The organism is Nostoc sp. (genome assembly GCF_036917355.1).
In the GTDB taxonomy this organism is placed as follows: domain Bacteria; phylum Cyanobacteriota; class Cyanobacteriia; order Cyanobacteriales; family Nostocaceae; genus Nostoc.
Genome location: NZ_JBALDP010000062.1, coordinates 173,015 through 288,357 on the forward strand (window position 1 = coordinate 173,015; position 115,343 = coordinate 288,357).

At 41.4% G+C, this 115,343-nt stretch carries 94 protein-coding genes, 1 tRNA gene, 1 pseudogene and 1 riboswitch (2 of these 97 running past the window's edge); of the genes and pseudogenes, 45 read left to right on the forward strand and 51 right to left on the reverse strand.

Translation table 11 applies throughout. From position 1 onward, the window contains the following. On the reverse strand, nt 1-83 hold the start of the coding sequence (locus V7K53_RS19115) for a 2-hydroxyacid dehydrogenase (RefSeq protein WP_335187600.1). It extends 910 nt beyond the left edge of the window; 83 of the gene's 993 nt are visible here — the first part of the coding sequence; it begins with the start codon at nt 81-83; its stop codon lies beyond the left edge, outside the window. 198 nt (nt 84-281) lie between these two features. Further along, on the reverse strand, nt 282-1,154 hold the full coding sequence (locus V7K53_RS19120; RefSeq protein ID WP_335199040.1) for a phosphodiester glycosidase family protein: 873 nt from the start codon (nt 1,152-1,154) through the stop codon (nt 282-284). 366 nt (nt 1,155-1,520) lie between these two features. On the opposite strand from V7K53_RS19120, the gene V7K53_RS19125 reads away from it, so the two are divergent. Both V7K53_RS19125 and V7K53_RS19130 read left to right on the forward strand, forming a co-directional pair. Beyond that, on the forward strand, nt 1,521-1,748 hold the full coding sequence (locus tag V7K53_RS19125; protein ID WP_335199041.1) for a hypothetical protein: 228 nt from the start codon (nt 1,521-1,523) through the stop codon (nt 1,746-1,748). Nucleotides 1,749-1,835: 87 nt separating this feature from the next. Beyond that, complete coding sequence (locus V7K53_RS19130) at nt 1,836-2,444, forward strand: rRNA large subunit pseudouridine synthase E (protein WP_335199042.1); 609 nt, start codon at nt 1,836-1,838, stop codon at nt 2,442-2,444. A gap of 35 nt (nt 2,445-2,479) precedes the next feature. On the opposite strand, the gene lnt is transcribed toward V7K53_RS19130, so the two are convergent. The 6 genes from lnt to V7K53_RS19160 form a co-directional block, all read right to left on the reverse strand. Next, complete coding sequence (gene lnt / locus V7K53_RS19135; RefSeq protein ID WP_335199043.1) at nt 2,480-4,072, reverse strand: apolipoprotein N-acyltransferase; 1,593 nt, start codon at nt 4,070-4,072, stop codon at nt 2,480-2,482. Next, nucleotides 4,053-6,665 (reverse strand): DNA topoisomerase (ATP-hydrolyzing) subunit A, encoded by a 2,613-nt coding sequence (gene gyrA / locus V7K53_RS19140; protein ID WP_335199044.1) that lies wholly within the window; start codon nt 6,663-6,665, stop codon nt 4,053-4,055. Before gyrA ends, lnt begins: the two co-directional genes overlap by 20 nt. Nucleotides 6,666-6,817: 152 nt before the next feature. After that, entirely contained in the window at nt 6,818-8,122 is a 1,305-nt protein-coding gene (locus tag V7K53_RS19145) for a chloride channel protein (RefSeq protein ID WP_335199045.1), read from the reverse strand. A gap of 174 nt (nt 8,123-8,296) precedes the next feature. After that, nucleotides 8,297-8,701 carry a hypothetical protein gene (locus V7K53_RS19150; RefSeq protein WP_335199046.1) on the reverse strand — a complete coding sequence of 135 codons (405 nt, stop codon included), beginning with the start codon at nt 8,699-8,701 and terminating at the stop codon, nt 8,297-8,299. Between the two features lie 188 nt (nt 8,702-8,889). After that, entirely contained in the window at nt 8,890-9,759 is an 870-nt protein-coding gene (locus tag V7K53_RS19155; RefSeq protein ID WP_335199047.1) for a zinc metalloprotease HtpX, read from the reverse strand. Nucleotides 9,760-10,030: 271 nt separating this feature from the next. Continuing rightward, nucleotides 10,031-10,582 (reverse strand): Chromate resistance protein ChrB, encoded by a 552-nt coding sequence (locus V7K53_RS19160; protein ID WP_335199048.1) that lies wholly within the window; start codon nt 10,580-10,582, stop codon nt 10,031-10,033. Between the two features lie 137 nt (nt 10,583-10,719). Here V7K53_RS19160 and V7K53_RS19165 point away from each other — a divergent pair, with 137 nt between their 5' ends. Together V7K53_RS19165 and V7K53_RS19170 are read left to right on the forward strand one after the other, a co-directional pair. Further along, complete coding sequence (locus V7K53_RS19165) at nt 10,720-10,842, forward strand: hypothetical protein (RefSeq protein ID WP_335199049.1); 123 nt, start codon at nt 10,720-10,722, stop codon at nt 10,840-10,842. Between the two features lie 162 nt (nt 10,843-11,004). Beyond that, the gene (locus V7K53_RS19170) at nt 11,005-12,201 is read left to right on the forward strand and encodes an MFS transporter (RefSeq protein WP_335199050.1); all 1,197 of its coding nucleotides are present in this window, start codon (nt 11,005-11,007) and stop codon (nt 12,199-12,201) included. Between the two features lie 4 nt (nt 12,202-12,205). Here V7K53_RS19170 and V7K53_RS19175 read toward each other — a convergent pair whose 3' ends face one another. Next, a complete protein-coding gene (locus V7K53_RS19175; protein ID WP_335199051.1) occupies nt 12,206-13,567 on the reverse strand; it encodes a potassium channel family protein in 1,362 nt (453 codons plus the stop codon). 81 nt (nt 13,568-13,648) lie between these two features. Further along, nucleotides 13,649-14,281, reverse strand: coding sequence for a potassium channel family protein (locus tag V7K53_RS19180; RefSeq protein WP_335199052.1), 633 nt, complete (start codon nt 14,279-14,281; stop codon nt 13,649-13,651). A gap of 92 nt (nt 14,282-14,373) precedes the next feature. After that, nucleotides 14,374-14,457, forward strand: a riboswitch (Fluoride riboswitch). Nucleotides 14,458-14,552: 95 nt separating this feature from the next. On the opposite strand from V7K53_RS19180, the gene V7K53_RS19185 reads away from it, so the two are divergent. Further along, the gene (locus V7K53_RS19185) at nt 14,553-15,893 is read left to right on the forward strand and encodes a voltage-gated chloride channel family protein (protein ID WP_335199053.1); all 1,341 of its coding nucleotides are present in this window, start codon (nt 14,553-14,555) and stop codon (nt 15,891-15,893) included. Nucleotides 15,894-15,995: 102 nt separating this feature from the next. Next, a complete protein-coding gene (locus V7K53_RS19190; protein WP_335199054.1) occupies nt 15,996-16,202 on the forward strand; it encodes a hypothetical protein in 207 nt (68 codons plus the stop codon). Between the two features lie 166 nt (nt 16,203-16,368). Here the strand turns inward: V7K53_RS19190 and V7K53_RS19195 are convergent, their stop codons facing one another. The 7 genes from V7K53_RS19195 to V7K53_RS19225 all read right to left on the reverse strand — a co-directional run bounded on the left by V7K53_RS19195 (nt 16,369) and on the right by V7K53_RS19225 (nt 24,304). Further along, entirely contained in the window at nt 16,369-17,109 is a 741-nt protein-coding gene (locus V7K53_RS19195; protein WP_335199055.1) for a DUF559 domain-containing protein, read from the reverse strand. A 133-nt stretch (nt 17,110-17,242) separates the two neighbouring features. Then, nucleotides 17,243-17,884 carry a Uma2 family endonuclease gene (locus V7K53_RS19200; RefSeq protein WP_335199056.1) on the reverse strand — a complete coding sequence of 214 codons (642 nt, stop codon included), beginning with the start codon at nt 17,882-17,884 and terminating at the stop codon, nt 17,243-17,245. A gap of 112 nt (nt 17,885-17,996) precedes the next feature. Further along, a complete protein-coding gene (locus tag V7K53_RS19205) occupies nt 17,997-19,232 on the reverse strand; it encodes an LL-diaminopimelate aminotransferase (RefSeq protein WP_335199057.1) in 1,236 nt (411 codons plus the stop codon). A 255-nt stretch (nt 19,233-19,487) separates the two neighbouring features. Next, nucleotides 19,488-20,843 (reverse strand): NAD(P)/FAD-dependent oxidoreductase, encoded by a 1,356-nt coding sequence (locus tag V7K53_RS19210; protein ID WP_335199060.1) that lies wholly within the window; start codon nt 20,841-20,843, stop codon nt 19,488-19,490. 234 nt (nt 20,844-21,077) lie between these two features. After that, nucleotides 21,078-21,998 (reverse strand): DUF4349 domain-containing protein, encoded by a 921-nt coding sequence (locus tag V7K53_RS19215; protein WP_335199061.1) that lies wholly within the window; start codon nt 21,996-21,998, stop codon nt 21,078-21,080. A gap of 336 nt (nt 21,999-22,334) precedes the next feature. Then, complete coding sequence (locus V7K53_RS19220) at nt 22,335-23,468, reverse strand: restriction endonuclease, SacI family (protein WP_335199062.1); 1,134 nt, start codon at nt 23,466-23,468, stop codon at nt 22,335-22,337. Further along, on the reverse strand, nt 23,435-24,304 hold the full coding sequence (locus tag V7K53_RS19225) for a DNA adenine methylase (RefSeq protein WP_335199063.1): 870 nt from the start codon (nt 24,302-24,304) through the stop codon (nt 23,435-23,437). Before V7K53_RS19225 ends, V7K53_RS19220 begins: the two co-directional genes overlap by 34 nt. Before the next feature lie 519 nt (nt 24,305-24,823). On the opposite strand from V7K53_RS19225, the gene V7K53_RS19230 reads away from it, so the two are divergent. Next, complete coding sequence (locus tag V7K53_RS19230; protein ID WP_335199065.1) at nt 24,824-25,849, forward strand: tetratricopeptide repeat protein; 1,026 nt, start codon at nt 24,824-24,826, stop codon at nt 25,847-25,849. A gap of 89 nt (nt 25,850-25,938) precedes the next feature. Here the strand turns inward: V7K53_RS19230 and V7K53_RS19235 are convergent, their stop codons facing one another. Beyond that, entirely contained in the window at nt 25,939-26,271 is a 333-nt protein-coding gene (locus V7K53_RS19235) for a hypothetical protein (RefSeq protein WP_335199066.1), read from the reverse strand. 487 nt (nt 26,272-26,758) lie between these two features. Here V7K53_RS19235 and ilvC point away from each other — a divergent pair, with 487 nt between their 5' ends. Continuing rightward, entirely contained in the window at nt 26,759-27,754 is a 996-nt protein-coding gene (gene ilvC / locus V7K53_RS19240) for a ketol-acid reductoisomerase (protein ID WP_193948847.1), read from the forward strand. A gap of 85 nt (nt 27,755-27,839) precedes the next feature. Here ilvC and V7K53_RS19245 read toward each other — a convergent pair whose 3' ends face one another. The 6 genes from V7K53_RS19245 to ovoA form a co-directional block, all read right to left on the reverse strand. Next, nucleotides 27,840-28,322 carry an SET domain-containing protein gene (locus V7K53_RS19245; RefSeq protein WP_335199067.1) on the reverse strand — a complete coding sequence of 161 codons (483 nt, stop codon included), beginning with the start codon at nt 28,320-28,322 and terminating at the stop codon, nt 27,840-27,842. 367 nt (nt 28,323-28,689) lie between these two features. Further along, complete coding sequence (locus tag V7K53_RS19250) at nt 28,690-29,409, reverse strand: HalD/BesD family halogenase (protein ID WP_335199068.1); 720 nt, start codon at nt 29,407-29,409, stop codon at nt 28,690-28,692. A 633-nt stretch (nt 29,410-30,042) separates the two neighbouring features. Then, nucleotides 30,043-30,924: a DMT family transporter gene (locus V7K53_RS19255; protein ID WP_335199070.1), complete on the reverse strand. Its 882-nt coding sequence runs from the start codon at nt 30,922-30,924 to the stop codon at nt 30,043-30,045. Continuing rightward, nucleotides 30,924-31,064, reverse strand: a complete 141-nt coding sequence (locus V7K53_RS19260; RefSeq protein ID WP_335199071.1) for a hypothetical protein — start codon at nt 31,062-31,064, stop codon at nt 30,924-30,926. The genes V7K53_RS19255 and V7K53_RS19260 overlap by 1 nt, the downstream gene beginning before the upstream one ends. Before the next feature lie 410 nt (nt 31,065-31,474). Next, nucleotides 31,475-32,326, reverse strand: coding sequence for a sterol desaturase family protein (locus V7K53_RS19265; RefSeq protein WP_335199073.1), 852 nt, complete (start codon nt 32,324-32,326; stop codon nt 31,475-31,477). 38 nt (nt 32,327-32,364) lie between these two features. Continuing rightward, entirely contained in the window at nt 32,365-33,702 is a 1,338-nt protein-coding gene (gene ovoA, locus V7K53_RS19270; protein WP_335199074.1) for a 5-histidylcysteine sulfoxide synthase, read from the reverse strand. An 807-nt stretch (nt 33,703-34,509) separates the two neighbouring features. On the opposite strand from ovoA, the gene V7K53_RS19275 reads away from it, so the two are divergent. Next, a complete protein-coding gene (locus tag V7K53_RS19275) occupies nt 34,510-35,532 on the forward strand; it encodes a glycerophosphodiester phosphodiesterase (RefSeq protein ID WP_335199075.1) in 1,023 nt (340 codons plus the stop codon). A gap of 35 nt (nt 35,533-35,567) precedes the next feature. After that, nucleotides 35,568-36,743 carry a DUF3466 family protein gene (locus V7K53_RS19280; RefSeq protein ID WP_335199076.1) on the forward strand — a complete coding sequence of 392 codons (1,176 nt, stop codon included), beginning with the start codon at nt 35,568-35,570 and terminating at the stop codon, nt 36,741-36,743. A 153-nt stretch (nt 36,744-36,896) separates the two neighbouring features. On the opposite strand, the gene V7K53_RS19285 is transcribed toward V7K53_RS19280, so the two are convergent. From V7K53_RS19285 to V7K53_RS19300, 4 genes are all read right to left on the reverse strand, one after another. Beyond that, nucleotides 36,897-37,592, reverse strand: coding sequence for an SAM-dependent methyltransferase (locus tag V7K53_RS19285; protein WP_335199168.1), 696 nt, complete (start codon nt 37,590-37,592; stop codon nt 36,897-36,899). Between the two features lie 218 nt (nt 37,593-37,810). Next, entirely contained in the window at nt 37,811-38,908 is a 1,098-nt protein-coding gene (locus tag V7K53_RS19290) for an iron-containing redox enzyme family protein (RefSeq protein WP_335199077.1), read from the reverse strand. Nucleotides 38,909-39,189: 281 nt separating this feature from the next. After that, nucleotides 39,190-41,028, reverse strand: coding sequence for a peptidoglycan D,D-transpeptidase FtsI family protein (locus tag V7K53_RS19295; RefSeq protein WP_335199078.1), 1,839 nt, complete (start codon nt 41,026-41,028; stop codon nt 39,190-39,192). Nucleotides 41,029-41,124: 96 nt separating this feature from the next. Next, the gene (locus tag V7K53_RS19300) at nt 41,125-41,805 is read right to left on the reverse strand and encodes a hypothetical protein (protein WP_335199079.1); all 681 of its coding nucleotides are present in this window, start codon (nt 41,803-41,805) and stop codon (nt 41,125-41,127) included. 493 nt (nt 41,806-42,298) lie between these two features. Here V7K53_RS19300 and V7K53_RS19305 point away from each other — a divergent pair, with 493 nt between their 5' ends. From V7K53_RS19305 to ligA, 5 genes are all read left to right on the forward strand, one after another. Beyond that, nucleotides 42,299-42,508 (forward strand): hypothetical protein, encoded by a 210-nt coding sequence (locus V7K53_RS19305; RefSeq protein ID WP_335199080.1) that lies wholly within the window; start codon nt 42,299-42,301, stop codon nt 42,506-42,508. A gap of 514 nt (nt 42,509-43,022) precedes the next feature. Further along, the gene (locus tag V7K53_RS19310; RefSeq protein WP_335199081.1) at nt 43,023-43,355 is read left to right on the forward strand and encodes a hypothetical protein; all 333 of its coding nucleotides are present in this window, start codon (nt 43,023-43,025) and stop codon (nt 43,353-43,355) included. 298 nt (nt 43,356-43,653) lie between these two features. Next, nucleotides 43,654-45,945 carry a 1,4-alpha-glucan branching enzyme gene (gene glgB, locus V7K53_RS19315; RefSeq protein WP_335199082.1) on the forward strand — a complete coding sequence of 764 codons (2,292 nt, stop codon included), beginning with the start codon at nt 43,654-43,656 and terminating at the stop codon, nt 45,943-45,945. Nucleotides 45,946-46,038: 93 nt separating this feature from the next. Next, nucleotides 46,039-46,209 carry a hypothetical protein gene (locus V7K53_RS19320; RefSeq protein ID WP_335199083.1) on the forward strand — a complete coding sequence of 57 codons (171 nt, stop codon included), beginning with the start codon at nt 46,039-46,041 and terminating at the stop codon, nt 46,207-46,209. Between the two features lie 118 nt (nt 46,210-46,327). After that, nucleotides 46,328-48,364, forward strand: coding sequence for an NAD-dependent DNA ligase LigA (ligA, locus tag V7K53_RS19325; protein WP_335199084.1), 2,037 nt, complete (start codon nt 46,328-46,330; stop codon nt 48,362-48,364). A 207-nt stretch (nt 48,365-48,571) separates the two neighbouring features. Here ligA and V7K53_RS19330 read toward each other — a convergent pair whose 3' ends face one another. Next, entirely contained in the window at nt 48,572-48,739 is a 168-nt protein-coding gene (locus V7K53_RS19330) for a hypothetical protein (protein ID WP_335199085.1), read from the reverse strand. Nucleotides 48,740-48,818: 79 nt separating this feature from the next. On the opposite strand from V7K53_RS19330, the gene V7K53_RS19335 reads away from it, so the two are divergent. Continuing rightward, nucleotides 48,819-50,966 (forward strand): hypothetical protein, encoded by a 2,148-nt coding sequence (locus tag V7K53_RS19335; protein WP_335199086.1) that lies wholly within the window; start codon nt 48,819-48,821, stop codon nt 50,964-50,966. A gap of 232 nt (nt 50,967-51,198) precedes the next feature. On the opposite strand, the gene V7K53_RS19340 is transcribed toward V7K53_RS19335, so the two are convergent. Next, entirely contained in the window at nt 51,199-51,975 is a 777-nt protein-coding gene (locus V7K53_RS19340) for a Uma2 family endonuclease (RefSeq protein WP_335199087.1), read from the reverse strand. 103 nt (nt 51,976-52,078) lie between these two features. Then, nucleotides 52,079-54,292, reverse strand: coding sequence for an alpha-glucan family phosphorylase (gene glgP, locus V7K53_RS19345; RefSeq protein ID WP_335199088.1), 2,214 nt, complete (start codon nt 54,290-54,292; stop codon nt 52,079-52,081). Between the two features lie 625 nt (nt 54,293-54,917). On the opposite strand from glgP, the gene V7K53_RS19350 reads away from it, so the two are divergent. Continuing rightward, nucleotides 54,918-57,134, forward strand: coding sequence for an FUSC family protein (locus V7K53_RS19350; RefSeq protein ID WP_335199090.1), 2,217 nt, complete (start codon nt 54,918-54,920; stop codon nt 57,132-57,134). A 103-nt stretch (nt 57,135-57,237) separates the two neighbouring features. Here the strand turns inward: V7K53_RS19350 and V7K53_RS19355 are convergent, their stop codons facing one another. Further along, complete coding sequence (locus V7K53_RS19355; RefSeq protein WP_335199091.1) at nt 57,238-57,906, reverse strand: cadmium resistance transporter; 669 nt, start codon at nt 57,904-57,906, stop codon at nt 57,238-57,240. Nucleotides 57,907-58,461: 555 nt separating this feature from the next. Between V7K53_RS19355 and V7K53_RS19360 the strand changes: the two genes are divergently transcribed. After that, nucleotides 58,462-59,739 (forward strand): sulfonate ABC transporter substrate-binding protein, encoded by a 1,278-nt coding sequence (locus tag V7K53_RS19360; RefSeq protein ID WP_335199092.1) that lies wholly within the window; start codon nt 58,462-58,464, stop codon nt 59,737-59,739. Nucleotides 59,740-59,961: 222 nt separating this feature from the next. Here V7K53_RS19360 and V7K53_RS19365 read toward each other — a convergent pair whose 3' ends face one another. Both V7K53_RS19365 and V7K53_RS19370 read right to left on the reverse strand, forming a co-directional pair. Beyond that, on the reverse strand, nt 59,962-60,699 hold the full coding sequence (locus V7K53_RS19365; RefSeq protein WP_335199093.1) for an SDR family oxidoreductase: 738 nt from the start codon (nt 60,697-60,699) through the stop codon (nt 59,962-59,964). A gap of 326 nt (nt 60,700-61,025) precedes the next feature. After that, nucleotides 61,026-61,691: a phosphoribosyltransferase gene (locus tag V7K53_RS19370; RefSeq protein ID WP_335199094.1), complete on the reverse strand. Its 666-nt coding sequence runs from the start codon at nt 61,689-61,691 to the stop codon at nt 61,026-61,028. Between the two features lie 804 nt (nt 61,692-62,495). Here V7K53_RS19370 and V7K53_RS19375 point away from each other — a divergent pair. Beyond that, the gene (locus V7K53_RS19375) at nt 62,496-62,999 is read left to right on the forward strand and encodes a hypothetical protein (RefSeq protein WP_335199170.1); all 504 of its coding nucleotides are present in this window, start codon (nt 62,496-62,498) and stop codon (nt 62,997-62,999) included. A gap of 715 nt (nt 63,000-63,714) precedes the next feature. Here the strand turns inward: V7K53_RS19375 and V7K53_RS19380 are convergent. From V7K53_RS19380 to lepA, 4 genes are all read right to left on the reverse strand, one after another. Next, nucleotides 63,715-64,764, reverse strand: coding sequence for a cyanophycinase (locus V7K53_RS19380; protein WP_335199096.1), 1,050 nt, complete (start codon nt 64,762-64,764; stop codon nt 63,715-63,717). Nucleotides 64,765-65,800: 1,036 nt separating this feature from the next. Beyond that, nucleotides 65,801-66,988, reverse strand: coding sequence for a glycosyltransferase family 4 protein (locus tag V7K53_RS19385; protein WP_335199097.1), 1,188 nt, complete (start codon nt 66,986-66,988; stop codon nt 65,801-65,803). Nucleotides 66,989-67,197: 209 nt separating this feature from the next. Continuing rightward, nucleotides 67,198-69,864 (reverse strand): PAS domain S-box protein, encoded by a 2,667-nt coding sequence (locus V7K53_RS19390; RefSeq protein ID WP_335199099.1) that lies wholly within the window; start codon nt 69,862-69,864, stop codon nt 67,198-67,200. A gap of 325 nt (nt 69,865-70,189) precedes the next feature. Then, the gene (lepA, locus tag V7K53_RS19395) at nt 70,190-72,001 is read right to left on the reverse strand and encodes a translation elongation factor 4 (RefSeq protein WP_335199100.1); all 1,812 of its coding nucleotides are present in this window, start codon (nt 71,999-72,001) and stop codon (nt 70,190-70,192) included. 547 nt (nt 72,002-72,548) lie between these two features. Between lepA and V7K53_RS19400 the strand changes: the two genes are divergently transcribed. From V7K53_RS19400 to V7K53_RS19415, 4 genes are all read left to right on the forward strand, one after another. Continuing rightward, complete coding sequence (locus V7K53_RS19400) at nt 72,549-72,785, forward strand: hypothetical protein (protein WP_334843966.1); 237 nt, start codon at nt 72,549-72,551, stop codon at nt 72,783-72,785. Between the two features lie 173 nt (nt 72,786-72,958). Next, complete coding sequence (locus V7K53_RS19405; RefSeq protein ID WP_335199101.1) at nt 72,959-74,722, forward strand: sensor histidine kinase; 1,764 nt, start codon at nt 72,959-72,961, stop codon at nt 74,720-74,722. 544 nt (nt 74,723-75,266) lie between these two features. Continuing rightward, the gene (locus V7K53_RS19410; RefSeq protein WP_012408256.1) at nt 75,267-75,497 is read left to right on the forward strand and encodes a NifU family protein; all 231 of its coding nucleotides are present in this window, start codon (nt 75,267-75,269) and stop codon (nt 75,495-75,497) included. 78 nt (nt 75,498-75,575) lie between these two features. Next, on the forward strand, nt 75,576-77,810 hold the full coding sequence (locus tag V7K53_RS19415; RefSeq protein WP_335199102.1) for a glycoside hydrolase: 2,235 nt from the start codon (nt 75,576-75,578) through the stop codon (nt 77,808-77,810). 67 nt (nt 77,811-77,877) lie between these two features. Here V7K53_RS19415 and V7K53_RS19420 read toward each other — a convergent pair whose 3' ends face one another. Then, a complete protein-coding gene (locus V7K53_RS19420) occupies nt 77,878-78,003 on the reverse strand; it encodes a hypothetical protein (RefSeq protein ID WP_335199103.1) in 126 nt (41 codons plus the stop codon). 20 nt (nt 78,004-78,023) lie between these two features. On the opposite strand from V7K53_RS19420, the gene V7K53_RS19425 reads away from it, so the two are divergent. Together V7K53_RS19425 and V7K53_RS19430 are read left to right on the forward strand one after the other, a co-directional pair. Further along, nucleotides 78,024-78,650 carry a DUF1003 domain-containing protein gene (locus V7K53_RS19425; RefSeq protein ID WP_335199105.1) on the forward strand — a complete coding sequence of 209 codons (627 nt, stop codon included), beginning with the start codon at nt 78,024-78,026 and terminating at the stop codon, nt 78,648-78,650. A gap of 113 nt (nt 78,651-78,763) precedes the next feature. Beyond that, the gene (locus V7K53_RS19430; RefSeq protein ID WP_335199106.1) at nt 78,764-80,242 is read left to right on the forward strand and encodes an alpha-amylase; all 1,479 of its coding nucleotides are present in this window, start codon (nt 78,764-78,766) and stop codon (nt 80,240-80,242) included. A 244-nt stretch (nt 80,243-80,486) separates the two neighbouring features. Here the strand turns inward: V7K53_RS19430 and V7K53_RS19435 are convergent. Then, nucleotides 80,487-80,571, reverse strand: a tRNA-Ser gene (locus tag V7K53_RS19435). Nucleotides 80,572-80,677: 106 nt separating this feature from the next. Between V7K53_RS19435 and V7K53_RS19440 the strand changes: the two genes are divergently transcribed. The 6 genes from V7K53_RS19440 to V7K53_RS34085 all read left to right on the forward strand — a co-directional run bounded on the left by V7K53_RS19440 (nt 80,678) and on the right by V7K53_RS34085 (nt 84,969). Further along, nucleotides 80,678-81,046 carry a 2Fe-2S iron-sulfur cluster-binding protein gene (locus V7K53_RS19440; RefSeq protein ID WP_194041586.1) on the forward strand — a complete coding sequence of 123 codons (369 nt, stop codon included), beginning with the start codon at nt 80,678-80,680 and terminating at the stop codon, nt 81,044-81,046. Next, a complete protein-coding gene (locus V7K53_RS19445; RefSeq protein ID WP_335199107.1) occupies nt 81,036-81,617 on the forward strand; it encodes a thermonuclease family protein in 582 nt (193 codons plus the stop codon). Before V7K53_RS19440 ends, V7K53_RS19445 begins: the two co-directional genes overlap by 11 nt. A 110-nt stretch (nt 81,618-81,727) precedes the next feature. Next, nucleotides 81,728-82,540 carry an inositol monophosphatase family protein gene (locus V7K53_RS19450; RefSeq protein WP_335199108.1) on the forward strand — a complete coding sequence of 271 codons (813 nt, stop codon included), beginning with the start codon at nt 81,728-81,730 and terminating at the stop codon, nt 82,538-82,540. A gap of 74 nt (nt 82,541-82,614) precedes the next feature. After that, the gene (locus V7K53_RS19455) at nt 82,615-83,577 is read left to right on the forward strand and encodes a J domain-containing protein (RefSeq protein WP_335199109.1); all 963 of its coding nucleotides are present in this window, start codon (nt 82,615-82,617) and stop codon (nt 83,575-83,577) included. Then, nucleotides 83,577-84,791 carry an ATP phosphoribosyltransferase regulatory subunit gene (locus V7K53_RS19460; protein WP_335199110.1) on the forward strand — a complete coding sequence of 405 codons (1,215 nt, stop codon included), beginning with the start codon at nt 83,577-83,579 and terminating at the stop codon, nt 84,789-84,791. The genes V7K53_RS19455 and V7K53_RS19460 overlap by 1 nt, the downstream gene beginning before the upstream one ends. Before the next feature lie 82 nt (nt 84,792-84,873). Further along, complete coding sequence (locus V7K53_RS34085; protein ID WP_442940501.1) at nt 84,874-84,969, forward strand: hypothetical protein; 96 nt, start codon at nt 84,874-84,876, stop codon at nt 84,967-84,969. A gap of 154 nt (nt 84,970-85,123) precedes the next feature. Here V7K53_RS34085 and V7K53_RS19465 read toward each other — a convergent pair whose 3' ends face one another. Then, a complete protein-coding gene (locus tag V7K53_RS19465) occupies nt 85,124-86,515 on the reverse strand; it encodes a GUN4 domain-containing protein (protein WP_335199111.1) in 1,392 nt (463 codons plus the stop codon). 284 nt (nt 86,516-86,799) lie between these two features. On the opposite strand from V7K53_RS19465, the gene V7K53_RS19470 reads away from it, so the two are divergent. From V7K53_RS19470 to V7K53_RS19480, 3 genes and pseudogenes are all read left to right on the forward strand, one after another. Next, nucleotides 86,800-87,024, forward strand: coding sequence for an indolepyruvate ferredoxin oxidoreductase subunit alpha (locus V7K53_RS19470; protein ID WP_094353237.1), 225 nt, complete (start codon nt 86,800-86,802; stop codon nt 87,022-87,024). 70 nt (nt 87,025-87,094) lie between these two features. Beyond that, nucleotides 87,095-87,823 (forward strand): ABC transporter ATP-binding protein, encoded by a 729-nt coding sequence (locus tag V7K53_RS19475; RefSeq protein WP_335199112.1) that lies wholly within the window; start codon nt 87,095-87,097, stop codon nt 87,821-87,823. 339 nt (nt 87,824-88,162) lie between these two features. Next, nucleotides 88,163-88,364, forward strand: a pseudogene (locus tag V7K53_RS19480) (IS4 family transposase); the annotation flags it as partial. 87 nt (nt 88,365-88,451) lie between these two features. On the opposite strand, the gene V7K53_RS19485 reads toward V7K53_RS19480, so the two are convergent. Continuing rightward, nucleotides 88,452-89,984, reverse strand: a complete 1,533-nt coding sequence (locus tag V7K53_RS19485) for a SagB/ThcOx family dehydrogenase (protein WP_335199171.1) — start codon at nt 89,982-89,984, stop codon at nt 88,452-88,454. Between the two features lie 403 nt (nt 89,985-90,387). Here V7K53_RS19485 and V7K53_RS19490 point away from each other — a divergent pair, with 403 nt between their 5' ends. The 4 genes from V7K53_RS19490 to V7K53_RS19505 all read left to right on the forward strand — a co-directional run bounded on the left by V7K53_RS19490 (nt 90,388) and on the right by V7K53_RS19505 (nt 93,771). Further along, entirely contained in the window at nt 90,388-91,236 is an 849-nt protein-coding gene (locus V7K53_RS19490; protein WP_335199173.1) for an alpha/beta fold hydrolase, read from the forward strand. 249 nt (nt 91,237-91,485) lie between these two features. After that, entirely contained in the window at nt 91,486-93,207 is a 1,722-nt protein-coding gene (locus tag V7K53_RS19495) for a serine/threonine-protein kinase (RefSeq protein ID WP_335199113.1), read from the forward strand. Between the two features lie 41 nt (nt 93,208-93,248). After that, nucleotides 93,249-93,416 carry a hypothetical protein gene (locus V7K53_RS19500; protein WP_335199114.1) on the forward strand — a complete coding sequence of 56 codons (168 nt, stop codon included), beginning with the start codon at nt 93,249-93,251 and terminating at the stop codon, nt 93,414-93,416. Between the two features lie 40 nt (nt 93,417-93,456). Beyond that, nucleotides 93,457-93,771 carry a YkvA family protein gene (locus tag V7K53_RS19505; RefSeq protein ID WP_335199115.1) on the forward strand — a complete coding sequence of 105 codons (315 nt, stop codon included), beginning with the start codon at nt 93,457-93,459 and terminating at the stop codon, nt 93,769-93,771. Nucleotides 93,772-93,888: 117 nt separating this feature from the next. Here V7K53_RS19505 and V7K53_RS19510 read toward each other — a convergent pair whose 3' ends face one another. Beyond that, entirely contained in the window at nt 93,889-94,266 is a 378-nt protein-coding gene (locus V7K53_RS19510) for a GxxExxY protein (RefSeq protein ID WP_335199116.1), read from the reverse strand. 41 nt (nt 94,267-94,307) lie between these two features. Beyond that, nucleotides 94,308-97,514, reverse strand: a complete 3,207-nt coding sequence (locus tag V7K53_RS19515; protein ID WP_335199118.1) for a glycoside hydrolase family 15 protein — start codon at nt 97,512-97,514, stop codon at nt 94,308-94,310. A 1,121-nt stretch (nt 97,515-98,635) separates the two neighbouring features. Here V7K53_RS19515 and V7K53_RS19520 point away from each other — a divergent pair. The 4 genes from V7K53_RS19520 (at nt 98,636) to V7K53_RS19535 (ending at nt 103,436) form a co-directional block, all read left to right on the forward strand. Continuing rightward, nucleotides 98,636-99,757, forward strand: coding sequence for a glycosyltransferase (locus V7K53_RS19520; RefSeq protein WP_335199119.1), 1,122 nt, complete (start codon nt 98,636-98,638; stop codon nt 99,755-99,757). A gap of 440 nt (nt 99,758-100,197) precedes the next feature. Next, nucleotides 100,198-101,550: a magnesium transporter gene (gene mgtE / locus V7K53_RS19525; protein ID WP_335199121.1), complete on the forward strand. Its 1,353-nt coding sequence runs from the start codon at nt 100,198-100,200 to the stop codon at nt 101,548-101,550. A gap of 188 nt (nt 101,551-101,738) precedes the next feature. Beyond that, nucleotides 101,739-102,824: an aspartate carbamoyltransferase catalytic subunit gene (locus V7K53_RS19530; RefSeq protein WP_335199122.1), complete on the forward strand. Its 1,086-nt coding sequence runs from the start codon at nt 101,739-101,741 to the stop codon at nt 102,822-102,824. A gap of 171 nt (nt 102,825-102,995) precedes the next feature. Continuing rightward, nucleotides 102,996-103,436 carry a pentapeptide repeat-containing protein gene (locus V7K53_RS19535; protein WP_335199124.1) on the forward strand — a complete coding sequence of 147 codons (441 nt, stop codon included), beginning with the start codon at nt 102,996-102,998 and terminating at the stop codon, nt 103,434-103,436. Nucleotides 103,437-103,501: 65 nt separating this feature from the next. Here the strand turns inward: V7K53_RS19535 and V7K53_RS19540 are convergent, their stop codons facing one another. The 7 genes from V7K53_RS19540 to V7K53_RS19570 all read right to left on the reverse strand — a co-directional run bounded on the left by V7K53_RS19540 (nt 103,502) and on the right by V7K53_RS19570 (nt 111,916). After that, entirely contained in the window at nt 103,502-104,842 is a 1,341-nt protein-coding gene (locus V7K53_RS19540) for a TldD/PmbA family protein (RefSeq protein WP_335199125.1), read from the reverse strand. 212 nt (nt 104,843-105,054) lie between these two features. Then, complete coding sequence (locus V7K53_RS19545) at nt 105,055-106,527, reverse strand: TldD/PmbA family protein (protein ID WP_335199126.1); 1,473 nt, start codon at nt 106,525-106,527, stop codon at nt 105,055-105,057. A gap of 311 nt (nt 106,528-106,838) precedes the next feature. After that, nucleotides 106,839-107,663 carry a glycosyltransferase family 2 protein gene (locus V7K53_RS19550; RefSeq protein ID WP_335199127.1) on the reverse strand — a complete coding sequence of 275 codons (825 nt, stop codon included), beginning with the start codon at nt 107,661-107,663 and terminating at the stop codon, nt 106,839-106,841. A 45-nt stretch (nt 107,664-107,708) separates the two neighbouring features. Then, nucleotides 107,709-109,013, reverse strand: coding sequence for an NAD(P)/FAD-dependent oxidoreductase (locus V7K53_RS19555; RefSeq protein ID WP_335199128.1), 1,305 nt, complete (start codon nt 109,011-109,013; stop codon nt 107,709-107,711). Between the two features lie 81 nt (nt 109,014-109,094). Beyond that, entirely contained in the window at nt 109,095-109,451 is a 357-nt protein-coding gene (locus tag V7K53_RS19560; protein WP_335199129.1) for an EamA family transporter, read from the reverse strand. An 18-nt stretch (nt 109,452-109,469) separates the two neighbouring features. Then, nucleotides 109,470-109,859, reverse strand: a complete 390-nt coding sequence (locus tag V7K53_RS19565) for an EamA family transporter (RefSeq protein ID WP_335199130.1) — start codon at nt 109,857-109,859, stop codon at nt 109,470-109,472. 1,838 nt (nt 109,860-111,697) lie between these two features. Continuing rightward, nucleotides 111,698-111,916 (reverse strand): hypothetical protein, encoded by a 219-nt coding sequence (locus V7K53_RS19570; protein WP_335199131.1) that lies wholly within the window; start codon nt 111,914-111,916, stop codon nt 111,698-111,700. A 537-nt stretch (nt 111,917-112,453) separates the two neighbouring features. Here V7K53_RS19570 and V7K53_RS19575 point away from each other — a divergent pair. From V7K53_RS19575 to V7K53_RS19585, 3 genes are all read left to right on the forward strand, one after another. Further along, on the forward strand, nt 112,454-114,613 hold the full coding sequence (locus V7K53_RS19575; protein ID WP_335199132.1) for a Tex family protein: 2,160 nt from the start codon (nt 112,454-112,456) through the stop codon (nt 114,611-114,613). Nucleotides 114,614-114,626: 13 nt separating this feature from the next. Beyond that, the gene (locus V7K53_RS19580; protein ID WP_335187482.1) at nt 114,627-114,977 is read left to right on the forward strand and encodes a 2Fe-2S iron-sulfur cluster-binding protein; all 351 of its coding nucleotides are present in this window, start codon (nt 114,627-114,629) and stop codon (nt 114,975-114,977) included. Nucleotides 114,978-115,311: 334 nt separating this feature from the next. Beyond that, on the forward strand, nt 115,312-115,343 hold the beginning of the coding sequence (locus V7K53_RS19585) for a phage holin family protein (RefSeq protein ID WP_335199133.1). It continues 364 nt past the right edge of the window; only the first 32 of its 396 coding nucleotides appear in the window; it begins with the start codon at nt 115,312-115,314; its stop codon lies beyond the right edge, outside the window.

Here is a 115,343-nt window from a genome sequence, read left to right on the forward strand (position 1 = left end):
ACTAACTCGTGTTGGATGGGAGAATTTGCAGCTAACAAAAACTTCCGATCGTAGGCTTTTGTACTGAAAACTGCTACTTTCATGCAAAACCTCAGACTTTATGTATGCTGCACGTTGTTCGAGTACATAATACCTTGACGTTTAGAAAAGCGATGTCTACAACGAGCGTAGCTGCGGCATTTTTGAATATTTTTAATCGGTACTTTGGCAATGGCAGTTAAATAAGCGATGTCTACGACGGGCTACGCCTACGCACTCCAGCACTTCTCAATTAAAAGCTTTTAACGACTAGGTATGATAGGGCGATCGCCTTTCTGAAACTTGCTCCATGATTGTTGTAAAGCAGCAGGAGCAGGATTCTTAGCATCATAAACAACAATCACATTAGTTAGTGGGCGTCCGGCGGGGACTAAAATTTTACCGTTAGCAGCAAAAGCTTTCGATGCACCACCATCTAAATTCATTGCTTCATGACAGCCGATTGCTTTCATTGCTTGCGCTTCTTGCTGTAAAGTTAATCCACTATCGAAATTGATCAAAAATAGCTTTTTACCATCAGCAGGAAACCCGATCGCAGTTCGTACGCCAGTACCTAAAACACCAGGATCTTTAAATCCTTCAACATCCGGCCTCAGCCAAATTTGTCCTTGTCTCAACAGTCGAGGCCCGCAGGTAATAGACAACCAATGTTGATTCCATTCCGGTTTACCGTCAACCCGTGCTGTCACCATTTCCGGTTTATTACCAGCTCGCAACCCCAAAGTAGTGCCAAAATTTTCCCACTGGCTGTATTTGATAAATCTTCCTGCCGCTACCATGTTACCCATCACTGTTTTCTGGCTATTCTTGGCAAAAAAAGTACCATTAGCAACAACAGCAGCGCGATGACGAGCCACTAGGTTATTAAATTCTTCATCACCACTAGTTTTTTGATTAGTATTAGCCAAAGTTGCATTATTCGCTAAACCAATAGTAATGAAGGTTTTGGGGTCAGTGAGGTCAATAATAGTTTGATAAAAAGAGAAACCATTTACCTTACCTCTCTTTACTTGTACAGTTTGTGCCGCTGCGGGGACTGCCAATGTTAATCCTTGTGCCAAGACAGCACCTCCTAAAAACAAGAAAGACCGTCGGCAGATTTTAGAACTTGGCATAATCAACTCTTCACTATATTGTTCTTATTAGGATGCCCAAATCTTTGGATAATTTCGTCTTGTTCCTAGCCTCCAGGCTGGGAATGTACTTAAAAGAGGCTCTGCCTCTTGTCAAGCTGCTGGAGGCGGTGCCTCTCAGAATGGGTTCCCAGCTCCAGGCTGGGAACTAGTTAGATGCACATAACAAGACTGCCCTCTAGTCCGCCCAAGTAACGGTAGGACTACAGGGGTTAAATACAACAGGTTTCAAGGAAGGTAAAGTACACAACGATTCGTCTCAAAGCCTGATACGAAGAGTATTTTACTCCTGGATTCTGCTGTATAATCCAGCTTCACAAAGAAAAACTATAAGTGAGGAATATGTTTATGAGTAGCTTAATCTTATTATTAATTGGTTTAGGAACATTCTTCTTGGTTTTCAATACTAAAGATGAAATTAATCGCATTACTGCTATGATTAGCGGGACAATTCTTTTGATTTGGGGTTTGGCTCTAGCTCCCTTGTCATTTCAATTACTAATTGAGATTGTTTCAGTTTTAGCAGCTTTCTCTGTTTGTATGCGTTGTTTAGGTTGTGGTTTTAACCGCGATTGATTTTTCATTTGATAATTTATAAGTTTAAAGTAAGATTTATAAATTCTGCTTCTATTGTTAAAAGAGAATTCAGAAGTCAAATGTCCCATGCCTAATCATTATCGATATATTATTTTTTACAAACCATACGGCGTTCTCAGCCAGTTTACAAAAGATGCGCCCACACATAGCACCCTAAAAGATTATATTGATGTGTCTGATGTGTATCCTGTGGGACGCTTAGATTGGGATAGTGAAGGATTGCTGCTGTTAACGAATGATGGACAATTGCAACATCGCCTTGCCCATCCGCGTTTTGGTCATAAACGTACTTACTGGGTACAGGTAGAGCGAATTCCAGATGCAGATGCTATCAAAAGGTTGGAAACAGGTGTGGAAATTCAAGATTATCGCACTCAACCAGCAGAAGTTAGGCTCTTACCAGAAGAACCACAGTTACCCGAACGCACTCCACCAATTAGATTTCGCAAAAATGTACCGACAGCTTGGCTGGAAATGACTTTAACAGAGGGAAAAAACCGCCAAGTACGGCGCATGACTGCGGCTGTAGGGTTTCCAACTTTGCGACTGGTCAGGGTCAGCATCGCTCATCTACAATTAGATGACTTACAATTGGGTCAATGGCGCGACCTTACCGCCTCTGAACTCGATAATTTCAGTAAATCGAAAAGTTTTTCCCCAAAAACCGCCTCATAACAATAATTCGCTAATAATTCCAAAGACTCAATCCGCTAGGGATTTCCAACATTATTAAATTTCTTTATACTGCGAATTACCAGCCAAGCTCCTCCAGAGGAGATTAACAACAACGGAGTTAACCAATCACCCCAACGCACATATAAAGTCTTTGTCTGTCGCCGATAAATTGTTTCAGCATGAGTTTCGTAGGTATTATATCCAGACATCCACAAGGTTTTGCCATGAGGATCTACAAAGGCTGAATATCCGGTATTAGTTGCGCGTGCTGACCATCTATCAGTTTCAATTGCCCGCATGATATCCTGTGCATGATGCTGGAATGGCATAGATGCAGTGTAATGGGCATCGTTAGAAGAACTGACAATAAACTGCCCACCCGCCGCCGCTTGACGACGAAATTGTTCGGGAAAAGCAGATTCATAACATATACTAGCGATCGCTCGACCAAAAGGAGTGTCAAATAGCTGATTTGCTGAACCAGCAACTTGGTGTGCATCCAAAGGCGACAAGCGCTGAACTATTTTCCCTAAAATTCCTTCAAAGGGAATATATTCTCCCAGAGGTACTAGTTTGGACTTATCGTAGCGGCTGACAATTTCACCTTGAGCATTGAAAGTAAACAAGCTAATTGTATAACTATCTCCCCGTTCGCCAAAAGCCCCAATCCAAGCAACTACGCCTTTTTCCTTCACGGCTGCGACTAAGGCCGTTTCCAGCAAATTACGCTGGAAAATAGGTAAGGCTCCTTCTGGGGTCAGGACTGCATCTACACCTTGACTTGCTAAAGTTAGATATCCATTGGTGTAATTTTCTTGGGCGCGACGAAACCCTTCGGAACTTCGTAAAAGTCGGTTCGGGATATTACCCTGAACAATCCCCACTTTTAAGGCCGCTTCTGGTACTTGAGCAATGGGACGGCTGTATAAGATAAAACCTATGAGGTGTAGGGTAATTAATAGTCCTGTGGCGGTAGCTAAGTATTTATTAACGAACCGCATAGGCACAGAGGACATCTTGATATCTTGTCGGTTTATATACGCTTCAGCAATTAACCCATTAACAGCAACGATCGCTGCTGTCACAGTATTAGGCCCAGACAGTTGACCCAGATGTACAATTACAAGATTATGCGGACTTTGTGTGTAAGCAAGGGAACTCCACCACAAAGGCCCGGCACTCCACAGACTCTCTAAGCCACACCAGACAGCTGTACCAATCAGTACACGTAGCCACGGTTTTTGTCCGGCTAGGCGAACCATAACAGCCGCCCAAATAGTAAGGAATACTCCACCCAAGACACTGATAAATCCCCAACAAAAAAGCGTGATTGCCAAGCTTGGCAACCAAGGAACGCCCAACCATGTCATCGGATGAATTCCGGTAATCCAGAATAGGGCGACACCGTGAAAACCAATACCCCATAGGAAAGCCGGGGGGAATTTGTTTTTACCTTTGGCTGAAGTGACAACTAGCACCCATAAGGGAACTATGGCAATCCAAGCCAGTAACCATGCACCTACTGGGGCTACGGTTAGCCCCATTAAAATGCCGCTAGCGAATGCAATCAAATAGGGGAGTAAGGCGATTAACCTCTCCCCCTGCTTTTTATTCTGCTTCTTCTGCATCGACAGCATCAGGTGGAACTATTGCTACTCCGGTAATAGCGTCATCTTCATCTAAACGCTGCACTCTCACTCCAGTTGCCGATCGCGATTGGATAGAAATCGCATTCACTGCTTGACGAATGATAATACCGCGATTTGTCACCATCATGATTTCATCATCATCATTATTGACAATGCGTAGGGTTGCTAGCTTGTCTTTAGTTTTGCGGTTTTTGAACTTGGTTGCCATTAAACCCTGACCAGCTCGATTTTGCAGCCGGAATTGAGCAACTGGTACGCGCTTACCATATCCACCCATTGTAATTACCAACACCCAAGGGCCAACTACGCCACTGCTAGGCACTTCTGCGGACTCTTCAGTAATTTCGGTAATTTCGATATCTTCTGTTTCAATTGCTTCGATTGTTTCGATATCTTCAATTTCTGCTTCTGTAACATCCAAAGTTTCAAGAATTGCTGCGGGGAGAATATCCATACCCACTAGCTCATCTTTATTTTTCAGCTTCATGGCTTTTACCCCACGAGTCGCCCTACTTAAAGGACGTAGTTGTTCGTGGTTGCACCGGAAGTTAATCGCCATCCCGTTACGAGAACCAATGATTACACTGTCTTCGACTCTGGCGCGTCGCACCCAGCGCAGTTGGTCGCCTTCTTCTAAGGAAATGGCAATCAAGCCATTGGCGCGAATGTGACTAAAGGCTGCCAATTCGGTTTTCTTGATATTGCCGCCCTTAGTGAGCATGACCAGATATTCTTCGCTGCTAAACTCGTCAACCGGTACAATTGAGGTGATTTTTTCCTCTTTGGGAATCGGTAGCATTTGGACAATTGGTGTGCCGCGACTGGTACGCGAACTCGCGGGAATTTGATAAGCTCTCAGGCAATAAACAACACCACGCTCGCTAAAGAATAAAATACTGTCGTGATCGCAGCAAGTCAAAAAATGCTCAATGGTATCATCATCTTTCACCTTGGCTGCGGCTTTACCTCTGGTAGCACGGCTTTGGGCTTCAAAGGTGTTAACTGGCATCCGTTTGATGTAGCCTTGCTCTGTCACCAGAATTATCGCTTTTTCATTGGCAATGAGGTCGCGATCGTCTAATTCCCCTTCCCCTGGTAAAATCACCGTGCGGCGGGGTGTGGCGAAATTAGTTTTGAGTTGCCCGACTTCAGTTTCAATGATTTCTAGCACTCTCTCCCGACGAGCTAAAATATCTTGCAAGTCGGTAATCTTCGCTTGTAATTCTTCGTGTTCTAGACGAATTTTATCTGCTTCTAAAGCAGTCAAGCGCCGCAATTGCATTTGCAAAATCGCATCTGCTTGCACTTCTGAGAGTCCGTAAGTTGTGATTAATTCGCCTTTAGCTGTGGGTGCATCGGGCGCATGGCGAATTAAAACAATAATCGGATCTAACTGAGATAGGGCAATTAATAACCCTTGGAGGAGATGATCGCGTTCTTCAGCTTTCCGCAGTTCGTAGCGGGTGCGTCTGGCTATGGATTCGATGCGGAAATCCAAGAAGACGGTTAAGAACTGCTTGAGGGTGAGTACTTGGGGTTCGCTATTCACCAACGCCAGCATATTTGCGCCGAAGTTGGCTTGCAGTGGCGTTTGCTTGTAGAGGTTGTTCAGCACGACGCGGGGATAAGCATCACGCTTGAGTTCGATGACAACTCGCATCCCGTCGCGATCGCTTTCATCCCGGATATCTGCAATCCCTTCTAGACGCTTCTCGTTCACCATTTCGGCGATTTTTTCAATCAGCGCCGCTTTATTGGTTTGATAGGGCAATTCGGTGATGATAATTGCTTCTCTATCTGGGCGTCCCCGTTGTTCAACGGTTTCAATGTTGGCGACACCACGCATGGTAATAGAACCACGTCCGGTAGTGTAAGCTTCTCGAATGGCAGATGTTCCCAAAATCTGCGCCCCAGTTGGAAAGTCTGGGCCGTGGACATACTGCATTAATTCCAGGTCGGTGATTTCTGGATTGTGGATTACAGCCACCAAAGCATCGATCAATTCGCCCAAGTTGTGCGGCGGAATGTTGGTGGCCATGCCCACGGCAATCCCAGAGGAACCGTTGAGCAATAACTGGGGAATCCGTGCTGGTAAAACTGTGGGTTCCTGCTGGGAACCGTCGAAGTTATCGGCAAAGTCTACGGTTTCATACTCGATGTCGTGAAGTAAACCAGCACTAGTTAAAGCTTGCAAGCGACATTCGGTGTACCGCATCGCGGCTGGCGGATCGTTGTCTACCGAACCGAAGTTACCATGCCCGTTAACTAGGGGCGAGCGCATGGAAAAATCCTGCGCCATCCGCACCAAGGCATCATATACTGCCGTGTCACCGTGGGGGTGATATTTACCCAATACTTCCCCCACTACACGGGCGCATTTCTTAAAGGGGCGATCGTGGAGCAGACCTAGCTCGTGCATTGCGTAGAGAATGCGACGATGCACAGGTTTTAGACCATCCCTGGCATCTGGCAACGCCCGACCCACTATCACGCTCATGGCGTATTCCAGATAAGACTGCGACATTTCGGTTCGCAAGTCAATCGGGATAATCCTCTCCTGTGAGGTTGTCATAACCTAAAAATCTCCAAAAATCGTAGATTTTAGCTTTTTTACTCAACAAAGCGCAAAATTATTCTAAATTGCTCTTGAATAATTGCTATAATTTGATACAATCTTAGCATATATTGCTTTTTATTGCCTGGGCAGCTAACTCAGGCAATTGTTCAATCCGTAGCTTCTCTCTGGGATTTGAGTTGAGATGCGATCAGAGGAACTTTAGGGGCAAGAAAAAATCCCACCAAACTGGCAAAAAGGATTGGCGTAAAGGGACTCAAGTTAGTCAGTTTTGATAGTAGCAAAGTCGTACTTATCGGTGTGCGGGTTACGGCTGCGTTGACAGCCGCCATTGTACAAATCATGGCAAGGGCAGGATCGAGTCCCGGAATTAAGACTGCGACTGCTTTACCAATGCAAGCACCAGTGAAAAATAGGGGAATGATGAATCCACCGCGCCACCCACCTGTTACCGTAATGCTAATGGCAGCCATTTTCCCAAGAGCTAGAGTTAAGAGAAAAACAGCACTAAAGTTAGCAGTCAGGACTGAATCTAACTCTTCATGTCCAAAATAACGGGTAAGGGGTAATAAAACTGCTAAAATGCCAAGTCCCACTCCTGCTAGTGTTGTGCGTACATAAATGGGAACAGGAGTTGGTGAAACAGCTTGCCAAAAGGCATCGCAGCCGCGAAAAATGCCCATAAAAATCCATCCCGCCACCGCCCCGATAATTCCAAACACGATCGCGATCGCAAAATCATCAATCCTTTCTAAGTGATACTGAGGAAAATGCCAAGTGGGGGCAATACCCAAATGTGTAATTGCTGCAAACACCAGATAGCTAGCGCAACTCGAAACAATGGCTGGCATTAAGGCTTCGTAATATTCCACAATATGCTCGTGGTGCAAAATCTCCAAAGCGAAAATTGCACCGCCAAGAGGTGCGCCAAACAAGGCAGTGAAGCCAGCCGCCATTGCTGCTAAACTCATGGTTCTCAGGTCTTCACCTTGGAGTTTTAAGCGATCGGCAATCCAAGTACCAAAAGAACCTGTTACCTGTACCAGTGGCGCTTCTGGGCCAGCACTACCGCCTGCCGAGATGCTGACTAGAGAAGCAATAATCATTGAAGGATTTTTGCGAACATCTAGGCGTCCGCCACGAAAATGAATATTATCAACAATCACGGCGATTTCACCGGGATTTCCCAAAAAATGAATCACTAGACCAATAACTAAACCGCTAAGTGGCATCACTATCAGCAGGCTAAAACCCTCAAATCGCTGGAGTCTGTGAGTTAAAAACTCTAGAATATTCCAGTACAACGCCGCAAATAGACCACCAGCAGTTCCCACGATTATCCAGCGGATAACCCACTGCGAAATCATTAGGGGATTACGCTTTACCAGTCCAAAAAGTTGAGCAAATGTCCAGCGTTGAGTTTGATTGGTGGCGGGGGGCTTGTTTGGTAACACTGCTTATTTCCTATTTGTGAAACCTAGAGTACTGAATATTTACGCTTTTTATGGTAAAGGCTATTTAGTTTAGTGAATCATTTTTGGTCTACAAATAGCGATATTTTTGACTAGCCATAAAAAGGGGCGTACAGATGTACGCCCCTAAAATATTTATCTGCGATTGCACCCTCTTTAACGAGAGTAAGGATTATTGAAGGTTTCCCAAGCAGCTTTTACAGCCTTTTGCAGGCGAAAGTTAAAGTCTACTAAGTCTTTCATTAATAAGTGCCAGTTTCTCTTAGCTTCATCTTGAATTACCGCCCAAGAGTTTTCTAAGCGATCGCGTTCCATCAATTTCCTTCCTTCAATTAATTCCCGTGCTTGACGCACAACTTTCAAATAGGTTTCACGGGTGAGAGTACCTGCTGAATCAGCCTCAGCTTGAGCGCGTCTTTTTAGCGCCTCAATTAATGCTTTGGTTTCGCGCTTCACCTCATCAGTTTCACCAGCCATTTCGGTTTCCACTAATTTGTCGGTTTCAGAACTTATTTTTACAATTACTATGGATTCAGTAGATTCGATATTGTTAGAATTCATACTTAAAACATCCTTAATTGCAAAGTTTACTCTCCAATAAGTATTGCACCCTGTATTAATAGTCATTTATTTCAAAAAGGACAAATGACTAATACTTCTCTACGAGAGTCTACGCCAACGACTACGCGGTATTTGAATCTCGACTTCGCTCGATTACCGCGTAGTCGAAACTCAGTACAAATGACAAATTAATAAGTTTTTGTTGGCAGTTGTTGTTCTAATTTTAGCAATGCTGCAACTCGCATTTCTGTCGCCGGGTGACTGGAAAATAAGTTACCCAAAAACTGTCCAGAGATGGAATTGATAATTAATAACGGTTCATAAGCTGGATTAGCATTTAAAGGCATTTGCTTCGCTGAAGCTTCTAAGCGTTGCAATGCCCTAGCTAAGGCGCGGGGATTACCAGTTAATTTAGCAGAACCTGCATCAGCAGAAAATTCTCGTGTGCGCGAAATTGCTAGCTGAATAATTGTCGCAGCCATCGGCGCAAGTATAACTGTTAATAAAACTCCTATTGGATTTCCACCTCTGTTATCATCTCGCGAACCACCGCCAAACCATAGGCTATAACTAACCATTTGGGCTAGAAATGAGATCGCACCAGCCACAGTAGCAGCAACGGCTTGTGTCAAGGTGTCACGATTAATAATATGGGTTAGCTCGTGGGCAATAACGCCTTCGAGTTCATCGTCTGGCAATATATTTAGAATACCTTCGGTGACTGCCACAGCAGCGTGTTCTGGATCGCGCCCTGTAGCGAAGGCGTTAGCACCTTGGCTTGGAACAATATAAACTTTAGGCATAGGAATGTTAGCGCGATCGCTCAATCTCTGCACCATCCGATAAAGTCCTGGTGCTTCCCTTTCACTTACAGGTTGCGCCTGGTATACTGCTAGGGCAATTTTATCTGATTGATACCAAGAAAACAGGTTGGTTGCTGCTGCCAAGCCAATCCCGATAATCAAGCCACTATAACCACCAATTACCCAGTAACTAATTGTTATCAAAAGACCACTTAATGCAGCTAGCAAAGCAGCCGTTTTCAATTGATTTGTCATGTTTTTGCTCTCCTGCTAATGCTGTGTAAATTTTTGAGAAAACAGCATTACTTCAGCTACATTTTGATTTTATCCAGCTAAACTTAGATATATGGTACAGAAAACCTATCAAATAAGTACGGTTTTCCTACTTAAGTTTTAGTCATAGAATTAATATCTATAGATAGTAAAAACGCATCTATCTATAGGAATAAATTGTTTATATAGGTAGGAATTACAAGTGTGATGCTTAGATTGAGCTATGCCTAACTATTAGTTGAGATCCATTTACTTATAAAGATTCTGAGTCTATTCCTTGTGCTTGATATATTTGTTGGGAAAATAGCTGAAAATCTAATTCGCAGGCCTTTAAAGCTTCAGTGGCTTGTGAGTATTTTGGGGCATCAAACAAATCGCGATCGCGGATTTTTGGCAACCAAGAACGCAGTTTAGTTAATTCCGCCTCGTTCTCTTCTAATTCTGCAAAAGTGAGGTTACTTATTTTCCGTTCCTCGCTCAATTCGCTATGTAAATCTCGACATTGCCCCAAAAACTCTTGATATTCTTGGTCTGACTGCTGTTGGAAACGCTCTACCAGCATAACGTTTTGCTCAGGTTCGTCAATCCCAATAGTGAATAAATCCGCTTCACCGCCACCTGCTGTAATGTCTGCTTTCAATTCTTTTAAATGGCTCTGCAAGTCTTCTCGCTGTGGTAGCAAACATACCGACTGCTGTAAGTAAAGTGCGCCCAATCCCTTGAGTTTACGCCAAACATATACCCGTTGCGTCGAAGGCTGTGCAGGTACTTTGTACACCAATAGATTCCAAGATTTTCTATCCATAGAGATTTTATAACAAGTGTTGCATTAGATTTAATTTATTGTTAGGTTTATGAATGAAACATCTGTTGCATTTAGAAGAATTTATGAATGTGAACTATATATTTGGCAGCATGGACTGGAGTCCGATTATCTAAAGGATGCAACCTCAGGGTAATTCTCACTTACCTGCATATCCAGGGGATTTGAAAACTGTTTTACTGAATCATGCTGGTTTGGCTCAACATCCTCAAGATGAGAGAGCCTATCAGATGGCGAGATAAATTTCTCAATTGACTACCTTCAGTGATGCAGAAATCACTTATTGGTTCTCAAGAATTATAGAACTGATGTAGTAATACTATTTTCCAAAATCTTTGCAGCAAATAAATCGGCTGTAAGGGTGTACATATCTATCACTATAAGATGTAGCAGAAATAGGTAATATGCAGCTAAAAAATAAATTTGTCCAGACAATTCCTCGGACTGTTTGGGTTTTGGGGCTTGTCAGTTTACTGACAGATATTAGTTCCGAGATGATTAATTCTCTGTTGCCCTTGTTTCTAGTGTCAGTTTTAGGGGCGAATATCTGGACTGTGGGCATCATTGAAGGTATTGCAGAAGCAACAGCTTCAATTTTAAAAGTCTTTTCGGGAGTATTGAGTGATTACTTAGGACATCGTAAAGGATTAGCGGTGTTTGGGTATGGATTATCAACCTTTGTAAAACCTCTATTTGCTATAGCTATTAGTCCAACTGGGGTGTTAATAGCTCGATTTGGCGATCGCATTGGCAAAGGTATCCGGGTAGCACCCCGCGATGCTTTGGTTGCCGATTCCACTAATCCAGAGGTACGCGGTGCAGCTTATGGATTGCGTCAATCCCTCGATACTATCGGAGCATTTTTAGGGCCTTTAGCAGCATTTGCCTTGATGGCTGCTTCCCAAAACAACTTCCGCCTGATTTTTTGGCTAGCACTCATCCCTGGATTCTTCGCAGTGGCTTTATTAGCAGTGGGAGTGCGCGAACCAAAAACAAGTGAAATTCAAGGGAACCGAAGCAACCCTCTGCAATGGGAAGCTTTACGCAGTTTGGGTAAAAGATACTGGGTACTTGTAGCAGTGGCGTTGCTATTCAATTTAGGAAACTCCAGTAATGCTTTTTTGTTGCTGCGAGCTGAACAAACAGGTATTTCAGCCTCATTCATCCCATTGACATTAATGATGATGAACATCACCTATTCATGCAGCGCCTACCCAATAGGAATACTTTCCGATCGCGTGGGTAAATTTGGGCTACTGGTAGGCGGATTTCTCCTATACGCTATAGTGTATCTGGGTTTTGCTTTCGTGCAGACACCTTGGCAAGTCTGGGTATTGTTTGCCCTTTATGGTTTGCATTTGGGTATGAGTAAAGGATTGCTATTGGCGCTAGTGGCAAATAGTATCCCTGCAAATCTGCGCGGCACTGCTTTTGGATTCCTGAATTTGGCTGTAGGATTAGCGCTTTTACCTGCTAGTTTGCTAGCTGGTGGGTTGTGGCAAACACTGGGAGCAGAGGCGACATTTATAACTGGGAGCTTGTTTGCGATCGCTGCTGTCTTATTGCTAGTGATTAATAAAACAAAATATTTACAAATATAAAGCTTCAATCTATATCTTGAACAAATGGTTTCAAGCGGGCTGTAACTCGTAATTTACTAAGCCTTCGTACCAGTAACAAAGCTTGTTGTTTATATAATGCTACTGGCAGCTGTCCAGGCAAATTATGCATTAACTCTCTAGCAGTGCCGATGCTACATCCTGATATTATACTGATTTCATTTGCACCATCAAAAATAGCATCTTGAGCTAGAACTTTTTCGATTTGTACCTGCCAAGTTCGAGGAAACATTTCACCTCGCTCAATCCGCTGGAGGCTATTGCTATTTGCTAAAACAATCAGGCGATCGCCAATAGAAAGTTGTGTATGATCGGCAGGCATTAATTTAACAGGCGATCGCTTGAAACTTTGGTATAAAATTGGCACAACTCCATAACCATAAGCAACCTCAGCCAATAGTAATCCATTCAGTGTATCTCCAGCCTCAATCATATACTCTACTACCAAAATAGTTTGAGTATCGAAGTTAAACAAGCTGAGAATATTTTCTCCAAAAGCCGCAGCAGCAAATACTTCTGCTGAAATAGCAGATGTGCAAATAACTTGAGCATAAGGAAACAACCGCGCTACATTATCACGAAAATATTGGTCATAAGTCCGAATGATCGCACGAGTTGTAGGACTTTTAGCGTATGCCATCAAAGCTATTTCCAAATTCTCCATATCATCGTCCGTAACGACAACGACACTTTTACTATTAGCGAGATTCACCTTTCCTAGAGCATCAGTAATATTATCAATAATCAGAGGTATTTTATTTATAAAATCGGCATTTAGTGCTGTGCTGCTAATACCTACTAAAGGTTGTTTGAATTCTTGTAATAAAGCCGCGACTCGCTGACCAACTCGATTTAATCCAATCAGAACAACATGGTCTTTTTGAGGGATTGATGGCTGATAACTATTGAAAAAATGAAACCTTGAACTTAACAAAGTATCAGTAAGCAACGCATATAAAACTCCAACAAAACCTATACCCGTTAAAGTTAGTACGAGACTAAATAATCGCAACCAGCCTGACATATTTTGCGCTGCCTCTGGTGGCGTTTTAAAATTAACACCGCCAAATATATCTCCGTATCCTCCCAAAAGCAGGACAATAGTAGCATAAAATGCTTCTATTATGTTACTTCCAGGATAATTTAAGATATAGATAATTGTTCCAAAACCCCAAAGAAAAAGTACTGTAACTCCACAGATAATCGCCACTCGTAAACTCTGATAACGAGAAAATGTTCGCGATAAATCTGCCATTTTATATTTAAAATTATTCCAAGCTCTGCCTAATACAATCTCTTGCCATAACTGCTGCCAGTTGTACTTACGCACAGTAGCAAATTGTTTCAAACTTTTAACTTGCTCTGTGACTTCGATATAAATAATCGTATCACCTGGGTGTAATGTCGTTTCTGGTTCCCACTGATGAAATTATTTAGGCAAGGGAGATGAATCATTAGCGTGATTTAATACCCGACGATATAAGGTATTCAGTTCATATATACGCCATTTATTGCCCCAGTTATCACTCATTTTAATCTGACGCTTTACTACTCGAAATTGGCGTTCCTCCAGTTGGAAATATCCGAGATTATCATCTCCAAGGGCTGCAACAGCAAAGCCAGAAGCAGAAATTTGATTTGGCTCAAAGGCAATAAAATTACCAAGAGTTTGGCTTAAAAGTTCATTGAGATTTTGTTTATCAGAACGTACAACCAGGCGAACCTGAGGATTTAAAAGCCTTGCTGCAAACGCAGCTTCTATATTTACCCGTTCATTACCAGTAACTAAAAGCACGGTTCGGCACTGAGAAATATTTGCTTGTTCTAAAATACTGCTTTGACGGCAATCTCCGATTAATAACTGTTCTAATAAACTTGATAAATTTGATACCTGCAAATTTTGAGGTTGTTCTCGATCGATAGCATTGACAATAGCACCATACTCTTTTAAGACTGCAACACAATGCTGACCCAAACTTCCTAGCCCACAAACTAAAAATCGATCTAGTTTTGTTTGAGAATCTTTAATAGACTGAGAATTAGTTTCTGATGATGGCAGCATATAATACCGCCAATGATACACATTATTTACTTATATCGTAGAATACCAAAGATATTGAGCCATAGCAAAAATGGTATTATTAATTTGATTAAACTATCAACGGCGATGGAGCTCGCCAAACCGCCTTTCCAGCGCGATAAACTCTCTTATGGAAGGCTGATGGCTCCTACTTTCCTTGCTAACTGCGGGAGAGTAGGGCTTGGCTAAATGCATTACCTGACTCTCCTGTAGAAAGTATCTGTCTACAAATCGCACCTCAAGGAGTCATGGTATGAAACACTTTCATAAATTTGAACCGTTTATTGCCTTACCCCACCTAATTAAATGGTTGCCCATTTCCTTTGTGGTTGGCATTTTTGCTGGAACTGCTTCTGCGGCTCTTTTAGCATCATTGGAATGGGCAACTGATTGGCGAGAATCGCATCGGTGGATTATCGCCTTGCTTCCCCTTGGCGGCTTCTTAAGTGGTTGGATTTATCATCAATTCGGTCGGACTGTAGAAGCTGGAAATAATCTTTTACTGGAAGAAATTCATAACCCCAAAAATATTATTCCCTTCCGTATGGCTCCTCTAGTTTTAGTAGGAACAGACCTTACCCATTTTTTTGGTGGTTCAGCCGGTCGTGAAGGGACAGCATTACAAATGGGTGCTTCTTTGGCAGACCAGTTAACTAAAATATTACATTTTAAAGGGGCTAATCGGCGAATTTTGTTAACAGCAGGTATCAGTGGGGGATTCGCTTCGGTTTTCGGTACTCCCTTAGCTGGAACCGTATTTGGTCTAGAAGTTTTAGCGATTGGTAAAATTCATTACGATGCTCTTTTTCCTTCTTTGATTGCTGCGATCGTTGGAAATCAAGTCACCTTACTATTAGGTTTAAATCATACAGCATACCGACACGCTCCCTCTATACCGACGCTCACAATTTTGGGATTGATTTCTGCGATTATTGCAGGTGCAATTTTTGGAATTGTAGCGAGATTCTTTGCTAAAGTAACTCACCAAATTAGTCACTTCTTTAAAACCAAGATATCTTATCCTCCAATGCGCCCTTTGATAGGTGGTGCAATAATAGCAGCAATTGTTGGATTAAGTGGTACAACCAAATACATTGGGCTTGGTATCCCAACAATCGTTGATTCCTTCTATACTCAGCTACCTCCTTGGGATTTTGCAGCAAAATTAGGTCTAACTGCTTTAACTTTAGGAGCAGGTTTTAAGGGTGGAGAAGTGACACCTTTGTTTTTTATTGGTGCAACTTTAGGTAATGCTTTATCGCTGCTTTTAGCATTACCTACACCACTCTTAGCAGGAATGGGATTTGTGGGTGTGTTTGCGGGTGCAGCAAATACACCTATAGCATCCACCTTAATGGGAATTGAACTATTTGGTCTGGAATCAGGTGTATTTATTGGTATTGGCTGTATAGTGAGCTATTTATTTTCAGGTCATTCAGGAATTTACTCAGCACAGCGTATTGGGTTGAGTAAATACTCTGCTGTATATTTAGAAGAAGGAGTGACTTTGGCTAATTATGGACGAGAAAAATTGGAGCCAAAAATCGATTTATCTGATGATGGTGAAGAAGAAAGAAGTAATTCTGAGGAATAATGTTTTGATGTAATTAATTGATAGTTGAGAGTTGTTAAGCGATAAGAGGTTTGACAAATAAATAATCATGGATTTGGCAAACTAGTTACCTTTCTAAATCAATTGGAACAAGAGAGAATTAGTTACACCTTAGCCCATCATCGGGATGAAACTATTATGGTGAATGTGGCGGTGACTGGTGAACGATGGAAAGTGGAATTTTTTGAGGATGGTTCGGTTGAGGTAGAACGATTTGTTAGTAGTGGAGAGATTAACGGGGAAGAGGTTTTTAGTGAGTTATTTGCTATGTATTTCAGAGCCAGAAAGTAATTCTGTCAAACTTACCCAAAATGCTAAGTTTACAAACACGACGTGAAGGCGATCGCATTGTATCTACCCTGCAAAATCGAACCTTTAGTGCTAGCATCTTTATTTAAATTATAGGTTAGTTGATTCATGTCAATATTCTTTACCTATTAATTAAACTTACTAATAATCACCTGTTACTATCTAGTAGGTCTAAAAAACGCTTAACTACACAATCTGGCTGCTGTTGACAATCTTTCCAACCAAAGCGCTCGATAAATATTCCGTAGGCCCTTAAAGATTGATCTCGACTACGGTCGCGCTGAATATAGCTTTGCGTATTGTGGTGTGGACCGTCCACTTCCAGGATTCCCCACTTTCCCTGATGACATATTAGGAAATCTGGATAACATTCACCGCGTCCATATCCAAACTTAAATCGCGCTTTGCAGTTTGGAAGGAATAAGACACCTAGTTTATCTAATTCTTTTGCAACTTGGACTTCACTAAGGGATGCAAATTTAAAGCCATTCCAATTTTTTACTTTTTCATCAGAAATGAATGTACCCTGATTATTTCCATCTCTTCCAAGAGCATTTTTCAGCAAATCATCACGCCAATCAGCTTGAATATCTGGAATATTCGATAACTCTATTACAGGAGTTATATACAGCTTATTAACTTCCCATTCATCAAGAGGTAGTATAGCTTCAAAAGCTCGATGAATAGCTTTAGTAATAGAATGTTCTTTATCAAGAAGAATATCATAATTAGGTCGTCGAATTTTAAGTTTTATATCGAACCAGTACAAGGCAGAATCCCATGATAAAAAAGCACAAGATAGTAAAAATATTGCTGCATCGTTTTCTTCTCCATCTATTAGAAACTGTACAACTTTTGCATATTCTTCATTAAAGTTTTGGGGTTCCATAAAAAGTTATAATCATACTCTATTTTATAAAAATACTGTAACTTGAATGTACATTAGCTTAATAGATTTTGACAAGTAATTATTACTAGTGCAATCATAATTAAGTAAAACGATCAAAAAAGCATTGATAATTTTACTTAATCATCGCTTCCAATTCTTCTAAAGCTTGAAAATTTCCTACTTGCCAACTACGTTCCACAGCAGCAGGGATAATTTGAGTAATCGCTATATCTTCAAAATTAGGACTGGTGTTAGATTTTATATATTTCCCCTCTTTGAGCAAATAAATAGAAAGACTCCCGCTATCGTAAACCCATAATTCTGGGACTCGAATCGCTTCATAGGCATCAAGAGTAGTTTTTGATGTCACATCAGTTTCAATGGCTAAATCTGGGGGCGGATCATCAGGTTGTAAGCGGCGATGACCAATCATCTGTTGATAATTCTGAATATAAAAGCAAGCATCAGGTTCAACTCCTGCCACACCTTGCCGTTTAAAGGTGGTGGAACCAAAAGGTTGATATCTGATATCTTTAGCTTTTAGCAATATTTTGACAATATCAGAAATTAAATCTTTGGGAATTTCGTGTTCTGGTAAAGGAGCCATAATTTCTAAAGTACCCTGGCTGTAGGCAATTCGTGTAGTTCTTTTGTCTCCCAATTCTTGTAAAATAGATTCAAATTCTTGCCAGCTAACATCAGGAATAGTCACCGCGCTACCAGGTGCTAATTGCATCTGGCTAACAGCTTTGAAAACAGGGATAGCAGCAGTCATAACCAAAATATCAGTAAGCTGAATCTCAATAATTATCTATTAGGTTGCGGTGGATAATACAGCCCACCGTAACCTTTAGATTAATAGATTGAGTTTAACAAAAGCGATCGCTCTACACCTTAAACTTTTCGGCAATCCGCTTCATCGCCTCTTCGACATTCTCCCGGCTGTTAAACGCCGAAATGCGGAAGTAACCTTCACCCGCGGCACCAAAGCCAGAACCAGGGGTTCCGACAACGTTGACAGTTTGCAGCAGCTTATCAAAGAATTCCCAACTGGATAAACCATTAGGCGTTTTTACCCAGACATAAGGTGCATTCACGCCACCATAAACTGATAATCCAGCGGCTGTGAGTTTTTCACGGATAATTTGGGCGTTTTCGAGATAGAAACTCACCAATCCTTTGATTTGCGCTTGTCCTTCTTCGGAGTAAACCGCTTCGGCTCCTCGTTGGATGATGTAAGAAACACCGTTGAATTTGGTAGACTGGCGACGATTCCAGAGTTTCCATAGTTCGACATTGGAACCATCGGCGGCTTTTGCTGTGAGTGTCTTTGGTACTACGGTTAACGCGCAACGAGTTCCTGTAAAACCTGCGTTCTTGGAGAAAGAACGAAATTCGATCGCAACATCTCTTGCACCTTCAATTTCATAAATTGAGTGAGGAATCGATGGATCGGTAATATAAGCTTCGTAGGCTGCATCAAAGAAAATAATCGAGTTATTAGCTTTGGCATAGTCTACCCATGCTTTGAGATATTCCTTGGTAGCAGTTGCGCCAGTGGGGTTATTGGGAAAGCAGAGATAAATTAAATCGACTTTCTTTGAGGGAATCTCGGCGGTGAAGTTGTTATCAGCCGTAATTGGCAGATAAACTAAACCCTCAAATTCGCCTTTATCATTGGCATCCCCAGTATTTCCCCCCATCACGTTAGTGTCTACATACACAGGGTAAACTGGGTCAGTAACGGCAATTGTGTTGTCATGACCAAAGATTTCCAGAATGTTGCCTGTGTCGCACTTGGAACCATCGGAGATAAAGATTTCGGAAGCATCTATATTGGCTCTCCGTGCTTGGAAATCTTGAGTAGCAATTTTCTCTCGCAACCATGCGTAGCCTTGCTCAGGGCCGTAGCCTTTGAAGGTATTGCGATCGCCCATTTCTTCCACAGCTTTAATCATCGCTGTGCGGCAAGCCTCCGGCAGAGGTTCGGTAACATCGCCAATGCCCAGCCGGATGATTTTAGCATCAGGGTTCGCTTCTGCAAAGGCATTCACCCGTCGAGCAATTTCTGGAAACAGATAACCCGCTTTCAGCTTCAGGTAGTTGTCGTTAATAGTTGCCATTATGTAGATTATGAAAAAACGCCCTCAAACAGCTTACTGCTAATTGATGAGGGCGGGGAGTGGGGAGTCGGGGATGAGGGGAGCATACTTCGACTACGCTCAGTAACCGGGGGAGCAGAGGAGAATAACTACTAACAAATACTTCTCTACGAGAGGCTACGCCAACGACTTCTCTGCGAGACGCTACGCGAACGCGGTAGTTGAGCGCAGTCGAAACTCAGTACAAGTGACTAATGACAAATGACTAATGACAAATTAGACATTTACCGGTTGTTTATTATCGGCTGAATAATTGTTGCGATCGCTAATTACAAATTCCGTGATGGTTTCTTTTCCTGTAATCAATCTTGCTCCGCGATTACGGGTGAAATAGCTCCATGCCCACTGAATCATTACTACTAATTTGTTGTTAAATTCAATTAAGAAGTAGATGTGAATAAATAGCCAAAACAGCCATGCAACGAAACCTTTCAGCTTGGTAAAGCCCAAATCTACCACAGCAGAATTGTGCCCAATCATTGCTAAACTACCATGATCGGTATAAGCAAAGGGTGGTAAACTGTTACCTGCAAGCCGCTTTTGGACTAGTGCTGCTACATATTCACCTTCTTGCTTCGCTACAGGTGCAACACCAGGTAGCGGTTTACCATTTTGATGAGAAAAATTTGCTAAGTCGCCAACTACAAAAATATTGGGATGTCCCTTAATACTCAAGTCAGGTTCGACGATAATCCGTCCAGCGCGATCGCACTCTGCACCTGTGTGTTCTGCTAACACTTTTCCCATTGCGGAAGCTTTTACACCTGCTGCCCATAATACCGTTTTTGAGGCAATTTCTTTAACTTCATCGCCTTGTTTGAGGGTAACAACATCATTTTCAATATTTGTTACCAATGTTTTTGTCTGGACAACCACCCCTAAGCGCGTCAAGGATGCTTCCGCTTCTTGTGATAACTCTGGTGCAAAGGGTGGCAAAATCCGATCTAGCCCTTCTAATAGCAAAATCTTGGCTTCTGATGTGTCGATGTTGCGGAAATCTTCTTTGAGAGTTTGGTTTGCCAATTCGGCGATCGCACCAGCTAACTCTACACCTGTAGGGCCACCACCCACAATTACAAAAGTTAACCAAGCACGGCGTTTTTCTGGATCGGTTTCATTTTCTGCGGCTTCAAAGGCTGAAAAAATCCGGCTACGCATTTCTATGGCATCTTCCACTGTCTTCAAGCCTGGGGCGAATTCTTCCCAGTTGTCTTTGCCAAAGTAGGAATGCTTTGCACCTGTGGCGACAATTAACGTATCGTAAGCTATTGCTTCGTCGCCCACCATCACCTTTTGCGCTTCTGGATCGATATTATTCACCTCTCCCAGCAGCACTTTCGTATTCTTGCTCTTGCTGAGGACAGAACGCAATGGTGAGGAGATATCAGCAGGAGATAGCGCACCTGTGGCGACTTGATATAAAAGGGGTTGAAATAGATGAAAGTTACGTTTATCAATCAGAGTAACGTTTACCGCCGCTTTGGCGAGTGTTTTTGCTGCATAAAGTCCACCAAAGCCACCGCCAACAATAACTACTTGATGGGGTGGATTATTGTCAAGTGAATTTACCATAAGAAATGTTATCGTGTATGCCGACTATTGTAACTATTCTTAACAGATTTGTATCAAAATTGTCATCATATATTTTGTATTGCTCTTTACATTTAAAAAAGTATTAAAGTAATCGAGACTACAGGATAAACAAAATTGTTTAAGAGAAAGGTACAGACAATAAGAGTTTGAAATATTTCAATCCCTGTTTATCTGTGTAGATTTATCAAAGGTAGATGTAGAATTTATGCAAGTTTAGTCAGAAATAGTTGACTCTGGTGTTTGTGTCAAACGTGGTGAATGAGTTCGCCGCCAACGCCTAAAGCCATAGACAAGAGCAACAAAAATTAACAAATAGGGGCTGTAAACAATTAACCAAATACCCAGTTTAAGTAAGCCAACGGAAAATGCACTCAAAGAATGGGTAGAGTTATTCCAAGTTTCCTGAACTTGCAAACCTAAGGCAGGTTGGGGACTGGTACTAGAAACTGCTGCTTCTAGGTTCAGCGTAATGGTGGAATAAGCAACTTGATTTTGTAAGCTTTTTAGTTGGGCATCAATTTGTTCTATTGTTTGTCGGACATTACTCAGTTCTTGGGCAACACTAAGCACATCTCTTACAGAACCAGCCCGATCCATAATTTTTTGCAAATTGGCTTCAGTCTTTTGCAAATTAGTTAATCTAGCTTGGAAATCTACGAGGCGATCGCCTACATCTTCGGCAGTGATATTACGACTCTCTACAGTGCCCAATTTAGCTAGTTGTTCTAGGGTAGGTTCTAGCCGATTCTCTGGTATCCGCAATTGAATTGTTGCTGTGTAACGCGGGTTGTCCTTTTTGGGTTGTTGTTGTTTCAGCCCGATTAAATCCCCTTGCTGTTGATTGATAATTTGCGAAACAGCATCAACAGTCTGATCTACAGAGTTGACAGTCAAAGAGATTGCTGCCTTTTTAATGAGTTGTGGACGAGAACGCGCTATTGGTGTAGCTTCCGCATTTTGAGAAATACTATTTTCACGAGCAGATAATTGATTTACCGCGCCATTGGTTGCAATTTGAGGTGCAGACTTATTTGTTGATCGATCCGAAGAGGCGCAACTGGTGAAAATCACCCCTCCTAATAATGCACTTATAAACAAAGCAGATGTACGCGGGAATTTAGTCGAAGTATACATAATCTACCCCCAGATAGATGAAGTTAACCCCAGTATTACTGAAGAAAAACTCAAAGCCTGGATTGTTGCGATTTATGTAACAGGGTTAGTCATTTTTTTTTACAGAGAATGAAAATTCATCTTGATGAGATATCTCAAAAATATTATTAGCAAGTCATTTGACGATTATTTCAAAAAATATCTGCAACAAGTCTGTTTGCCACTAGGGTCGTATAATTGCTTTCTGGTAGTTGATATTTTTGAAATTGTTTGATTTTGAAAACAAGTTGGATCTGCGATCGCTGCTTGCAAATCTGCCTTTATACCAATTCAAAATAGCCTACGGTATCTTGTAGGTCACAATTCCCTGGCACTTTCAGCAGCCTGTCTCAATGCCAAAAAAGCTTCTTTTAGAGGTTGGCTAACAGCACTGTCTGGTTCTGTTAGCACTAGCTGTTGGTAGGCTGACAAAAATTGCGATCGCAATCGATGGAACAAATGCAGAAAGTGACGTACAAAGCTGATACAATCCAAAACCACAATCTCTATGCCATCTGTACGGTCGTACATACTTGAGGCATATTCCTGAATACCTTCTTCTATCGCATCCGTCGTGATAAAAATATAGTTGTCAACCCGCTTGCCTGTGCTGTTTATTTTTTGCAAAGCACGGTCAATATCTACTAAGGTGATGCGTCGGGTCTTCATTTCATAGCTGGTAATCACCTTCTCATCATCAACTAAAGTAATTTCCAAATCTCCCAAAGCTCCAGTCTGCTCGTCTGCTGCATTGTGCGATTCTAGAGGTAAAAAACGCTCCCCAATATATTGTTCTGCTACTTTATAGGCAGCAGCAACAATTCGTACAGGAAGACGGCTTGAACCTCGGCAAGCCAAATGTTGTTTCAAAAGTGTGATAATTTCCTCTGCTGACAAAGGTATTGCGTCTTCCGACTTTTTCAGGTCTGCTAGTAGTGTTTCCATACGCTGCCGCTTCTCGTTCCGAGCGATAATTAGACAGCGAATGGTTTGGGTTAGTAATTCTTCAGCAGTTATCCTGCCTTGATGAACATCATCAAGTAATTGCAGAGCAGCTTCATAGAGTTTGGGCGGTCGTCCCACCAGATTGACTGCTGGGGTTAAGGTGATGTTACGGTTCCGCAGGGCAGGGGTGAGGAACGCGGTAGTGGGATTGCAAGGCAACTCATGCTGGTTAATGAATGCTGTGATGTAACTTTCATCGTAGTAGCGTCCAGAGTAAGCATCTGGTGTGCCTATTTCGGTGTAAGGCTTGCGGATATCAACATTCCCACGGTGAATTGCTGCCAAAGAGCAGGCCAGCAACAAACGAACTACAGCACGATTGCCTACATAGCGCGATACATAGTCAATTTTTTCGGCAATGCTGGGGTTGGTGACAATCGGTTGGACTATCGATGCTTCAGCTTTTTGTAAGGCTACATCAAGGATAGCTGCTGGGGTTGTGGACATGGAGCGATTTCTTCAACAGTAAGTGTGGAGGCTTGCGGGTCATAATTTAGCCAAAGTACTTCTTGCCGTAACTGCTTGATGGAATGGCAGTGTTTCACGGGCGCTTTAATGCAGTTCCAGTCACCGTAAAGTTCCTGCATCAACGAACAATCATAGCCTGAAAGGGCAACTTTACCTTTAACTGAACGCAAAACATCCGCTAGCTGCCGATGCTGGTCGTCGGTCATTTCATAAGCGTAAGCCTTGCTATCCCCACGGGAATCGTGCGGGTAGGGAGGGTCACAGTAAAATAATGTTTCTGGACTATCGTAGCGTCGAATAATATCAATTGCTCGGTCGTTCTCAATTTGCACGCGTAGCAACCGTTGCACGATTTCGGGCAGATCCTCAACACTACCAAGCCACCGGGAAACTGCACCAGCCATTCCAGCGCGGCTAGTAAGTTTGCAGTGCGCCCATCGTCCAACACTGGCGGTTTGTGCCAAGCCCGTCCTCACTTGTCGCGCCCGGACGAAAAATCGTCTAGCCCTTTCCAGGTCTGACAAACTCTCTTCCTCTTTAGCTATAGCAGTCCGAAATTCTTCACGCGAAAATGGGGTTAACCCAATCGCCTCGATGAGTTGGTCTTTTTGGTCGCGTAGTACGCGAAAAAAGTTGACTACCTGGCCATCAATATCATTGTAGGTTTCCACAGGTGAAGGCTCCCGGTTCAACAACACGGCTGCTGAACCGCCGAATGGTTCGCAGTAGTGGGTCGTTTTTGACAACAAGGGTAAAAGCCAGTCTAAATGACTGTACTTGCCGCCATACCAACCAAATGCAATTTTCTTTGCCATGAAAGCCCACCTCAAAGGGATTGCTTTACCCGAAACCAAGGATAAGGGTAAAACGCAATTTATTATATAGTGTTGAGAAATAAAGTATAAACAAACAAGAATACTTACATTATTTTTTCAGAGAATAATCTGCCATTCTTTTTCAGTAAGGCGATCGCCAACAGTATTAGATACGTGTAATTTCCGGGAAAATAGTCTGTAAAAGCTTATCCTGTCTGAGTTTTATACCAGCCGGAGTAGAACGGAGCATCTCTAGAAGCTAATAAAATTATTCCAGATAATAGCAGTGAGTTCCATATTCTTGACTTCGGAGGTGGTACGCTCACATTCTCAAGCTAGCAAGTAGGCAAGCAACCAAAAGCCATTGAACAAACTTCAGGTAGCGGTAACGGGATGAAAGCAATCATGAGCGCTTGATTATCGCCCTAGCGCGTATAGATACAGGTAGTATTCAGTTCAAAAAAGAGGGAATACTAAACCTAAGTGAAAGGTTACTACTTAACAATTGGATTTTTTGAAATGGATTGGTTATTAAAAGATATAGCTAAAAGCCTAGTAAAAGGTATATCTGTGGAGTACCTCCTAAATCGTGCTGGTACTAAGAGCCAACAACATGATTATAAAGGAGCGATTGAAGATTGCAACCAGATTTTAAGTATCAATCCTAATAATGCTGATGCTTACTGTTTACGTGGTCTAATCCTAGCTAATTTAAGGCAGGATCAATCTGCAATTCAGGACTATACACAGGCTTTACGTATTAACCCAAATTTGGCAGCCGCCTATTTTAACAGAGGAATTTCTCGCACAGAAATAAGAGATTATCAAGGGGCTATCGAAGATTATAATCAATCAATAAATATTAATCCAAATACAGCATTTATATATTCAAAAAGAGGATTGAGTTTCCTAAGTATAGGAGATTACAAAAATGCTATTCAAGATTTTCAGCAAGCACTTTTGCTAGAGCCAAAACTCCCTTCAGCTTATTACGGGAAAGCTTTATTTTATTTATACACTAAAATATATTCAGAAGCAATTGTAAATTTTAATCTTGCTATTGAATTATACCCTAACTATATAGATGCTTTTTGCAATAGAGGTCTGGCGTATGGTGCTATGGGAAATTATGTGCTGGCAATTGAAGATTTTAATCGAACTTTACAATTAAATCCAAACTATTATGGTGCTTATTATGGTACAGGTGTGGTCAAAATGTATCAAAACCAATTTAAAGAAGCGATAATTAAATTTAATAAATGTATTGAAATTAATCCTTTGCATGTATCTTCTTATTTCTATAGAGGATATATTTATGAATTAGGCAGTTATTATAATAAAGCGCTTGAGAATTACAGTGCTGCAATTAAAATTGATGCTTTTCATAAAGAAGCTCATGAAAAACAAGGTTTTATTAGAATTAAAGTTGGCGATTTAGAAGGTGGTATTCAAGATTTGAAACTAGCCGCTAATATTTATTTAAAGCAAGGGAATGTGGACGATTATCAAAGAATATTAAATAATATTAGAGAGTTAGAAATTTAGATTTTTTCAAAGCTCAAGTTTTCTGAGGTATTAAGATAAACCCCTATCATCCTTGAGTGATTAGGGGTTTTAGTTTAACTATTACTTAGTCAAACACGACGATTTAGTACTAAATCTTCTCTAACTCCTGATTGAAAGTGATTAATTGCAGCTTGAAGCACATTCACATTTATGGGGTTATCAATTGGTACACAAGCATACACCAGATAAATCTTTACAGCAACGAGAGAATTTTTGTTTAACACACCAACAAAAACCATTCTGCCAAAATCTTCTCTTTTAATACAAATCTCGTAATTTTGAGAATTAAATATATTAGCTAATGCTTGAAAGCATGGCAAATATTGCATTTCTTCGTGGTCGAGAATTTGTAGATTATGGGGATTGTAAATTTTCCCATTTACAGCAGAGTAAGTCACCATAACTCCTTAGACATTCATTTTTTAGGAATATATAATTATACATAAATAATTACGTATTTAGTACATTAGTTCTAAAAAACGTAAAAGCAAGGAACCACAACCGAACAAGGAAGTTACTCAGCATTGCCTGCTGAAAACTTTTACTACATTAGGGTGTCGAAGGTGGGTTATAAATTATCAAAAACGATCAACTTTTTTAGACTTGAACAAAAGTGTATCACAGGCTACTATTATTTGGCGATCGCTACGCCCGCCGAACGCGAGTGCATCTCGTAGAGAAGGCATCGCAAAACTTTTCGATCTACTGAAACTGAGTAACTTTACTTGCTTGAGATAAAGAAGTTAGGCGATTATTGCCTTCGTAAACACTCCCCCTGAGTTCAAACAGATAAATAGAATGATTGACAGTTCATCTGTGTTACTCAATTTGGGGTACAATCGTAAGCCTGCGAATTAATGACGATGCTTGCTGACAGGAGATGCTTCTATGGCCCGGATGTATTATGACGAAGATGCCAATTTAGACCTTTTGGCTGGAAAAACTATTGCTATTATCGGCTATGGTTCTCAAGGTCATGCCCACGCTCTCAATCTCAAAGATAGTGGTTTGAATGTGATTGTGGGACTATATCCGGGTAGTAAGTCAGTTGCAAAAGCTGAAGCAGCTGGTTTAACTGTGAAAAATGTTGCAGATGCCGCTAATGCTGCTGACTTCATTATGATTTTGTTACCTGATGAAGTTCAAAAAACGATTTACAAAAACGAGATTGAACCCAATCTCGAAGAAGGGAATGTTTTAGCTTTTGCCCACGGTTTCAATATTCACTTTGGGCAAGTTGTACCACCGGCTAACGTCGATGTGGTGATGGTAGCACCAAAAGGGCCGGGGCATTTGGTACGGCGGACTTATGAAGGTGGTGAAGGTGTACCAGCGCTGTTTGCAGTTTATCAAGATGCTAGTGGTCAGGCACGCGATCGCGCCATGTCTTATGCTAAAGGTATTGGTGGTACTCGCGCTGGTGTTCTCGAAACGACTTTCCGCGAAGAAACGGAAACAGATTTATTTGGCGAACAAGCAGTATTATGCGGTGGTTTGAGTGCTTTAATCAAAGCCGGATTTGAAACTTTGGTAGAAGCTGGTTATCAACCAGAATTGGCTTATTTTGAATGTCTGCATGAAGTTAAGTTGATTGTTGACTTGGTTGTGGAAGGTGGTTTAGCCAAAATGCGCGACAGCATTTCTAACACAGCTGAATATGGCGATTATACCCGTGGGCCGCGGATTGTCACCGAACAAACCAAAGCTGAAATGCAGAAGATTCTCAGCGAAATTCAATCTGGACAATTTGCACGAGAATTCGTTCTCGAAAACCAAGCTGGTAAACCAGGATTTACCGCCATGCGTCGCAAAGAAGCTGAACATAAAATTGAGGAAGTCGGTAAAGATTTACGGGCTATGTTTAGCTGGTTGAAAAAGGCTTAAGCAAAAGAATGTAGAGACGTAGCAGTGCTACGTCTCTATAAGGGTTATGGTTACAGCATATTTAATTTTTGGAGATGTCTAAACATCATTTGCTTTGAGTTTTGAGATAATCTGCAATGTACTCCTCGTAAGTATCACGCAACATTTGTTCGCGGAATTTGAATCCTAATGTTTTCCCTCGACAAGATAAAGATCCGCATAAGCACCGGGAAACAGCAATTGATTCATATTCAGTGGTTTCGTAGTCCCAGGTAATCTCCTCACCTGCTTCTATATCGCACAAAGCAACGAAATCATATCCCCCAAACTGATTGTTTCTTACCCCAGTATTTGGGGAGCAAGAATGGTTAATGACGACAGCAGGCTCATCTAGATTGACATACAAATTAAAATCCATTTGAAAGGAATAAATTGTTCGTTCGGGAACTTCTTCAATTGGGATACCCACCACGACACTTTCCCCTTGGGCAAATTTTTTGCTAGCAAATACTCCTCGTCCTTTTGCTGTTTTCTGAATCGTGATATGGGAATTGATCTTTGCAGATGAAATCGACTCTAGTATATTCATAGATAAAGACCCAGTAGATTTAAATTGATTAGGATTTCAAACTTTAAAATTGGCTTAGTTGCAGTTCGCTTGACTAAAACTAGCCCTTTCAAGGTGAATAAAAATTTTCGCAAATAGATTCGTTTTCAACCTCTTATTTCTGTATTCTCTGTGGCTCTGTGATTAAATAAATAAGTTACTGAGCGCTCCAGACGCAGAGATAACGGAGAAAAAAGAGATTTTATTAGTCACCTTGAAAGGGGTATTTATTAGAACTTACACATTGATAGAAAATTGAGTATGTGTATTCAAACACCAGTTGTTTAAAGTGTTCCAAAATGAAGTTACAAGCCACTTGAAGAGAGAAATTTCTGGTCTATTGACATAGTTAACCGTAAAGAGGTTGACTAGAGTAAGAAATATCAATATTTATTGTTTCATCATCTGCGTAAGTCAAGATTAGGTTAGTTCGCTTGACTTCTTCCAAAAGAGGCAAAACTCGATGAACAGATTTGTTCGTTTTCATAAAGTAGCAATCTCCAACATTATGCCCAACCCGTTTAGCAAATGGTGTATCGAGATCGCTAATTTCCATACTGTGGGGAACAAACTCCAGGCATCCTCCAGTCCCTTCTGGTGGGGTTTCTATAAAAATAGCAAAAGCAAAAGCGTAGGTATCGAGATGTCCTCCATGAACATCTCCAATTTTGTCAAGCCTATGGATTACATGCCTATCAAAAGGATCTGGTACTAGATGAACTGGAGTTCCCGCAATACCACAGAGAAACTCAATTAGCTGAGAATCACGGTACAAAGCCGGAATAAGTTGTGAGTGTTCAGCAACGACAACTCCCGAAACAGTACTAAGATGTCTAGGAGTATTTTGCTCATGTTTCATATTGAAGTCTCTTCTTCGAGAATGCTGCTCAAATATTCTGAGAACTTCTGCTTTCAAAATTGCAAATGAATCATCATTGAAAAACAACGGCAATTTTACATAACAGTTGAGAGCAAACTCTTCGTGTAATAAAGCTCCAGTTTCTCGGTTCAGACGAGAATATTTAGTAGCATTGAAAAAATTGGCAGTGTTATGATACACAATATTCACTACAAAATCATGATAAATTTAAGCATCAAAATTATTTATTTAAGTAATAGCATTGATGCTTGTGGTCAAAGTAAAATCCAGACTTTAGCTAATTTAATTACTCCAAAACTTGGCTAATATAATTAATAAACTGCATATGAAGCATCTTTTTATGTAAGTAGTAAGATGTTTTTAACAGTTCAAATCTTTTATCTATTATCTAATAACTAACTGAAAGAAGTCAAGCACGTTTTCATAAAAATTTCTCAGCAATTACGTATTGACAAATGCATGATTATGTTTGTCAAATACCTATTTAGCTAACTTTAAACGGGAGCATCCAGCTTTTATTCTTCCGATAAATATAAATTAGATGTGAGATGAGCAATCGTTATTTACTAGAACTATCATGACTGAAGAAGAAAATAAACTTTCGTTTGAATACGCTTGTGCGATCGCTAAAATACTCTAATCTTTGTTCGCTAAGTAAGTCTGCGGGAATAAACAAAGTTATATAGACAAACGTAAACAGGCTTAAAACCCTTACAAATGATTAATTACAAACGACAAATGATGGAACTTCACTAGTTAGCTTTAATTGCGTCGACTTACTTAAATAAAAAGTAGGATACACCTAGCTTAAACAGCTAACCGTTAACTGCTCTGTACCTCAACTTTTGCTTCCGGCTCAATCTTTTGAGAACTTTGACTTACAATCAGAGCAACTAAGACAAGAATCGCGCCAATTAGACCGCGTATTCCCAAATGTTCGCCAAGTAGCCAAAACGAGAAAATTGTGGCGAACAATGGCTCAAGTGTAAAAAGTAAAGCAGCTTCGTCAGATGAAACCCATTGCTGTGCCAATGTTTGAAGCCAGATAACAGCAGCCGTCGCCAACAACCCTAAGTAAAAAATCGCTCCCCAGTGCTGGCGAATTACCTCAAATTGGTTAATAATTTGTGTGTTACTCCAGAGTACCCCTACCGCCCCAATGAACAAAAGTTGAACGCTGGTGAGTGTTAAAGTGGGGTGACGTGAGGCGACTCGCTCTAGGAAAAGTATGTAGACTGCATAGACAAAAGCATCAACGAACATCAACAAATCGCCAATTCTTAGTTCTCCGCCTTCCCAAAACATCACACCAATACCAATCACCGCTACTCCAGCAGCGAGGAAAGTTCTCAATGGTATGCGCTGACCACTCAGCCATCCTAGCAGAGGGACTATGAGTGCGTTCAAACTGCCAATGAATGCCGCCCGGTTTGCTGGTATAGTCTTGAGCGCAATTGTTTCTATCGCTAAAAACAAGAAAAGCAAAAGGCCTAGTACTGTACCATCACGAAGTAAAAGTTTGTTAAGATTACGTAAGTTTAGACTAAAAACTGCTGCGGCAATGACAAAGCGTGTAGCAATCAATGCACTTGGCGAAACGCTACCAACGATGTCTTTGGTCAATGGAAAAGTTGTAGAACCAATTATATTAACAAAAATAAGCAGTATTATGCCCTTGAAACGCAAGGTATTTTCAGGTGGCATCAGACTAATTGATTGAATAATGTTTCTTTACATCCATAGAGAATGCGATCGCATAAATAATTTTGGTTTTGTTCCGTACAGTAAGTACCTTCAAAATCTAGGCTTCTTAGTTGGCGAAGTTCTATTAACCCAATTTTCATAGTTTCATATTTTTTCTATATTGCAATTAAAAAGTAAAGGAAGATCGTATCAATCCAATCAAAACTGTATCATTTGCTGTGTTATATTCGGTATTTATAACCACTGAAAATCTGGTAGTAACAGCAATTATATCATTAAATTGGTAGCATAAAAATGTAAGGAAGTATCTCGATCGCGGCGTTTGATCGGATCGTTGTTTGTTACTTTAGGAAGTATCCCAAAGACAAAATTTAATTGATTGCCTAATTTGCCAAAATCTGCTGTGAATACCGTAATTCTCAAATCCAGATATTTGCATGAGAATTTTGAGTGCCAATTAGTTGTATATATAGGGATTATAGAATGCCACCTCCAACCCCTAAGACCCTTCTATAATTAATAAACGCTATCATATAATGATTTTTTTGAATTATGTTTTTTCAGTGTCCTTATTAATAGATGATTTAATAAGTATATACTCTATAAAACTCACAGGAAACATAATTCCCGGCTTCTTAGTAGGAGGATTTAGTGTGTTGAATATTCTGTCCCAGAATCCCTGAATGCCATAGTTTCTATTAAAGCAAGTGTGATGAAGATCGTGGAAATCTGATGGAATGAAAAATATTGATAAAGAACTATGACCTTCTAAGTTGTAAGCATTGCCTATAACGCTCCATGCACATAGTTGAGTAATGTCATATCCAAATATAAAAATAGGTAAAACATCAGCGATCGCAACAATAATATATTCAATCAAACTCTTGTGTCCAGCAACAAAACTTGATGAGTCGCGAAACTCATGATGTTTAAGATGGATTTTCTGCAAGAATGTTGTGTGCAAGAGGCGATGAGCAACATAAAAACAGAAATCAGCAGCAACTATTCTCATCAAGAACCATCCAAAGTTTAAGAGTAAGCTATTTCCTCTATGAACCTCTGGAGCTAGATATAGAATAATTAATGCTGATAGAAAAGCTTTAATTTCTCCTGTAATCATGCCTTGGACAGTAAAAGAAGGAAATGGTTGATTTTTAACTGTCTTGACTCTTGCAGTCAGCTTATCCCTTAAAACATAGTTGCTTTTAATTCCTTTTTCAATGAGGATGCCAATACTATAAAATGAGATAGAACCAAGGAGCCAGTACAACAGCACCTGCGTTATAAAGTCGATCTCTATATTATTTAACAGCAAATAAAATACCTGCTGAACAATCGTACAACTAATAGCGCTCTTGAGATAAAATTCGATCTCAGAACAGAAATTCAAAAGTTTTTGCATCTCTGTAACCTTAGAGCATGTGACTGAGACATATTCTGTTAATCTTTGATATCGTGAACAATCCGAAAACCAGCGTGCTGATAAAAATTAGGACGGAACCAGTTGCGGTAATATTTTAAAGCTTCTGTACCATTAGTTATCCAACATCCTCCTAACATCATTTGATGTTTATCATCAAAAAATATCGCAGAATTATCTTCATAAAGAAAATGAGGTTGATATCCTGGAAGAGGGTTTAAGTTATTACTCAACCATTCCCAAACATTCCCACGTAAATCGTACAATCCCGAAGAACTTTTGGCTGTTTCTAACATTCCAACGGGACTAGGTGAGCAAAATTTTAAATTGAGATTATAATTTTCGACATCATCTAATGAACTATTACCATAAGTTGCTAAATGGTATTCTGCTTCACTCATCAAGCGAGCATCTTTTCCTTGCCAACGACAATAAGCCATTGCTTCATAATGATTAACTTCTACAGGCCAATCTAGGGGTAAGTCAATTTCATCAAACATGGCTCGATATTTATAGCTACCATTTTCATGTAACCAAAATTTGGGACATTGAATATTGTATCGAGTTTTCCAATTCCAAGATTCTTCATCCCAATAGTCTTGATTTTTGTAACCACCAGCTTTGACAAAATAGATAAATTCGCCATTAGTAATCAAATATTTACTAGCGAAAAAGGGTGCAACTTCAACAGTGCGATCGCCATAATCAATATCCCATCCATAAGTCGAATCATCTAAGGCTTTTCCGAGTTTTACTACTCCACCAGCGACTTCGATCGTGTCGTTCTGAGGAGTGTAACCATTAAAAGGAGCATATTGCCAATTTTGGGGACGTTTGACTCTCTCAATTGGTAGTTGGCGAATTAACATCGAAGAAGTTTCAATGTGAATACGTTGGTGTTCTATCCCCATCATTAAAGCCCAAAGGGGATGATTGGGATGAATTGGCAGAGTAATCGGGGTTGTCTTAATTAGTTCGGAAATTACGGAATATGCTTGTTCTCGATACTCCCAAGTCTGTGTAACTTGCGGCCATTCCAAATGAGCGATCGCTTCATTCAACTCTTCTGGTTTTTCTGGATCTACTCCAATTTCAAACAAAATTTCATACTCTGGATTGAGGCGTTTTTCTAATAACCCCACCTGAATTAATTTATTGATGTAAAAAATTGCCGAATGTCCCAGGTAAAAAATTAGAGGATTTCTCAAAGGGTCAGGATTGAGATAAAATGTCTCTTCCCCAACTAGACTTTTCAATAACATATCTTCCAGTTGCCAAGCATTCTCAAAGTAATCGAGGATAACTTGGTTATTACAACTATCAAGTTTTGGAGGTTTAACAGATTGCAGATTATTCATGGTGTAACTAAGTTGTTGTTAAAGAACAATGAAAAAAATAATTATTTAGAAATCCGCTTTGATTCCTGAATTTCCTTGCATAGGTAAGGAACACGGAATAAAAAAATATATATGTACTGAGTTTTTTGAAAAATCAAATATGAGTCCTATATAATTTGTGAAACACAATAGGATTGAATGAGGATCAAATAAGATTCTTAAATATGACAGATTTATTATTTAATAGCAATACTTATTGTTCAATAATTAGTTTTTCAAATAGCCCTAAAGCTTTATCGACTTAGTGTAGTAACACATCATATTTGACTAACTTAATATTTCTTGAATAATTAACCTATCAGCTAACAAGTAATTCAGCGAGAATAAACATAACTATATAATTAAAGTAAAGACTATTTAAACTCTTACCAATGAAAAATTACAACCCTCTTTAGACAGTTTTACTTGTCTTGACTTATTTAGAGCTAAGTTAAAAATAATTGTAGGTTGAGTAGCGATCGCAAAACTAAAAATACTTATTTTCTAGTTTCCACAGAGAACTAAACTGTATTGAATTATGAGTTTTTCCGGCTCTCGGTCGATGTATTGGATCGGGATTTATCCACCTTTGATACTTATTAACGTAATAATGTAAAAAATATTTAAATTAGTTTGTAGTGTTCGCGTAGCGTCTCGTAGAGAGGGCTACCCTGCGGGAACGCTTCTCTACGAGAGGCTCCGCCAACGCGAACAGCCCTGAAAGTAGAGCTAAAGCCCTCACTACAAACCTTTAATTGTTTACATCGTCCTACTTAGGTGGGTAAAGTAATGACTACAACTTTGCACAATGCATCTCCAATTATCGTTGCACACCGAGGTGCTAGCGGCTATCGTCCAGAACATACTTTAGCTGCTTATGAATTAGCAATCGCACTTGGGGCTGATTATATTGAACCTGATTTAGTTTCCACCAAAGATGGTATTTTAATTGCTCGTCACGAAAATGAGATTTCTGAAACTACCAACGTTGCAAGCCATGCAGAATTTGCTCATCTTCAAACCACTAAAATAATTGATGGCGAAACAAAAACTGGCTGGTTTACTGAAGACTTTACCCTAACAGAACTGAAAACACTACGAGCCAAAGAGCGAATTCCCCAAGTGCGATCGCAAAATACCGCCTATGATGGACTCTTAGAAATTCCCACGCTGCAAGAAATAATCGATTTAGTCAAGGTTAAAAGTGCCGAAATTAATCGGACGATCGGCATTTACCCAGAAACTAAACACCCAACTTACTTTCAATCTATTGGGTTAGCCCTAGAAGCACCCATACTTGCAACTTTAACAGCCAACGGTTATCAGGGAGCTAACGCACCTATTTTTATTCAGTCTTTTGAAGTAGGTAATTTACAAGATTTATCTACAAAGACTGATTTACCTCTAGTGCAATTGCTGAATAACAGCGGTAAACCTTATGATTTTGTTGTTAGCGGCTGCGAACGCACCTATACAGATTTAGTCACAGCATCAGGTTTAAAAGAAATTGCAAAATATGCACAGGCGGTAGGAATTCATAAAAATTTACTGGTTCCTAGAGACAACAATGGTAAATTGCGTAGACGCGGAGCGGCTTGTCACCAGATATCGCCTACATCTTTAGTGATAGATGCTCATGCGGCTGGTTTGCTGGTTCATGTCTGGACTTTCCGCAATGAAGACTGTTTTTTGCCACTGGATTTTCAAGGAAATCCTCAAGGTGAATATGAACTATTTTTCAGCTTAGGTGTTGATGGTGTATTTAGCGATTACCCAGATACGGCAGCTTGCCACCCCACTGTTCAGTGGTAATTTGGTAGGGGAATAGAAAATCACGGCAAGGTAACATGGTTTTACTTAAGTGGAAATCCTGTATAACAGCAATAACCTTCACCGCAATCAGTCTGACTGCATCCAAGTCAGCATTGGCGGTATCTTTATACTCAGTTACTGACTTAGGCAATCTTACAAGAGAAGCCTACAGTTATGCTACAGACATTAATGACTCAGGTGAAGTAGCGATTAATTCTTTGGACAGTTCTTTTTTTTACAGTAATGGTTCGCTCCAAAAAATTAGTCCGTTGCCTGGCGATAATGTACTTGCAGTGACTGGTATCAATAACTTGGGGCAAGTAGTTGGTAATTCCATCGGTAAGACCGACAGTGATAATAACGTCTTTATTTACAGTGATGGAACAACGCAAAATACTGGTCTTAAAGGCATTCCTTATGCCATCAATGACTCAGGTGAGGAAGTTGGCGGTACAAGTGGTGGCGGTATATTCCCAAAACTTGCCTTTCCCAACGGAGCCGCTTTCCTATACAGCAATGGTACGACGACTATTATTAATAATAATTTAAAAGAAAATTATGTTGCCTATGGCATAAATAATCTAAGTCAGGTAGTTGGCATTTTCGGTTCTTCCGGCCGAGCCTTTTTATCCGACAAGGGTGTAATCACTAATCTCGGTACCCTCCCTGGTGACAGGTACAGTCAAGCAAATGATATTAATGACTCAGGACAAGTAGTTGGTAGTTCGGGACTGACTGGCGTAAATGATACTCGTGCTTTTCTGTACAGTCCCAGCACGGGACTCCAAGACCTTGGTAGGTTACGTCCTACAGATTTGTTTAGTACTGGTTTGGGGATCAATAATTTGGGTCAAGTAGTCGGGTTTTCTGGCACTAACAATAACTTTTTTGCCGCAGATGGCAACGGTTTGCGGGCTTTTCTTTATAGTGATAAAACTCTGTACGACTTAAATAACCTGATTGCTCCTGGTTCAGATGCTGGCTTTACCTTAACAGCGGCATCTGCCATTAATAATAATGGACAAATTGTCGGTCGTGGCGCGGTTAATGGTGAATTACACGCCTTTCTCTTGACACCAATCTCATCTGTCTCTGTAGCTGAACCAACTTTAGGTGTTCCTATTTTGTCGTTCGGCGCTGGTGTAATTGTATTTGCAGCACTTAAGCGCAAACCCCACTCTAAAAGTGCAGCCATACAACAAAGAAGTTAATGCAATAACTTCAAGCAGACAAAATGATTGCTTGGGAATACGGATTTATAAAAATGCTTGTTGAAAATCTTTGAGGATATGTCTCGAAGCGTGGCTTAGAGACACATCTGTACTTTAGGCAAGGGATAACATCACTTAAGTTGTTCTTTATTTTCACAAACTAGTCATCACCTGAGCTAATTGATTAGATAAATCAATTGCAGACTCCTGGGATTTTTTAAATAAAACTCCGGCTAAAAAATAGTAATCGCCAGAATAAAATGCCATCTGATTTTTTTGGAGTTTTTCGATGTGCTTCTTTACCTTGGGGTCAGAGCTATAATAGCCGAACTGTAAAGGTAAAACCATGAAGTTTTGAACATAATAACCATTTTCTTTTGCTATGTTCAACGTATTGATTGGATTAGAAAAGCTAGATATTAAAACCAATACATTTTCATAACCTAACGATAAAAGCTCATTGGTAACTGTAGCTCCATCTACACCCCCAAATAAGAGTGGCATATAAATATCGTTATCTGGTGCGGGGAGATAGGGCGGATTAGCTACAAGATACTCCGCATCAGGTTGAGAAGAATTAAATAAACATGAATTTTGAATGATGTATTTATTAGTGAGATTGTATTCATCGATAGTTGAATTTGCAACTTTCCATGCAGAAGTATTTAATTCAAATCCCTGGATGACTCCATCAAACTTGTTTCTCAATAAGGAATTAATTACAGGGCTACCATCTCCTGAACCAAACTCCACAATAGATTCAGAATTTTTACAATTTCTGATCACAAAACTTTCTAAGCAATTTGAGTAGAAATTAGATTCTTCAGGACAAAAAAAGATATCTTTCATTTGACTACAATTCAAAGTGTAAGGTATAATCAATGTATTAGGAGGTTCTTTATTACCTTGTGTTGAGGCAATAAAAAACTGTTCCTTTAGCAAACCCTTTGCTAAAGAAATATGTTTGTAGGTCAATTAGCAATAAATTGACTTAGAAATGTCAAATTAAAAGGCTAAGAATAACCTGCTATTGATAATTTTTGGGATTGATCGCATAAGTAAGCGGTTTATTCTGCTTCGCGTATCGATCGCATAACAGCACTAGCTGCGCGATCGCCCATTCGTTTCTCCTGGTCATAGCCAAGCAGCAGTTCCCACGCATCATTGGGATATTGTTCTGCCAAAGACAAAGCCACATCATCTAACATCCAGCGACCGTGGCGTTCATCTTCCTTGATGTGTAGTTCCCAATAACCCATCGCCGCCTCTGATAGTTCCAGTCGTTGCGCCGCCGCCAGATAGTTTTTATAAGTCGCAGGGCCAGCCACTTCAAAATATGTCAACGCGCCACTGTAACGCAGGAAATAGCGTTTGCGATCGGTAGTCAGAAAGTTATGATTATCGCAAGCTAGGACTTCCCAAGGAACTAAATCGAAGTATCCCTCTGGTTCAGTGTTCATTCCAAACTCAGCCAGCATTTGAGCAAAAAATGTCGAGTGCTTGCGGGCTAAACGACCATTGCCGTACTCTTCTAGTAGTACTCGCACCAACGTACACTGGATTTCATTAGCAGCACCACCCAATACGTAGCAAAGACGACTACCTTCAACCAAACCATCAAAGGAGCCGATCGCTAGCAAGTGACGATAGCCAGCTTCAGTCATTTCTTCACGAATGTAGCGGCTATTCTCCGACAAAGGCGGATTTAAATCGGCAGATGCACGCTCAATTAAAGCTTGTTTTACATCCAATTGTTGCAGTGCAGCCACATCAATTTGTGCTAGTTCCCACCGTTGCCAAGCAGCTTCAATTTGGTTACGACAAGAGTGCAGATACAGCGATCGCTCATTGTTATAATGCTGCAAATCATCGTACCAGAACAGCTTTAGCCGATTAATTCGATAAAGTATCCGTTGCAGAAAACGGTGAGCCTGTTCATCAGAGCGATCGTTTTTATAAGCAGCGTCAATTGCCATAGAGAGTGACTGTTCAAACTCACTGGCTATTGAAGGTTTTGCATTCAATTTATTATCCAAATCTTCCATCGCTAGCAATTCTATAAATTGCTCCTCAGCACGGTCGTACTTGGTAATTGTTCTTTCTTTAGTTTGCCTGCTATTTTTCGCAGCCTCAGTCTTAGGAAATATAACTAAATTGCTTTGCATGGAATCTTCGGTACTTTGGAAAAGTGAGAAATTACTTTCACCTCTAATATCTAGGTTTCCACACCAGTAGCTTTCTGTACCTCTTTCCCTGGTTATAAAGAAAAATTAAGTTTTAAAGCAATGGGGCATTGAGCATTGGGCATTAGTTGTTTCTTCCTTACCCCTCTGCCCCCCTGCTCCTCGGTCACTGAGCGTAGCCGTACCCCTCCGGGGAAGCAAGCTACGCGCAGCGTCTCGTAGAGAAGTACTGCTCCCCTGCTCCCCTGCTCCCCTGCCACTCCCTACGGCACTCCCTTCTGTTCCTCAATTGCCTTACTGGGCGGAATCTGCTCAAGAGGAATAAGTGCTTCGATCACCGACTTCACAATTGGCGCGGCGACAGTAGAACCATAGGCACTTTCTCCTTTTGGCTCATCCACCAATGCAAACACTACATAGCGAGGAGATTCTACGGGTAAAATAGCCACAAAACTGGTCATTCTCGCACCCTTGATGTATCCGCCATTGGGACTAGCTTTTTGGGCTGTACCAGTTTTACCAGCAATGCGATATCCCGGAATTTGTGCCGGCTTACCGCTGCCTTGAGTAACAACAGTTTCCATCATTTCCACAACCTTTTGAGTTGTTGCGGTTGAAAAAATTTGCCGGGGGATGGTGTGAGTAGGTGAATCATGCATCTGCCCTTTGCTATCAATCAACCCGCGAACTACATGGGGTGTAACTAACTTACCGCCATTAGCTAAAGCACCGTGCATTTGCACTAGCTGCAAGGGTGTCATGGAAAAGCCTTGTCCAAAGGAAGTAGTAGCTGCTTCAATTGGCGAAGCGATAAATTCTTCTTGACTTTTAAGCCGTCCGCCGACTTCAAAAGGTAAATCTGTATCAACTTTTTGTCCTAGTCCTAAACGTTCTAACCAGTTGTAGTAAATTGAAGGCTTTAAACGTTGGATAATTTGCACCATGCCAATATTGCTAGAATATTGCAAAATCTGAGCGATGCTGATTCGCCCATTACCATTATTCATCGCATTTTTGATAGTGTAATTAGCGACTCGAATAGAACCAGAGTCATTAAACATATCATCTGGTTTGATGATGCCATTTTCCAGAGCGATCGCCACATTCAAAGGCTTAAAAGTCGATCCTGGTTCATAAAGATCCGCTACTGTCCAGTTTTTAAATAGTGAAATATCAGATTTAGCATATTCATTAGGATTATAAGTAGGTTGAGAAACGAGGGCGAGTAAGGAACCATCCAATGCATCCATAACAATTACCGCTCCGCGTTTGGCGGCAAACTTCTCCATCTGTTGTTTGAGCGCAATCCGAGCAATTCGTTGTAGACGGCTATCGATAGTCAGTTGTAATCGCAAATCGTCAAAATGCAAAAAACCTTCGGGCGCACGATCCGGCATCAAGATCCCATTTCCCGACCGACTGAGCCGCACCGTTTGCACGGGACGTTCTAGCAACTTCTCTTGAGAGTATTCCACACCAGCTTGACCGCGGCGGTCAACATTCACATAGCCCACCACATCAGCAACCAAATCGTCTGGCGGGTAAAATCGGGAGTATTTTTGAGCCCACTCCAAGCCATTTAAGCGCAAAGAGATGACGCGATCGATAATTTCTTCTGGTAAGGCTGGCGCAAGTATAATTCCGCTTCTTTTGCTTTGAAAAGTTTTCACCAATTCAGCAGTATCTTTTGCCAAAATTGGGGCAAGTCGCTCTGCGATATCTTCATTAGACTTATCAAACAGCTTGGGATGAGCGTACAAAGTATATACAGGACGGTCAATAGCCAACAGATCGCTATTGCGATCTACCACCGGGCGACGGGGCATAAAAGGTCGCACATCCACCATTTGCTGGTTGCGTGCATACTCAGTTAACTTTGGCCCCTTGACAATTTGGAGATTATACAAGTTAATAGCCAAACCCAACCCTGATGCCATTAATACGCCCCAAACGATGAACAGTCGGGACTTAGTGTTGGATGTTTGGTTTTGCATACTAGAGGCTAATTTTCCCAAAAGCCCTCGTTTCTCACCCTTGTGTCGCCCTGTAAATTTTGAATTCCGAAACTTTCTGAATTTTGTTCTGCTTGGTGACTTCTGCATTGGGTTTGTCCTTTGTCCTTTGTCTGTTGCCTTTTGTGATTAACCAGAAGTCTCAGTCCTAATGACTAATGACAAATGACAAATGACTCTTAGGGATTAGTATCCCAGTGGCGAGAGTGTTTGCGGTTGGGTTTCAGAATTTGGCGTTGTGTTAGGCGATGCTGACTTAGGACTCCCAGATGCTGGCGGCAAGAAAATCATTCCTTCAGGAGTTGGCGATACCAGCCCTGCTGTTGGTTGTTCTGCTTCATTAGCCATTTTATTTTTCAGCGTCGCGTTGGTTGTCGTTAGCAGCCGTTCATGACGTTGGAGGTTTTGCAATCTGCGATATGACTGACCCCAAAGCTCTTGAGAATAGACTGTCCAAGCATAAACAGCAAGTGTCGATGCTACTAACAAGAACGCCACAACTGACGAATAACGATGAAAGGTATACAAGCGCAGCAACCACAAAGGTGCAGCTCCAGAATTAGGCATTGTGGGAAGCCCAAGAAAACCTTCCCCCGGACTTTTTAGGTTCGTATTCAACTGCTCGTTGAGATTTGGTAATTGTTGTCTACCCAACTCTTTCACCGATTTAGCTATAACTGCCTTATTTGTGGGAGAAACCGCTAAATTTTTTGAGGAACGCTGTTGTTTTTGAGACGAGACTGGTGTAGAAGCGCCCTGTGCTGCTGACTCCATAGGCGCAGAGCGCCGCCTTCCTAAAGAAAGGATAGAATCTCGCCGGAACCAATTACCCCTTGTAGAAACAGTAGATTTACGAGCAACTACCATAGATTTTTAAATTTTTTTAGATGGGAAATACTGCACTTTAGATTGATTATCTGTTTTTGCTCAGGTTTAAATCACCTTCTGTGCAACAAGCACACATAACAGACTATACGCTTTTAACTTTTCTGAGAGGTAGCTGTATCAATGTTTGCATCCCCTAGATATGCAATGTTTGCAATCAGCGATTAGAAACTGGACAGCTTACCCTTTAGGTATCGCACCTAAAGTATGGCAACGTCACGTAGCAAGATGCAATACTCTGTGAAAAAAATAAAATTTTTTGCTATCATAGCTCCGTTTGCTAAATAAGTTGGTAATTCTCGTTTTGCTCCTGAGTTAAGAGAAACTAACCAGGATACGTAATTCCAAAAACAATACCCCAAAGGATTGTTTTTTTTAAGTATGTAATCTCGCAGAATTTAAAAAAAGCAATAAATACGGTATCGTATTCAACAGGCGAAAAATTGTTCTAGCCACAATTGGTGAAAGAGGAGTTATGAAAACAAAAATCTTTGGTTTTGCTTTAATGTTAAGTCTGGCTGCAATTCTTGGGGCCTGTGAAGGTGGTGGTGATGGTGGTGGTACTGCTACTCCAGCTGCTACAGGTGAACCAACTGACGCACCTGTTAAGACTACCCCCGCAGCGACTCCCGCAGCAACTCCCGCAGCAACTCCCGCAGCAACTCCCGCAGCGACTCCTAAATAAGGCATCTTAAACTTTAGTTTAAATCGCACCCAGAACTACTTAGTGACAGCATTCCTCACTACATAGCTCGAAACATCGCTCGAATTAATTGGGTTCACGAAAAAGCCTCATTTTTATGCTGGTTTATCAGAGCCTAGAGTTTGCTCGAATATCAACTAAGTAGGGCAGTAAGTAGAGGACACTGGTAAAGAGGGTTATGTCCTCTACCAAGTGTCCTCCTGAAATTCCCACCCGCTCAAACCTTGTTACTAGTCCAAGAGAGTTGAGTCAACCTAAGCTATTTTGTCGGCAGGTACTTCCCTCGTTTGGCATTTTAAATTGCTTATACTACTGAGTTTTGAGAGGGTAAAATAATTTATCGCGATCGCTGGCAATTGCTCTTGAGCATTCCTGTAGTCTATTCCGTATCAGGAAAGACTTGGTAATCTCCCTTGATGTTGCCAGATTTTTATTGGGAAAATTTGGGTATGAGAAAAAGAGATTTTCATCCTGCGTTGTGAAGGTAGTTCGGGAGATGAGGAGAGTTAAAACGAGAAAATCTATAAAATTACTGAGCTTAATTGTAATTACTGTAACTTCGATTGTTTTAGGTAGCTATTGGAGATCGGCAGCAATAGCATTACCGCCACCAGAAGATACACCAGAAGAAATATTACGGACAAAGATTATTATAGAAGCGCGATCGCCTATTGATGGAAAATCCTTAACAGCTGCCGAGTATATCCAATTGCAAGCCCAACTGCAAGAAGTCCCGCCACCAAAACTAGACCCCAAAATTCGAGAACAGATTTTCTTGCTTCGCTTACGTAAAACATTATTGCAGTTTTTCCCATTTTTAAATTTTTGATAAATTCGTCATTAGTCATTTGTCATTCATCCTCTGCCCAATACCCCTCAATAGTGCCCAGTTATGTTAGCGGATAGCGAGGGTTTAGCCCGTGCTGAGTTCTGGGTAAAGAAGTAAGATTTCCTACTCAGCACTCGGAACCCGAAACTGTTTTGCCCTATGCCCAACGCCTCATGCTCAATACCCCATTCTGATGTAGGATAACGGTGGCGACAAAATTGCAAATAAATGTAAAGAATATATATAGATATTAAAAAAGTAGATTTAGTCAATCACGTTATTTCACTTAGGTAGCTTCATGTCCATGACCACGATCGCCCCTGAACAGGTTAACAGCATCGTTTGGAATCAGCATAACGATCCCTTTGAAATACTAGGTTCTCATCCCATAGAACAAGACGGCAAAACTGTCTGGGCTGTGCGGGCCTACTTACCAAATGCAAGTGCAGCATGGGTCGTTCTTCCTGAACAACGCAAGGAATACCCAATGCAAACGGTGCACGATCCTCACTTTTTTGAATGCACCATTGAAACTGCCGAACTGGCAAACTACCAGTTACGGATTAAAGAAGGAGAACATGAGCGTGTCATCTATGACCCTTACGCTTTTCGTTCTCCCCGCTTGACAGACTTTGACTTGCATTTGTTTGGTGAAGGCAACCATCACCGGATATATGAAAAACTGGGAGCGCACCCCACGGAAATAGACGGCGTTAAAGGTGTTTATTTTGCTGTTTGGGCACCTAACGCTCGCAACGTTTCATTGTTGGGAGATTTTAATCTCTGGGATGGACGTAAAAACCAGATGCGTAAAGGCCCCACCGGAGTTTGGGAATTGTTTATTCCTGAAATTGGTGTAGGGGAGTCTTACAAATATGAAATCAAAAATTTTGAAGGACACATTTACGAAAAATCCGATCCCTACGGTTTTCAGCAGGAACCCCGTCCGAAAACGGCATCCATTGTCACTGATTTAGATACTTACAGTTGGAGTGATGAAGACTGGATGGAAAAGCGGCGTCGTAGTGACCCGCTGACTCAGCCAGTTTCAGTTTACGAAGTACATTTAGGCTCTTGGTTACATGCTTCGAGTGCAGAACCAGCGAAACTCCCCAATGGTGAAACGGAACCTGTAGTTGTCGTTTCGGAACTGAAACCGGGCGCACGTTTCCTTACCTACCGGGAACTGGCAGACCGACTCATTCCTTATGTCAAAGAATTAGGATACACCCACATAGAAATGCTACCCATTGCGGAGCATCCCTTTGATGGTTCTTGGGGTTATCAAGTAACTGGTTACTACGCCCCTACCTCGCGTTTCGGCAGACCCGAAGATTTCATGTATTTTGTTGACAAATGTCACCAAAATGATATAGGGGTAATTGTGGATTGGGTTCCCGGTCACTTCCCTAAAGATGGACATGGTTTAGCTTTCTTTGATGGTAGCCACTTATATGAACACGCCGATCCTCGCAAAGGCGAACACAAAGGATGGGGTACTTTGGTGTTCAACTACGGTCGCCATGAAGTTAGTAATTTCTTAGCAGCAAATGCTCTCTTCTGGTTCGACAAGTACCACATTGACGGGATTCGTGTCGATGCTGTTGCCTCGATGCTCTATAACGACTATTGCCGCGAACCAGGAGAATGGCTGCCCAACCAGTACGGCGGCAGAGAAAACCTAGAAGCAGCAGATTTTCTGCGTCAGGTAAATCACATTATCTTTAGCTATTTCCCTGGAATTCTCTCAATTGCGGAAGAATCTACTTCTTGGCCAATGGTATCTTGGCCCACCTATACAGGCGGACTGGGTTTTAACTTGAAGTGGGATATGGGCTGGATGCACGATATGCTGGATTACTTCAGCATGGACCCTTGGTTCCGTCAGTTCCACCAAAACAACATCACCTTTAGTATGTGGTACAACCACAGCGAGAATTTCATGCTGGCTCTGTCCCACGATGAAGTGGTGCATGGTAAGAGCAATATCATCGGCAAAATGCCGGGGGATACATGGCAGAAGTTAGCTAATATCCGTTGTTTATTTAGCTATATGTTTGCTCACCCAGGCAAGAAAACCATGTTTATGAGTATGGAGTTTGGGCAGTGGAGTGAGTGGAATGCTTGGGCTGATTTGGAGTGGCATTTATTACAGCATGAAGCCCACCAACAGTTAAGAACGTTTTTCCGGGAATTGAACCATCTCTACCGTTCTGAACCAGTTTTGTACACCCAAGATTTTGCTGAACCTGGGTTTGAGTGGATTGACTGTAGCGATAACCGCCATAGTGTAGTTTCCTTTATTCGTCGCGATCGCGATTCTGATGATTTTGCGATCGTGGTTTGTAATTTTACACCACAACCCCATTCTCATTACCGCATCGGTGTACCGCAAAAGGGATTTTATACCGAGTTGTTCAATAGTGATGCGCGTCAGTATGGCGGCAGTAATATGGGCAATTTAGGTGGTAAATGGACGGATGATTGGTCTTTGCACAGTCGTCCTTATTCACTGGATTTGTGTTTACCACCTTTGGGTGTGTTGATTCTGAAGTTGGATAAGAAGAAGACTGCTGAGATGATGGGATAACAATTTGGGGTGGGGGATGCCCCATCCTACAGATAATTTCGCCTATTCACAGCTACTCAACCCAGTTTTCAATAGACTCTGGTGAAATTAAATATGAGTTATTACCTTTGTAGAGATGTAGCAGTGCTACCTCTCTACATTCTTTTATATAGCGATTTATTGACTCGCGATCGCTCTAAATTTTTTACCCATAGAATTATACTTAGTACTCAGGGGAAGCGTACTACTGAAGTTTTCGATGCGATCGCCCTATATAAGTATTAGATCGCGGGGGATTTGGTAAAACTTATTTAGCTTTAGATATGACTCAAAAGCCTAAATTTTGTATAGTACATATGTATGATTTGTTAGTCCTAATCCTAGATATTTTATAAAAATTCTCATGACACAGATTAAACCTCAAGTAAAGCGCACAGAAGAATTGCGCCAGTTATTGCAACAAGCAAGCTATGCTTATTACGTCTTAGATACTCCAATCATGGAGGATGCAGTCTATGACCAGCTATATCGAGAATTGCAACAACTAGAAACTCAATATCCAGAATTGACAGCACCCGATAGTCCGACTCAGCGGGTAGGCGAGAGACCGGCAACGCAGTTTACCTCGGTGCGGCACAATATCCCCTTGTACAGTCTGGAGAATGCATTCAATATTGATGAGTTGCAAGCATGGGATCAGCGTTGGCGGCGACAAGTACCGAAAATAGATTCAGTGGAATATGTCAGCGAACTGAAAATTGATGGTTCTGCTTTGGCTCTAACTTACCAAAATGGCATTCTAGTTAGAGGGACAACTAGAGGTGATGGGGTAACGGGTGAAGATATTACCCAAAATGTACGGACAATTCGCTCAATTCCCTTACGTTTGAATTTTGAAGGGTTAGAAATTCTCGAAAGGGTAGAAGTGCGAGGTGAGGCGTTTTTGCCGTTGGAAGTATTTAAACAAATTAACGAGGAAAGACAAAAAGCCAGCGAGCAATTATTTGCTAATCCCCGTAATGCCGCAGCTGGTACACTCAGGCAATTAGATCCCCGCATTGTGGCTAAACGGCGGTTAGATTTCTTTGGTTACACCCTGCATATTCCTGGTAGAGATGACACCAGTATTGCTAATACCCAATGGGAAGCGTTGGAGTTGTTGGAAAAGATGGGTTTTCGAGTCAACCCCAACCATAAACTCTGTGCTTCGATCGCAGAAGTGGCAAAGTATTATGAATATTGGGATACGGAACGGCTGAATTTACCCTACATGACTGATGGGGTAGTGGTGAAGCTGAATTCTTTTAAAGTTCAGGAACAGCTAGGATTTACGCAAAAATTTCCCCGGTGGGCAGTAGCCTTAAAGTACCCAGCCGAAGAAGCACCTACGCGTGTGGAAAATATTGCTGTAAATGTTGGGAGAACAGGGGCATTAACACCATTAGCAGAGATGCGCCCGGTACAACTGGCGGGAACAACAGTTTCCCGCGCCACTTTACATAATAGCGATCGCATTACTCAATTAGACATCCGCATTGGCGATACTGTCATCGTCCGCAAAGCTGGAGAAATCATTCCAGAAGTACTGAGGGTAATCAAAGAACTCCGTCCCGCTGACACCGAACCCTTCCTTATGCCTACCCATTGCCCAGTCTGCGGCCAATTGGTGGTGCGAGAATCAGGTGAGGCGGTGACTCGGTGCGTCAATGCTTCCTGTGCGGCGATTCTCAAAGGTTCCATTGAACATTGGGTAAGTCGTGATGCCTTAGATATTAAAGGTATGGGGGAAAAGTTAGTATATCAACTCGTTGATAAAGGTTTGGTGCATTCTGTTGCCGATTTATATGAGTTGACAGCAGAGAAGTTATCTGCATTGGAAAGGATGGGAAAAAAGTCGGCAGAGAAATTAGTGGATGCGATCGCTCAATCAAAAAATCAATCTTGGTCAAGGGTATTGTATGGTTTAGGCATCCGTCATGTTGGAAGTGTCAACGCTCAATTATTGACTCAGAAATATTTCACTGTAGAGCAGTTAGCGGCAGCAAAGCAATCAGATATTGAAGGCATTTATGGTATTGGTGCTGAAATTGCCCAATCTGTGTACCAGTGGTTTCGGATTGATGCTAACCAAAGATTGATAGAACGCTTGCAAGCAGAAGGATTGCAATTAACTGCCACCGAGGAAACAAAAATAGTTGGGGATGGTAATCAAAAATTTGCAGGTAAAACTTTTGTAATTACAGGTACATTGCCAACCTTAAAGCGAGATGAAGCGAAGGCTTTGATTCAAAAATCTGGGGGAAAAGTGACTGATTCAGTGAGTAAAAAAACCGATTATTTAGTTTTAGGAGAAGATGCAGGTTCCAAGTTAGAAAAAGCAATTTCGTTGGGAATTACACAGTTAAGCGAGGTGCAATTGTTGGAGATGCTTGAAGATTAAAATCAGGTAAATAGCCTGGAAAACTATATATTTAGCGAACGAATCCAGGCAATTAACTCATATTTATCAATTAGCCCAAAAGTATAACCGCTCCAACCTGCATTATTTACTTGGGTGATAAAATCTGCTTATGCTTTATATTTTTTAGATTCTGGTATCAATACATATTTAGCACTCCTTAATACTTAACTAAATATAACTTCATAATCACTTTTGCGGAATTTTGATATCTTCTTGTGTATCAAACTTTATTGGCTTATATCTTGCTTCTAGAGCGAGTCCACAAGCGTCTTGATTCTGACCGGAGTGAGCGGAGGCGGAGCGTCTCCGGCTCCGCTCCTGAATTGTGACTCCTAAATTCTTCTTCAATCTCATTTATCTGAAAGCTGGATGCAAGATATAAGCCAATATGAACAAAAACAATTAAATTTTTGTACATTTACAGAGATTTGTTATGAACAAAAGACAACAGGTTTTTAACGGTATTGTCTTGTGGTTGGGACTAGCATTCCTGATTTTAATGCTACAAAATTTTTACAGTGTATTGCAATATATTTTCTTTTTGCGAGTACCTATAATTGTTGGTTTATTGCTGTTATTCTTGCCAACAATTTCAGTGAATACTGGTTTATCAGCGATGTTGAAAAACTTATTTGTACTTCGCGCTAATAATCAATTGGTTTTAGTTATTGGAGGTGCAGTTTTAGCAGGACTGGCTACGATACAAGTTTTCGATATCATCTTGTATAATTCCCATCTTCGTTTTGATGTACCTCAGCAGCAAGGAATTCCAGAATTCCTCCAATATTTAATCGCTATTATCTTAAGTCTTCCGATTGCCATAAAGGCGACTCAGCTTTCTAAAAAAGAAATACAAGAAGCAGATCGTAGCTGGGAAGGTTGGGGAATTATATTTGGCATTATTGCAGGAGCTCTATTGCTAATAACCAATTACTTTAACAAGCATTTTTTTGAATATAATCAGTTTTTAAAACAGGTTTTATTGAAAATAAGTTCTTTTTTTCCAGAAAGAATACAAAGGGGTTATGTAGATGTAAATGGTAATTTATCTTACGGAATTGCTGCAATATCAGTATTTTCAATTTTTCTCTTAATTGTTTATGGGTTAGGTTATTTTATTTTGAAACCTCGCCCAATTAGCAATAGATTTGAAGCTCCGGCTCTTTTTTATATTACTCTCATTCTGTCAGTTATTGTAGTGTGGATAGGAGGAATTTCTTACTTTGTTGATGTGTCTCGCATTCCCACATTGCTATTATTTTTAGCAATTTCATCTGTTTCTTATGCTATTTTTCAGGTAGACCATTTTTACAAAATATACTCAAAAAATAACTGGCTAAAACCAACAAAAGAAAAGTGGATTAATGTTATCTCTCAACGTCTTAAAAATCAACAAACTGAAGATAAAACTTTAGTAGTAGTTTGTGCTAGTGGTGGAGGTATTCAAGCATCTGGATGGACAGCTAAAGTTTTAACTGGTTTACAGCAAGAACTTGGATCTAAATTTACCAAAGCTATTGGTTGGATAAGCTCAGTTTCTGGTGGTTCTGTCGGAACAATGTTTTATTTGGATAGATTTGGAGATCGGGGTTATCCAGAAGAAAATCAATTAAAACAGATTTTTAAAAGCGCTACAGAAGATAGTTTAGATGCTACAGGTTGGGGATTCGCTTATCCAGATTTACTTCGTTTTATTGGTTTACCTTTTGTCTTACCAAAAGAGAAAGAGGACAATACTACAACTGAGCAAGACCGTGGTACTGCTATCGAAATAGATTGGAAAGGGGAACTGAAAAATCCCAATGCAAGTTTAGGTAGCTGGAGTGACAAAATTGACCAAGGAATTATTCCTATTCCTATTTTTAATGCAACTTTAGTTGAAGATGGACGGCGTTTTTTAGTTAGTCCAATGACTTTTAGTCCGCATAAGGATTGCAAATCTATAGATTTTAATACCCTTTATCCAGAATATGATATTGATGTGACGACAGCCGCTAGATTATCTGCCACTTTTCCTTATGTATCTCCTGTGTGTCGTCCTAGCCAAGACACTAGATGGAATTATCATATAGGTGATGGTGGTTACTTCGACAACTTTGGTATTGGTACTACCATCGATTTACTGAATCAACTATTAGAATCTGAGCAATCTTACCAAATTAAAAAAGTTGTTTTAATCCAAATCAATGCTTTTCCTGATGATGAGAATCTTCAAAAAGAAAAAGGCGCTCCGGGATGGCAGATGGAAGTTATTGGTTCATTGCTCGCTTTATTAAATGTTCGTAGTGATACACAGAACGAAGGCAATACATTAAATATAGAACTTTTGACAGACAAGTATAAATGTGGCTACAAGCATGATGAGCCGGAAAAAGTGCAGCAATTTTTAAAAGAGAAATCTTGTCAAAAAGGAATAGAAATTATACATATTCCTATTAAATTTCCTCGTGGTAAAATTAATCCTCCACTTTCTTGGCAGTTAACGCAAGAACAAAAAGAAGCTATTCAAAATGCATGGGAAGATTGGAAAAGAAGCCACTCTGATATTATTTCTGAACTAAAAAAGATATTTCCAGAGTGATCGGTATTAATTCATAAAATGATTTAGGATTTTTGTAATAATCCTATTCGATTTATAAGCCGCAGATTCCCGAATTTTTAAAGAAGTCAGGGATCTTGTTTCTCAGTCATAATTCAGCATTGATATAGCAAACTAGTTTTGCAAAATCGGATGATTAGACTTCTTGTATGAATAAAAAACCCTCACCCTAAATTCCTCTCTCAAGCTTGGGATAGGGACTTTAAAATTGCCTCTACTCAAATAGGGGCAAGTTATTCGGGTCAATACCCTGAGATTGTAAGTAAGCAATCAATCGTTCTTTTTGCTGGCGTTCTTGTTCGGCACGTTGACGTTCTTGTTCGGCACGTTGACGTTCTTGTTCAATCTGTTCTATAGCCCACGCTAACAAATTACCATCTCGATCCCACCAGCGCAACCAATACCCAGCGCGACCTTCTTTTGTTCCTTGCCAAGTTCCTAAAAATAAGCCCATTACATCAATCCAATGACGACCATTTTCGTCAGGTTGCTTTAACTCATAGCGCTTATTTTCCAGTTGATAATATTCTAATAAACCGCCATAAGGTTCAAAAATAACGTAGATGGGAATCTGCAAAATTTGCTCGTAGAAAAACCATTTTCCTGGTGGATAAGTTCGCTTGACTGAATATTCTCCACCCTCAGTATCGGATAAAAATTCGATAGCGATCGCCGGAATATCTCCTTCTAAATTAGGTGTATAACTTTTGCGGTTAGCCATCACTTCATTGACCGACGGCACATAAACCCAATCTGGTGCTTTGGCAATAAATTGCTCGTTGACTGTCGCACAAAGACCAAAGTTTGAAGCTATCAACATTTGAGGTTGGATGAATCCACTGATTTCTAGGCTTTCACGCAAAGCACCAGCCAAAAGTGGCTGACCGGTATTCTCCACTGGTTCATCCTCTAGTTGAAAATCTTTGGGCAAGGCTTCCCAAGAGATTACCAGTTCTGTTGGTGATTTGGCTTGGCTGAGTTGGGTTGCCATAAACACAGCATGAATTTATTTTCGATCTTATCGCAGGCGATACTAGGAGCAAAAAAAGGGGCAGAAAACTCGCCCCTCTATTTAACCAGGAAACTGAAATTCTCTAAAGCAGTACTTTAGCTAAAATCGGTTCCACACTCTTAGAAATTTCTGGCACATACACCTGTGAAACGTAGTCGGCAATCATCCTGTCGGTATTGAATAACGGCGCATTTGTCTTAATGGACGTTTTCATCATTTGCACCCAACGGTGAGGAATGCCTTTGGCATCTTGGTCATAGTATAGAGGAACGATTTCTTCTTCTAACAGCTGATAAAGCGATCGCGAATCAATCCCATCTTGCAGTTCTTGATCGCTAGTATGAGCATCTTCACCAATTGCCCAACCATTAATTCCTTTACCATCGGGCCCTGTTTGGTAGCCTTCGCACCACCAGCCATCCAAAACGCTGCAATTAAGACCGCCGTTGAAGCAGACTTTTTGTCCACTCGTACCAGACGCTTCCAAAGGACGACGGGGATTATTTAACCAAACATCCACACCTTGCACCAATTTTTGACCAGTATAAATGTCGTAATCTTCAATAAAGGCGACTCGGTTGATAATCCCGGAATTGTGACACCACTCCATCAAGCGTTGGATAATCCGCTTACCTTCTTCATCGGCTGGGTGCGCTTTACCTGCAAAGATAATTTGTACTGGACGTTGAGCATTACCAAAAATCTTCAGTGCGCGTTGGGCATCACGCAAAATCAGATCGCCGCGTTTATAAGGGCTGAAGCGTCTGGCAAATCCAATGGTCAATACATTGGGATCGAGTAATTTTTCTGTTGCTTGAATGAGTTGATGATTTTCGCCACGCAACTCCCGTGATTTCTTCACCTTATAACGGGTGAAGGCAATCAATCTTTCTTTGAGGATGAGATGCCGCGACCACAATTCCTCGTCGGGAATCTCGTCAACTTTAGCCCACATCTTGGGATCGACGGCGCGATTTTTCCAGTCTTCTCCCAAATATTCATCATATAAGTCACCTAACAAGGGTGCAGTCCAAGTGGGTGCATGAACGCCATTGGTAATGTAACCAATTGGCACTTTGTCTTCCGATCGCTGCGGATAGAGAACTGTCCACATTTTACGAGAAACTTGACCGTGTAATTCACTCACGCCATTGCAAGCACGCGACATCCGCAATGCTAAAACGGTCATCCCAAAGGGTTCCCAAGGATCGCCCAGTCGTCTTGCACCCAATGCCAAAAATTGCTCGCGGGAAAGTCGCAATTGCGGCCAATAGCTGGCGAAGAAGGAATCTATTAAATCGGGAGAGAAGACATCATGACCGGCGGGAACGGGGGTATGGGTGGTAAATACACAACTGTTCCGCACCTTGGCTTCAATGTCGTAGAAGGATTTACCAGTCCGTTCAATTTCTAAGCGGGCAATTTCTAAGGTGCAGAATGCAGCATGTCCTTCGTTGAGGTGATAGACAGAAGGTTCAATTCCCAAGGCGTGTAGGGCGCGAACACCGCCAATTCCCAAAACCACTTCTTGGGCGATGCGGGTTTCCAAGTTACCGCCGTATAGGTGTCCCGTTAGCCAGCGGTCAATGGGATCGTTATCATTGCGATCGCTATCTAATAAATATAAGGTTACTCGCCCAACTTGCACTCGCCAGATTTGCACTTTCACAACCCGCTGGCGAACTTGTAACTCGATAGTCACCGATTCCCCTTGCTCATTTTTAATTAACTCCAGGGGCATGTGTCCAAAAGGGTTGTCAATATAATAATCTTCTTGCCAACCTTGGCGGTTCAAACGTTGCCGAAAATAACCTTGGCGGTACAACAAGCCAACACCAACCAACGGCACACCCAAATCTGATGATGATTTCAAGTGATCCCCGGCGAGAATTCCCAAGCCGCCAGAGTAAACGGGTAGAGATTCGTGAATGCCAAATTCGGCGCAAAAGTAAGCAATAGGATGCAATGCAGATACTTGCGGTGCAACTCGACTGACCCAAGTATCTTGCTGGTTGATGTATTGGTCAAACTCACGCGCGAGGGCGGATATCTGCTTTAAGTAAAATGGGTCTTCTGCTAATTGCGTCAAACGCTCATAAGTTGCCGACTCTAAAATTGCAACTGGATTATGCCCACAGCGTTCCCATTCTTGGGGATCAATTGTTTGGAATAAGGAGATGCGATCGCCACTCCAACTCCACCAGTAGTTATAAGCCAAATCTGCCAAACGCTTGAGCGGTGAAGGTAACTTTTCACTCAAGTGTCGTGCTGCGGTGATTGCACTGCTATTAGCCATACTAAATCTATGTCCTCGCGCTTAACTTTTTCTCTATTGGAGAATGGGGATTGGGGACTAGGCGAAACTAATGCCCAATGCCCAATGCCCCATGCCCAGTCCCTTTTATTTACTCTTCAGGTTTATAACACCGGAGCCTTCACGTGCTGAATTCTCCCCTGAAGTTGGAACAGTTTCTCGACATCAAACCTTATCCAAGTAAATGGTTTTTATTGTTTTCGTCTTCTAAAAATTATCTCTACTTTTGGACAGATTTAATATTTTTTTCTATCAAATTCGTTGACATTATTTTACTTTTTCTATTTTATTGTAAATATTTATTTAGTTTTTTACAATCAGCAACTAAAGTTATTTATATGTCTTGATAATAGTCAATTTTTAACTACAGCTATTTGCATCATAATAATGCTTTTTATCCGATAATCATGGCAATCATGCCGTTATCCACGATAAAACTCATATCTGTTAACGAATAATTGAAAATGAATTATAAAGTGGCAAAATATGTATCTTAAGATTCACTTTTTGTAAAAGCTCTTAATTGCTCACCATCAATTAGAATAAATTTGAATACATCAAAATATTAAGATAATTCTGAGAGAAATTATTTTTGTTAACAAAAATAATGCAGTTGAATCGAAGTAATTTCCTCAGATTTCTGCTCCAGTCAGAGCCAGGAAAACCAGCAATATCTAACGGCTTACGAGCTGTATTAGCATTAGGAGTTCCCATGCTAATTGGGCAACTCATTAACCAAAGAGAAAGCGGACTATTGGTTGGTTTAATGGCTCACTTTGTCAACTTAGCGAATATTGGTGGCCCTTACCAAATCAAAGCTAAGACAATGGCACAGGCTACTTTGGGAATAGCTGCTTCAGTATTTGTGGGTACTTTAGTCGCTCAAGTTCCAGTACTAGCTGTAGTGCTGACACTTCTCTGGGGACTTGCTTCCGGTTTTGCGTCACTGTACGGTAATGCTGGTGCCAATGTCGGACTAGTAGTAGCGATATCATTTATTACTACGATCGCACAGCCAGGAAACTTGGAAGTTGCACTCATGCGATCGCTGCTATGTCTCATTGCAGGTGGATGGGCAATGTTACTCTCCTTAGTAATGTGGCCTTTTAGACCTTACGATCCAATACGGCTAGCTTTGGCTGACTGTTTCAGTGCAATCGCCAACTACATTCAGGCATTTGTAGGTAAAGTAGCAACATCTGAAAATATTCTCGAAATTAGAAAAGCATTAGAAACAGCACGCACTGCTTTAAGTACATTACGGATTGGACAGTCGTCTCGGAGTTGGATAAATGAGCCATTTTTGCTGCTAATTCAGGATGGCGATCGCTTGCTTGGTTTAGTTGTTGCCTTAACAGAATTACTAGAAACTCACTTCCAACAACAGCAATATCATACAATCCAGCAATTAGTAGACGATGCACTCGAACAAATATCAGTCATTCTTCAAGCCATCGCGAAAGTCATATCTCGCAAGCCTGCTAGCATCGACTTGGGAAATCTCAAGCGCATCTATGAAGCACTGAAAGAACAAGAAACTCTGCAAAGAAAAGCAATTGCTGGGAGTGAAACCGACTACACAACCCTCGTTGCTTTCACTAACCTGGTAATGACGCTCAAAAAGCTGATCGAGCAATTGCAATATACAGCTCAGACAGCTAAATCTCTGGCAGATCGCAGCAAAATGAGTCAACGAGATATAGATAGACTTCTTTTATTTGAAGAAGAACAGCGATCGCTCTTAAGTTTACTCAAAGAAAACCTTACCTTAGACTCAGCAATCTTTCGCCATGCTCTCCGCATTGGTGTGAGTTTAACTGTAGGCGCGATCTTATACAGCGTTACAAATTTACCAATGGGCTATTGGGTAACACTGACAATTATATTAGTCCTGAAACCAAACTTGGGTGCAACTTTCAAACGGTTTTTCCAGAGAGTTGGCGGGACAATCTTAGGAGCTGTCTTAGCTGCTATCTTACTTGCAACGATCGCGAGTAAACCTGTATTAGACATCATTATTCTGCTGACAGTATTTTTTGGTGTTTCCCTGATCGGTTTCAACTATGGGTATTCAGTGATTTTCTTCTCAATATTTGTCTTACTGATTATCGATATTGGTCATCCTATTAGTTGGCAACTTGCTGGCTTTCGGGTGTTGAATACATTAATTGGGGCGGGACTGGCTTTTGCGAGTCATTACTTTTTATGGCCAAACTGGGAACGCGATCGTTTACCCAGTCAACTCGCCACAGCGCTACGAGAATGTCACAAATACTTTCGGGATGTGATGGCTGTTTACCAGGGAACAAAAGAGCGTGACTCTAGCATTATCAGTCAACGGCGACAAACTGGACTGGCAATTGGCAATGCCCAAGCCTCTTTCCAAGGATTGCTGCGCGAACCCCAAATGCACCAAGAATTAGTAGAACCAGTAATGACACTGCTGCTGTATATGGGACGTTTTACTAACGCCCTGACAGTTTTAGCAGTACATCTCGAACATTTCCGAGGAACAGTGCCACTCCCGGAATTAGAAACCTTTGTCCGCCAAATTTCGCTAGGGTTGGAGCAGTTAGCTGATTCAGTACAGCAGGAAATTCCCCCACCGCCCTTACCTGACTTGGAAGAAACACTGCAAAAAATCCAGCCGCACCTGCAAGCACTGCGTACAGCCAGAATAGAAGAGTTAGCCGTCAATCAAGGACATACTCCGATTCGTCAGGCAGTTATTGATTACAGCATATTAGATTTGGAGATCGATCAGATTGTTCGGCGGTTGACTGCTATGCACTCAGCGATGGTACGGTTAACATTAGCTAATTAAATTTCAATATTTTTTTGTTTCCAATAATTCCGATTGCGCTTACCATGCGCGATCGCAACTGCTTTGTCAGCACGTAAGCACTTAATACAAGTGGTCATAGCAGTCAAGTGTTCGGTAGAAAAAGGCGATAAGATTCGCTGTCCATCAAAATTCTAAAACCTAGCCACATCAACACGAAGGGGAAAATCTTGCCAGCATAACGGCTGAGTACCAAGGCGATACCGGGTTGATGAGTCAAAGTATAAGACATAAAAAGCCAGCAGCAAACAATGAAATAGCAAATAGGTACGATCACGGCCAGATTTTGAATACTGTTGCTGGCAAACAGGGGTATATAGATCCCAAGATTATTGCCGCCGTTAGAAATTGTTACCGCAGAGACGCGATAGGTTTGGCGATCGCGGATTACGTCCCAGAGCGATCGCTTTCTGGAATCAAATCCTTTAAATTTAGAGTTTATTTTCAGATTAGCTGACTTATCTTCAGCTGAATCATCCTTATTCAGGTTGAACAAATTGTTTAAACCAATGAGTATCGGTAAAATTCCCAGTAAACCAGTCCAAGTTGACGGAATTGCTAGACCGAGTAAAAAACCAAGGCAACTTACTGTCACTAATGCCGTAAACCCTATAATCTCACCAACCACAACATGCTGAGGACGAAAAGTCCGATTAACCTCACTGAAGAAAGCAGTTAGATAAATATTGTCGTCAAACGTTGTCGCCACAGCAGTAGCTAGCCCAATCTTAATTGTTGCAATTAACCAATCCATCACCATTCCTCACTCAACACCTATCGGACGATCGAGACTAACGATCGCTTAACCAGAGAAATCAGTCCCACAAGATCGAGAAATATTAATATGAAAATGCGAGTTTCGCGCATCAAGTGTGACTCGACTTCTCATTTCTTCAACTTAGTTATAATACAAGAATTACGTAGCAAAAATACTAATAGTGGCGATCGTGCATTATGCTACGCTTCTCTTAAATGCCTCACCCTATACATACTATACATATAAAATATTTACGTAAGTCCTAATAATATATAATAGGGATTAGGCATTGACAAGAAATACCAAATAGGTGGGATTTCAAAAACCACACTGTAGGAGCAATTTATGAATTACCCCTACAGTATGGGTGTATTTACAATCAAAAAATGATCGATAAAAGCCTGAAAAAACCTATTTTGGAAAATGCATACGATGATTAATTTGTATAGTGCGTAAGTCATCTCTAATAAATAGACCCAAAAAGTCTAACATTCTGGCTGTATTCTCGTATATAACGGGTCATTCATTGCAAGCATCAACAAAGGAGTCATTATGATTAGCCGTTTGATTGACCTTGTGCGTAAATGCACAGGTCAAAGCATCTTACGGTCGTTCAAATCAGCCACTCGTAGATCGGCTACCTACAGGTTTGCAGTTCGATTTTGCCTTGGACTTGTCTCGATTTTGGTCTTGACTCTAGTTTTTGACAGTCATGCTGTTGCCACTTCTGAGTCTGGCAATCAGCTTTCCACTCTCATGAATCAGTTTAAACTACCCAAAAGCTCCATAATCCAGTTACTGGAAACTGTGGGACTGTTTATGGGGGGGATAATTTTCTGTATAGTTTTGGATCGCTGGTTTTCTAACCGTTCCGATCGCTCTAGCAATACGCCCTTAGCAGAGCAAGCACGGCGGCTCAAGCAACTCAAAATCGGATATCCAGAGGGAATGACAAATCTGGAAGTTCTCCGTGCTCAAGGCTTGCTCGAAAAGCGTTTGCAACCTTATGGGCTGAGTGTCACCTGGACAAGTTTTTTATCAGCCTCTTCTCTGATAGAAGCACTCAGCAACGGCACGATTGATTTCTGCGGCGGTGGTGGCACGGCCAGTATTTTCTCTCAAGCGGCGGATCATGTATTTGTGCGGGTGGCTAAGGAAAAATATACCGCTCCCAAAGGTCAAGCGATTTTAGTACCGGAAGATTCACCGATTCAAACGCTGGCCGACCTAAAGGGTAAAAAGATCGCTTTTGACAAAGGCTCAAGCGCCCATTATGTGCTTGTGCGATCGCTGGCAAAAGTCGGCCTCGATTTTAGTGATATTGAACCAGTTTATCTGACACAACCGGAAGCGCTGCCCCGATTCCGCCGAGGTGAAATCGATGCTTGGGTGATTTGGGTTCCCTACACCGCTACTCTTGCCCGAAGCACTTACCCAGGAAGATCGATTGCAGACTTAGAGAGCATATTTGGTGACAAAGCCTCCGTGGAAGTTCCGACCTATTACTACGCAATTCCAGAACTGGTACGCGACTATCCCGACCTACTCAAGGTGATTTTAGAAGAGGTAAACGAAGCTGGAGCTTGGGCTAAGAAACAGGAATTAGAAGCGGTTCAACGAATGGCAGAACACCATGAAATCGATCCATCCATTGTCGTAACTTTACAGCAACGTAGTGCCGAACGCGCCATTATCCCGATTGACGACCAATCGCTCACAGCTCTACAGCATCAGGCAAATATATTTAGAGATTTAAATCTGATCCCTGAGCGGGTAAATGTGAAAGATGGAACCTATAGTTTGCAGACAAAGCAAAACTGGACTTATTGATCCGACACTGACAACTAAGTACAGCTTTGCTTAAAATCGTTACGTTTTAAATGCAGAGGGACACTGTAGATGCTTTTGCAGCTTGCCGCAGTCTGGAAAGCGCAGAGGTATGCAGAGTTTTTTTCAGCGAAATTCTATACTCGCGTGTTCAAGATATCGTCTTGTTGGTACTGGTAGGTGAGAGAGTTCATCTGAGCCGAATGCAAGCCCCTAAGCCTAAATCTAAAGTTCTTGACGTGTCGGACGGATGATGATTTCATTTACATCAACATCATCGGGTTGCTCAATAGCGTATGCGATCGCACGGGCAATGGCATCTGCATCAATGGCGATCTCATAAAGTTGGTTAATTCCTGCTGCTGCGTCTTTATCAGTAATCGTGGTGGTCAACTCGGTGGCAACGGCTCCTGGTGAGATATTAGTCGAACGGATTTCACCATTTGACTCTAGCCGCAGCCCTTCAGAAATCGCCCGCACTGCGTACTTGGTGGCACAGTAGACGGCCGCTCCCGGAAACACCTTATGTCCAGCCACTGACGATAGGTTAATGACGTGACCAGACTTTTGCTGACGCATAATCGGCAACACGGCAGCAATTCCATAGAGAACGCCCTTAATGTTGATATCGATCATCCGATCCCACTCCTCTACCTTTACTTGGTCGAGTGGAGAAAGCGGCATCAACCCGGCATTATTGATTAGCACGTCGATCCGGCTGTATGTACTCAAAGTTTCCTTCGCTAAGGCTTCCACCTGGGCGCGATCTGCTACATCAGTCACTTGATAGGTTGCAGTCCCTCCTGATTTAGCGATCGCTCCAACCAAATCTTTGAGCCGATCTTCGCGTCGAGCAGCCAGCATCAGTTTAGCTCCACTAGCAGCAAGTCGCTTGGCAGTTGCCTCGCCTAACCCACTACTGGCTCCGGTGATGATTACCACTTTGTTTTCAATAAGAGACATAGTTTATTCCTGGGGATTATTGAGTATGGATCGTGAAACATCGGGTGCTGTTTCAGATGAACTCAGCATTATTTAACCATATCAACTAGTTTGTATACTCAATCGATGTTTTATATCCCGGCAACGTCATGAAGTTGGGCGTAGGGTCTAGGGTCTAGGGAAAAAGACGGCATTGGACGAAGCTTGGAACTCCGACCAATGCAATCGTCCTTTATGACGGGGCTTGGTCACTACTAATCCGAACCGCGATCGTCACGCCGTTTGAGTTCTATTCCGTTAAAACTTCAGTTGGTGAGTTGAGACCATCTCATAAACTTAATCTTTATCTACATACCAAGAGGGATTGCTTCACCGTTCTTAGCAGCTTTTGCGAGTAAGTCGCCGACTTCTTCATCGGTAGTTTGAGGAAAGCTTTCGTACCAAAGGCCAACGCTCTGGAAAGGGCTGGGTCTGGAGATGCAAACGATTTCGTCAACCTCAGTTTCCAACTCTTGGCAAGTTTCAGGTGCAGACACAGGCACAGCAATCACAATCTGAGCAGGTTGCTGTTTTCGCACAGTTACAACAGCAGCCCACATTGTTGCACCTGTGGCTAAACCATCATCTACCAAGATGACTGTGCGTCCTTTCAAATCTCTTAAGGGGCGATTTCCCCGATAAAGCCGTTCTCGCCGCTCTAACTCCCGTTCTTCTTGTAGCGCTACCCTGGCAATTACTTCATCGGATATTTTTACTAGGTTGATAATATATTTATTGACTATCCGCACACCACCAGAAGCGATCGCTCCCATAGCTAGTTCTTCTTGATCGGGTACACCCAATTTACGTACCACTAAAATATCTAAGGGGGCATTTAACGTTTTGGCAACTTCAAAGGCGACGGGTACACCACCCCTTGGTAGCCCTAATACCAGAACATTTGGGTCGTTAGCATAAGCGCTTAACTCCTTAGCCAAAATTTGACCCGCAAACCTCCGATCTTTAAATAGCATGGTGTGATATTCCTAAATTGGTTTCCAAAAAAAAATAAATATTTACATAAGTTTGTTATTGGCTATCAACCTCAAAAAATGGAGCAATTGAGCAAATTCCAAACTTGTTGTTATAGTTGCAGATGTTTTAAATCGATCTTAGAAAGCTAAATATTCCCTGTCCTCCACTAACGGAGCGACATCTTCTATCTACAGTTCTATCAAACGGATGAGTTAGCTTTAATGCAACAAGATTTGTGCATCTTGCGCTGAGACTATTTTACTACTCCACACTCAATATCGGTCCCCAAATGGCTTGTTGAGAAGACCCAGTGACGCGGGTGAACTCTCGCTGTAGGGGGTTTACCGCTGTAGGTAACTGGTGTTAGCGTGAAGCAAAGTTATGGTCGACCACAAGAGAAATGTGACATGGAAAACCTAATGTTTAAGTAGGAGTGCGTTTGAAAACTGCTATAAGTTTTGCCACTTGATAACATTTACTGTTAGACTTTTACTGATTATTTTTTTTACTGTGACTTAAGAAAAAATTACTTACTTGCTAGCAGATGCAAAAATCTATGAAAATCCAGTGATAATTCAATTGTTAATTCTTCGCTTGTCCCCTATTACTGACATTGTGTTAATATTATCTTTACATTATCGCTTAATTGTGAATATAAGATAATGCACCATCTGCTTGTTCGTTATATAATGCTTAATATTACAGAGACAAGTCATTAAAGTTACCCAATTAACACTTTTGAATAAAAATTAATAGGGTAGAATTACTGAATATGCTTGAAAATCAAAAGAAGGGTGTTTTTAATGATCGGCTTAACTAATTCAGAAAACGGCACAGTTAGCAGCACAGCAGCCACTAAGAGGCTGGCAAGGGCGATGATGGTTTCTGGTGGACAGTTTTCACTGTTATTGGCGTGTTGCAACTGTGTTCAAAAGCAACAGCAAGTGTTGAATTTGTTAACAGAATTTTCATCAGCAGATATCCACGAAATTTTGCTCTCACCTACTGCTGACAAATTGTACACAGCTATTACAAGTGAAATTGGTAGTACTCAACCCGAAGCTTTGATGGTACGAGGCTTAGAATCTGTAGTAGCAATTAACCAACTGATTATTAGTACCAATATCATGCGAGATGAGTTTCGGAAACAGTTTCAGTTTCCCTTGGTGTTGTGGGTCAATGATGAAATTCTGCGTAAGCTAGTCTGGCTAGCACCCGATTTCAAAGACTGGGCAGCTAGTACTATTAGATTTGATGTACCTAATAATCAGTTAATTGAATCTGAACAACAACCCATCAGTGCCTAATATTGCCCGAAATTACTTTCAAAATCTTATATATGCTAGGTCGAGCCGAGCAAAACCGAAGCTCAGGTTCTGTCACATTCTTTTCTAAAATTACTTTTATTTAACCCTCCCTTACCTAAGTGAGCTAAAAGCTCCTGGAAGCTATTTTCAAAATTAGAAGATGTTATAGGTGTTGGGCGTATTAGTTGAAACGTATTTCTTTTTTCCTTATCCCTTGTCCCATAAATAATTAGTATTATTGGGCGACATTGAAGTATATATAATCTCAAATTTAATCTTTGCCTCCTTAATTCTTTTACATCCAGGGTGATTCTGTTAAAAAATTGTGTAATGTTTGATGATTATCTAGCCTTACAATTTTCAAGTAGATGAGGTACAAAATACAAGACTTAATATCAGACATAAAAAATTTCTACTTCCTAGCCTCAAAACCCGTAACTTTGTACTTCATCTATAAGAAAACTGCTGTATGAAACAGCCCTGTCCATCATTCCCCACTCAAGAGCAGGGCTGTTTCATTCCCCAAAGAGCTTTAAAAATCAAGGGTTCTAGCAATTAAAAATTGATTGGTTTGTTATCAGTGTGCCGATAAAATGAACTATTTTACTGATATTTAAGTGCTTAAATGTTCATCTCATCGTCACCCCTACTTACAATTTTCTCGCTAACCATCGTGACAAATCCTGTTTGAAATGGGATTAATCAGCCCTCCCATTCAATAGGGATTTGAATCAATCCGTCCCCTTTTGACACTCCTGAGATAGTACCCAGAAGTTGGTCTATTTCTTAAGTTAAAGGTGTCGCCACTGCGAACTTTCCAAATTTTGTAATTGGAAAAGGTCAAAGGCTTTCGAGGTTCGCATACTTCTGGCAGATGATTGCCAAGTACAAAGTATGCTGCACCCCTACCCATAACTTTTACCAAACCGTTTTTATCCACAAGAACCGACGTACTTTCACTAACCGCTATACCTAAAACACTGCTAGATACACCATCCTTAATTTGACGGGCAATGAAAGTCATAATTCGACCCATTCTTTCCCGCCTGTCAAAGTGTGTGTCTACGATAGTTCCCTTCAAATTACTCCAATTGAAAAAGTTGTAAGTAAAAGTAATGTCTCGGTAGGGATCTTCGAGTGCGTCTCTAGTTTCAATGCCTTTTTCGGAAGAAGCGCAAGCATCATAAACACAATCACTTTGGATCATTGCACCCGCACTAGTGCCACCAATACCACCTCCCTTAAGGTAAACTGATTTAACGGCAGCCTCAAGCTTGGTATCTTTCCAGTTGCGGATGTATTGACATTGATCCCCGCCAGCAAAGAAAACTACATCAGCATTTCGGATTTTTTCATAAATCTCAGCTTTGTTTGCCTCTTGTCTATCCCTAACCAGAAGAGTTTCCACAAAATTTACACCCCTCATGGCATAAATTAGCCGATTGTAATCGTGATTACCATTAGTGCGGATAACTACAACATTAACTTTAGTGCTGGAGTTACTACCTCCTCTAACTTGGTTAATCATCCACTGGATAGCATCATCGACATCAGGTCCTCCCCCACCCAAACTCAGGACTGGGCCCGCTAAGGAGGGACGGACATCAAAGGAGGGAGAGGTGGAGGGGCGAACATCAACAGTGTCACCCAGAAAGAAGCGTCTCCAGCTTTCAATAAAACGGGTTATTAGGAAGGTTCCCATCTTCAACAACTTGATTCCTGTACTTTTCAAGCGCCTTGCTATGCTTGGGAATGCCTTTGTCATACTAAACTTCTAGAGCAAACTGCAATTATTGCTAGGCTGTGACGCATTTTAATTGCTTATTTATTCGTGAAATTTGTCCTTTGTCATTAGTCATTTATCTGTTGTTGTGAATAACCAATTGACTTAGGACAGTCTTAACGAAAAATGTGCAATTGAGACGCGCACTAGCTTAACTGTGGCACTAGATCGGGTAGAATTTCCAGCGTACAGGTCTTGTACTGTTTGTTAACGCAAAATAACGCAGAGTAATCATTAATTCTCTGCGTTACTGTGCGAAAATCTCTACATTGCTTGTAGCGTTTAATTCTGGTCAGATAAAATTTAAAATAGATTAGGTATTGATTGTCCAGATGCTTCCGTAATTACTGGGAATAGTTACCCAATATGCTGAATAACTGGGAACGCCGATTAAATTATTTTCACCATTCAGTTCTTCCTGATAACTGCTAGCGATTGAAAACTAGAAGCGTGAACCCAAGGTAAAAATAGTCCACAATAAACAATATCATTAGCTTTTTTAGCTCATAATTTATCCCAAAAGAGCAGTTTCTTTCATATAGTCATATTTGATGAATTAGCTTTTTTACTGGTGTTACTGATTTCAGAATTCCAAAAATGATATCTAAAATCAGATTACAGCAATTTTTATGTATTTGAACCACATCTGTCGTAAGGGCACAGTCAACTTAACGTGAAAAGGGCGGTTAGAAACCGCGTCTACACAGACGAAACCCGCACTTCGACAAGCTCAGTGACCACCTGCGCGGGTTAAAAACATTAATTTCTCTTAGTCCGCGTAGGCGGACTTTGTTTGTATAGCCGCGAATTCTATTCGCCCTGGCTCTAAGTTGACACCAATGAGCATTGCTGTGCCCCTACCCTTGGTCTATTTACCTAAAAATAGCTGTGTAAGTTTGCACTACTTCAGAAATTGAGGCAGTGCCAGCTATGGATTTATCAAAGGCTGATTAAGGATTTATGCAAGTTAAAATAAAATTTTAGATCCCCAACCTCTTGAAGAAGTCGGGGATCTATATTACCACGGTATTTGCGATCGCTCTTGTACAACTCGCTGATATACATGCTCGGTTTGCTTGGCTAATTTCGGCCAGCTAAAGCGTCGCTCTAAATCTTCATAAGCATTATCCACCAGCCATTGGCGATAACCTGGATTTTTCAACACTTCCAAAATTCCCCAAGCTAAAGAATCGGGATTGTTCACCCAAGTGACAATACCTGTTTTGGTATGTTGCACCACTTCGGGAAAACCACCAGTATCAGAAACTACTACAGGTACACGAGAGGCAAAGCTTTCTAAAGCTACAATTCCAAAGGGTTCGTAAAGACTCGGAAAAACCGCGCAGTCAGCAACAGTTTGAAATTTATCTAAGTATTCATCGGAGAGAAAACCGGTAAAATAACAATGATGCCAAATTCCTAAATCCCAGGCTTGGCGCTTGAGATGGTCAGTATTGCCGCCACCAACGATTACAAATTTCACGTTACCTCCCATTTGGGAAAGTATTTTGGGTGCAGCATTAAGTAGTATAGGTACACCTTTTTCGTAGGTCATACGACCGAGGTAGTAAACTATTTTCTCTTCGTCTGCGGCAAATTGGCGGCGAAAATCCAGAGCATGAAAATCGATGTGATGCTGTTTCTTTTCGGCTCGGATACCGTTATAAATGACATCAATTTTGTCCCAAGGACTATGTAGCGCTCGTTCTACTTCTTGGCGCATATAGTCGCTACAAACAATAATCCGCCACGCATTGTAAGCTAACAAGGTTTCTTTGCCATTTATATAACCTTGGATATCTGTGTGAATACCGTTATATCGTCCGTATTCAGTAGCATGAATTGTGGCAATTAGTGGTATTTTAAAATTATGCTTGAGAGCGATCGCAGCATCTCCGACTAACCAATCATGGGCATGAATTAAATCAAAGGGGCCTTCTTCTAAAATTAACTTACCACCGTGATCTCCCATACTCAAGTTGAGATTGACTACCCAGTGGAAAAAGTCGTTACTATATGCCACTGGCACGCGATGTATGTTTACTCCTTCAACAACCTCATACATCGACGCGTGACCAAACTCCGCTGTAATCAGGTGGATTTCATGCCCTAGCTTTACCAGTTCCGGGTACAACTCCGCCACATGCCGCGCAATTCCCCCAATAATCCTTGGTGGAAACTCCCAACTCAGTACCAGTATCTTCATCTACTAGACTCCCCAACACTTTATAAATATCTAACAAACTACATTTACCTAAAAATATAAGTCTGGCCAATGTAGTGAGTACTTTTACTAAAATTTTTAGATTTTTTAACAGTGATTTTGTTAAAGGCGATCGACTGTAAGCTAAAGATAGAAAGCAAGGTATAGTAATAATTCGTAATTAGAACAATTGAGCCTCTCGCAACCAGGTGTCAAGAAGGGATAATGACGGAAACGGCATGAACTCGGTTGCGTCCTTGCTGTTTGGCTACATAAAGTGCTTTGTCTGCTGCATTAATCAAGTCTGGCGGCGAAATTCCAGCATTTGGCACAATGCTAACAACGCCTAGACTAACGGTAACACGATCGCACACGCGAGATTGAGCATGGGGAATGGCTAAGTCGCGGACTCCTTGTCGAACAGTTTGAGCTACACAGATTGCTCCTTGAATCTCTGTATTAGGCAGAATGATAGCAAATTCTTCTCCACCGTAACGAGCGATTAAATCAGCTGGACGCTTAATAATATTTTTGAGGGCACTTGCTAATTGCCGCAAACAATCATCCCCTCCTAAATGACCATAGGTATCATTGTAGAGTTTAAAAAAATCGACATCTAACAAAATTAAAGACAGTGAAAGTTGCTCGCGTTTGAGTCGTTGCCACTCAGCTTCAAGATACTCATCAAATCGGCGGCGATTGGCTATTTGAGTCAAGCCATCCAGGGTAGCTAATCTTTGTAATTCTTCATTGGCAGCTTGCACTTGCTGGTAAAGTACTGATTGATGAATAGCGATCGCTACCTGACTTGCCAATTGCTGCAACAAATTAACTTCAAATGCTTGCCAATAACGAGGTGCGGCACACTGGTGAGCAATGAGTAAACCCCACAGATGCTCTCCATTCAAAATCGGCACTATTACGGCAGCCTTAATCTGATAAAGTCGTAATAACTCAAAAAGATCGGCTGAAAAATCAGACTCCTGAATATCATGGAAGACTTTAGGTAATCCCTGGTAATAGTAGCTAAAATCTTGGTTGAGCGAAAATGGGTGCATTGTCAGTTCTAATCTCTGAGGATAGTTATCACTCAGTGATTCCGCCGCAAAATTGCCACTTCCGTCAGATTCTAACTGGTAGATAGCTACGGAATCTGAACCCAAACACTGGCGAATACTATTGACTGTTGTATTCAGAACCTCCTCCAAATTCAGTGATTGTCGAATCTGTTGAGTTACTTCAGTAATTAGCCGTTCTCCCTCTGCTTGCTGTCGCAACATCACTTCAGCTTCTTTACGAGTATTAATGTCTTCTACCGACCCAAGAATCTGCGTTGGAGTGCCGTTAGCATCTCTGGCAAATACTACTTCTCGTGTATTTAGCCAACACCATTCTCCATTTTTGTGTCGGAATCGGTATTCAGTGGAAAGTACTTCATTGTCTTTAAGGTTAACAAAGCGACTTGGGATGTCATAGCAGAGGTGTCTGTCGTCTGGATGAAAGCAATTCATGAACCACTGCGGATCTGCGTTACAAAATTCCTCTGGAGAGTAGCCTAAAATAGTTACACTTTTCTCATTAAGATAAATGCTTGTTCCTTTTAAAAGGTCAAACAGATACAAAATATGCGGTACAGTGTTAGCAACCTTTTGTAAAAAGTCTTGACTTGAGCGTAATGCCTCTTCAGCTTTATGGCGTTCCTGAAGCGCGACTTTATATTCAGTAATATCTCTTACTTCAGAAATGAGTAGTGTCACGCGCCCAGTTTCATCAAGTATGGGACGCAGTGAGAAATCAATCGCGATCGCTTGACCATCTCGACCTACAATGTCAATTTCATAGCGAATAGATTCACCATTAGCAGCAGCTGCGATCGCAGTTTTTAGTTGCTCTTGTGTCTCTAAGGAAATTGTCCACCATTTTGCTTCCCAAAAAGGCTTGCCAACTACTTCTTCGCGATTAATCCCAGCAAAGTCTAATGCTGTTTGGTTGACTTCTAATACTATTCCATTCGGCTGAAGCAATCCCATAAACTGAATGGTTTGATTGAAGATCGCCCGGAATTTTTGCTCGTTTTCACTTAAAGCTTGTTCTACGAGTTTGCGGTCAGTTATATCTCGTCCAACAGATTGAAGTTCTACAATCGCACCTCGGTCATCAAATATCCCTCGAACAATCCACTGCGTCCACCGCACCCCTTGGCAAGCTACGACACGATTTTCAATGGTGATAACAGGATTTTCTAAGCTGATAGAATTTACCAGACTAAACACACGTTCCCGATCTTCCTCAAACACAACAGGTTCGTAGTGCTGACCGATAATTTTGTCTCGCTCCAGTCCAAAAAATCGACAGTAAGCTTCATTAACAAAGGTAAAAGTGCCATCTGGTAAGCCTCTAGCAATCAGTTCCGTTTGGTCTTCGAGGATGGCACGAGAACGCGCTTCGCTCTCTTGCAGTGCAGCTTCTACTTGTTTGCGATCGCTTATATCAAACACTAAACCCTGAAGTACCTGAGTTTCTCCATCGATACCGAGAACGAGATTGGCTTGATCCCGTACCCAAATTATTCTGCCATCGCGCCTAATCATCCGATACTCGACACTGAAAGGCTCTCCCGTGGCAATTGTAGTATTTACAGCTTGCCAAACGCGATCGCGATCTTCTGGATGAGTGTAATCTAACCAACTATTAAAGAAACCAAAATTCCAGTCTTCAGGGGCAATGCCTAATAATTGTTGCAGTTGTGGACTAATATAAGCAACTTTTGTAGTGTCATTAATCGGTGAGACATAAACAACGCCGGGAATTTGTTCTACGAGAGTACGATACTTTTGCTCTGCCTCAGAGAGTTGTTCTTGGGGCTGCTTGCGGCTCATGACGTTTTGAATTTCTACAATAAATTATCATTTTTTCTGTTAGAAATCCCGCACTAGAGGCACACTCAAGGATTGTTTAACCTGCCAGCAGCCTGGAACTCATTTGAGGCTGCTGTTGACAGCCGTTGTAACTAAAATTAACGAATGTTGAAGAAAAATACAGAATACAGAATTCAGAATAAAAAATTTTGGTGGGGGACTGAAAATAGTAGATTCAGACGCTCTTGCTAGCTTGCTTCTTTGCAGGAGTATGCGGACTCGCTTTGCGTAGCGATATCCGCCACTAGAACTCAAATTCATTCTGAATTCTTACTCCTGAATTTTATTAGTTTTGATCCAAGCGCAGTACTGCCATAAAGGCTTCCTGCGGTACATCTACAGTACCTACAGATTTCATCCGCTTTTTACCTTTTGCTTGCTTTTGCAAAAGTTTCTTCTTCCGACTGATGTCACCACCGTAGCATTTTGCTAGCACATCTTTCCGTAAAGCGGGGATATGTTCGCTGGCAATAACTTTACTGCCAATAGATGCCTGAATTGGCACTTTAAATTGATGGCGCGGAATTAGTTCCTTAAGTTTTTCTGCCATTGCCCGCCCGACGTTGTAAGCTTTATCTCGATGCACAATCATCGCCAAGGAATCTACAGGATCGCCGTTAATCATGATATCCAGCTTCACCAGAGGATTTTCACGGTAGCCGATGATGTGATATTCCATACTGGCGTAACCGCGCGATCGCGATTTCATCTGATCGAAAAAGTCAGTTACAACTTCCGCTAAGGGTAGCTCGTATGTAAGGGTGGTTCGTCCTTGGGCGAGATATTTCATATCTTTGAAAATGCCCCGGCGATTTTGTGACAACTCCATCAAGCTGCCAACATAAGTTTCCGGCGTAATCATCTCTACTTGGACGTAGGGTTCTTCAATTCTTTCGCGATCGTTGGGAGAAGGTAAACGGCTAGGATTATCGATGTACAGTTCCTCGCCTTTGAGGGTGATCACCTTATAAACCACCGAGGGGGCTGTAATGATTAAATCTAGATTGTACTCTCGCTCTAGACGTTCTTGGACAATTTCCATGTGCAGCAAACCCAAGAACCCGCAACGGAAGCCAAACCCCATTGCGCTCGAAGTTTCGGGTTCATAATGCAGCGCTGCGTCGTTGAGTTCCAGCTTTTCCAAGGCTTCCCGCAAATCTTCAAATTGATCGGCATCAATGGGGAACATCCCGCAAAAAACCATTGGGTTCGCTTCTGCATAGCCTGGTAAGGGTGACTCCGCTTTCGCCTTACTAAGGGTAATTGTGTCTCCTACCCGTGCATCAGCTACAGCTTTAATTGCCGCTCCCAAATAGCCTACTTCGCCAGCGTGCAGTTCTTCAACTTGCTTTTGAGTCGGAGAAAGCACACCTAACTCATCAATTTCAAATTCTTTACCGGATGCCATTAGATGGATGCGATCGCCTTTTTTCACGGTGCCATCCATCACCCGAAAATACACAATTACTCCCCGATAACTGTCGTAATAACTATCAAAAATTAACGCTCGTAAGCGTTCATTTATGGTATTGGGTGGTGGCGGTATCCGCTCGACAACTGCTTCTAAAATCTCATTAATACCAATTCCCTCTTTAGCAGAAGCCAGAATTGCCCCACTGCAATCTAGACCGATAATTTCTTCAATTTCGCCAATTACCCGTTCTGGTTCTGCCCCCGGCAAATCGATTTTATTCAAAACCGGGATAATTTCCAGGTTACTCTCTAATGCTAAATATACATTTGCCAAAGTTTGCGCTTCCACACCTTGGGACGCATCTACTACCAATAGCGCTCCTTCGCAAGCAACAAGAGAGCGAGAGACTTCATAAGAGAAATCCACGTGTCCCGGAGTGTCAATCAAGTTCAGCACATACTGCTGACCATCCTTAGCTGTGTAGTTCATCCGGGCAGCTTGCAGCTTAATCGTAATGCCGCGCTCCCGTTCCAAATCCATATTGTCGAGGAACTGTTCCTTCATCTGTCGGTCTTCAACAGTGCCAGTAGCTTGTAGCAAGCGATCGGCGAGGGTTGATTTCCCGTGGTCGATGTGAGCAATAATACAAAAATTGCGAATGCGAACTGCGGGAACGTCAGTCATATACTATCTTTGCCTTAGCAGCAACCAAAGTTAAAAGGGCAATTTACTTAATGTATTTTAATGCTTTCTTAGCCAAGACGCTCCGCTTTTAGTGCTGAGTTCCGAGTTCCTAGTGCTGAGTGGGGCAGAGGGGAGAATAACTCTTAACTCCTAACTCTTAACTCAGCACTCCTTCACCCCATCTTTAACTTTCGATCTAAATAGGTGGACATTTAAGAATATTATGAAAGTCTATTTGTCGCTGCTAGTATTCAACAGCTAGGAGCGTACAATAAATGTAAATAAGTACATGTAGGGATCGTGGGCAATTGCGACTGGTAATTGCCCACAATCGCTGGTTTATCGGCAAAACTTCTAGAGCCATTGTCTAGTCAGTTATATGAAAAATGCGATTTAAAACTTAAAGCTGTTACTTTGGTGCTATTTCAGGGAAGTATTTAACTGTGCCCTTGAAAATTTTTCAGCGAATTAGCCCAAATTAATGAATATAACTACTTTACAAAGCTTTAGACAAAACCAATTCAAAGAATTCAGAGTATATAAACCTATGAATATGAGAGAGAAAACTACCAAAGCGGAAAATACACAAGCCGATAAGGTAGAAATTGCTGTCCGCCTAGACTCCGAGTTACTAGAGCAAATTCAGCATCTCACCAATGACCCAAGTAAAGTAATTGAAGTAGCGATTCGCCAGTGGTTACGGGGTGAACTCCTTAGAGATGACGAACTAACGCGCACGCCTGTGCGTACTCCTGTTCCTCCTCGCGGTGAATGGAACGATTGACGCCATTATTTAACTGTCAATGCAAGTTAAAAAAAGTAAAGTTTGCCAATCTGGTTTTCAGAACACCAAAAAATACCCCATCAAACTCAAAAAAGCTGTAAAAATTTATGTATAAATTTCAGCGGCTTTAGTAAAATTACGGTCGGATACCCTTTGTCTATCCAACTCAATTAATGACTATTACTGCCAATTCCCAATTGTCTAATGTATTTTCCCAAAATCTGGAATCTATTACCAGTAAGACTGATGGCTTATTACCAACTCTAGGAGCCGAGTTGGTTTATACGCAAGATGGGGCAGGGCGCTATCTGACCTTTTGTTGGCAGTACAGCGAACTTCTGGGGTTAAGTACTGAAAAAATAGTTGACGATCTGAACCAGACTCAAACCTTTGTCCCGGTGGATAAGGTTACTTATTTGGAACGATTGCACCGAATTTTGACAAATTTGGTGCCAGAAAGGTTTCAATGTTGGTTTAGCTATCAAAAGGAATTATTTGAGTTGGACTTAGCGATCAGTCCGATTATGCCGAGTTTGGGAACTACTGCTACTACCGTTTTAGTGATGGGACGGTTAGTACAAGCGACACTCAACAAAAAACAAGCGCGCGTGGCATCAAAAACGCCCACACAAATAGAGTTGGCTTTGCGATCGCAGCAACACCAAAAATTGGTAAATCGCATTACCAGAAATATTCGTCGGACATTGGATTTAGATATTATTTGGCAGCAAACAGTTGATAGTTTGGGGAAAGCACTGCGGCTAGAACGCTGCATTATTTGTCCTTATCAGCCCTCAAGCTCAAAAGTGCAGGTGAAGGCTGAGTATCGCCAGTCAGAACTCAAATCAATGCTTGGCTTAGATATAGATATAGCTTCTGAGCCTGCCTTTGCTCAAGCCTTGGCAACCCTAGAACCAGTCATGATGGAAGTGCCTGGATACAAAGAGTCTGGGCGGCAGAAAACTTTAGTAGTTGCGACTTGCTATCAAGATCAAGCTAATGGATTGGTTGCCTTAAATTGGCAGGATGAATGCTATACATTAACAGAATCAGAATTAGAACTGGCAAAAGAAGCAGCAGATCAATTGGGAACTGCGATCGCTCATGCTACTTTATATGAAGAATTAGAAGTAGCGCGTCAAAAAGCCGAAGAAGCTTCCCGCCTCAAAAGTGAGTTTCTGGCTAATGTATCCCATGAAATTCGTACCCCCCTCAACGGTATGATTGGCTTTTTGAAGCTGATTCTAGAAGGGATGGCAGATGACCCAGAAGAACAAAATCAGTTTTTGACAGAAGCTCATCACTTATCGATACATTTGCTGAATATCATCAACGATATTTTGGACATTGCCAAAATCGAAGCTGGTAAAATGGAGCTAGCTTATGCGCCAGTCAAGCTAGATGAGCTATTCAGTCATGTAGAAGGTTTCATGCGTCCCCAAGCACAAATGAAAAACCTTAGCTTTCGGATGCAAATGCCTGCTACTTCCGATGAAATCATTGTCCAAAGCAACTATCAACGGTTGCTACAAGTGATGCTTAATTTAGTGAACAATGCCATCAAGTTCACCCATGAAGGTGGCGTTACTGTCAGTGCTGATTTGGTACTCAAAAAGGCGAACTTTCAAGATCAGCAATTTCCTGGCATGGTGAGAGTACGTGTAGCAGACACCGGCATCGGTGTTTCTTTAGACAAACAAGATAAACTGTTTCAATTATTCTCTCAGGTGGATGGCTCCCGCACTCGCCAGTACGGCGGTACAGGTTTGGGACTGGTAATATCGCAGAAGTTAGTGGAGGCTATGGGCGGTGAGGTACATTTTTATAGTTTGGGCGAAGGACTTGGCTCAACAGTCACATTCACCGTGCCACTATATCAACAACCAGTCATGGTTTCGTCTAATGATAGCGACTCAACAAGTAGTGCTGAGTGCTGAGTTTGGATACTTGGCAATAGTGGGTTTTGAGTTTTAAACTTTAAAGTTTTTTAGTAGTTATTATTTAATAACCATATTGGGCATGGGGCAAAACAGTTGCGAGTTCTGAGTAATATTCGTTACTCAGAACTCAGCACTCATTACTCAGCACTCAGCACTCTTGAGGGGTATTGGAAAAAAACCTTCCTTGTCCTCGCCTCCTTGCGTTCTCTTCAGTACTTTAAAGGCTAAAGTAGAGTAGGAGGGCTTGCACGAGAAATTGTTCAGCTAATCTAATATCAAGTTGCTAAAACCAGCAGTGGTTTAGTCAAAAGTCATAAAAAACTGACACCTGACGATCTAGCGGCAATTAGATTTAGGATCGATTTAACAAAGCTGGAAAATAAAACTTTGGATAATGGTTAATGCGTAAGGGTGCATTGGTTACAGGGATCGTTATTATTCAATGCCCCATGACGGCAGTTGCTCCACTTGGGGAAACCCCAAGTGGAGCAACTGCCTCCCCCATTCCCCATGCCCATCCCTAACTTAGCAGGTCTAAACTATGGAACTTACAATTGACAACGTTGAAACAGTTTTAGATGAAATGCGCCCTTATCTCATGTCTGATGGCGGCAACGTGGAACTCGTAGAACTCGATGGCCCCGTTGTAAAACTGCGGCTGCAAGGTGCTTGTGGTTCTTGTCCGAGTTCTGCAATGACCCTGAGAATGGGTATTGAGCGCCGCCTTAAGGAAATGATTCCCGAAATTGCAGAAATTGAGCAAGTGGTGTAAAAGTTAGGAGTTAGGAGTTAGGAGTTATGAGTTTTCAATTAACTCCTAACTCCTCATTCTTAACTCCTAACTATTTCTATGTCCCATCCTCTCTACATTGCTTTTATCTGGCATCAACATCAGCCGCTGTACAAATCTCCTGGCAGCGGCGTTTCGCTATCTCCCAGTCAGCAGTACCGTCTACCTTGGGTACGTTTACATGGAACTAAAGATTATTTGGATTTGGTATTGCTGTTAGAGCGATATCCTAAGTTACACCAAACGGTGAATTTAGTTCCATCGCTAATATTACAACTCGAAGATTATATTGCTGGCACTGCTTTTGACCCTTACCTCACAGCCAGCTTGACACCGGATGAACAACTCACCCAGCAACAGCGGGAATTTATTATCCAACACTTTTTCGATGCCAATCACCATACCCTGATTGACCCTCATCCCCGCTATGCCGAGTTGTACCAGCAAAGACAGGAAAAAGGACAAGCTTGGTGTTTAGCAAATTGGGAATTGCCAGATTATGGCGATTTGCTAGCTTGGCACAATTTGGCTTGGATCGATCCGCTGTTTTGGGATGACCCGGAAATTGCTGCTTGGTTAAAAAAGGGACGGAATTTTACTTTAAGCGATCGCCAGCGCATTTATTCCAAACAGCGAGAAATTCTCAGCCGGATTATTCCCCAACATCGGAAAATGCAGGAGTCGGGGCAGCTAGAAGTTACCACCACGCCTTACACCCACCCGATTTTACCCTTACTAGCTGATACTAACTCTGGTCGGGTAGCTGTGCCCAATATGACACTACCAAAGCAACGTTTTGAGTGGGCAGAAGATATTCCTCGCCACTTGCGAAAAGCTTGGGACTTTTACAAAGACCGCTTTGGACAGATACCTCGTGGTTTGTGGCCTTCGGAACAGTCAGTAAGTCCACAGATACTTCCAGACATTATTAACCAAGGATTTAAGTGGATATGCTCAGATGAAGCCGTCTTAGGGTGGACGTTGAAACACTTTTTTCATCGGGATGGGGCGGGGAATGTGGAGCAACCAGAATTGTTGTATCGACCCTATCGCCTGCAAACCGCCGAGGGTGACTTGTCAATTGTGTTTCGCGACCATAGATTATCAGACTTGATTGGTTTTACTTATGGTGCAATGCCAGCAAAACAGGCAGCAGCCGATTTAGTAGGACATTTGCAAGCGATCGCTAAAATGCAAAGAGACAGTCAAAGCGAACAACCTTGGCTAGTTACCATCGCCTTAGATGGGGAAAATTGCTGGGAATTTTATCCCCAAGATGGCAAACCCTTCCTAGAAGCTTTATATCAAAGTTTGAGCGATGAACCCCACCTCAAACTCGTCACTGTCTCCGAATTTCTCGAAGAATTCCCAGCCACAGCCACCATTCCCGGAGGACAACTACATAGTGGTTCTTGGGTAGATGGCAGCTTCACCACTTGGATCGGCGATCCCGTCAAAAATCGTGCTTGGGATTACTTGACAGAAGCAAGAAAAATGCTTGCAAGTCATCCCGAAGCGACGGAAGAAAATAACCCAGAAGCGTGGGAAGCATTGTATGCCGCCGAGGGTTCCGACTGGTTCTGGTGGTTTGGTACAGGACACTCCTCAAATCAAGATGCCATCTTTGATCGGTTGTTTCGAGAACATCTGTTTGGTATTTACAAAGCTTTAAATGAACCTGTACCGCCCTATCTCAAGCAACCGCTGGAAATCCACGAAGCACAGAGAAGTCACACCCCACAAGGCTTTATTCACCCCGTCATTGATGGTAAGGGTGACGAACAAGATTGGGACAAAGCTGGACGCATAGAAATCGGTGGGGCGCGGGGGACGATGCACAATAGCAGTGTTATCCAGCGACTTTGGTATGGGGTAGATCACTTAAATTTCTATTTGCGGCTGGACTTTAAAGGTGGCGTTGCACCAGGGCGGGGTTTTCCAGCAGAGTTGAATTTGCTGTGGTTCTATCCAGAAAAAACAATGGTTAATAGCCCAGTTCCCTTGGCAGATGTACCAGATGCAGCCCCACTGAATTACCTTTTCCACCATCTTTTAGAAGTTAACTTATTGACGCAATCGATTCAGTTTCGGGAAGCTGGAGACAATCATCAATGGCATCCCCGTTTCAGTCGCGCTCAAGTAGCTTTAAATAGTTGTTTAGAGTTGGCGGTGCCGTGGGCAGACTTGCAAGTTCCACCGGATTATTCTCTGCGCCTGATTTTAGTGCTTGCAGATGAAGGGCGTTTTTCCAACTACTTACCAGAAAATGCTTTGATTCCCATTGAAGTGCCTTAGAACTCAATACCCTTGGTTTTACGAAATACCTATTAGGGGCATACAGATGTATGCCCCTAAAGTTGATTTACTTGGAAATCATATTTAATTTTTCTAGTTCTAAATCTAAATAATCGAGCAGTATTGGGATGCGATCGCCTACGTGGGGTAAAACGCCATCGTTGGTGGAAGATAAGCAATAATCGAGTAACATCCAGATTCAGGAGTTGGTGCATGACCGATGAAGCAGACGACACAGCGAACAGACACTTTAGTTCAGATGCTAACAAACTCAAAGACAAAGCTTCTCGAAATCAAGTGATCACGGCTCCATTACCAGACCCGATTGCAAAAAATATTGAAGCGATTATTTCACTTCATGCCCAGGAAGTTCGAGATATTCCCGTCCACCAGAGGATACTAGAAGCGATCGCTACATTCTTTGGGCGATCGATATTTCTGTATAGTTTGCTAGTCATACTGGCTATCTGGATTTTTAGCAGTTTTTTCGATCGCTTTTTGCCATTCAATCTACCCTCCTTTAGCTGGTCAGGTCAAGGCTTAGACGCAGCGGCATTGGTGATCTCAACCGGAGTACTGGTACGACAAACTCGCCAAGAAAATTTTGCTGAACAACGGGCGCAATTGATGCTACAGCTTAACCTGCTCTCCGAGCAAAAAATTGCCAAGATTATTGCTCTATTAGAAGAACTCCGTACCGATTTGCCTGATGTGATCAATCGGCAGGATTCGGAAGCGAAATTGATGCAGGAACCGACTGACCCAATCGCAGTATTGTCAGCACTCCAGAAAAACCTGGCTGAAGAACTGTCAGCCACAGAAGAAAACAATATGAGTTGAGCGCAGTTTTTTAGTAGATTTTTGTTTCTATTGAAAGACAAAAAATAAAACTTAATGTACAGTCTTTGTGTCAGAAATCACAATTTATCGTAAATTTTACTAGAGGGATGCACATGGCTCAACTGAATGGTGTAATGATGCAGTACTTCCATTGGTATATCCCTCCAGATGGCAATCTTTGGAATGAGTTTAAAGATAAAGTCAAAGAGTTAGCTGATGCAGGTGTTACATCTGTTTGGCTACCCCCAGCATACAAAGGAACAGGGGGTGGCTACGATGTCGGCTACGGAGTCTACGATATGTACGATCTAGGCGAGTTTGACCAAAAAGGCTCGGTTCGGACAAAGTACGGCACAAAAGACGAGTATATCGCTGCTGTTAAGGCGGCAAAAGCTGCTGGCATTCGAGTGTATGCTGATGTTGTCCTTAACCACAAGTTAGGTGCAGACCAAGAAGAAGAGGTGGAAGCAACGCCCTATAGTCCAGACGATCGCAACCACGCGATCGGTGAGATGCAAAAAATTAAAGTATGGACTCACTTTACCTTTCCAGGTCGCCAAGGCAAATACTCCGATATGGAATGGCACTGGTGGCACTTCGATGCAGTTGATTACAACGTTTACAATGAAGGTGAAAACGCAGTTTATCTGTTCAAAGATAAACATTTTGATGACAACGTTGACCTGGAAAAAGGCGCTTTCGACTATCTCATGGGATGCGATTTGGATATGGAAAGTCCAGAAGTTCGCGAGGAGTTGAATCGCTGGGGTGAGTGGTTTGTAGAAACCACTGATATAGATGGCTTTCGTTTTGATGCGGTTAAACACGTTAGAGCTGGCTTTTTCCCAGAATGGCTGATTCACTGTCGCCAAAAGGCAGGTCGCGATCTTTTTGCCGTTGGTGAGTATTGGTCTTATGAAGTTGAAGCGCTGCACCATTTCATTAACGTCACCGGTGGCGATGTGATGTTGTTTGATGCGCCATTGCACTATAACTTTAGTGCTGCCAGCAAACAAAGCAATGACTACGATATGCGGCAGATATTTGATAACACATTGGTGCAACAGCAACCTGCTTTAGCCGTCACCTTAGTTGACAATCATGACTCTCAACCATTGCAGTCGTTGGAATCTGTAGTGGAAGGTTGGTTTAAACCGTTAGCTTATGCGTTAATCCTACTGCGAAGTGAGGGTTATCCCTGTATCTTCTATGCGGATTACTATGGTGCTAATTACAAGGATACGGGCCCAGATGGCAATGAGTATGAGATTTGGCTCGATAGTCATCAATGGATAATTGATAAATTTTTGCACGTTCGTCAAACCTATGCCTATGGCGACCAATACGATTACTTCGATCACGCCAATACAATCGCCTGGACACGCTTAGGAGATGAAGAACATCCTGGCGGTATGGCAGTTGTTCTGAGTAATGGAGGAGAAGGGACTAAGTGGATGGAAGTTGGGCAACCCAACAGCACTTACATTGATATTACTGAACATATCAGCGAACCTGTGACAACGAATGATGAGGGCTGGGCTGATTTTCGATGCGATGCTGGTTCTGTTTCTGTGTGGGTTCCACAGTCTTAGTCGAGGTTTTAGTAGCATTCATGCAGAAAGTTACGCACTTGACAAACTTTGCTTAGAAGAGAACTTAAGCAGTATTTTTTGGATAAGCCACAACCCTATTATTCCGTTATAAAGCAATTAAACATTGCCTAAAAAGATTCAATTTAGGCAATGTTTAGTCTAATGTTTCAGATATGCTTCTTGCTGAACCTGACTATTTGTAGAACTATGGTTCAAACTATATATTTAGACTTAGGGTTGAGAACGGAGAGGGGGGGATTCGAACCCCCGTTAAGTTTCCCTAAACAGACTTTCCAGGTCTGCGCCTTAAACCACTCGGCCACCTCTCCAGGTGTCACAAGTTACGATCATACTATAAAATCCCAGAAAATGCAAAGATAAAGAAAGATATTCTAGATTGAATCTGATAGTCCTAATCCCAAAACGCAAATCCAGATGTCCCGTACATACACAATTAAAGTTCGCGATCGCGCCACTGGCAAAACACACACCCTACAAGTGCCAGAAGACCGCTACATCCTGCACACTGGCGAAAAACAAGGGGTAGAACTACCGTTTTCCTGTCGCAACGGGGCTTGCACCGCTTGTGCTGTGAGAGTGTTATCAGGAGAAATTTATCAACCAGAGGCGATCGGCTTGTCGCCAGATTTACGTAAGCAAGGTTATGCCTTGTTGTGTGTGAGTTACCCCCGTTCTGACTTGGAAGTGGAGACGCAAGACGAAGATGAAGTCTACGAACTTCAGTTTGGACGCTATTTTGCTAAGGGGAGAGTTAAAGCGGGTTTACCCTTAGATGAAGAATAAACAATTCAAAATCACCAAATTTCTGATGCCTGTGCGCCTTGGTAAGTGGGTGCAAAAAATAGTTATTTTGGCTTGTTTATTGCTCTTGGTGAGTTGCCAAGGCAAAAACCAGCTTCCAAACAATGAAGCCCAAGTGAAAGTAGCACGGGTAGTTAGTGGGCAAAGTTTGGAAGTGTTAGGCATGGCTGAACAACCAAATTTGATTTCCCAAGTGCGGTTAGTGGGTGTTGATGCACCAGATTTGCGACAACGCCCTTGGGGGGAAGCAGCAAAAGAACAGTTAGAGAATCTAATTGGTGGTGTAGAACAATCGGTAACGCTGGAGTTTGATTTAGAAGCGAAAGACAAAATCGGACGAACTCTAGCTTATGTATGGAAAAATAAGGTGTTATTGAATGAAGAATTAGTCAAACAAGGAAATGCAATGTTTGTGGGGCGATCGCCTAACCATAAGTATGACCTGCGTTTAGAACGTGCCCAACAATGGGCTAGACTCATGGGGCAAGGAATCTGGAACCCAGAAAAGCCCATGCGCCTCACTCCCGCCGAGTTTCGCCGCCAAAATCTTTAATTAGTGCTGAGTGCTGTTAGCGGTAGCGGGAGTTTAGCCCGTGCTGAGGGGGAGAGTGGGGGAGTGAGTAAGTAAGTGAAGAAGAAGTAATAACCAATGCCCAATGACAAATGACAAATCTACAAATTTTTCTAGATATTGCTACAGAAGCGGCCTTAGCTGCTGGTGCGATTTTGCAAGGTTACTTGGGTAAGTTAGAAGACGCAATTATTGAAAAAGGACGCCCTGGTGATTTAGTTACGGCTGCTGATAAAGCCTCAGAAGAGTTGATTTTAGAAATTTTGCGTCGTCATTTTCCCCAGCACTCGATCCTCGCTGAAGAGTCAGGGAAATTAGGTAATCAACAGAATGAATATCTCTGGGCAATAGATCCTCTCGATGGCACAACCAACTACGCTCATCAATACCCATTTTTCGCAGTTTCCATCGGACTGTTAATTAATGGCGTTCCCCAAGTGGGTGTAATTTATGACCCATTCCACAATGAGCTATTCCGTGCTGCTGCTGGCTTAGGGGCAACGCGTAACCGTCAGCCCATTAAGGTTTCAGTAACATCTGAACTGAGTAAAAGCTTACTAGTAACAGGATTTGCCTACGATCGCCGCGAAACCTCTGATAACAACTACGCAGAATTTAGTCATCTCACCCATCTTACCCAAGGAGTTAGACGTAGCGGTTCGGCATCGCTAGATTTGGCTTATGTTGCCTGTGGACGTGTCGATGGTTACTGGGAACGGGGACTTTCTCCTTGGGATATTGCCGCTGGGATAATTTTGGTACAAGAAGCCGGGGGCAAAATCACCGCCTACGATGGTACTGCTGTCAAAATTGAGTCTGGTAGAATTCTTGCCACAAATAGTTATATTCACGACTCTCTCAGTAACGAACTTTTACGGGTTCCACCACTGTCAGCTTGGGTGTAGCAGATGGGGGCTTTCTCTACGACTTTGGGTACACTAAAAGCAATCTAACTGCTCCTTTGGTGCAAAAACTCTATATGTCTTTCAAAATAGATCGTGGACTATTTAAATATGATTTCATAGATCATCACGCAGTGCTGTGCGTTCCAGTTGATGCCGATGTTAAAGAGATTCGCAAACGCTATCTCCAAGTTGCTCGTCGTTTGCACCCAGACAGTAGTCTTACTGAAACTGCTGCTCAAAAACATCTCGGTAACGAATTGTTATCAAAGCTGGTTAACCCGGCTTACGAAAAACTTGCTGGCGATCGCACTCGCACTGAATATATTCTAATTTTGTCGCAAATTGGCAAGCGTCTGGTACAAGAGTCTACTTCGGTAACTCTAAACACCGACTTGGCTAAACAGTTAGTTGAGGCAGCTAATATCGATCATTTTTATAAAACTGCGATCGCAAAACTAGCCCAAACTCAATATGATTCTTTAGAACAAGCGCTGCAAGTCATTGCCCAAGCTAGTGAGTTGAATTTAGTGTATTTAATGCGGAGTGCGGGTAAAGCATCCGCCGCGCCGCCACCTGCTCAACCCAGAGTTCAATCAAGTACGCCTCAGCCAAACACACCAAAAAATACAGCACCAGCAGCAGCACCAGCACCAGCGCCACCAAAAGAAGACTTGATTGTAGAGCAGTATATTCGTCGCGCTCAATCTTTGATTGATAAAAACCAATTTGCCCCAGCCAAAGTAGAGTTGCAAGAGGCCCTGAAGCTAGAACCAAAAAATAGCCGCTGTCATAGCTTAATTGCAATGGTGTATTTGAAGCAAAATCAGCTAAAAATGGCCAAAATCCACTTTGACAACGCTCTCAAATTAGATCCTAGTGACGAAACGGCTCTGCAATGGAAACCTAAAATAGATAAGGCTTTAGGACAACAATCTAGCGATCAGAAGGTGACTTCATCCCCCAATAATGGAGATAAGCAACCAGATAAATCTGGTAGTGGTTTGTTCGGTGGTTTGTTTGGTGGGAAGAAAAAATAATGGTGTATCAACCAGCAGCGGGAGCCAGGGATTTATTGCCCTTGGATGTGGAGAAAAAACGCTGGATTGAAGATCGGTTACAGCAGGTGTTTCATCGCTGGGGATATCACAGGATTATCACCTCGACTTTAGAGCGGATGGATACCCTGATGGCGGGGGAAGCAATCCAGCGTCAGATGGTGATTCAACTACAACAAAATGGCGAAGATGATGAATTAGGGCTACGTCCAGAATTAACAGCATCTATTGCTCGTACTGTTGTGACTCGGATGGCTGGTGTCACTTATCCCCAACGATTGTATTACAACGCCAATGTGTTTCGCCGCACTTGGGAAAGTAGGCATAATCGCCAGCAAGAGTTTTATCAAGCTGGGGTGGAATTGTTAGGTGCTGGCGGATTGCTGGCAAATGCCGAAGTCCTGCTGTTAGTCGCAGATTGTTTGGCAGCATTGGGTTTGCAGGGATGGCATTTAATTTTAGGTGAGGCGGGAATTACCCGATCGCTCCTGAGTGCCTTTCCTGCTAATTTACAAGATCGAGTTCGCAGTGCGATCGCTCATCTTGACCGCATCACCATAGATAATTTACCCCTAAGTGACAAACTGCGCGATCGCGCCCAAATCATCATGGATTTGCGTGGCCCAAGTGCAGACGTGTTGCAAAAAGTTAGTAGTTTGGATCTAGATGAAGAACAACGAGAAGCAGTAAATAACCTCAAATCCCTAGTAGAATTACTAGAATCAGAGAAAAATTTTCCGTTAATCCTTGATCTGAGCCTCATCCAGACTATAGATTATTACACCGGTATTGTCTTTGAAGTTGTCAACGATACCGAATCCCAAGCCAGAGTTTTAGGGCGTGGTGGTCGCTATGACCAGCTTTTGGGACTATATCATCCTCAAGGAGAAAACATTCCCGGAATTGGTTTTGGACTAAGTATCGAAGATTTATACCAAGTTCTGTTGTCTACTCAGCAATTACCCCAAGAAACTCCAGCGAGTGACTGGTTGGTAGCACCAGAGACAGCTAGCGCTAACGCTGCCGCCTTTGTCTACGCGCAAAAACTCAGAGATTCTACTGATTTGGTGCGAGTAGAAATTGACTTGGGGGGAAGAGATGCAGAGGCGATTCGCCAATATGCAAGCGATCGCAGCATAGCCCAAATTGCTTGGATCAAAGCTGATGGTTCGCCAAAAATTGAATCATTGCGTTAAGTGAGTTGGGGATTGGACATGGGGCATTGCTTTATCTGCCCCACTCTCCACTCCCCAGTTACGCGACCTAGATGATCCTGTAATTTTAAAAACTGTTGTAGCAGCGAATGCCGAAGTTATTGTAACTGGCGATTTAGATCTATTGGTGCTGACAGAATTTAACGCAATTCCCATTTGACACCGCAAGATTTTCTCTATCAGTATTTTCCTGAGATCCTCTAATTTTAAAAAAGTTCATATAAACCAGTTCTCAACTTGTAGTTCGATAAAATCACCGTAGTCTGAGAGATTATTAGTAAAACGTAGAAACCGCAATCTTTCGTGCAAAATTGTTACATTTCACAAGTATCGACGCGAGAAAAGAACCCTACAGTACCCCGGAACCTCGGAGGTATCAGTTGTCCCCTTATCTTCATAAAACACCGGGAACGCGATCCAAATTTAGGGAAGTGTCCCTCAGATACTAAAGTATTAAAAGCTACATCTGAGTGATCAACAGTTTCGTTTCCTTTCATTCTCCATCCTACGCGATCGCTAAATTTCTCCCAAGCTTCTTTATAATATTCACCGTCAGTCTTCCCACCAACGCTCCGATAAATTTTCTTCTGAACGCTGAAGCCAAAGCGCCTGTTGCTGTATTTTACCCAAAGTTGGTCAATGGTGCGTAAGTCAGTACAGGGAAAATTATTGATGGATTTGGTATTAAACCAGCCTTCATTTTGTCTGCTAGATGCCTTGAGCATGACAGATAGAGTTTGCTCATCCGCTTCTTGCCACTTGCCAGCTTTGAGTAAATCGCGTAATCGCGTATAGTCTACACCCTTTTCAGACGGCAGGTTATTACCAATAGATTCCTGTTGCCGCCTCTCGGCTTCTTCTTGTTGCTGGAGTATTTCTGCTTCTTGCTTTTGTACTTCAGCTTCATTATCTATAAGGACTACATCTTCATCTTTAAGTTTTAGGTATTGCTGCAATTTCTTCAACTCAGCTTTATCTTTTTCCTTTAACGGATATCCTTGTTCATCTACTAACTTCGTAAAAATTTGCTTATATCTGTCCAGATTTTCTTTGTATTTACCATAAGGTTCTAATACTTTGTCTCGCACTGTACGAGCTTCTTCATCAGTTAATCCGAGTCTTTCTTGTAAATCTTTCAATATTTCGGATTCCACAAAAGAAATCTCGCCATCAGCTGCGAATTCCTCAACCAATTGGCGATACTCAGCTATAGCAGCTTCCTTTCTTGCCAGTATCAGTTTTTGTTGACGTTCTCCCTTGAGTTGTTGAGCAGCAACCCTAATTCCCTGAGCTACATTTGTAAATGCCTCGTCTCGATTAGTCCAAGAAGTAACAGGTTCGGCATTCTTGGGCAAAAATTGCAGTTTAGCAAACGGTGTATCACTCCAATCAACCCTTCGCAGAATAACTGGGATGACACGAGCTTTTCCTGTATTGTGACGTTCTATTGCTGTCGTCACTTCAACATCCCAGCAATAACTGGAAGCAATAAAGTCTGAACTGACGAGTAACAAAATAATATCAGCTGTGTTTAAATTGTCATTAATTTGGTGATCCCACTCATCTCCTGGTAGTATCTTGCGATCGTGCCAGTTTGATATCACACCCTGCCGTGTCAAAGTACTCAGGTGATTAGCTAGTTCATCCCGTAAAGCTTCGTCTCTATGAGAGTAGGAGAAGAAAAGCTGTAGCGATACCTCTGGCATTTTGCGTTTCAGGAGTAGGATAAATTACAGTTGTAGCAAACTTATAGTATTTTTGCCTAAATTTCCATAGAACCTAACGGCAATAACCAAGATGGCTTGCTTACGCCAAAAACCTTGATTTTGTTACTACTAAGGGTAAATTTGAAAATTCCGAGTTCTGAGCTAGTAATGAATAGAAATTGCAGTCTCATCCAGGCTCATCTTGACACCAGTATCTCCAATCCTCATCCCCACTCCCCTGCTAGGCTAGAAATAGCCGATACAGAAGAGAGGGAATCGAGAACATGCCGCATACAATTGTTACAGAAGTCTGTGAAGGCGTTGCAGACTGCGTAGATGCCTGTCCAGTAGCTTGTATTCATGATGGCCCAGGCAAAAACACCAAGGGAACTGATTGGTACTGGATTGACTTTGCCACTTGCATCGACTGTGGTATCTGTCTCCAAGTTTGCCCAGTAGAAGGGGCGATTCTTGCAGAAGAACGACCAGAGTTGCAAAAAACTCCGTAATAGTCCATAGTCAACAGTCAATAGTTATGCTTGACTTGACTGTTGACCAATGACCAATGACAAATGACCAATGACAAATGACTATTTACTAGAAGTTCAAAATGTTCGCGCTGGATACATCAAAGATGTAGATATCCTGCAAGGTGTGAATTTTCAGGTTGCACCAGGGGAATTGGTGACAGTGATTGGCCCCAACGGTGCAGGTAAATCTACTTTGGCAAAAGCAATTTTTGGGCTTTTGATTCCCCACACAGGCACAATTACCTTCAAAGGTGAAAATATCGTGGGGCTAAAGTCCAATGAAATTGTCCAACGAGGAATGTGCTACGTACCGCAAATCGCCAATGTTTTCCCCTCTCTGAGTGTTGAAGAGAATTTGGAGATGGGTGCTTTTGTGCTTAACGTTCCCCTGAAACCAATTAAAGATAAAATATTTACTATGTTTCCGAGACTAAGCGATCGCCGTCGTCAACGCGCTGGTACTCTCTCTGGAGGAGAACGCCAGATGCTAGCGATGGGAAAAGCTTTGATGTTGGAACCTGGTTTGCTGATTTTAGATGAGCCATCTGCTGCTTTGTCGCCGATTTTGGTGACACAAGTGTTCGAGCAGATTAAACAAATTAATCAGGCAGGTACTGCGATCGTATTAGTAGAACAAAATGCCCGTAAAGCTTTAGAGATGGCTAATCGTGGATATGTATTAGAATCGGGACGTGATGCGATCTCCGGTCCTGGTGAAGAATTGTTGAATGACCCGAAAGTGGGTGAGCTATATCTGGGAGCAGGTAAGAGACATTAACCCTTTTTAATCACTCTTGCCCCATTCAACATAACACCAGCTTAATATCGGAGCTTCACCAGTCTATAGCGATGACTAGGTTGGGCTGCGCCGACGCTATCTATAACTAATACAAAAGCCATAACATTACCTGCCACTGCCGCGACCGTCGTTTTCGATGCTCAAAGAATTCTCCCTAATAATCCGTTTCTAATCACATCTACAGCTAGTCGAGAGGCAAAACAGGACATTCATTCAGGAAAAACTGACAAAAACGTAAATTACCCGGATTTACCAAAATCCCCATTCGCAATTCGCATTCTGAATTACGTCATGGATGGGTATTTAGACCCCAACTATAAATTTAAATGTATGGGTATCAAAAAATATATCGAATCTGGACGGACTTATTCGCCGTCATAGCAGTTTTTATATTGGATTATGTGGATGGATATGGCAGATTCCTACGAGTTTTGCCGAATTATTGACACTAAGTCTTAACAAGCACCAGTATTACCAACAAGGACAAAGGGCGATGAGGCTTATTTTATCTGCATCCTAGCCCAAGTTGTAGCCCCGTAAGCTTGCACAGAGACGTAAAGGACAGAGAAAGAAACTCTCTAGATTCTCCGCGTCTCTGGGATTATTTTTATCTTGGGCGTCCCAATGTAGTGATATATAAAACAGCTTCATCAGCAGGAATACCCAAAACTTCATTTACTTGATCGTCAAAGAATCCACCGATACCACTGACGCCTACATTCAGGTGCATTGCTGCTAAATTCAGGCGTTGTCCCAAATGACCAGCATCCATGTGCAAGTAACGGTAAACGCGATCGCCATATTGTGCGATCGCAGCTTTCAAGTCGGCTGTATGAAATAACACCGCTGCTGCATCCCGCCCTAATTCTTGTCCTAAACAGAGAAAATGTAATTCTCGCCGAAAGTTTTTAAACCGGATTTGGCGTAATTCTTGGGCTTTGGGCGCGTAATAGTAACAACCCGCCTCCAGTCCTTTGACTCCGCAAACAGCAATGAATGTTTCGATTAAATTTAGATCGAAGTAGTCTGGAGAAATATCTAAGCTTTGGTCGATGTAATTTTGCGGTTGGTAAGTGAAATCGAGTAAACTTTTCAATTCATCGAAGCTTAAATCATCACCATTGTAAGCGCGGGTAGAGCGTCGCTTATACATAGTGGTTTCCAGTTCTGACAGCTTGTGTCCCCAGTTTATAGGTGCGGTGGTGGTGGGAATTTTTAAACAGAAAGGAAAATTGTATTTATCCTCCAAAGATTTTTCTTGTTTAATAGTTGGTAGATTGAGATTACCAGTTACACCTGATTGGATCTCGGTGTGTCGATGGAAATATGTTAATAGTTCGCCATCAGGGATTTGAGGATAACTGGTTTCGGTGGCGGAAGGTAAAGCAGTACATCCCAATGGCAAATTTTGATTCACATCTAACAAGTCTGCCAGAGGTAAGACAGCGATCGCACCTTCTTGTTGCGGATCGACATAAAGCAGATCGTTGACCGATTCATCCACAAAGCCGCCGATTAAATGGGGGCGATAATCAGTAATCGCACCAGCTAACTCGATATTACCCAACAGATGTCCCGTATCCAGAAAAATCCGCCGATAAGCCCGATCTTCATAGCGCCACGCAGAACGATAGAATACCGCAGTCACAATAATTGCTAATTGGGTATTTTCTAAAGAAGGATGCCAGAAACAAGACTCTTGAAGAGTTTGCCAAACATCGCTTTCCCAATAATGCATGAGAGAATGAGTTCGACACTGGTAGTTATATAGACCAGGCGGCAATAACGAGGTGCCACGGGAAACTACATATATCTCGGCAGGGTATAGTCCACCTGCACTGGGAGCAGCGCGTAAATAAACTGCACTACCCATAGAAGGCATTTTCGCCGTCAATCCATAACTGCGAAACAATAGCCGTGAAAGTCTTTGCCACCATTGAGCATCTGGTTTATTAGCATAAGCTTCTGCTTTTTCTTGGATATAGGGTTTGAGATCAAAAGTAGAGCCAATTTTGTACTCTTTGAAGGGCACTGGCTGTTTAGTCCAGTCTAACCGTTGACTTTTGGAAGCGAGAGTCTCAGGGTTGTATTTAGTCCGTTCGTGATAATGCTGGGCAATCGATTGGTGTAATTCTGGCATAGTACTTTTAATATCCTTGGGGCATCCTTTTCTTGATCTTGGCATTCATTAGCCTCATTGTTTCGTGTCAATTGGTACAATCCTCAGAGTCATAAAGTGGTAAACGGTAACAATTGAATTAGGCATTGGTCATTTGTCATTTGTCATTGGTCATTAGACATCTTGCAAAAATAACTTTTGCAAGATATTGGGGAAAGGTTAAAGGGTAAGGAAGGGAAAATTCCATACCTTTACCCTTTACCCCTTCCCCTTTTCCCCATTTCTGCAAGAAGTCTATTAATTATCCTCCCCTGCTCCCCTGCTCCGCGGTCACTGAGCGTAGCCGAAGTGCTGCTCCCCTGCTCCCCATCTTCTTTCGCAGTACCATATAAACGCAAAACTATCTAAGCCTGGATGTGCAATGATGCCTGTACGTCAAACTTTATCAAAGCCTGATATCCAACTTTCTTATTTAGAATGGAATCAAGGTCAAGAACCTTTACTGCTGTTACATGGCTTAGGCGATCATGCTTTGGTGTGGTCTAGTTTAGGAGATTACTTGGCGGCGGACTACCACATAATTGCGCCAGATATGCGCGGACATGGCCAAAGTAGTAAACCAGAAATAGATTATAGCTTTGAGAGTGCGATCGCAGACCTGGAAGCACTCATGGATAATCTTGGATGGACTTTTGCCCATATTGTAAGTCACTCGTGGACAGGAAAATTAGCCGCCATCTGGGCAAGACAAAACCCAAAGCGTTTACGGAGTATAATTCTCGTCGATCCGATTTTTATCTGGAAAATGCCCAGTCTTTTCAGGGTAACTTTCCCAATGTTATATCGTTTCTTGCCTTTTCTTAAAAGTATGGGCCCTTTTGCCAGCCACGAAGAAGCGGAACAACAAGCACGGCAATTAAAGCAATATCAAGGATGGAGTTCCTTACAGCAGCAAGTCTTCCAAGCAGGAATAGAACAAAAACCCGATGGGAGTTGGGGCAGCAAATTTACCATAGCCGCCCGCGACGGAATTTTTGAAGCAGTAATGCAAGTGCCGGGTTTTACAATTCACCTTGACACCCCTGCCCTATTCATCCAGCCAAAACAAGGACTGAACCGCCAAAACTGGCAAATTCAACCTTACACCACCTATCTTCAAAACTTACGTATCTGCCAAGTTCCCGGCAATCATTGGCCATTTTTGACACAACCAGAGGCATTTAACCAAACTGTGGCAGCTTTCTTGGCAGAACACAGATCACAAATCTCATGATTATTAGACGGGATTAGTCATACAACAACAGAAGAATTAATAGGAGCGATGTCTAGGGGGATTGGGCATTGGGCATCCCTTCGGCTCCGCTCAGGGCAAGTGGGGATTGGGCATAAGAGGCAGAGGTGCAGAGGGGAAAACTTACTGCAATTTCTCCCCTGCTCCGCGGTCACTGAGCGTAGCCGAAGTGCTACTCCCCTGCTCCCCTGCTCCCCTGCTTCCCCACTCCCCACTCCCCACTCCCCTGTCATGAGCCTTTGTATCAACCCTGTTTGCCCTAAACCAAATCACCCGAATAATCAGCAAAACCGCTTTTGTCAAAGTTGTGGTTCCCATCTAGAATTGCTAGGGCGTTATCGGGTAACGTGCCTGTTGAGCGACAAAACAGGTTTTAGTAAAGTTTATGAGGCATACGAGCAAGATAACCCCAAAATTCTCAAGATACTCAAAGAGGATTTATCAGGCGACGCCAAAGCAGTAGAACTATTTCAGCAAGAAATAACAGTTTTGGGACAATTCAAGTATCCCGGAATTCCCAAAGAAGATAGTTACTTCCAGTATCAAACCCGAAATGGTTTAGTGTTGCATTGCATTGCAATGGAAAAAATCGATGGCTACAACTTAGAGCAGTGGCTACAGCAGCAAGATAACCCCATATCCCAAGAACAAGCCATAGACTGGTTAAGACAGTTGATAGAAATTTTAGATGTAGTACATAGCAAACAGTACCTACATCGAGATATTAAGCCATCCAACATCATGATTAGATCCTCCCTTGAGCAGGGTTGGGGGAATTTAGTACTGATTGATTTTGGCACCGCCAGTGAAATTCATAAAACCTACCAAGACCAACTAAGCAACGACGACAAGATGACAGCACTGATGTCATCTGGCTACAGCGCCCCAGAACAAATGAATGGTCAAGCAGTACCGCAGTCAGATTTCTTTGCTTTGGGACGCACTTTTGTATTTTTGCTGACAGGGTATCATCCTTTGGAGATGTATGATGTCCAGCAAAATTTGTTGCACTGGCAAAATCATGCTATTCATATTTCACCCTTACTATTGAATTTAATTGATTGGCTAACAGCGTCAGATATAGAAAAACGTCCTACCAGTACTGAAGAAATTTTGCATTCCCTAGAAGAAATCGAAAGTCAATTAACAGACACGACTCCGACAAATAGTAATATCCTAGAAAATTCTAACCTTGAACATTTACCTGTAGATACTACTAACAACTTATTACCTCCAAACAAACAACCGGAAAAAGTGCCGTTATTAACATTTTTTGCAGTTCTTTTAGTAGTATTAGGATTACTTAGTATAGTAGCTTTGGCAACGCGAAAGTCAGATTTTTCTGAAACATCTTATTACAGACAATATCCAGAAAAAAAAGGTAATATCGATTATTTTTCTTATCAAGAAGGTAGGGATAGTCAGGGAAGGATAGCTGAGTTTAATATAGCGGTTTTATCACTAAAATATAAATGGCTTTTAGGTAGCAACTTTCAAATTAAATACAATGATGAAATTATTAGTGTTGACCTTTTGAAGTTGAACTTAGAACAAGAAGGTATAGAGAAGATAATGGAAGCTCCCAATGAGATTATCTCTGTCGGCACAGCTTCTTGTAAAGGTGATAGATCAGTTCAAGAACGTGTAGCTTTAGAACGTTCTAAACAAATACAACTTTTGGTTAAAAAATTATTTATTAATACACCAAGTGTCAAAAGTTATCGCTTATTAAATTTGGGTCAATTTCAACGGAGTAATTGTCAGGCAAATCAGGATTTAACTACCTATCAGACAAGTGTGATCGTTATTGGTGTTAAAAGAGAATCATCAGGTGTCATTCTTGACGAGGCGCTACGGAATAGGTTAGAAAAGAAGCCTTTTGCTGATTTTAAATTAGAAGATTATTCTTTGGGGTCTGCACAGAAGTTTAAGACTATACCGAGCAATCTATAAAAGCTCTAGCAAAATAAAATCAGTCTATAGGCATATCTCTTATGGCTAGAGCAGCAGATATCAGCACCAAGCGATTAATCAGCCCTATAAAGAAACAACTGTTGCCTATTTGGGATGAACCCGCTACCTACTTATTTGTCTTTGTTGACAAATTACTAGTAGCGTCTTCCAGACTAACTAGGACGGTTATTCGCACCGTGAGTTTTTAGAATGATTTGCGAAAATTAAAGATAACTGGAGGTTCAAAATATGAAATTTTCAATCCAATCACTTTACGCCTGGTATCGCAGTGTGCTTCGTAACCCCAAATACCGTTGGTGGGTAATTTTAGGAACGTTGGTTTATTTGGTCAGCCCATTTGATATTCTCCCAGATTTTATACCCGTTGCGGGACAGATTGATGATGTTTTTCTTTTGACTCTGCTAGTTAGTGAAGTGTCTGGGCTAGTAATTGAGGGCTGGAAAGCTCGTAAGGGTGAGGTGGGTCCTGAAGTACCTAATACTACTGAGGGTTCTACCTCTAGTGGAAGCACTATTGATGTTGATGCTGTTTCTGTTAAGTAGTTTTAATAAAACCCCTGCTTTTGGAATCTGAGGTGGGGGATATTTTTTTTCAACGCAAAGGGGCGCGGAGGGAAGCGCAGAGGTTCGCAGAGGATGAGATGGAGTGATGAAGGGGAGTTAGAGGTTGTTGGCTACGCGTTTAATACCTTCTTTGAGGTGGAGGACGTTAAAGTTGAGGAGAAGACCTAGTTTACAGTTTGCGAGTTTGAGATAGGTTAAGAGTTGAACGGAGTGAATTGGGTGGAAGGACTCTACAGATTTAATCTCTACAATTACTTGGTTTTCGACAATCAAATCTAATCGATAAACACATTCCAATTGCACATCTTGATAAACTAAGGACAATGGAATTTGCTTACCAACATTCAATCCGGCTTTCTTTAACTCATAATCCAAGCACTCCTCATAAGCCGACTCCAATAAACCAGGCCCCAAAGCAGTATGCACCCCCATCGCACAACCAATAATCACCCCACTCAACTCATTCTCTCTCATCCTCTGCGAACCTCTGCGCTTCCCTTTGCGCCCCTCTGCGTTTAAAAATCTTTCACAAATTCTGTCAAGAACCTAAACGCCTTCAAAATATAACTAGCGCAATCTCTAGGAGAAGTATTGTAAAACGATCGCCACGCACTCGCCTTATCCTCATCATAGCGATCGCTGCGTTGACTATGATTCTCTAACCACGCCAATCGCACTGCATGGCCAATTAACACATCCAACACGATATATTCTTCAATTTGTAACTTTGGGTTATTGGCAGCGATCGCAGCTAATTCGATTAATGCTTCAATATTAACTTGGCGGTATTCTGTAGCTTCAATTTTATTCAGCAAATGCTCAACCAACAGAGCAAAATTCCTTTCCCCCGCTGTCATTTCCGACAGCATTATCTCGCTATCTAAACGATTGCGGCGCTCTAATTTATCGCCAATTACTAGACCCTTGCAATGTTGCATTAATAGCCAAACTTGCTTAAAAAATTCTTTTGGTACGCGTCCCGTTGCACCTTCAGCTTGGCGAAACCGTCGCCAACCACCCGGCGGAACTTCTATCCCTTCGGCGATTCCTGGTAATACCACCCAAGCAATATCACTTTCTTTTTGTTTGACGTGCAGTGATTCTTGCTGGCGCAACAGGTTACTCATACCAGTATATCCAGTTAATACCTGACGCAAGCGCACTTTAACTTCAAAGGGTGAAAGTTGCATTAGGTAATCATAAGCTTCATCTTGAGTAACGTGTAATTCCCGCGCTAGTTCGCTGGTTATCAGCAGGATGAGATAGCCGACTCTCAGCGTTAGTAGTCCTTGGAATAGTTCGGGTTCTGAGCGAATTAAGATACCAAGATAGATTAAAATCTCTTGAGTAAGGACGCGATCGCGGATATCTTCACGACAAAAATGATTAATTTTATCGGCAATTTCATCGTGGGACATGGGTACGGTAATTAAGGACGCTTCGCTGTAAGCTTTACCCACAGCAATTTGCTTGCCCCTTACCAAAATACTCGTTACTGCATCTGATAGGCTGATATCAACCATTTGGCGTAACCCCGCAGCCCGACGCACTACTGCCCAAATGCCTAAATCTCCGGCTTTGGTGTAAACTTCATCTAGTAAATCGCCTACGGTGACAGGATATCCTGGGCCGCCATATCCTGTATCAAATTTCATTCCCTGTAAGCGAGTTAAAGTTTGCAATAACTCAATTTGTTCGTAGATATTCTCTGATGAGCGCAAATGCGAAAGTAATAACCCAAAGTTGGTTTCACACTCCATTTGAAATTCTTGGGTATGTCCTAAGCGCCAGTTTTTCTCAGGGTGATACGCTAAATAATAGCAACGTGGGCTAGCATTTTTTACTGGCGATCGCGAGAATTCTGCATTGGGGAGAAAATCAATTCTTTGAATTCCAGCTGTCAACATTAGCTGATTTAGCCGCCCTAATTTCACTCGCACACCATTACAAACACCATCTTTGAGTTCTTGCATCAGTTCTAGTAATGCTTCAGAACCACTTTCTAACATGGTGTGCGTCAACATTAAAGTCAGAGTCGGACGCCCTAAATCGCTCCAATATTTTTGAATGTAAGCTAGTTCGCTTCTAATTTGATCCAGCAAAAAATGGTAATCAAGGGTTAAGTAAAATTGTTGAGAGTCGGAAAATGAAGGCAAAAATACAATTGTTTCACCGCTAATCCGAAAGATTCTAGATGTTGTTAAACTCCGTAGTCGCCGCACTGGGCGGCCAGTTAAACCAAGTTTATCGTTACGTCCAATTTGAGTATAAATTGCTGAAAATTCTCCAGCTTTTCTCACTTGAATCGGTTCTACTTGGGCGGGTGTTTGCGCTTCAATTCCGTGAACTTCTAGTTTCGTTTGTAAATCTTCATCTTCTGCTAATAAAGCAATTTGTACCAATGCTTCCCGCTGTTTGCCCACACACAAATGTCTTCCCAAAGGGTCGATATCACCAACCGCCAGTAAACCTTCACTCAACATTTGGCTGAGGAAATATAAACTCTGCGCCCATACCAAAGGAATATTCTCATTGGGCAAACGTGGTTGCGTTTGAGGTGCTAACTTTTCTGCTTCTATCTTTTCTGCGGGAACATAATAAAGTTCTGGCAATAAACGCAAACCATCTTGTTCTATAAGTAATGATTCTAAAAGCTCTTGGTATTTTTTAACTTGTTCTTGTTCGCCGCGAAATAATCCATCTAGAACTAGATAAGTGAAAAATAACGGCCATTCGCATTCAATATGCTCAAATTGCTTGAGTTCCCACGGTTCGTAGTGCAAGCGCTGATGATCTTCTAAAACGGTTTGGTGTCCATCACGCAGAAAGCGTTTGCAGCCGTATTTACCTGCGAGTTTATTGATAATATCGTTTAAAGTGCGATCGCGTAACTCCAAATCTTCTACTGCAAAGGCAGGATAACTAATAATACTCAACAGCGCCGCATCAATTTCTTTGGAACCAGATTCTCTCGGTAATAGCGATTCTAGAGTAATCCGGGCGCGGGCGATTTCATCTGGTAGCACATGAATTACTGATGCTTGACTACCACGCACACCAAACAAATCTAGTCCGTTGATAGCTTCTAAAGCAGCTTTTGCCATGCCTACAGAACTGGCATTTAATTCAGCATTTCCACGATTAATTTTATTCCCACGTTCCCAAATGCCGTAATCTGGTGTGCGGTAAGCTCGTCCAATATAGTAAACCAAATTTTGGACGAAATTTACTTCATCAATGGTATAAATTATTTGCAATCCCGCAGCCGTCATTTGCCCCAATATCAGCAAAAATATAGATGTGGCATCAAGTTGCAAATGTCCCCATTCGTTATCCCCAACAACAATGTCACCAGTGGCGGTATTATATTTGGCGTGCAGTCCATCTAGTAGCGACTGAGTATGTTTAAATGTCTCTACTTTATGAGCCTGTCGCATCATTGCAAATAGTAACCCGCGCATCAGTTTAATGACACTGTGTTCTAGTTCATAGGTGCGTCCTTCATCGTCGTCAATCTTGCGGTATGCAAGTCCTAAACCCCAAACTGCCAAAATGCTATAAACGTTGTCTCGCACCCAGGCATCTGTATAATCGCCGTGGGCTGTAATCGCTGTACTCGCGGGTAGTAAACCCGTAATTGGATTTTGACGAGTCAGGATAATCGTTTTGATTTGCTGGTAGTAATAGTCTAGGCGAGATAGCAATTTAGTAGATGTTTTCATGGTTTGGTTTAGAACTACTTGCAGAATTCAACCCCTTAAAGAAGTGGATTTCTTGCACTTGGACTATGGGGAATCGGACATTGAGATGGGATTTCGTACCGTAGGGCATACGGAAACGTTAATCTTCTCGAGAAATATCGATCTCTGCGTGGGTGGAATAAATCCCTCCAAGTAAGTCGAATCTTAGAAAGAGCGACTCTCAAGAGTGGTCTTGGGAATCCACTATTGATTCGGTGTAATAAATCATATCGTGTCCGGTTAAAGACTTATCATTAATACCGCAGAGGTGAGGGATTTTTGGGCTTTGTGCATAGATTTGGGAATTATAACTAATTAATATCAGTGATGGGATGATGTCAAAAAATCAAGAGTGCCTAACTCCGAAGGATGAGCTTATGCTAGTCTAAACTAAATCACTACTCCGAGGTTATGCTTATGCTGGTATAAACTAAATCATTTTTTTTGCAAAAATATTTATTTAATAAATATAATTTTAATGTAGATATGTTTTAATATTGATGTGTTTGTGTTGGACATTCAGCAAATAATTGCAGTCAAGAAAGGGAGGCTATCGTCAACCCAATCAAGTTTGATAAAAAATAGGGCTTATGCACTGTACAAATAACTCATCTTGTGCATTAACATAAATACCTCGGTTCAGACTTTTACAAACCATATTTTGTTAGTTGCGTAGGCGAGCATTTACCGTAGGCATCGCAAAACTCTACCTAGAAGCCTTGAAAACCATAGTTGCTATTTTGGCTTATCTGGCAATGCTTAAGTCATAAAAAATTAATTAGTTTGTTTACATAATAAATATCCTAGTTTGCTTTATTACACTCTAAGATATTTACTAAATAATAGTTTCAGGAATAATTATTATTATTTCACTTACTGACATAAATAATTGAAGCCTTGATTTAGACTAATATTAGCTTGAAAAAACTAACAATTGTTATTGCCGATCTGAATCTGAATGAATCAGGTAATTACTATTTCATCCAAAATAGCAGCAGATAGAACCAAGGGCGTAAATATATAAAGAACTTAAAAGTTTTTTACCCAATATCTTTTTCCTTTTTTGTAAAGAGAAATATTAATCTTAAATTAGGAGTAATACAATGAAAACAGTTGGGATGTATCGTCGAGCTTATCCGAGAGTATCAGAAACTTTTATTGGAGAACAAGCCCATAATTTACAAACATACAAACCGTTATTTCTGACTTGTAAGCTATTAGAAGAAATTCCTTTTGACAATATTGCTATTAGTGATAACGATCAATGGAAAATTAAGCAATTATTTCATATAATTTCTGCTTCACCAAATATGTTTGGAAAAGAGGCTGAACTAAAAAATCTAAAATTAATTCACGGACATTTTGGACCAGATGGTATTTACGCAATGCGATTGGCAGAAAAATTAAATATTCCTTTCATCGTTACATTTTACGGTTTTGATATCACAGTTTCACGTCGATCTATGTGGCTGTCAGGTAATCCAGCATTCTATCAATTTCTTTTGCATGAAGAAGAATTAAAACAAAAAGCATCTAAATTTATTGCTTTTTCTAGTTTCTTGTATAAAAAGATGATTGAATATGGTTATCCTGAAGATAAAATTATTAAACTAAATAGTGGTATAGATTTAGAAAAATTTGCCCCAGCGAGTGAATCAAAAGATGAAAGATATATTTTATGTGTAGGCAGACATACTGAAAAAAAAGGAATTGATACCCTATTAAAAGCCTTTGCCCGGATTGCCAGTAAGCATCCAGATGTGTCAGTTATTCAAATTGGAAATGGCACAATGACTGAAAAATTCAAAACTCTAGCAGATGAGCTTGGTATTAGTAATAGAGTCAATTTTATGGGTGCAAAACCTTATGAAGTGATTCAAAAAACCATGAGAAATGCAGAAATATTTTCTCTACCCAGTCAAACAGCAAAGAACGGTGATAGCGAAGGTTTGCCGCTTTCAATATTGGAAGCCGCCGCTTCTGGTTTACCAATAGCTTCTACCTGGCATAGCGCTATCCCTGATGCTATTTTAGATGGAGAAACTGGCTTTTTAGTTGATGAAAAAGACGATCGATCTCTCGCGGAAAAATTAGATATTCTTTTGTCTGACCGGGCTTTAGCTAAGAGTATGGGTAAAAAAGGACGAGAGTTTATTTGCGAAAATTTTGATATTCGCAAGCAAACTGCCAAGCTAGAAGCTATTTATGATTTAGTAATTAGCTAACGACACTAAAGTAAGAGTATCTCAATTTAGATTACTGAACCTCAAGCATTTGTTAATGAGCAGAAATTTTCTAATGCCTTGTTTGGAGACAACTCCCCTTTTATTAGCCATCCGTATGGTTATTTATTCGCGATCGCCAGCTCTCACAGATTATATTTAGTAGCAAAACTTACTACGATCGCAGAATAATTCCCCCAAAAATCAAGGTAGCAAGCTAAAAATTTATATAAAGCCACTAAAGATATAAAATTTCCTCAGTATCTACCGGACAGCGCTATTCCGGGTTAGGATGATGACTAGCAATGCTTTGATTTAGCTATCGATATTGAATTGTTGAAATTTTATGGACCATAGTCCACAAGATGGCAGTATCAACCTCCTCTGAGCTGTGGTGAGGAAGTCTCCCAGCGCGGGGGAGACTTAGGAGATATATATATATCATGCTCACACAAGATATTCGTGATTTGCTGACTGATACTACCGATTTAAACCAGTTGAAATGGGATTTAAATCGCTTGCAACCTGTAGATGTGGGAGAATACATTACACAATTGCCTGAGAAACAACGCGCGATCGCATTCCGTTTACTCAACAAAGCTCAGGCAATTGATGTATTTGAATATCTGCCGACAGAGGTGCAGGAAGAACTAATTAATTCCCTACACGATGTTCAGGTAGTGCAACTTGTAGAAGAGATGAGTCCTGATGAACGGGCAGAATTGTTTGATGAACTACCTGCTGGGGTAATCAAACGGCTATTGCAGGAACTCAGTCCAGAACAAAGACAAGCAACAGCAACGATTCTCGGCTATCCAGAAGGCACTGCTGGGCGGGTGATGACAACCGAATATGTCCGGTTGCGGCAAGGATTGACTGTAGGCGAAGCCCTGAGCAAAATCCGCCGTCAGGACGAAGACAAGGAATCGATTTACTACGCCTACGTCACAGATGATAACCGGACGTTGGTGAGAGTAGTTTCACTACGCCAATTGCTGTTTACCTTTCCCGATGTTTTTATTAAGGATATCGCTAGCGATCGCGTCATCAAAGTGAGAACTGAAACCCCACAAGAAGAAGTGGCACGAATTATGCAGCGTTACGACTTAATCGCTATTCCCGTTGTCGATCGAGAAGACCGATTGGTGGGCATTGTCACCATTGATGATGTCATGGATATTTTGGAAGAAGAAGCCACAGAAGATATCCAAAAACTGGCGGGTGTGAGTGGTGATGAAGCTGCTTTATCCTCTCCCTTACTCACCATTCGCAATCGCTTACCTTGGCTATTGGGGATCATGGCTCTGTATATTGGTGCCGCTAGTGCGATCGCGCCATTTCAATCTGTAATTGCCGCAGTGCCAGTTCTAGCAGTCATCATGCCGATTTTTTCTAACACTGGTGGTACTGTCGGTATTCAATCATTAACGGTAACAATTCGCGGCTTGGGAGTGGGAGAGGTAACACCCAAAGATACTTTAAAAATTCTTCGCAAGGAACTTCTAGCTGGCTTAGGTACAGCTCTCGCTTTAGCCACAACGATGATCCTGCTTTCCTTAATTTGGGCGCGACCTCAAGAGCGATGGGTGGCTTTAATTGCCGGAATGGTCATGGCAACTAATACAATTGTGGCTGTTACACTCGGCACTTTACTACCAATGGCTTTGAAACGCTTGAAACTTGACCCCGCCTTGGTTAGTGGCCCGTTAGTGACTACAATGCTAGATACAATTGGGTTTTTAACATTCCTCAGCCTAATTTCTTTAGCTTTAAACGTTTTCCATTTACCAGCATGAAGGGATTGGCATTGGGTACAAGAGGCAGAGGGGAAAGACTTACTGCTACTTCTCCTCGGTCACTGAGCGTAGCCGTTGGCGTGGTCACTGAGCGTAGTCGAAGTGCAGCCTCTCGTAGAGAAGTGCTGCTCCCCTGCTCCTCTGCTCCCCTGCTCCCCTGCTCCTCTGCTCCCCACTCCCCAAATTCTATGCCTACTACTACTACCTGGAATCGTCATCACATTCTTTCCCTGGCTGACTTCACTACCGCTGAATACGATACAGTTTTGCAAACTGCGGCCAGTTTTCAAGAGGTGCTATCGCGGCGGACAAAGAAAGTGCCAACTTTGCAGGGACAGGTGGTGGCGAATTTATTTTTTGAATCGTCTACCCGCACCCGTAGCAGTTTTGAACTCGCAGCCAAACGCTTAAGTGCAGATACGCTGAACTTCGCCGCCGCCACATCTTCTATGACTAAGGGAGAAACAATTCTCGACACGGCGAAAACCTATTTGGCCATGGGAACTGATATTATGGTAGTCCGCCATCGAGAGGCAGGAGTACCAAATGCGATCGCATCTGAAATGGATCGTCTAGGTGTACGAGTTAGCGTCCTCAATGCTGGTGATGGTCAACACGAACATCCTTCCCAAGCACTGCTAGATTTATTCACCATAACTACTCTAATTGACCCAGATCATCCGCGACTAGAACTTTTAAAGGGAAAAAAGATTGCCATTGTTGGGGATATTCTTCATTCTCGCGTGGCGCGATCGAATATTTGGAGTTTAATTGCCAGTGGTGCCGAAGTGCATTTGGCAGCACCGCCAACCCTCTTACCTAAATTATTTGCCGAGTTTATCTCGGAGGAAGTAGAAGGCAGGAGTCAGGAGGTCACTGAGGGTAGTCGTTCGCGCAGCGTCTCCGACAGGAGAAGTGAGTCAGAAGTCAGAAGTAATTCCCCCAATCCTCAACTATTTCTACATTGGCAACTAGAACCAGCTTTGCAAAATGCAGATTTTGTCATGACTTTACGTCTGCAAAAGGAACGGATGACGGCTCATTTGCTGCCAAGTTTGCGAGAATATCATCAATTGTTTGGTATCACACGCACAAAACTGCAACTTTGTAAACCTAACGTCAAAGTTTTGCATCCGGGCCCAGTCAACCGTGGTGTTGAAATTAGTTCTGAATTGATGGATGACCCAGAATTTAGTCTCATTCAATCACAAGTTACCAGCGGTGTCGCTGTTCGGATGGCACTGTTGTACCTATTAGGTAGCGGCAAAGCTTAATATAATCTCAGTTTGAAATTTACTCCTATCGGACTACGTTACGGAAGAATATCTCATCTCATCGAATTTTTTATTCTTCCGATCGCATGAGGACAGAATTCTCTAATCTTGGCACACTGGTATCGTAGAAGATCGGGATTTAATGACTTCTAGAAGTGTCCGAGGTAAATTATGAAACGAATTTTTTTGACGGCAGCAGCCTTACTCAGCACGCTATCTTTAGCTGCTCCCATTCCCGTCAAAGCAGAAAATTCCGCCCCTGTCCGCCGCTTGTTGGAAACTAGAGAATGTTCGGGATGCAATCTAGTAGGAGTTAACCTCAAAGGCGCTCATTTAATCGGTGTTGACTTGAGAAATGCAAATTTAAAAGGAGCTAATCTCGAAGGTGCTAACTTAGAAGGTGCAGATTTAACTGGAGCTAATTTAAATTCTGCTAATCTCACAGAAGCATTCGTCAGCGATACCATCTTAAATAATGCCAATCTTACCAATGTTAATTTGAGTAATTCCCGTTTATATAATAGTGACGTAGATGGCGCTGTTTTAGCTGGTATTGATTTAAGTGGTGCTGATGTATTTAATACTGCCATTAGCATTGGTGGTGAATACTAATGATGAGTCATGATTTCCAAGTTAAGAGTTAAGAGTTAAACTCTTAACTCTGCACTTTTTAAGTTTTATTCGCCAGTAATCGATAGTTCATTAACCCAGATTTTCGGGCAAACTCCCCCTGGCGTTAACTCTGGCTCTTTTTCTACATAAATAATTGACTTCAAGAGTTCCAAGAAATCGCCAGCAACAGTTGCTGACTCAATACTCGTCCTCACTCCTTTGTTAACTAGCCAACCATCAAACGGCAAAGAAAAGGAACCTTGTAAGGATTTAACTCCAGCATGGAGAGCTTGTAAATCATCAATAAAAATCACATTTTCAGCAGTTTCTAAGCTAAACTCTTGCTCAGGAGTTGCCGTTGAAAACACGTGATAAAAATTGGGGCTGACGCTGACTTTTGCACCAATACTAGCATTACCCGTTGGCTGGGCATTTAACCTTTTAGCGGTGCCAGCACTATGAAGAAATCCCGTTAAAACGCCATTTTCAATCAGCGAAATTTTACGAGTGGGAGTTCCTTCGCCATCGAAAGTTTCGGCACCTACGTTAGCTGGGTGCAGTGCATCATCATAAACTGAAAGTAGAGGAGAAGCAATTTCCTTACCTAAATCATCAGGGGTAGATAGACTTTGATTGTCTAAAATACTTTGGGCATTAAACAAGTTAGAAAAAGCACCCAACAGACTTAAGAAAGCTTCTGGTGAGAAAACAACTCGATATTTACCAGTTTTGATTTTTTCATAATTCAAGTGGCTGATAGTTTTATCGGCGGTTTCCTTGATGCAACCATTAATATCTAGATTATCTAAACTCTGGTTGATTCTATAAGCGCCTGCACTGCGAGGTTTTTTTCCTTCTTCCTCAGTTTTACTGTAAAGATAAACTGATGCTAAGGAGTGAGATTCAGTTCTCACCGCACCGTCGCTATTGAGATAAAATCTGTCAATATCTCTTTGAGACAAACCATTATAAGGTACACCTTTAATTGCTGGATGAGCTGCTAGTAATTCTTTTTCAGCTACCAATAATTTTTCTATGAGTTCAGCAACAGGTGCTTGGGGTGCTTTATTCTGAGGTTTACTTGGAATAGGAACATTCGCCTCTGGACTAAAATCAGGGACATTTTCTTTAACACCAAAGAAACTGGCTTCATAAGCAGTTTTCAAAGCTAATTCCAGTCCCTTGGGGTCTACATCTGTGGTACTGGTGACACCCATTGTATTATCTTCATTCCAGACACGAACAGTAACACCAGAGCGATTTGAAGCTTTAACTTGTTTTGGCTCACCTTGGTCTACTTGCACGTTAGTGTCATCTACTGTTGAGCCATAAATGTCGAATTTCTTAATGCCAAGCTTATCAGCATTATCCTTGGCAGAATTTGCAATCTCATTGATATTCGGCATAGTCAATTTTGGATTTTGGATTTTGGATTTTAGATTGGAAGCGATTCTATTTTGAATAATTAGATTTTGGATGTTATTGCTTGTACTTCTCTCATAGAGTTCTGACTGAAGGAATACTCAAGCAATTTTGGATTTTAGATTTTAGATTGAACCTGAGTATTTTGGATTTTGAATTACAATATTTCAAAATCCAAAATCTAAATCTAAAATTCTTATCTTCCACCAACGGTAATAGAATCAACCTTGATGTGGGGTTGTCCGACTGTGGTGTAAATACTGCCACTAACGGAACCACAAAAACCTGGTGCAATTTCCAAATCTTGGGAACACATAGAAATTTTGTTCATAATTTCCTTGGCCTCACCGATGAGAATTGCTCCCTTTAACGGTTTGGTGATTTTGCCATTTTCAATCAAATAAGCTTCATCAACACTAAAGTTAAATTGACCTGTAGCACCAACGCTACCACCACCCATCTTTTTACAGTAAATACCTTTATCAACAGAGGCAAATAATTCATCGATGCTATATTCGCCAGAATCAATATAAGTATTACGCATCCGGCTAGCAGCAGCATAGGTATAATTTTGGCGGCGTCCACTTCCAGTTCTAGGGTGTCCGGTGCGTGAGGAACCTGTTCTATCTGCTAAGAAGTTTTTCAGAACGCCTTTTTCAATCAATAGGGTTCTTTGAGCCGGCATACCTTCGTCATCCATGTCAATTGTCCCGAAGGCATTTTCAGAGCGCCCTTCATCCCAGGCTGTCAGACTTTCGTGGGCAATTTTTTCGCCTTTTTTGTCAGCAAAGGGAGAGGTATTGCGTTCTATTTGAGTGGTTTCTAGCAGGTGTCCGCAAGCTTCGTGGAAGATTACACCGCCAAAGTGATTGGCCATAATGATGGGATAAGTACCCGATTCCACGTAATCTGCGTAGAGCATTTTTCCAGCCGATTCTGCTATTTTCTCGGCGGCTTGTTGAGAATCCCAGGTTCTCAAGAAGTTGGCATCGCTAGTATTACCCGCGCGATCGCCAATTGAGGTACGATTAGCACCATCAGCACACAACAGGTTAAATCCTACTGATTGCGTGAGGCGAATATCACGGGCAAAAGTCCCGTCACTGGCGGCGATTAAAACTTCTTGCCAATCCCGGAAATAGGTAGCACGGCGCGATTGGACATGGCTAGCTTTTTGCTTCAGGTGGGCAGTACCATCAAGAAGGATTTCTCCCATTTCTCGGATGGAGCTACACACTGGTAGCCATGCATCTTTACCTCTTTTGGTGGCGTAATCTCTCAGTAATTCTAAGTTGATTTCTGGGATGAAAGCCTTAGCTGTGGGTAGTTGCAATCCCAAGATAGAAAGACCTTTTTCTAAGGCTGCTTTCAAACCGGAAAACGAAAGGTCATTGGTGCTAACGTAGCAGTCAGCTTTACCACGAAATACTCTGACTCCCGCGCCTGTAGACAGACTGGGTGAAATACTGGTGATGGCGTCATCTTCTGCAAGAGAACTAATATAGTTGCGACGCTCTAAAAATAATTCGATGAAGTCAGCACCAGCGGCGCGTCCTAGTCCCAGAAGGATAGCCAGGGGGGCTTCCCAGGTTTCATCGAAACGCTCTGGTGTGGAGGAATATTGGAGAGTGGGAAGTTGATTCGAGAGAAGTAGCGTACTTGTAAGCATGGGTAGCCTCGTCTGCTGGCGTAGTTCAGAGATTTGACTGAAAAATCCTGGTTTGTTCAGTCTAACAAATGAGCAAAAGCCACAGTTGCTAGAAAAACGTGTGGATTTCCCTCCCCTTTAACAACGCCTTGGCAAATCCGCCCACAGACTAGAAATTTGGAGCTATTTGACGAAGAATTCAGAAGTCAGAATACAAAAGCGGAGCAAGGAAAGCTCCGCTGGGGGTTTAAGTGTAAAATAAACTACATTTATATCTATGTATTCAACTGGCACTCTTGTCAACCAAAGAATCTAGACTTTTCTTCTCAGGTTTATTTACGGTTTGCCATTCTCAGTGGAATTTTGACTGTTTCTCGCTCTTTGAAAGTCTGACCTAAATTGGGAGTTGGCTCTGTTGATGCTAAATTCTTAAATAAAAGCTTTAGTGTTCGAGTAATAGTTTTAAGAATTTTCATTTTGCTCGCAGTTGGTTTTTGATCGTATCTCAAAACCATTGGAATTTCTACGATTTTTGGTTTCAGGGCTTTGGCTTTCAGCAGTAAATCTATCATGCAAGCAAATCCACTTTCAGTAAATAGATTGTCCCCGTAATACATATCCAGTTTACTGAGGAAAGTACGGTTATACAGTCTGTAACCACAAGTGTAGTCTTTTACGCCTGGTACACGGGCGGCAATTCTGAAAAGCCAGCTGGCTCCATAACTCATCAGCTCTCTAAATTTTGATAAGCCGATGACTTTAGAACCTTTGCGATATCTAGACGCGATCGCAATATCATAGCTACCAGCTATCATAGTGTCATACATTTTTATTAATAGCTCTGGTGGTTGAGTATTATCACAATCCATCGCCGCTAAAAAATCACCTTCTTTGGAAATTTCTAAGAAAGTCGTGAAACCTGTTTTAATTGCTTGACCTAAACCAGCATTTTTGGGATGTTGGACTAATTTTAGTAATATACCTAGTGATTGAGATTCATCTATTGCAGTCTGAGCAGTTTTATCGCTACTGCCATCATCGACAAGAATTAATTCTATCTCTATATTAAAGATTTGCTGCAATGTTTGAAACTTTTTGAACAAGGGTCGAATTGATTCTTGCTCGTTATATGCGGGTAAAAGAACAAAAAGACTCATAAAGACCTCGTGTGATTTTTAAAATAAAGTGTGATTACTCAAATTTCAAGAATTCAGTAATCCTGATTTTTTGAGAAATTCATCGACTTGTCGAACTACTGCGTTGTTGTTGACGCTATCATTGACCAACTGTGAGGTATTGACGACGAAAAAATCATCGTTTTCAGTACTGACTTTTGGAACAAGGCTGGAATAATTTAAAACTTGTAGTGGCTGTACTTTAATCGCTCGATTAATATGTGCTGCTACAATGTCATCGGCTTTAAGTTCGGGGAACATTAAACGTATACCTTGGAAAAATATTGGACGTAATTCGTCATCTGGTTGTTTTAACAACGGGTCAGTAGAAAGGATATATTTTGGTAGAAATGTAATGTGATACCCTGCTGTCTCTTGTAAAGAAACTAAGTTACTCATACCGATAACTCCGGTAAAAGGAATATTTTTATCGGCAATGTTTACTACGTAATAAGGAACTAGAGGTTTACGAGTAATCAGTACCATGCAGATTACACCCAGGTATTCTACTGTTTCAGTAGTGTCTGAAACTTTCACCAGTCCCCTCGCAGCAACCTGTTGCAAGATATTAACTGGCCCAGTAAAGATGACTTTATTAAAATGCTCTTTTTTACCCTGAGATTCTACCCACATTCCACCCCCTGGATGAGGTGCGATATATTCAACCGCAACACCTTTGTGAATATGACCTCCAGCTGCATAAATTAATTTTTCTATATGGTCAAAAACAGTTTTATAACCGCCGGAGACATAACCAAGTTGTTCTTTATTTAATGAAGAATCGCGCGCTGAAAATAGTCGTTTGATATAAGCCCAGATAAAAACTGCTGAGATTCGCTTATAGTTTTCTCCTAGTTTGGATAAAAGCAAAGGTTTCCAGAGCTTTTCGTATGTGTTTTTACCACCGAGTTTCAAGAGCCAATCTTCAACTAAAATCTTTTCTAAGCGCCGCCAGTTATTAAGGCGCGAACCATATAGAAGAGTAAAAGCTAATCTGATTTTTCCTATAAGTCCAAATAGAGGAAAACGTAGGAATTCTATACTGTTACTAATAGAATAAAACTTTTTATTGTCATAAAAGCCTGTTAAACTTCGATGCCAACGTAGTTTATCTCCAAGACCAATATCTCTGAGAAAATTTATTAAGTGAGTATCAGAAGGTAGGATAACGTGATAAAAGCGATCCCAGGTAAATAATCCGTAATCATGATAAGTAGTAAGTCCACCAAGCTGCTTATTACTATCAAAAACAGTGACTTTATGCCCTTGATGTGAAAGACGTTGAGCTAATACTAGCCCAGTTATGCCTCCGCCAACGATACCTATATTCATAAATTAAATTTAGATTTTGTGAAAATGTTTTAGAGGATGATGTTTGGAAACTGTTAATATTAATAATCTGACGATAAAAGATTAATGTCCAACTAGAATGACGCCAGTTATAATAACCGAAATTCCTAACCACTGGCTAAAAACAACTTCTTCTTTTAAAAGATAGTGAGAAGCAATTGGTACAAATGCATACATTAATCCTAAAACTGGAAACGCTTGACTTAAAGGAATTGTCCGCAATACATAAAGCCACAATATAGTCATAAATGTATAGCAGATAAACCAAATCAAAAAATAACGAGATAATAAGAGATTTTTGAGAGATCCGCTTTCTCCTTTATTAGAGTTAGAGATGTAAAATCCATACTTGAGTGAAAGTTGAGCTGTTGTTCCAAATAAAACAACAAGTATTAAAGTTATCCAAGTAAAAATACTCATTTTTGATTTTTGAATTAATTATCTAAACTTGAGCTTTTTTATGGGGTTAACTACTAAAAGAACACCCAAGAAGATAGTGATAACTCCTACTATTCGAGTTAATGTAATCACCTCATTAAAAAAGTAGTATGAACCGAAAAGTATCCCAACATAATTTAAACTCGTCAGTGGATAAGCAATACTTAATTTTACAGAGCGCAGAGCCAATATCCAATTTACTATTCCTAAACAGTAGACAGTAATAGCTAATGATAATTTTTGAACGAAATCCCAAGTAAATACTCCCTCATTTGTATAAAGCATGGCATTCTTCATTAACAGTTGTCCACAGATACTAAGTAAAATACTTACAAACAAAATAATATAAGGGATTATTTTAAAGTTTGAACTTTGCGACATAGATTTCATAGTATTTTGCCTTAATCAAGATAGTAGGTATGAACCTGATAGTAAAAACCAGTCGTTTTAAACGTTTCATATCTCGGCAACACCTTCTTTACAATTCGATCTCTACTTCAGTAAATAGACAAAAAAATTAGGAAGGCTATGCTAAATTGACTGATATCAAAATGATCGTTGAAGCTCTCGCCCTAGAGTTAAAAACTAAATACTATGTAATATTTCAGGATAGTTGCTTTATCATGGCAGTGTTCGACATGATTCGGAGTAAAGCACGCTTAATTTTTTTACTGGGTTATACTCTCAAGCAAACCAGTTTATTGCTTGGCAATTGACACAATCAATTTAGAGTTTGTCCAACTGTGAATTACAGATATTTTCTGTGCTACCCAGTTTTGATCTAACATTGTTTTTAGCGCGATCGCGATAATCTAATAGTAGATGCAGATATAGAGAAGGTTGAGAACTTTGTCACAAATTCTCTCTACATACACAAAGTTTGCAGTGAGCCTAGGTATAGCCAGTTGTAGACATCGCTGATGCTTAACTCTGATTCCACCCACATATTCAACAGATGCACCTAAATCAAAATGGATTGCTATAATTGTTGATTAACCCATTCATTAACTTTCATCAGTTGTATCCTGCTGTAGAAATCTTTTAAAGATACTATCGATCTTCTCAAGCTATAAAACCTAGCTGGATTGATAAATATTCTCTATTTGCTCCAGGAAAGTTGATTAATGTACTGAACATATCATAAAATTTCTCCCGACTCACAGACATATCTGTAATCTCGGCTGGCAATTAAGCCGATTTATAAAAGTAAAGGCTTTTACTCAAATTGAGTATGTATACGTGCTATTTTTGGGTATGGTAACGCAATAATAAGTCATACAAGTCTGACTGGCGGCGTAAATCATAGAGAGGAGATAAATCAATCTACAGTAATACGCTTTACAGGTTTATGGGGAATTTTACTGAATGTCCAAATGGAGCCTTTTTAATAAAACAACTAATGCAAACTAGCGTCGGCTAATCAACTTTAAGTTGACGTTGGTTGCATTGAATTTGAGATATTTCTACACCATTTAGTATTAGGTTTGCTTGATTTCTCCTTGTAATTTTAAATAGGCTTTTTTCTCCAAACTTATTGCTACATGTAACTACTTACTAGAATACCACGAGAAAGGTATGTTGCAAATTTATCGTTATACTTTATCAAAAATTTATCTACTGACAAATACACTTAAACAAAAACTTCATAAAATAAAAGTCCTCGTCCATTATGAATTTTTGTCTTGAAAATTTGTACATTTATGAAGTAATTTCTGGGTATTAAACTTGTATAAGTAAAGAGTTAGTCTTAGACTCGATAAATGCAAAGCTAAGAATCGATCAAAGGAAAATTGAAGCTCGAACAACAGTACTGGCACTGATAATATCACACAACATTACACAAAATTACAACCAGAATTTTAGATGAAAATCGAGAGTTTGAATTGTTTTCTATCTATCCACAGAAATCTCCATCTAAATTCACATATCTCAGATAGAGTTAGTAGTCTACCAATTTTCCTTCGCTGGGTAGAGGTTTTTTATTGTTTAGACTCATTATCCTCACAAAAGTCTGTTGGTAATAATGATTAACAATCCAAACTGAATCTGCCAAGATGCTAGTACTAGATTTAAAATCAAGCTAATAACTGCAAAGTATGCAATTTCATTAGTACTCTTTTTGAACAAGTAGGCAGTAGCCAAAACAGTATATAGTGGTATCAAGAAAAACAAGCCTAAGTTTTTTTTGGCTGGATAGAGGTTTCCCTAGGTTGTTCTCCGATTGTTTCCTATTGTTTGGACTCATTATCCTGCAAAAGTCTGTTGGTAATGACGAAGACAATGATTAATAATCCAAACTGAATCTGCCAAGGTGCTAATACTAAACTTAAGATAAAGCTAATCGCTGCGAATACACCTGCAAGATATGCTATTTCATCAGTACTCTTTTTGAACAAGTAGCCTGTAGCTAAAGCAGTACATAGTGGTATCAAGAAAAACAAAGGCATTTTACTAACCTCTGAACTAAAGGTTGTAGTGTTTTTAGAACAAATTTTTTGGAAGTGTGGTTAATCTTACATCCAATAAGGTTTTGGCTACAACAGTCGAGCGAAATAAATATTATAGAAAATCAAGATTACGCAACTTTGTATTTTATGCCAATTGGAATAATTATTGCGATAGATGAAGCGCCAAAAAGCTTGACAACTATTTTTTCTGTGTTCGATGGTGTGCGTAGCAAGCTTTAAAAGTGGGTATGAGACGCTACGCGAAATTGCGTAGTGTTTAGAAACAGACAATTCCTGTGGGTGATGCTACTTTTGTCGTTCTTCTCAATCAGCCCAGCTACCCTGTGCTAGACAAATTCTGATTCATCTACGCGGATTGAAAGGGTTATAAAACTTGCGTAGGTGGGTTTTGTCTATTTCGCCAATTGCACTCTTGCGAGCAATCATCTGGTAAATTAGCTTAAAACTTTGGCCTTGCGCCAGGATAAGGATCTAGCATATTACCTTTAGAAGTAGCATTTTCATTTTAGACACCTAATGCTGAACATTCCTCAAATACTGGCAACTGAAATAAACCTCAAATCCCATCAGGTGCAAAACGCGCTGGAACTTTTGGCGGAGGGTGCAACAATTCCCTTCATTGCACGTTACCGCAAAGAGCGCACCGATGAGATGAATGAAGTGCAACTACGCGAACTGGCCGATCGATATACTTATTTAACAGAACTGGAAGAACGAAAATCGGTGATTTTAAGTGCGATCGCCCAACAAGGTAAACTTACAGATGAACTCAAAGCTAAAATCTCATCCTGCTTACAAAAAACCGAACTTGAGGATTTATACTTACCCTATCGCCCAAAGCGCCGCACCCGTGCCACCATCGCCAGAGAAAAAGGACTCGAACCACTAGCAGAGTTCATCAAGTCGCTAAATGTCAAAAATGCTGTAATTGCATCCTCGGAAGAAGAAGCGGCTAAGTATATTTCGGAAACGCAGGGAGTAAAAACAGCAGAAGAAGCGCTCAAAGGTGCTGCTGATATTTTGGCAGAAGAAGTAGCTGAAAAAGCTGAGTTACGTGCATATATCCGCGATTATCTTTTAGAAGAAGGGGTATTTGTCTCCCGCATCAAAGATGATTATCCTGAAGGTACAACCAAATTTGAGATGTACCGTAACTATCAAATTAAGGTAAAAAATATTGCACCACACAATATGCTGGCGTTGTGTCGCGGTGAAACCGAAAAAATATTAAGCTTTGAAATTGCTTTCGATGAGGACACGGTACTTTACTATCTTGAGTCGAAAGAAATTAAAACCAAAGTACGGACAATTCGAGATTTTTATCAATCAATGTTAAAGGATGCATTCAACCGCTTGATGAAAATCTCTCTCATGGGAGAGGTGATTTCTGAGAAAAAAGTTTATGCAGACATAGAATCAATCAAGACATTTGAAACTAATCTGCGGGAGTTGCTGCTGTCTGCACCAGCAGGAATGAAACCAACCCTGGCGATAGACCCTGGATTTAGAACTGGGTGTAAGGTTGCTGTCCTCGACCAAACTGGACAATTTTTGGAATATCAGGCAGTATTTCCCCACCAAGCAGCTGAACAGCGACTCAAAGCTGCACAAACTGTCAAAAATCTGATTGAAAAGTACAAAATTGAGTTAATCGCCATCGGTAACGGTACAGCGTCCCGCGAGACAGAGGAATTTGTCACGCAAGTACTACAAAATATAGAACGCAAACCACTTAAGGTGATGGTGAATGAATCTGGCGCATCTATATATTCTGCAAGTAAAGTGGCGTTAGAAGAGTTTCCCGATTTAGATATTACTGTGCGCGGTGCGATTAGCATCGGCCGCCGTTTGCAAGACCCTTTGGCGGAACTAGTGAAAATCGATCCCAAATCCATTGGTGTGGGACAATATCAGCACGATGTCGATCAGAAGTTGTTGAAAAAGAAATTGGATGACACTGTAGAAAGCTGCGTCAACTACGTCGGCGTAGACTTAAACACCGCCTCCAAAGAACTTCTGACATCCGTCTCTGGGATTACGGCAACAGTAGCTAATAATATTGTCGCCCATCGCAACCAGCATGGAGCCTTTAAAAATCGCCGACAACTGTTGAAAGTTCCGAAGCTGGGGCCAAAAGCATATGAACAAGCAGCGGGTTTTCTGCGGATTCGCGGCGGTGATAACCCTTTGGATAATACAGCAGTGCATCCAGAGAGTTATTCTGTAGTAGAAGCGATCGCATCCGATCTAAATGTGCCATTAAATCAGGTGACACAAATTGCCGAAAAACTCAAAAAGACCAATCTGAAGAAATACGTTACCGATAGCGTCGGCGAACCCACACTGCGCGACATTCTCAGCGAACTGGAAAAACCAGGTAGAGATCCTCGTGCTGAGTTTAAGTATGCCACCTTCAGAGAAGGAATTAAGGAAATCAGGGACTTAAATGTGGGAATGCAACTAGAGGGAATTGTGACGAACGTCGCCAACTTCGGTGCTTTTGTCGATATCGGCGTACATCAAGATGGCTTGGTGCATATATCCCAACTTGCTGATAGATTTGTAGACGATCCCAACAAAATTGTCAAAGTTGGACAAGTAGTCAAAGTCCAGGTGTTAGAAATCAACGAGAAACTCAAACGAATTAGTTTGTCGATGAAAGCAGTTAAACAATAATTAGAAACAGCAGATGGCAGTTTATCAAGTTCGATTTATCAATCCTACACTTGGATTAGATCGCACCATTCCAGTACCAGACGATCAATATATTCTTGATATGGCGGAAGAAGCTGGTATCCGCCTACCATCTGGGTGTAAACAAGGTGAATGTTCTGCGTGTATTGCTAAACTTATTAGTGGTGAAATCGATCAAAGCGAGCAAAAATTTCTGCGTCCAAGTGAAATACAGGCTGGTTATGTTGTTACTTGTGTAACTTATCCTTTGTCTGATTGCACTTTAGAAACCCATCAAGAACAAGTCTTATATAAATCAGCCCTTTACTATAAGCCTGAGTCTGAAAAATCTGAGCGATCGCAATAGTAATTGATTAAGAAGATTTGTAGGTTGGGTTAAAGGTAGTGAAACCCGACAAAATTGTGAAAATATTGGATTTCGTTCCTCAAATGCCACGTGCTTCTCCTGTCGGAGACGCTGCGCGAACAAGTCGGGGAACCCGCCCAACGCAGTGGCTCCCCAACCTACTCGGAGTACTTTTTTAAGTAAGACCTACGCAGTATTAAAAGCGCTATCTTTTTCTCAATGATCGGCCTAACGGTAGAACCAAATTCTATCTTGCAAGAGAGGTTAAAACCTAGCACATAGTTGAAGATGAGATAAGAAGTTACAAAAAATCTTTAGTGATTAGGTAAGAAAAATGTTAACACCATTATTAACCGCCCTAGCTAC

Excerpts from the sequence above, each read along its gene's own strand:
- V7K53_RS19120 (WP_335199040.1), bottom strand. The coding sequence starts at position 1,154 with ATGCCAAGTTCTAAAATCTGCCGACGGTCTTTCTTGTTTTTAGGAGGT.
- V7K53_RS19125 (WP_335199041.1), top strand. The coding sequence starts at position 1,521 with ATGAGTAGCTTAATCTTATTATTAATTGGTTTAGGAACATTCTTCTTG.
- V7K53_RS19130 (WP_335199042.1), top strand. The coding sequence starts at position 1,836 with ATGCCTAATCATTATCGATATATTATTTTTTACAAACCATACGGCGTT.
- lnt (WP_335199043.1), bottom strand. The coding sequence starts at position 4,072 with ATGCAGAAGAAGCAGAATAAAAAGCAGGGGGAGAGGTTAATCGCCTTA.
- gyrA (WP_335199044.1), bottom strand. The coding sequence starts at position 6,665 with ATGACAACCTCACAGGAGAGGATTATCCCGATTGACTTGCGAACCGAA.
- V7K53_RS19150 (WP_335199046.1), bottom strand. The coding sequence starts at position 8,701 with ATGAATTCTAACAATATCGAATCTACTGAATCCATAGTAATTGTAAAA.
- V7K53_RS19155 (WP_335199047.1), bottom strand. The coding sequence starts at position 9,759 with ATGACAAATCAATTGAAAACGGCTGCTTTGCTAGCTGCATTAAGTGGT.
- V7K53_RS19160 (WP_335199048.1), bottom strand. The coding sequence starts at position 10,582 with ATGGATAGAAAATCTTGGAATCTATTGGTGTACAAAGTACCTGCACAG.
- V7K53_RS19165 (WP_335199049.1), top strand. The coding sequence starts at position 10,720 with ATGCAACCTCAGGGTAATTCTCACTTACCTGCATATCCAGGGGATTTG.
- V7K53_RS19170 (WP_335199050.1), top strand. The coding sequence starts at position 11,005 with ATGCAGCTAAAAAATAAATTTGTCCAGACAATTCCTCGGACTGTTTGG.
- V7K53_RS19180 (WP_335199052.1), bottom strand. The coding sequence starts at position 14,281 with ATGCTGCCATCATCAGAAACTAATTCTCAGTCTATTAAAGATTCTCAA.
- V7K53_RS19185 (WP_335199053.1), top strand. The coding sequence starts at position 14,553 with ATGAAACACTTTCATAAATTTGAACCGTTTATTGCCTTACCCCACCTA.
- V7K53_RS19195 (WP_335199055.1), bottom strand. The coding sequence starts at position 17,109 with ATGGAACCCCAAAACTTTAATGAAGAATATGCAAAAGTTGTACAGTTT.
- V7K53_RS19200 (WP_335199056.1), bottom strand. The coding sequence starts at position 17,884 with ATGACTGCTGCTATCCCTGTTTTCAAAGCTGTTAGCCAGATGCAATTA.
- V7K53_RS19205 (WP_335199057.1), bottom strand. The coding sequence starts at position 19,232 with ATGGCAACTATTAACGACAACTACCTGAAGCTGAAAGCGGGTTATCTG.
- V7K53_RS19210 (WP_335199060.1), bottom strand. The coding sequence starts at position 20,843 with ATGGTAAATTCACTTGACAATAATCCACCCCATCAAGTAGTTATTGTT.
- V7K53_RS19215 (WP_335199061.1), bottom strand. The coding sequence starts at position 21,998 with ATGTATACTTCGACTAAATTCCCGCGTACATCTGCTTTGTTTATAAGT.
- V7K53_RS19220 (WP_335199062.1), bottom strand. The coding sequence starts at position 23,468 with ATGTCCACAACCCCAGCAGCTATCCTTGATGTAGCCTTACAAAAAGCT.
- V7K53_RS19225 (WP_335199063.1), bottom strand. The coding sequence starts at position 24,304 with ATGGCAAAGAAAATTGCATTTGGTTGGTATGGCGGCAAGTACAGTCAT.
- V7K53_RS19230 (WP_335199065.1), top strand. The coding sequence starts at position 24,824 with ATGGATTGGTTATTAAAAGATATAGCTAAAAGCCTAGTAAAAGGTATA.
- V7K53_RS19235 (WP_335199066.1), bottom strand. The coding sequence starts at position 26,271 with ATGGTGACTTACTCTGCTGTAAATGGGAAAATTTACAATCCCCATAAT.
- ilvC (WP_193948847.1), top strand. The coding sequence starts at position 26,759 with ATGGCCCGGATGTATTATGACGAAGATGCCAATTTAGACCTTTTGGCT.
- V7K53_RS19245 (WP_335199067.1), bottom strand. The coding sequence starts at position 28,322 with ATGAATATACTAGAGTCGATTTCATCTGCAAAGATCAATTCCCATATC.
- V7K53_RS19255 (WP_335199070.1), bottom strand. The coding sequence starts at position 30,924 with ATGCCACCTGAAAATACCTTGCGTTTCAAGGGCATAATACTGCTTATT.
- V7K53_RS19260 (WP_335199071.1), bottom strand. The coding sequence starts at position 31,064 with ATGAAAATTGGGTTAATAGAACTTCGCCAACTAAGAAGCCTAGATTTT.
- V7K53_RS19265 (WP_335199073.1), bottom strand. The coding sequence starts at position 32,326 with ATGCAAAAACTTTTGAATTTCTGTTCTGAGATCGAATTTTATCTCAAG.
- ovoA (WP_335199074.1), bottom strand. The coding sequence starts at position 33,702 with ATGAATAATCTGCAATCTGTTAAACCTCCAAAACTTGATAGTTGTAAT.
- V7K53_RS19275 (WP_335199075.1), top strand. The coding sequence starts at position 34,510 with ATGACTACAACTTTGCACAATGCATCTCCAATTATCGTTGCACACCGA.
- V7K53_RS19280 (WP_335199076.1), top strand. The coding sequence starts at position 35,568 with ATGGTTTTACTTAAGTGGAAATCCTGTATAACAGCAATAACCTTCACC.
- V7K53_RS19285 (WP_335199168.1), bottom strand. The coding sequence starts at position 37,592 with ATGAAAGATATCTTTTTTTGTCCTGAAGAATCTAATTTCTACTCAAAT.
- V7K53_RS19290 (WP_335199077.1), bottom strand. The coding sequence starts at position 38,908 with ATGCAAAGCAATTTAGTTATATTTCCTAAGACTGAGGCTGCGAAAAAT.
- V7K53_RS19295 (WP_335199078.1), bottom strand. The coding sequence starts at position 41,028 with ATGCAGAAGTCACCAAGCAGAACAAAATTCAGAAAGTTTCGGAATTCA.
- V7K53_RS19300 (WP_335199079.1), bottom strand. The coding sequence starts at position 41,805 with ATGGTAGTTGCTCGTAAATCTACTGTTTCTACAAGGGGTAATTGGTTC.
- V7K53_RS19305 (WP_335199080.1), top strand. The coding sequence starts at position 42,299 with ATGAAAACAAAAATCTTTGGTTTTGCTTTAATGTTAAGTCTGGCTGCA.
- V7K53_RS19310 (WP_335199081.1), top strand. The coding sequence starts at position 43,023 with ATGAGGAGAGTTAAAACGAGAAAATCTATAAAATTACTGAGCTTAATT.
- glgB (WP_335199082.1), top strand. The coding sequence starts at position 43,654 with ATGTCCATGACCACGATCGCCCCTGAACAGGTTAACAGCATCGTTTGG.
- V7K53_RS19320 (WP_335199083.1), top strand. The coding sequence starts at position 46,039 with ATGAGTTATTACCTTTGTAGAGATGTAGCAGTGCTACCTCTCTACATT.
- ligA (WP_335199084.1), top strand. The coding sequence starts at position 46,328 with ATGACACAGATTAAACCTCAAGTAAAGCGCACAGAAGAATTGCGCCAG.
- V7K53_RS19330 (WP_335199085.1), bottom strand. The coding sequence starts at position 48,739 with ATGAGATTGAAGAAGAATTTAGGAGTCACAATTCAGGAGCGGAGCCGG.
- V7K53_RS19335 (WP_335199086.1), top strand. The coding sequence starts at position 48,819 with ATGAACAAAAGACAACAGGTTTTTAACGGTATTGTCTTGTGGTTGGGA.
- V7K53_RS19340 (WP_335199087.1), bottom strand. The coding sequence starts at position 51,975 with ATGGCAACCCAACTCAGCCAAGCCAAATCACCAACAGAACTGGTAATC.
- glgP (WP_335199088.1), bottom strand. The coding sequence starts at position 54,292 with ATGGCTAATAGCAGTGCAATCACCGCAGCACGACACTTGAGTGAAAAG.
- V7K53_RS19350 (WP_335199090.1), top strand. The coding sequence starts at position 54,918 with ATGCAGTTGAATCGAAGTAATTTCCTCAGATTTCTGCTCCAGTCAGAG.
- V7K53_RS19355 (WP_335199091.1), bottom strand. The coding sequence starts at position 57,906 with ATGGATTGGTTAATTGCAACAATTAAGATTGGGCTAGCTACTGCTGTG.
- V7K53_RS19360 (WP_335199092.1), top strand. The coding sequence starts at position 58,462 with ATGATTAGCCGTTTGATTGACCTTGTGCGTAAATGCACAGGTCAAAGC.
- V7K53_RS19365 (WP_335199093.1), bottom strand. The coding sequence starts at position 60,699 with ATGTCTCTTATTGAAAACAAAGTGGTAATCATCACCGGAGCCAGTAGT.
- V7K53_RS19370 (WP_335199094.1), bottom strand. The coding sequence starts at position 61,691 with ATGCTATTTAAAGATCGGAGGTTTGCGGGTCAAATTTTGGCTAAGGAG.
- V7K53_RS19375 (WP_335199170.1), top strand. The coding sequence starts at position 62,496 with ATGATCGGCTTAACTAATTCAGAAAACGGCACAGTTAGCAGCACAGCA.
- V7K53_RS19380 (WP_335199096.1), bottom strand. The coding sequence starts at position 64,764 with ATGACAAAGGCATTCCCAAGCATAGCAAGGCGCTTGAAAAGTACAGGA.
- V7K53_RS19385 (WP_335199097.1), bottom strand. The coding sequence starts at position 66,988 with ATGAAGATACTGGTACTGAGTTGGGAGTTTCCACCAAGGATTATTGGG.
- V7K53_RS19390 (WP_335199099.1), bottom strand. The coding sequence starts at position 69,864 with ATGAGCCGCAAGCAGCCCCAAGAACAACTCTCTGAGGCAGAGCAAAAG.
- lepA (WP_335199100.1), bottom strand. The coding sequence starts at position 72,001 with ATGACTGACGTTCCCGCAGTTCGCATTCGCAATTTTTGTATTATTGCT.
- V7K53_RS19400 (WP_334843966.1), top strand. The coding sequence starts at position 72,549 with ATGAATATGAGAGAGAAAACTACCAAAGCGGAAAATACACAAGCCGAT.
- V7K53_RS19405 (WP_335199101.1), top strand. The coding sequence starts at position 72,959 with ATGACTATTACTGCCAATTCCCAATTGTCTAATGTATTTTCCCAAAAT.
- V7K53_RS19410 (WP_012408256.1), top strand. The coding sequence starts at position 75,267 with ATGGAACTTACAATTGACAACGTTGAAACAGTTTTAGATGAAATGCGC.
- V7K53_RS19415 (WP_335199102.1), top strand. The coding sequence starts at position 75,576 with ATGTCCCATCCTCTCTACATTGCTTTTATCTGGCATCAACATCAGCCG.
- V7K53_RS19420 (WP_335199103.1), bottom strand. The coding sequence starts at position 78,003 with ATGTTACTCGATTATTGCTTATCTTCCACCAACGATGGCGTTTTACCC.
- V7K53_RS19425 (WP_335199105.1), top strand. The coding sequence starts at position 78,024 with ATGACCGATGAAGCAGACGACACAGCGAACAGACACTTTAGTTCAGAT.
- V7K53_RS19430 (WP_335199106.1), top strand. The coding sequence starts at position 78,764 with ATGGCTCAACTGAATGGTGTAATGATGCAGTACTTCCATTGGTATATC.
- V7K53_RS19440 (WP_194041586.1), top strand. The coding sequence starts at position 80,678 with ATGTCCCGTACATACACAATTAAAGTTCGCGATCGCGCCACTGGCAAA.
- V7K53_RS19445 (WP_335199107.1), top strand. The coding sequence starts at position 81,036 with ATGAAGAATAAACAATTCAAAATCACCAAATTTCTGATGCCTGTGCGC.
- V7K53_RS19450 (WP_335199108.1), top strand. The coding sequence starts at position 81,728 with ATGACAAATCTACAAATTTTTCTAGATATTGCTACAGAAGCGGCCTTA.
- V7K53_RS19455 (WP_335199109.1), top strand. The coding sequence starts at position 82,615 with ATGTCTTTCAAAATAGATCGTGGACTATTTAAATATGATTTCATAGAT.
- V7K53_RS19460 (WP_335199110.1), top strand. The coding sequence starts at position 83,577 with ATGGTGTATCAACCAGCAGCGGGAGCCAGGGATTTATTGCCCTTGGAT.
- V7K53_RS19465 (WP_335199111.1), bottom strand. The coding sequence starts at position 86,515 with ATGCCAGAGGTATCGCTACAGCTTTTCTTCTCCTACTCTCATAGAGAC.
- V7K53_RS19470 (WP_094353237.1), top strand. The coding sequence starts at position 86,800 with ATGCCGCATACAATTGTTACAGAAGTCTGTGAAGGCGTTGCAGACTGC.
- V7K53_RS19475 (WP_335199112.1), top strand. The coding sequence starts at position 87,095 with ATGACAAATGACTATTTACTAGAAGTTCAAAATGTTCGCGCTGGATAC.
- V7K53_RS19485 (WP_335199171.1), bottom strand. The coding sequence starts at position 89,984 with ATGCCAGAATTACACCAATCGATTGCCCAGCATTATCACGAACGGACT.
- V7K53_RS19490 (WP_335199173.1), top strand. The coding sequence starts at position 90,388 with ATGCCTGTACGTCAAACTTTATCAAAGCCTGATATCCAACTTTCTTAT.
- V7K53_RS19495 (WP_335199113.1), top strand. The coding sequence starts at position 91,486 with ATGAGCCTTTGTATCAACCCTGTTTGCCCTAAACCAAATCACCCGAAT.
- V7K53_RS19500 (WP_335199114.1), top strand. The coding sequence starts at position 93,249 with ATGGCTAGAGCAGCAGATATCAGCACCAAGCGATTAATCAGCCCTATA.
- V7K53_RS19505 (WP_335199115.1), top strand. The coding sequence starts at position 93,457 with ATGAAATTTTCAATCCAATCACTTTACGCCTGGTATCGCAGTGTGCTT.
- V7K53_RS19510 (WP_335199116.1), bottom strand. The coding sequence starts at position 94,266 with ATGAGAGAGAATGAGTTGAGTGGGGTGATTATTGGTTGTGCGATGGGG.
- V7K53_RS19515 (WP_335199118.1), bottom strand. The coding sequence starts at position 97,514 with ATGAAAACATCTACTAAATTGCTATCTCGCCTAGACTATTACTACCAG.
- V7K53_RS19520 (WP_335199119.1), top strand. The coding sequence starts at position 98,636 with ATGAAAACAGTTGGGATGTATCGTCGAGCTTATCCGAGAGTATCAGAA.
- mgtE (WP_335199121.1), top strand. The coding sequence starts at position 100,198 with ATGCTCACACAAGATATTCGTGATTTGCTGACTGATACTACCGATTTA.
- V7K53_RS19530 (WP_335199122.1), top strand. The coding sequence starts at position 101,739 with ATGCCTACTACTACTACCTGGAATCGTCATCACATTCTTTCCCTGGCT.
- V7K53_RS19535 (WP_335199124.1), top strand. The coding sequence starts at position 102,996 with ATGAAACGAATTTTTTTGACGGCAGCAGCCTTACTCAGCACGCTATCT.
- V7K53_RS19540 (WP_335199125.1), bottom strand. The coding sequence starts at position 104,842 with ATGCCGAATATCAATGAGATTGCAAATTCTGCCAAGGATAATGCTGAT.
- V7K53_RS19545 (WP_335199126.1), bottom strand. The coding sequence starts at position 106,527 with ATGCTTACAAGTACGCTACTTCTCTCGAATCAACTTCCCACTCTCCAA.
- V7K53_RS19550 (WP_335199127.1), bottom strand. The coding sequence starts at position 107,663 with ATGAGTCTTTTTGTTCTTTTACCCGCATATAACGAGCAAGAATCAATT.
- V7K53_RS19555 (WP_335199128.1), bottom strand. The coding sequence starts at position 109,013 with ATGAATATAGGTATCGTTGGCGGAGGCATAACTGGGCTAGTATTAGCT.
- V7K53_RS19560 (WP_335199129.1), bottom strand. The coding sequence starts at position 109,451 with ATGAGTATTTTTACTTGGATAACTTTAATACTTGTTGTTTTATTTGGA.
- V7K53_RS19565 (WP_335199130.1), bottom strand. The coding sequence starts at position 109,859 with ATGAAATCTATGTCGCAAAGTTCAAACTTTAAAATAATCCCTTATATT.
- V7K53_RS19570 (WP_335199131.1), bottom strand. The coding sequence starts at position 111,916 with ATGCCTTTGTTTTTCTTGATACCACTATGTACTGCTTTAGCTACAGGC.
- V7K53_RS19575 (WP_335199132.1), top strand. The coding sequence starts at position 112,454 with ATGCTGAACATTCCTCAAATACTGGCAACTGAAATAAACCTCAAATCC.
- V7K53_RS19580 (WP_335187482.1), top strand. The coding sequence starts at position 114,627 with ATGGCAGTTTATCAAGTTCGATTTATCAATCCTACACTTGGATTAGAT.